This is a genomic window from Psychrobacter sp. P2G3, assembly GCF_001593285.1.
Lineage (GTDB): Bacteria > Pseudomonadota > Gammaproteobacteria > Pseudomonadales > Moraxellaceae > Psychrobacter.
In genome coordinates, this window is record NZ_CP012529.1 from 1,151,602 (window position 1) to 1,266,944 (window position 115,343).

96 protein-coding genes and 1 pseudogene (2 of these 97 only partly in view) are annotated in these 115,343 nt (G+C 42.2%); 54 read left to right on the plus strand and 43 right to left on the minus strand.

Features of this window, described 5'->3' with window-relative positions; all coding sequences use genetic code 11:
- A protein-coding gene (locus AK823_RS04850) for a YjiH family protein (protein WP_068326787.1) crosses the window boundary here: on the plus strand, nt 1-87 show its 3' portion. Its footprint begins 1,320 nt before the window's first position; only the last 87 of its 1,407 coding nucleotides appear in the window; the start codon falls outside the window, past its left edge; the stop codon is at nt 85-87.
- Between the two features lie 250 nt (nt 88-337).
- On the opposite strand, the gene AK823_RS04855 is transcribed toward AK823_RS04850, so the two are convergent.
- On the minus strand, nt 338-1,384 hold the full coding sequence (locus tag AK823_RS04855; protein ID WP_068326790.1) for a helix-turn-helix domain-containing protein: 1,047 nt from the start codon (nt 1,382-1,384) through the stop codon (nt 338-340).
- 164 nt (nt 1,385-1,548) lie between these two features.
- Between AK823_RS04855 and AK823_RS04860 the strand changes: the two genes are divergently transcribed.
- The 8 genes from AK823_RS04860 to AK823_RS04895 all read left to right on the plus strand — a co-directional run bounded on the left by AK823_RS04860 (nt 1,549) and on the right by AK823_RS04895 (nt 13,232).
- On the plus strand, nt 1,549-3,369 hold the full coding sequence (locus tag AK823_RS04860; RefSeq protein WP_068326792.1) for an acyl-CoA dehydrogenase: 1,821 nt from the start codon (nt 1,549-1,551) through the stop codon (nt 3,367-3,369).
- A gap of 75 nt (nt 3,370-3,444) precedes the next feature.
- Nucleotides 3,445-4,227 (plus strand): SDR family NAD(P)-dependent oxidoreductase, encoded by a 783-nt coding sequence (locus AK823_RS04865; RefSeq protein WP_068326796.1) that lies wholly within the window; start codon nt 3,445-3,447, stop codon nt 4,225-4,227.
- Nucleotides 4,228-4,395: 168 nt separating this feature from the next.
- Nucleotides 4,396-5,160 carry an SDR family oxidoreductase gene (locus tag AK823_RS04870; protein ID WP_228138917.1) on the plus strand — a complete coding sequence of 255 codons (765 nt, stop codon included), beginning with the start codon at nt 4,396-4,398 and terminating at the stop codon, nt 5,158-5,160.
- A 449-nt stretch (nt 5,161-5,609) separates the two neighbouring features.
- Entirely contained in the window at nt 5,610-7,949 is a 2,340-nt protein-coding gene (gene tynA, locus AK823_RS04875; protein WP_082785639.1) for a primary-amine oxidase, read from the plus strand.
- A gap of 163 nt (nt 7,950-8,112) precedes the next feature.
- Nucleotides 8,113-9,537: an aldehyde dehydrogenase family protein gene (locus AK823_RS04880; RefSeq protein ID WP_068326800.1), complete on the plus strand. Its 1,425-nt coding sequence runs from the start codon at nt 8,113-8,115 to the stop codon at nt 9,535-9,537.
- A gap of 244 nt (nt 9,538-9,781) precedes the next feature.
- Nucleotides 9,782-10,819 carry a histone deacetylase family protein gene (locus tag AK823_RS04885; protein WP_068326804.1) on the plus strand — a complete coding sequence of 346 codons (1,038 nt, stop codon included), beginning with the start codon at nt 9,782-9,784 and terminating at the stop codon, nt 10,817-10,819.
- Between the two features lie 230 nt (nt 10,820-11,049).
- Nucleotides 11,050-11,472, plus strand: coding sequence for a Replicative DNA helicase (locus AK823_RS04890; RefSeq protein ID WP_068035038.1), 423 nt, complete (start codon nt 11,050-11,052; stop codon nt 11,470-11,472).
- Between the two features lie 215 nt (nt 11,473-11,687).
- Complete coding sequence (locus AK823_RS04895; protein WP_068326807.1) at nt 11,688-13,232, plus strand: acetyl-CoA hydrolase/transferase family protein; 1,545 nt, start codon at nt 11,688-11,690, stop codon at nt 13,230-13,232.
- A 379-nt stretch (nt 13,233-13,611) separates the two neighbouring features.
- Here AK823_RS04895 and AK823_RS04900 read toward each other — a convergent pair whose 3' ends face one another.
- Entirely contained in the window at nt 13,612-14,553 is a 942-nt protein-coding gene (locus AK823_RS04900; RefSeq protein WP_068326810.1) for an acyltransferase, read from the minus strand.
- Between the two features lie 669 nt (nt 14,554-15,222).
- Between AK823_RS04900 and arfB the strand changes: the two genes are divergently transcribed.
- The 3 genes from arfB to AK823_RS04920 all read left to right on the plus strand — a co-directional run bounded on the left by arfB (nt 15,223) and on the right by AK823_RS04920 (nt 17,614).
- The gene (gene arfB / locus AK823_RS04910) at nt 15,223-15,636 is read left to right on the plus strand and encodes an alternative ribosome rescue aminoacyl-tRNA hydrolase ArfB (RefSeq protein WP_068326816.1); all 414 of its coding nucleotides are present in this window, start codon (nt 15,223-15,225) and stop codon (nt 15,634-15,636) included.
- Between the two features lie 36 nt (nt 15,637-15,672).
- A complete protein-coding gene (locus AK823_RS04915; RefSeq protein ID WP_068326819.1) occupies nt 15,673-16,377 on the plus strand; it encodes a cupin domain-containing protein in 705 nt (234 codons plus the stop codon).
- A 76-nt stretch (nt 16,378-16,453) separates the two neighbouring features.
- Nucleotides 16,454-17,614, plus strand: a complete 1,161-nt coding sequence (locus AK823_RS04920; RefSeq protein ID WP_068326822.1) for an FAD-dependent oxidoreductase — start codon at nt 16,454-16,456, stop codon at nt 17,612-17,614.
- 59 nt (nt 17,615-17,673) lie between these two features.
- On the opposite strand, the gene AK823_RS04925 is transcribed toward AK823_RS04920, so the two are convergent.
- A complete protein-coding gene (locus AK823_RS04925) occupies nt 17,674-18,498 on the minus strand; it encodes an enoyl-CoA hydratase (RefSeq protein WP_149031843.1) in 825 nt (274 codons plus the stop codon).
- Nucleotides 18,499-18,751: 253 nt separating this feature from the next.
- Nucleotides 18,752-19,252: a lactoylglutathione lyase family protein gene (locus AK823_RS04930; RefSeq protein ID WP_055124259.1), complete on the minus strand. Its 501-nt coding sequence runs from the start codon at nt 19,250-19,252 to the stop codon at nt 18,752-18,754.
- A gap of 93 nt (nt 19,253-19,345) precedes the next feature.
- Between AK823_RS04930 and AK823_RS04935 the strand changes: the two genes are divergently transcribed.
- Nucleotides 19,346-20,215, plus strand: coding sequence for a LysR family transcriptional regulator (locus AK823_RS04935; RefSeq protein ID WP_068326825.1), 870 nt, complete (start codon nt 19,346-19,348; stop codon nt 20,213-20,215).
- Nucleotides 20,216-20,456: 241 nt separating this feature from the next.
- Here AK823_RS04935 and AK823_RS04940 read toward each other — a convergent pair whose 3' ends face one another.
- The 14 genes from AK823_RS04940 to AK823_RS05005 form a co-directional block, all read right to left on the minus strand.
- The gene (locus AK823_RS04940; protein WP_068326828.1) at nt 20,457-21,821 is read right to left on the minus strand and encodes an aromatic acid/H+ symport family MFS transporter; all 1,365 of its coding nucleotides are present in this window, start codon (nt 21,819-21,821) and stop codon (nt 20,457-20,459) included.
- 479 nt (nt 21,822-22,300) lie between these two features.
- Nucleotides 22,301-23,596 (minus strand): M20 family metallopeptidase, encoded by a 1,296-nt coding sequence (locus tag AK823_RS04945; protein ID WP_068326831.1) that lies wholly within the window; start codon nt 23,594-23,596, stop codon nt 22,301-22,303.
- A 91-nt stretch (nt 23,597-23,687) separates the two neighbouring features.
- Nucleotides 23,688-24,470 carry a 3-oxoadipate enol-lactonase gene (pcaD, locus tag AK823_RS04950; protein ID WP_068326834.1) on the minus strand — a complete coding sequence of 261 codons (783 nt, stop codon included), beginning with the start codon at nt 24,468-24,470 and terminating at the stop codon, nt 23,688-23,690.
- Between the two features lie 89 nt (nt 24,471-24,559).
- On the minus strand, nt 24,560-25,792 hold the full coding sequence (gene pcaF, locus AK823_RS04955) for a 3-oxoadipyl-CoA thiolase (RefSeq protein WP_068326837.1): 1,233 nt from the start codon (nt 25,790-25,792) through the stop codon (nt 24,560-24,562).
- Nucleotides 25,793-25,842: 50 nt separating this feature from the next.
- Complete coding sequence (locus AK823_RS04960; RefSeq protein ID WP_068326840.1) at nt 25,843-26,502, minus strand: 3-oxoacid CoA-transferase subunit B; 660 nt, start codon at nt 26,500-26,502, stop codon at nt 25,843-25,845.
- 26 nt (nt 26,503-26,528) lie between these two features.
- Nucleotides 26,529-27,251: a 3-oxoacid CoA-transferase subunit A gene (locus AK823_RS04965; protein WP_068326843.1), complete on the minus strand. Its 723-nt coding sequence runs from the start codon at nt 27,249-27,251 to the stop codon at nt 26,529-26,531.
- Between the two features lie 149 nt (nt 27,252-27,400).
- The gene (gene benE, locus AK823_RS04970) at nt 27,401-28,594 is read right to left on the minus strand and encodes a benzoate/H(+) symporter BenE (protein WP_068326846.1); all 1,194 of its coding nucleotides are present in this window, start codon (nt 28,592-28,594) and stop codon (nt 27,401-27,403) included.
- A gap of 228 nt (nt 28,595-28,822) precedes the next feature.
- Nucleotides 28,823-29,608 carry a 1,6-dihydroxycyclohexa-2,4-diene-1-carboxylate dehydrogenase gene (locus tag AK823_RS04975; RefSeq protein WP_203226595.1) on the minus strand — a complete coding sequence of 262 codons (786 nt, stop codon included), beginning with the start codon at nt 29,606-29,608 and terminating at the stop codon, nt 28,823-28,825.
- A gap of 212 nt (nt 29,609-29,820) precedes the next feature.
- Nucleotides 29,821-30,837, minus strand: a complete 1,017-nt coding sequence (benC, locus tag AK823_RS04980) for a benzoate 1,2-dioxygenase electron transfer component BenC (protein ID WP_068326852.1) — start codon at nt 30,835-30,837, stop codon at nt 29,821-29,823.
- 176 nt (nt 30,838-31,013) lie between these two features.
- Nucleotides 31,014-31,511: a benzoate 1,2-dioxygenase small subunit gene (benB, locus tag AK823_RS04985; protein WP_068035068.1), complete on the minus strand. Its 498-nt coding sequence runs from the start codon at nt 31,509-31,511 to the stop codon at nt 31,014-31,016.
- Between the two features lie 110 nt (nt 31,512-31,621).
- Nucleotides 31,622-33,001: a benzoate 1,2-dioxygenase large subunit gene (gene benA, locus AK823_RS04990; protein WP_068035069.1), complete on the minus strand. Its 1,380-nt coding sequence runs from the start codon at nt 32,999-33,001 to the stop codon at nt 31,622-31,624.
- Between the two features lie 131 nt (nt 33,002-33,132).
- Nucleotides 33,133-34,056 (minus strand): catechol 1,2-dioxygenase, encoded by a 924-nt coding sequence (gene catA / locus AK823_RS04995; protein ID WP_068326855.1) that lies wholly within the window; start codon nt 34,054-34,056, stop codon nt 33,133-33,135.
- Between the two features lie 108 nt (nt 34,057-34,164).
- Complete coding sequence (catC, locus tag AK823_RS05000) at nt 34,165-34,455, minus strand: muconolactone Delta-isomerase (RefSeq protein ID WP_068035072.1); 291 nt, start codon at nt 34,453-34,455, stop codon at nt 34,165-34,167.
- Between the two features lie 33 nt (nt 34,456-34,488).
- Entirely contained in the window at nt 34,489-35,649 is a 1,161-nt protein-coding gene (locus AK823_RS05005) for a muconate/chloromuconate family cycloisomerase (RefSeq protein ID WP_068326857.1), read from the minus strand.
- 246 nt (nt 35,650-35,895) lie between these two features.
- On the opposite strand from AK823_RS05005, the gene AK823_RS05010 reads away from it, so the two are divergent.
- Nucleotides 35,896-36,813 (plus strand): LysR family transcriptional regulator, encoded by a 918-nt coding sequence (locus AK823_RS05010; RefSeq protein WP_068035076.1) that lies wholly within the window; start codon nt 35,896-35,898, stop codon nt 36,811-36,813.
- Between the two features lie 13 nt (nt 36,814-36,826).
- Here the strand turns inward: AK823_RS05010 and AK823_RS05015 are convergent, their stop codons facing one another.
- Complete coding sequence (locus AK823_RS05015) at nt 36,827-37,963, minus strand: glycerate kinase (protein ID WP_068326860.1); 1,137 nt, start codon at nt 37,961-37,963, stop codon at nt 36,827-36,829.
- Nucleotides 37,964-38,073: 110 nt separating this feature from the next.
- On the opposite strand from AK823_RS05015, the gene cobT reads away from it, so the two are divergent.
- The 3 genes from cobT to AK823_RS05030 all read left to right on the plus strand — a co-directional run bounded on the left by cobT (nt 38,074) and on the right by AK823_RS05030 (nt 40,759).
- The gene (gene cobT, locus AK823_RS05020; protein ID WP_068326863.1) at nt 38,074-39,141 is read left to right on the plus strand and encodes a nicotinate-nucleotide--dimethylbenzimidazole phosphoribosyltransferase; all 1,068 of its coding nucleotides are present in this window, start codon (nt 38,074-38,076) and stop codon (nt 39,139-39,141) included.
- Nucleotides 39,141-40,025, plus strand: a complete 885-nt coding sequence (gene cobS / locus AK823_RS05025; RefSeq protein WP_068326866.1) for an adenosylcobinamide-GDP ribazoletransferase — start codon at nt 39,141-39,143, stop codon at nt 40,023-40,025. The genes cobT and cobS overlap by 1 nt, the downstream gene beginning before the upstream one ends.
- Before the next feature lie 173 nt (nt 40,026-40,198).
- On the plus strand, nt 40,199-40,759 hold the full coding sequence (locus tag AK823_RS05030; protein ID WP_068326869.1) for a histidine phosphatase family protein: 561 nt from the start codon (nt 40,199-40,201) through the stop codon (nt 40,757-40,759).
- A 7-nt stretch (nt 40,760-40,766) separates the two neighbouring features.
- Here AK823_RS05030 and AK823_RS05035 read toward each other — a convergent pair whose 3' ends face one another.
- From AK823_RS05035 to AK823_RS05075, 9 genes are all read right to left on the minus strand, one after another.
- Complete coding sequence (locus AK823_RS05035; protein ID WP_068326872.1) at nt 40,767-41,558, minus strand: sterol desaturase family protein; 792 nt, start codon at nt 41,556-41,558, stop codon at nt 40,767-40,769.
- Nucleotides 41,551-42,219 carry a CDP-alcohol phosphatidyltransferase family protein gene (locus AK823_RS05040; RefSeq protein ID WP_068326876.1) on the minus strand — a complete coding sequence of 223 codons (669 nt, stop codon included), beginning with the start codon at nt 42,217-42,219 and terminating at the stop codon, nt 41,551-41,553. The genes AK823_RS05035 and AK823_RS05040 overlap by 8 nt, the downstream gene beginning before the upstream one ends.
- A gap of 50 nt (nt 42,220-42,269) precedes the next feature.
- A complete protein-coding gene (locus AK823_RS05045) occupies nt 42,270-42,914 on the minus strand; it encodes an ATP-binding cassette domain-containing protein (protein ID WP_068326878.1) in 645 nt (214 codons plus the stop codon).
- Between the two features lie 185 nt (nt 42,915-43,099).
- On the minus strand, nt 43,100-44,860 hold the full coding sequence (locus AK823_RS05050; protein WP_203226576.1) for an ABC transporter permease subunit: 1,761 nt from the start codon (nt 44,858-44,860) through the stop codon (nt 43,100-43,102).
- Entirely contained in the window at nt 44,857-46,164 is a 1,308-nt protein-coding gene (locus tag AK823_RS05055; protein ID WP_068326882.1) for an ABC transporter substrate-binding protein, read from the minus strand. Before AK823_RS05055 ends, AK823_RS05050 begins: the two co-directional genes overlap by 4 nt.
- Before the next feature lie 51 nt (nt 46,165-46,215).
- Entirely contained in the window at nt 46,216-48,420 is a 2,205-nt protein-coding gene (locus AK823_RS05060; RefSeq protein WP_068326886.1) for a bifunctional TVP38/TMEM64 family protein/FAD-dependent oxidoreductase, read from the minus strand.
- 252 nt (nt 48,421-48,672) lie between these two features.
- Nucleotides 48,673-49,113 carry a hypothetical protein gene (locus AK823_RS05065; protein ID WP_068035095.1) on the minus strand — a complete coding sequence of 147 codons (441 nt, stop codon included), beginning with the start codon at nt 49,111-49,113 and terminating at the stop codon, nt 48,673-48,675.
- A gap of 476 nt (nt 49,114-49,589) precedes the next feature.
- On the minus strand, nt 49,590-50,786 hold the full coding sequence (locus AK823_RS05070) for an amino acid aminotransferase (RefSeq protein ID WP_068326889.1): 1,197 nt from the start codon (nt 50,784-50,786) through the stop codon (nt 49,590-49,592).
- 207 nt (nt 50,787-50,993) lie between these two features.
- On the minus strand, nt 50,994-51,923 hold the full coding sequence (locus AK823_RS05075) for a LysR family transcriptional regulator (protein ID WP_068035100.1): 930 nt from the start codon (nt 51,921-51,923) through the stop codon (nt 50,994-50,996).
- A gap of 146 nt (nt 51,924-52,069) precedes the next feature.
- Here AK823_RS05075 and hppD point away from each other — a divergent pair, with 146 nt between their 5' ends.
- From hppD to nhaC (AK823_RS05095), 4 genes are all read left to right on the plus strand, one after another.
- On the plus strand, nt 52,070-53,176 hold the full coding sequence (gene hppD / locus AK823_RS05080) for a 4-hydroxyphenylpyruvate dioxygenase (protein ID WP_068326892.1): 1,107 nt from the start codon (nt 52,070-52,072) through the stop codon (nt 53,174-53,176).
- Between the two features lie 136 nt (nt 53,177-53,312).
- The gene (phhA, locus tag AK823_RS05085) at nt 53,313-54,158 is read left to right on the plus strand and encodes a phenylalanine 4-monooxygenase (RefSeq protein WP_068326895.1); all 846 of its coding nucleotides are present in this window, start codon (nt 53,313-53,315) and stop codon (nt 54,156-54,158) included.
- Between the two features lie 154 nt (nt 54,159-54,312).
- Nucleotides 54,313-54,666, plus strand: coding sequence for a 4a-hydroxytetrahydrobiopterin dehydratase (locus AK823_RS05090; RefSeq protein ID WP_068326898.1), 354 nt, complete (start codon nt 54,313-54,315; stop codon nt 54,664-54,666).
- 91 nt (nt 54,667-54,757) lie between these two features.
- Nucleotides 54,758-56,161: a Na+/H+ antiporter NhaC gene (nhaC, locus tag AK823_RS05095; protein ID WP_068326901.1), complete on the plus strand. Its 1,404-nt coding sequence runs from the start codon at nt 54,758-54,760 to the stop codon at nt 56,159-56,161.
- Between the two features lie 93 nt (nt 56,162-56,254).
- Here nhaC (AK823_RS05095) and AK823_RS05100 read toward each other — a convergent pair whose 3' ends face one another.
- Nucleotides 56,255-56,932 (minus strand): YetF domain-containing protein, encoded by a 678-nt coding sequence (locus AK823_RS05100; protein WP_068326904.1) that lies wholly within the window; start codon nt 56,930-56,932, stop codon nt 56,255-56,257.
- Between the two features lie 421 nt (nt 56,933-57,353).
- On the opposite strand from AK823_RS05100, the gene fahA reads away from it, so the two are divergent.
- From fahA to AK823_RS05115, 3 genes are all read left to right on the plus strand, one after another.
- Nucleotides 57,354-58,637, plus strand: coding sequence for a fumarylacetoacetase (gene fahA, locus AK823_RS05105; protein WP_203226596.1), 1,284 nt, complete (start codon nt 57,354-57,356; stop codon nt 58,635-58,637).
- A 137-nt stretch (nt 58,638-58,774) separates the two neighbouring features.
- Nucleotides 58,775-59,350, plus strand: a complete 576-nt coding sequence (locus AK823_RS05110; RefSeq protein WP_068035116.1) for a VOC family protein — start codon at nt 58,775-58,777, stop codon at nt 59,348-59,350.
- A 59-nt stretch (nt 59,351-59,409) separates the two neighbouring features.
- Nucleotides 59,410-60,474, plus strand: a complete 1,065-nt coding sequence (locus AK823_RS05115; protein ID WP_082785640.1) for a TRAP transporter substrate-binding protein — start codon at nt 59,410-59,412, stop codon at nt 60,472-60,474.
- A 75-nt stretch (nt 60,475-60,549) separates the two neighbouring features.
- Here AK823_RS05115 and AK823_RS05120 read toward each other — a convergent pair whose 3' ends face one another.
- Nucleotides 60,550-61,407, minus strand: coding sequence for a helix-turn-helix domain-containing protein (locus tag AK823_RS05120; RefSeq protein WP_068326910.1), 858 nt, complete (start codon nt 61,405-61,407; stop codon nt 60,550-60,552).
- Nucleotides 61,408-61,699: 292 nt separating this feature from the next.
- Between AK823_RS05120 and maiA the strand changes: the two genes are divergently transcribed.
- The 11 genes from maiA (at nt 61,700) to AK823_RS05175 (ending at nt 76,094) form a co-directional block, all read left to right on the plus strand.
- A complete protein-coding gene (maiA, locus tag AK823_RS05125; RefSeq protein ID WP_203226597.1) occupies nt 61,700-62,341 on the plus strand; it encodes a maleylacetoacetate isomerase in 642 nt (213 codons plus the stop codon).
- Nucleotides 62,342-62,730: 389 nt separating this feature from the next.
- Nucleotides 62,731-63,681, plus strand: coding sequence for a LysR substrate-binding domain-containing protein (locus tag AK823_RS05130; RefSeq protein ID WP_228138918.1), 951 nt, complete (start codon nt 62,731-62,733; stop codon nt 63,679-63,681).
- A 317-nt stretch (nt 63,682-63,998) separates the two neighbouring features.
- The gene (locus AK823_RS05135; RefSeq protein WP_343286419.1) at nt 63,999-65,375 is read left to right on the plus strand and encodes an aspartate aminotransferase family protein; all 1,377 of its coding nucleotides are present in this window, start codon (nt 63,999-64,001) and stop codon (nt 65,373-65,375) included.
- A 249-nt stretch (nt 65,376-65,624) separates the two neighbouring features.
- Nucleotides 65,625-67,052 (plus strand): VOC family protein, encoded by a 1,428-nt coding sequence (locus AK823_RS05140; RefSeq protein ID WP_082785641.1) that lies wholly within the window; start codon nt 65,625-65,627, stop codon nt 67,050-67,052.
- A 159-nt stretch (nt 67,053-67,211) separates the two neighbouring features.
- On the plus strand, nt 67,212-68,702 hold the full coding sequence (locus AK823_RS05145) for an aldehyde dehydrogenase family protein (protein WP_068326916.1): 1,491 nt from the start codon (nt 67,212-67,214) through the stop codon (nt 68,700-68,702).
- A gap of 236 nt (nt 68,703-68,938) precedes the next feature.
- Nucleotides 68,939-70,402: a Na+/H+ antiporter NhaC gene (gene nhaC, locus AK823_RS05150; protein ID WP_068035120.1), complete on the plus strand. Its 1,464-nt coding sequence runs from the start codon at nt 68,939-68,941 to the stop codon at nt 70,400-70,402.
- 17 nt (nt 70,403-70,419) lie between these two features.
- Nucleotides 70,420-71,706 carry an FAD-binding oxidoreductase gene (locus AK823_RS05155; protein WP_068035121.1) on the plus strand — a complete coding sequence of 429 codons (1,287 nt, stop codon included), beginning with the start codon at nt 70,420-70,422 and terminating at the stop codon, nt 71,704-71,706.
- 160 nt (nt 71,707-71,866) lie between these two features.
- Entirely contained in the window at nt 71,867-72,718 is an 852-nt protein-coding gene (locus tag AK823_RS05160) for a CoA ester lyase (protein WP_068326918.1), read from the plus strand.
- A 121-nt stretch (nt 72,719-72,839) separates the two neighbouring features.
- Nucleotides 72,840-74,102, plus strand: a complete 1,263-nt coding sequence (locus AK823_RS05165) for an efflux RND transporter periplasmic adaptor subunit (RefSeq protein WP_068326921.1) — start codon at nt 72,840-72,842, stop codon at nt 74,100-74,102.
- A complete protein-coding gene (locus AK823_RS05170; RefSeq protein ID WP_082785642.1) occupies nt 74,099-75,322 on the plus strand; it encodes an FtsX-like permease family protein in 1,224 nt (407 codons plus the stop codon). Before AK823_RS05165 ends, AK823_RS05170 begins: the two co-directional genes overlap by 4 nt.
- Nucleotides 75,323-75,338: 16 nt before the next feature.
- On the plus strand, nt 75,339-76,094 hold the full coding sequence (locus AK823_RS05175) for an ABC transporter ATP-binding protein (RefSeq protein WP_082785746.1): 756 nt from the start codon (nt 75,339-75,341) through the stop codon (nt 76,092-76,094).
- Between the two features lie 43 nt (nt 76,095-76,137).
- Here the strand turns inward: AK823_RS05175 and AK823_RS05180 are convergent, their stop codons facing one another.
- From AK823_RS05180 to AK823_RS05200, 5 genes are all read right to left on the minus strand, one after another.
- Nucleotides 76,138-76,722: a TetR/AcrR family transcriptional regulator gene (locus AK823_RS05180; protein WP_068326927.1), complete on the minus strand. Its 585-nt coding sequence runs from the start codon at nt 76,720-76,722 to the stop codon at nt 76,138-76,140.
- Nucleotides 76,723-76,945: 223 nt separating this feature from the next.
- The gene (yghU, locus tag AK823_RS05185) at nt 76,946-77,806 is read right to left on the minus strand and encodes a glutathione-dependent disulfide-bond oxidoreductase (protein WP_228138933.1); all 861 of its coding nucleotides are present in this window, start codon (nt 77,804-77,806) and stop codon (nt 76,946-76,948) included.
- A gap of 35 nt (nt 77,807-77,841) precedes the next feature.
- The gene (locus AK823_RS05190; protein ID WP_068326933.1) at nt 77,842-78,525 is read right to left on the minus strand and encodes a glutathione S-transferase N-terminal domain-containing protein; all 684 of its coding nucleotides are present in this window, start codon (nt 78,523-78,525) and stop codon (nt 77,842-77,844) included.
- Nucleotides 78,526-78,666: 141 nt separating this feature from the next.
- Nucleotides 78,667-79,929 carry an MFS transporter gene (locus AK823_RS05195; RefSeq protein ID WP_068326935.1) on the minus strand — a complete coding sequence of 421 codons (1,263 nt, stop codon included), beginning with the start codon at nt 79,927-79,929 and terminating at the stop codon, nt 78,667-78,669.
- Nucleotides 79,930-80,504: 575 nt separating this feature from the next.
- Nucleotides 80,505-81,704: a sugar transporter gene (locus AK823_RS05200; protein WP_068326937.1), complete on the minus strand. Its 1,200-nt coding sequence runs from the start codon at nt 81,702-81,704 to the stop codon at nt 80,505-80,507.
- Between the two features lie 616 nt (nt 81,705-82,320).
- On the opposite strand from AK823_RS05200, the gene AK823_RS14140 reads away from it, so the two are divergent.
- The 5 genes from AK823_RS14140 (at nt 82,321) to AK823_RS05225 (ending at nt 86,794) form a co-directional block, all read left to right on the plus strand.
- Nucleotides 82,321-82,818, plus strand: coding sequence for a hypothetical protein (locus AK823_RS14140; RefSeq protein WP_203226577.1), 498 nt, complete (start codon nt 82,321-82,323; stop codon nt 82,816-82,818).
- A gap of 374 nt (nt 82,819-83,192) precedes the next feature.
- A complete protein-coding gene (locus AK823_RS05210; protein WP_082785643.1) occupies nt 83,193-83,840 on the plus strand; it encodes a glutathione S-transferase in 648 nt (215 codons plus the stop codon).
- A 198-nt stretch (nt 83,841-84,038) separates the two neighbouring features.
- Nucleotides 84,039-84,752 carry a hypothetical protein gene (locus tag AK823_RS05215; protein WP_068326942.1) on the plus strand — a complete coding sequence of 238 codons (714 nt, stop codon included), beginning with the start codon at nt 84,039-84,041 and terminating at the stop codon, nt 84,750-84,752.
- Nucleotides 84,753-85,113: 361 nt separating this feature from the next.
- Nucleotides 85,114-86,106, plus strand: a complete 993-nt coding sequence (gene rluF, locus AK823_RS05220; RefSeq protein ID WP_068326945.1) for a 23S rRNA pseudouridine(2604) synthase RluF — start codon at nt 85,114-85,116, stop codon at nt 86,104-86,106.
- 250 nt (nt 86,107-86,356) lie between these two features.
- A complete protein-coding gene (locus tag AK823_RS05225) occupies nt 86,357-86,794 on the plus strand; it encodes an SRPBCC family protein (protein WP_068326948.1) in 438 nt (145 codons plus the stop codon).
- Between the two features lie 93 nt (nt 86,795-86,887).
- Here AK823_RS05225 and AK823_RS05230 read toward each other — a convergent pair whose 3' ends face one another.
- Both AK823_RS05230 and AK823_RS05235 read right to left on the minus strand, forming a co-directional pair.
- Nucleotides 86,888-87,205 carry a DUF1244 domain-containing protein gene (locus AK823_RS05230; protein ID WP_068326951.1) on the minus strand — a complete coding sequence of 106 codons (318 nt, stop codon included), beginning with the start codon at nt 87,203-87,205 and terminating at the stop codon, nt 86,888-86,890.
- 316 nt (nt 87,206-87,521) lie between these two features.
- Nucleotides 87,522-88,049, minus strand: coding sequence for a peroxiredoxin (locus AK823_RS05235; protein ID WP_068326955.1), 528 nt, complete (start codon nt 88,047-88,049; stop codon nt 87,522-87,524).
- A gap of 215 nt (nt 88,050-88,264) precedes the next feature.
- Between AK823_RS05235 and AK823_RS14040 the strand changes: the two are divergent.
- Both AK823_RS14040 and AK823_RS05240 read left to right on the plus strand, forming a co-directional pair.
- Nucleotides 88,265-88,417: pseudogene (locus AK823_RS14040) on the plus strand (transposase); the annotation flags it as partial.
- 261 nt (nt 88,418-88,678) lie between these two features.
- Nucleotides 88,679-88,957, plus strand: a complete 279-nt coding sequence (locus tag AK823_RS05240) for a peptidylprolyl isomerase (RefSeq protein ID WP_068326958.1) — start codon at nt 88,679-88,681, stop codon at nt 88,955-88,957.
- Nucleotides 88,958-90,109: 1,152 nt separating this feature from the next.
- On the opposite strand, the gene dpaL is transcribed toward AK823_RS05240, so the two are convergent.
- From dpaL to AK823_RS05255, 3 genes are read right to left on the minus strand one after another with little or no spacing between them, the layout of a single operon-like run.
- Nucleotides 90,110-91,285 (minus strand): diaminopropionate ammonia-lyase, encoded by a 1,176-nt coding sequence (dpaL, locus tag AK823_RS05245; RefSeq protein WP_068326960.1) that lies wholly within the window; start codon nt 91,283-91,285, stop codon nt 90,110-90,112.
- Between the two features lie 60 nt (nt 91,286-91,345).
- Nucleotides 91,346-91,729, minus strand: a complete 384-nt coding sequence (locus AK823_RS05250) for a RidA family protein (protein WP_068326962.1) — start codon at nt 91,727-91,729, stop codon at nt 91,346-91,348.
- A 22-nt stretch (nt 91,730-91,751) separates the two neighbouring features.
- Complete coding sequence (locus AK823_RS05255) at nt 91,752-92,453, minus strand: PAS domain-containing protein (protein WP_203226578.1); 702 nt, start codon at nt 92,451-92,453, stop codon at nt 91,752-91,754.
- Nucleotides 92,454-92,832: 379 nt separating this feature from the next.
- Between AK823_RS05255 and AK823_RS05260 the strand changes: the two genes are divergently transcribed.
- The 8 genes from AK823_RS05260 (at nt 92,833) to AK823_RS05295 (ending at nt 101,415) form a co-directional block, all read left to right on the plus strand.
- Complete coding sequence (locus AK823_RS05260) at nt 92,833-93,999, plus strand: Xaa-Pro peptidase family protein (RefSeq protein WP_068326965.1); 1,167 nt, start codon at nt 92,833-92,835, stop codon at nt 93,997-93,999.
- A gap of 18 nt (nt 94,000-94,017) precedes the next feature.
- Nucleotides 94,018-95,595, plus strand: coding sequence for a BCCT family transporter (locus AK823_RS05265; protein ID WP_068326968.1), 1,578 nt, complete (start codon nt 94,018-94,020; stop codon nt 95,593-95,595).
- A 209-nt stretch (nt 95,596-95,804) separates the two neighbouring features.
- Nucleotides 95,805-96,482, plus strand: coding sequence for an aspartate/glutamate racemase family protein (locus tag AK823_RS05270; RefSeq protein ID WP_203226579.1), 678 nt, complete (start codon nt 95,805-95,807; stop codon nt 96,480-96,482).
- A 182-nt stretch (nt 96,483-96,664) separates the two neighbouring features.
- Nucleotides 96,665-97,246, plus strand: a complete 582-nt coding sequence (locus AK823_RS05275; protein ID WP_068326974.1) for a TRAP transporter small permease — start codon at nt 96,665-96,667, stop codon at nt 97,244-97,246.
- Between the two features lie 13 nt (nt 97,247-97,259).
- On the plus strand, nt 97,260-98,513 hold the full coding sequence (locus AK823_RS05280; RefSeq protein ID WP_228138934.1) for a TRAP transporter large permease: 1,254 nt from the start codon (nt 97,260-97,262) through the stop codon (nt 98,511-98,513).
- Nucleotides 98,514-98,541: 28 nt separating this feature from the next.
- Entirely contained in the window at nt 98,542-99,582 is a 1,041-nt protein-coding gene (gene dctP, locus AK823_RS05285) for a TRAP transporter substrate-binding protein DctP (RefSeq protein WP_068326979.1), read from the plus strand.
- A gap of 94 nt (nt 99,583-99,676) precedes the next feature.
- Entirely contained in the window at nt 99,677-100,825 is a 1,149-nt protein-coding gene (locus AK823_RS05290; protein WP_068326983.1) for a M20 aminoacylase family protein, read from the plus strand.
- Nucleotides 100,826-101,145: 320 nt separating this feature from the next.
- Nucleotides 101,146-101,415, plus strand: coding sequence for a type II toxin-antitoxin system HicB family antitoxin (locus AK823_RS05295; protein ID WP_068326986.1), 270 nt, complete (start codon nt 101,146-101,148; stop codon nt 101,413-101,415).
- Between the two features lie 865 nt (nt 101,416-102,280).
- Here AK823_RS05295 and AK823_RS05300 read toward each other — a convergent pair.
- Together AK823_RS05300 and AK823_RS05305 are read right to left on the minus strand one after the other, a co-directional pair.
- Entirely contained in the window at nt 102,281-108,145 is a 5,865-nt protein-coding gene (locus AK823_RS05300; RefSeq protein WP_068326989.1) for an RHS repeat-associated core domain-containing protein, read from the minus strand.
- A gap of 3 nt (nt 108,146-108,148) precedes the next feature.
- A complete protein-coding gene (locus AK823_RS05305; RefSeq protein WP_068326992.1) occupies nt 108,149-110,635 on the minus strand; it encodes a hypothetical protein in 2,487 nt (828 codons plus the stop codon).
- Nucleotides 110,636-111,587: 952 nt separating this feature from the next.
- On the opposite strand from AK823_RS05305, the gene AK823_RS05310 reads away from it, so the two are divergent.
- From AK823_RS05310 to AK823_RS05325, 4 genes are all read left to right on the plus strand, one after another.
- On the plus strand, nt 111,588-111,887 hold the full coding sequence (locus tag AK823_RS05310) for an IS3 family transposase (protein WP_068326995.1): 300 nt from the start codon (nt 111,588-111,590) through the stop codon (nt 111,885-111,887).
- Nucleotides 111,888-111,999: 112 nt separating this feature from the next.
- On the plus strand, nt 112,000-112,857 hold the full coding sequence (locus AK823_RS05315; protein ID WP_068326998.1) for a protein phosphatase 2C domain-containing protein: 858 nt from the start codon (nt 112,000-112,002) through the stop codon (nt 112,855-112,857).
- Nucleotides 112,858-112,911: 54 nt separating this feature from the next.
- Nucleotides 112,912-114,006: a WYL domain-containing protein gene (locus AK823_RS05320; protein WP_068327000.1), complete on the plus strand. Its 1,095-nt coding sequence runs from the start codon at nt 112,912-112,914 to the stop codon at nt 114,004-114,006.
- A 134-nt stretch (nt 114,007-114,140) separates the two neighbouring features.
- On the plus strand, nt 114,141-114,818 hold the full coding sequence (locus AK823_RS05325; RefSeq protein ID WP_068327002.1) for a hypothetical protein: 678 nt from the start codon (nt 114,141-114,143) through the stop codon (nt 114,816-114,818).
- A 40-nt stretch (nt 114,819-114,858) separates the two neighbouring features.
- On the opposite strand, the gene AK823_RS05330 is transcribed toward AK823_RS05325, so the two are convergent.
- A protein-coding gene (locus tag AK823_RS05330) for a SprT family zinc-dependent metalloprotease (protein WP_068327004.1) crosses the window boundary here: on the minus strand, nt 114,859-115,343 show its 3' portion. 253 nt of this gene lie beyond the right edge of the window; 485 of the gene's 738 nt are visible here — the last part of the coding sequence; its start codon lies off the right edge, out of view; the stop codon is at nt 114,859-114,861.

Genomic DNA, 115,343 nt, shown 5'->3' on the forward strand with positions numbered 1-115,343 from the left:
AACGTTTTAGAGCTGTTTATGATATTCATCATTCGCACACTTATTAGCTTAGTGGTTATCACGTCAGTAGCACATTTGCTGTATTAGCAGTCTACTTATAGCATCAATAAAGCCGATTTGATTTAAAGTCAGGTCGGCTTTTTGTTTTCTGCTCTTTGTTAAGCCCTCATATAATCGGTCCTGAAAAAATAAGTGCAAACACTATAACGCGCTACTGGGATAAATCTTTCTTGCTTGCTGTGCCTACGCAGACAGAGGCTGCGCAAAATTTACCCCAGTAGCGCTGTATTTATTTTCTAGTAGATCGACTATACAAAAGTACTATTAAGAAACATTACTAAATCGCCAACCGCGAAAACTTATCTTGATATTCTTTCGGTGTCAGCTCGGTGGCGCGCTTAAACAAACGTGTGAATGACGAGATATCCTCGTAGCCGACTTGCTCGGCCAGCGATTTTATCGTCACATCTCCTGATTCTAATAGACGCTTTGCTTGTTCAATTCTAACCGCTTGAATATACTCAATCGGACGCATCGCGACGCAGGATTGAAAACGTCTATTTAAAGTGCGTGGAGTGATATTGACCATGGCAGCCAAACGGCTGATTTGGATAGGTTGCTTAAAGTTTTCCTCGATAAACTCTTGTACTTGCTTAACCAGCTGGTCTGAATGCGGCTTATGCAAAGTCACATTGGTATAGCTATTTTGATTACCCCGTTTACTATCAATAATCTGGGTTTTCGCCACTTGGGTAGAAATCTCGCGCCCACAAAATCGCTCTATCAATAATAATCCCAAGTCATAAAACGCGCTACCGCCCGCTGCACAAAATATATCGCCCGATTGGTGTGCTAAATCACTTTCCGACTGGTTTTTTGATTGAATCTTTGATTGAGTGACAAACTGGTTCTCTTGCAAATCAACCAGTGGAAAATCTGCCTTAAACTTACTGGCATAGCCCCAATGGGTTGTCGCTACTTTGCCATCGAGCAAGCCCGCCTTTGCTAAAAAGAAAGCCCCGCTACAGTTGCTGGCAATATCTGCTTTGGTATTTGCCAGTCGCTGCAAATGCGGAATTAACTCACTGTTTTGACTCAATACTTTATCGATTGAATCACCAATCGTTGGAATCAATAGCAGGTCGCACTCAGTTACGTCTTGAATATCGCAATGCGCTTGCATGATTAAGCGATTGCTACATCTGATATCCGCACCACCTAGGCTTGCAATCTGCACATTAAACTTTGGCTCTACCACCTCGTCCAAAAAACGTTGCCAACTGACCCCAGTAAACGAAAACAAATCTAGCGCCCCAGCTAGCACGCTGCCGAGCACACCATCGAAACCAACAATGATGACTTTAAAAGGTTTGGAGTAGGGCAAAATTCAGCTTCCTTTTAAATGTATGCGTAATTTGAAATTCCTTAACCATAGATTAATAAAATGTCCTATTTGACCATAATTATGTCATAAATGACAATACGGCAAGACGTTAAATTAGATTAATATCAATTGATAACCAAATTTAATGAGTTAACGAGACTACTATGGCAGCAGATACGCTTATCAACGACTTTGAATTACCGTTCCAATTATATGATGTACTGGGCACTGAAACGCTAACCGAGCATTCAAAATTTGCAGAGCACAGCCGCGAAACCTTCGATGCAGTATTAGACACCGCCAATAAAATCGCGACCCAGTTGTTCTTGCCACACAACCATTTAGCAGATAAAAACGAGCCGCAGTTTGACGGCAAAAAAGTCAGTATGATAGACGATGTAAAAGTTGCCTTTGATGCGTTTCGTGAGTCAGGCTTTATCGCGGGTCGTTATAGCTTTGACGATGGCGGGATGCAATTACCCGAAACCGTGATGACGGCGGTGGCAGGCTATTTTATGGCAGCCAATCCATCGACCACTGCTTATCCATTTTTAACCACTGCCGCGATTAATGTTATCTCACATTTCGCTAGTGATGAGATTAAAAATGCCTTTATGCCGCGCATGCTAACGGGTGAGTTTACAGGAACGATGGCATTAACTGAGCCACATGCAGGTTCGTCGCTTGCTGATATCAAAACCACGGCAGTAAAGCAGGACGACGGCAGCTATCGTGTCAAAGGTAGCAAAATTTATATCTCAGCAGGCGATCACGAACTGTCTGATAACATCGTGCATTTGGTATTGGCCAAAGTGCCGGGCGGTCCTGGTGGTGTAAAAGGCATTTCTTTATTCGCTGTACCCAAGTATCGCTTAAATGAAGATGCATCGGTCGGTGAGCGCAATGACGTTCATTTAACCGGACTAATCCATAAACTCGGTTATCGAGGCGCGACTTCTACGGCGTTAAGTTTCGGTGATGCAGGCGAGTGCTATGGCTACCTTATCGGTGAAGAGCATTTTGGTCTGCGTTATATGTTTAAAATGATGAATGAGGCGCGCATCGCTGTTGGCTTTGGCGCGGCAATGATTGGCTATCGCGGTTATCAGTATTCGCTCGATTATGCTAAAGATAGAACTCAGGGCAGAATTGCACCGAAGAATAAACCTGAAGATGCGGCAACGGCGATTATTCAGCATGGTGATGTCAAGCGTATGCTCCTTGCGCAAAAAGCTTATAGCGAGGGCGGTATTTCACTGTGCTTGTATGGCTCAAACCTAATCGACCGTATCAATACTTGTGAAGATGATACGCTAAAAAATGAGCTGACAGAGTTGCTAGATTTACTCACGCCAGTGTTAAAAGCATGGCCGTCTGAATATGGGCCGAAAGCCAATGACTTGGGTATTCAAGTATTGGGCGGAGCAGGATATACGCGTGAATATCAAGCCGAGCAGTTTTGGCGTGACAACCGTCTCAATCCCATTCATGAAGGCACAAATGGCGTGCAAGCGTTAGATTTGTCATTTCGTAAGTTATGGCAAAATAAAGGGCTTGGTATTCAAGTTCTAAAACGTGAAATTACCAAAGACTTAGAAAGCATCAGCACGCCCGAGACTGCCAAACTTGCCGGTAAATTGATGCCTTATATGGGTCATCTGCATGAAGTGTTGGTGCATTTAAGCAAAATTCTGCAAACAGAAAAAGCCATCACATTGACTGGTAATGCACAAGCATTGATGAATATCTTTGCCTCTATCGTGGTCAGTTGGATTTGGATTCGCCAAGCCAGCAAAGCTGAGCAATTATTAAGTGAGACCATGGACAGTAATTCACAAGATACGGAAAAACAAAACTTCTATCACGGTAAACTGCAAGCAGCAAAATATTTTATCGATTGGGAATTGCCCTTAATCAATCGTGATATCGAGCTGTTAAATAACGACAATGCTGTATGTACCGATATGCAAGCAGAATGGTTCTAACCAATGAGAAGTTAGTCGCATCGTGTTGAAAAAACTTGCACCATATAAAATAAAACTCTTTTAAAGGAATAAAGTATGACGTTAAACACAAATGGAGTTGCATCAGACGTAACTGGTAAACGCATTTTAATCACTGGCGGGGCGTCTGGTATTGGAGCCGCAAGTGCGTTATTGCTAGCCAGTCGCGGGGCCAAAGTAGTGATTGGCGATTTGGCAGAAGAGATGGGCGCAGCCGTTGCTAAGCAAGCACAAGACGCTGGCAATAGTATCGTCTTTAAAAAGGTCGATGTCACCAGCGGTGATGATGTACGTGCGCTATTTGCTTTTGCCATGGAGACGCTTGGTGGTCTTGATGTGGTAATAAATAATGCCGGCATCGATCACAATCCAGCACCCATGCATGAGCTGAGCGATGAAGATTTCGATCGTAATATCGCCGTCAACCTAAAAGGCGTTTGGCATTGTATGAGGGCCGCTGTTACTTGTATGGCACCCGATGGTGGCGGTCATGTGATTAATGTGGCCTCTATCGCAGGCCTGCGTTCTGCGCCGCTATTATCAGCTTATAGCGCTGCTAAGCATGGGGTAATGGGATTGACTAAATCTGCTGCTCACGAGTATGCGCGCGTTAATATTCGTTTTAACGCGGTATGTCCGAGCTTTATCGATACGCCGATGGTGCGTAATACCATGGCAAACATGGACGAGCGTGCCCAACAAGCAACCATCAAAGCCAGCCCAATGCGCCGTTTAGGTGACGTCGATGAAGTGTCTGGTGCGATTGCATGGCTGGCTAGTGATGAAAGCAGCTTTATGAATGGCCATGCTTTTACCATTGATGGTGGCATGTTAGCTTAATGGTTTTATACCAATCCCAAAAATATGATTAGCGGTGTCAAACTCGCTTAGTCTACTAATTGTAGTATTTGCACTCGTCTTCCTTGCTGCTCAAATTTTTGGAGATGGTATTGAGTTTCGCAGAGATGATAAAAATTTAAAAATAATATATTTAAAATATAAGGAATAATGATGAAAGATTTATTTGATTTAACCGGTAAGATTGCTTTAGTTACTGGTGCCAGCCGCGGTATTGGTGAGTCTATCGCTCGTCTATTGGCATCTAGAGGCGCACATGTGATTGTCTCTAGCCGTAAGATTGATGCTTGCCAAGCGGTAGCCGATAGCATCGTCGCTGATGGTCACAAAGCCAGTGCCTTTGCCTGTCATGTGGGCGAGATGGAGCAGATTGATGCGATCTTTGAGCATATCAAAAGCGAATTTGGTCAAATTGATATCTTAGTGAATAACGCCGCAGCAAACCCTTACTATGGGCATATCTTAGATACAGATTTGGCAGCTTTTGATAAAACCGTAGAGGTCAATATTCGCGGTTATTTCTTTATGTCGACAGCGGCGGGAAAAATGATGCGCGAGCAGGGCGGCGGGGTGATTTTAAATACTGCGTCGGTTAATGGCTTGGTCGCGGGTGACAAGCAAGGCATCTATTCAATCACCAAAGCTGCAGTTATTAGCATGACCAAAGCCTTTGCCAAAGAATGTGGCCCATTAAACATTCGTGTCAATGCATTATTGCCGGGTCTGACCGATACTAAGTTTGCCTCAGCATTGACCACCAATGATAAAGTTTTAAAGATGGCACTACATGCGATTCCACTAGGGCGCGTAGCTGACCCTGACGAGATGGCAGGTACGGTATTGTACCTAGTGTCTGATGCGTCAAGCTATACGACAGGCGCGACGGTCGTTGTCGATGGCGGTATGCTTGCTTAGTAATGAATGATTGTTTTTAAAAATACAGGCAGTAATTAAAGTAGAGAAACCGTGTGATGCTAATATCATGCGGTTTTTTTGTATTTGCTTTCTGCTATAAGCTCATATTATCTACACTAAAAAATAAATTCACTTTGAAGTATATTTAATAAAAATAAAAAAATAGAAGGGTCGTTGTCGTGTAATATAACTATTGTGATAGTAAATGATGGTTGTATCAAAAGTGATATATAGTCAATCTTTTATAAAAGAACTACAGCGTTAACCTTGCTTGAAGTATTACATATACATCTGCACTCGGTTTCCTTGATCCTCTTTTAAATTGAATCGTCTATAGAGTATGTACTACGTTTTTTACTATCTATCTGTCACAACCAAGCACGAAATGGAATTCATCACATAGTTAGCATACGCTATCTCTACGCCTCAATACGATAAGGAAATCGTCTATGATACATTCTCATATCACTATTTATAATAAGCAAAAATCCAATAATAAAATTAACCAAAAGTCCACTACTAGTAGGATACTGAAGTCAACTCTTACCGCCTTAGTGGCTAGTCTAACGCTTGTATATAGCGCGCAGACATTTGCTCATGGCGGCAAAGTAAATATGGTTCCGATAGAAGAAGCGATGACCACAGCAGGGGCAGATGTCAAATACGATAGCTACGCTAATATGTATACCATTACCAAGAATTCCACACGGGTACAAATCAAACCCAATAGCAAAACAGCCATGGTTAATGGGAAGTCTCTTGCAATTACGAGTCCCCTAGTCATGAAAGATGGTCAAGCTTTAGTGCCTGATTCGTTAGCAAATGAGATTTTGCAATCAGGTTTAGATCAGACTTTTAAGATAGAGCAAAGCCCGCATCCACTCAATGTTTTAAGTAGTAAGGAGATTGAGCAAACGTTGGCTATTATTAAGAAAGCCAAACCTACCGAGACTAATTTACGGTTTTCTGATATACGCTTAAAACAACCTGATAAAGATGCAGTATGGCGTAATGTCACTGAAAACAAGCCTTATAAAGGTGATCGTGTAGCAACTTTTAGTATTTTGAAAGGCAATACGGTCATTGAAGGCGAGGCAAATTTAAATAAAAATTCCTTGACCAGTTGGAATGCGATAGAAAATACCTTTGGTATGGTGCTGGTAGATGATTTTTTTGCCATACAGGACATCATTCAAAACAGCCCAGAATATAAAGTAGCGTTAAAAAAGCATGGTATCGATGATGTGACTAAGGTTGTCGGCACACCTCTAACGGTTGGCTATTTTGGTGATCAGGACAATTTAGATCAGCAGCTACGAGTCCTTAAGATCGTCTCTTATCTAGACGTAGGCGATGGCAATTATTGGGCACATCCCATCGAAAATTTGGTAGCAGTTGTTGATCTAGATAAGCAAAAAATTATTAAAATTGAAGAGGGCAGTGTTATTCCGGTACCGATGACTCCGCGCCCGATTGATGGTCGTGATAAAAAAGTCGTCAATAGCAAGCCGTTGAATATTATTGAACCAGAAGGAAAGAATTATACCATCACTGGCCGAGACGTTGAGTGGAACAATTGGAAGTTCCATATTGGTTTAGATAGTCGTACTGGCTTGCAACTCAGTACCGTTACCTTTAACGATAAAGGCGTTGATCGCAAAATCATGTATCAAGGCAATTTAGGTGGTATGGTTGTTCCTTATGGTGATCCTGATATGGGTTGGTACTTTAAGTCTTATTTAGATGCTGGTGAATACGGCATGGGAACTTTAACCTCTCCGCTAGAAAAAAATATCGACGCACCAGAAAATGCTGTACTCCTTGACGCTGTTCTTCCAGATTATCAAGGCAAACCTTATACCATTCCGAATGCTATCGCAGTATTTGAGCGTTATGCAGGCCCTGAGTTTAAGCATCAAGAAATGGGACAAAAGAACGTCAGTACTGAGCGCCGTGAGCTGGTAGTACGCTGGATCAGTACGATAGGCAACTATGATTATATTTTTGACTGGGTATTTCAGCCAAACGGAACGATTGGTATTGACGCTGGAGCCACTGGTATCGAGGCCGTCAAAGGTGTCCTTGCAAAAACCATGCATGATCCGACGGCTAAAGAAGACACTCGCTTTGGTACGTTGATTGATCATAATATCGTCGGCACAACTCATCAGCATATCTATAATTTCCGCTTGGATATGGATGTCGATGGCGAAACTAATCATATTAAACGCATAGATCCAGTTGTAGCTGACAATACACGAGGCGGCCCGCGTACCAGTACCATGGAGACTCGCGAAACTACAGTGGTGACAGAGATGGCAGCCAAAGAAAATTTTGATCCCGCTTCTGTGCGTCTAATCAGTAATGCTAGCAAAGAGAACCGTATGGGAAATCCGGTATCTTATCAAATGATTCCGTTTGCAGGCGGCACTCATCCTATTGCAAAAGGAGCCAACTTTGCAGATGATGAGTGGATATACAATCGTCTTAATTTTATGGATAAGCAGATTTGGGTGACCAATTATGATGCAAATGAGTTATATCCAGAAGGCAAATACCCTAATCGCTCTAACAAAGATACAGGCTTAGGGCAGTTTATGAAAAACAATGAAAACATCCACAATAAAGATTTGGTAGTGTGGCTAACGACAGGTACAACCCATATTGCACGAGCTGAGGAATGGCCTATCATGCCGACAGAATGGGTAAATGTCCTATTGAAGCCATGGAATTTCTTTGACGAGACACCTTCGTTAAACATGAATCAGAGTGAAAGCGAGAGCAAATAAGCATCTGTAAAATATGAGATTATTAATGTGGCAGTTATATTGTCGCACTAATATCAATTATTGCTGATCAGACTGACGCTCTAGCTCATTTGATTTTATGGCTCGGTTTCAGTATTTTCATTTAATCCTATAGGTAATAATCCTAATAATAAGAGTTAAGAAAATGAGAGAATTTAATTTAATTATCAACGGTAATAGCGTTGGCACTGCTGACTATTTTGATGTTATCAATCCAGCTGACAAATCTATCATTGCTCGCTGTCCAAAAGCGAGTGTCGAGCAGTTGAATGATGCAGTAGCTGCTGCTAAAGCAGCGTTCCCTGCTTGGTCGGCATTGACTTATGAGCAGCGCCGAGACCAGTTAATGCAGCTTGCTGATGCCGTCGAAGACCATGGTGAGGAGCTGATGACGCTACTGACCAAAGAGCAAGGTAAGCCTACTAAAGGCTTTGCTGATCTAGGCGCAGGCTTTGAGTTGGGCGGTACATTGGCTTGGATACGTGCTACAGCCAGCATGGATTTAGAATCAGAAACCATTCAGGATAATGATATAGCGCGTATAGAACTGCATCGCAAGCCGCTTGGGGTTGTAGGTTCGATTACTCCGTGGAATTACCCATTATTGATAGGTATTTGGCACATTATTCCTGCTCTCTTGACAGGTAATACGGTCGTCATGAAACCCTCCGAGATGACTCCATTGACCGTATTGCGTTTTGGTGAAATCGCCAAAGCTATTTTGCCAGATGGTGTCTTGAATGTAGTAACTGGTGAAGGTGATATTGGTGCGGCGATGACCTCACACAAAGATATTCAAAAAATCGTATTTACAGGCTCAACGCCCACTGGCAAAGCCATTATGAAAAGTGCAGCTGACAATCTAACCCGCTTAACGTTAGAGCTTGGTGGTAATGATGCTGGTATTGTCTTAGCGGATGCCGATATTGCAGCTTGTGCGCCAAAGATATTTGCAACCTCTTTTATTAATAATGGACAAACTTGTGCTGCGTTAAAACGGCTTTATGTCCATGAGTCGGTGCATGACGAGCTTTGTGAAGCACTAACTAACATGGCCAAAAGCATGAAAACCGGCAATGGCTTCGATGAAGATACAGACTTTGGACCACTACAGAATCAAAAACAGCTAGATATCGTCAAAGCACTTGCCGAAGATGCGAAAGATCGGGGTGCGAATTTCTTATGCGGTGGCGAAGTCACTGATGAGAGTGGTTATTTTTACCCTATTACGCTTGTGAGCAACATTAACGATGGCGCAAGGTTAGTCGATGAAGAGCAGTTTGGGCCTATTTTACCTATTATTAAATTTAGCGATGTGGAAGAAGCAATTGCTAGCGCAAATCGTTTGCAAGTTGGACTAGGTGGTTCGGTCTGGTCGCAAGATATTAAAGAGGCGCAAAGTATTGCTTCTCGTTTAGAGTGCGGTACGGTCTGGATAAATAACCATGCTATGGTTCAGCCTGATGCCCCATTTGGCGGTGTGAAAGATTCAGGGTTTGGGGTGGAGTTTGGAGAAGCGGGCCTAAAAGAATTCACCTTTATTCAAACCGTACAAATTTTTAAGTCTTAATACCTGCTGTTATTTATAGAAAGATTTATTAAAGAGTCTGTGATGCAAGAAAGACTGCAACGCAGACTCTTTATTCACATCTGATAACTGGTTATATCATTTGACTCTGACTAGGCACTGGCATATATTCAATGGTTGCTATCAGCAAGTATTGTACGTTTGACTATGGTTTTGAGCCGTATTCAAAGCTGCAATAGTTGCATTATAGAAAATGGAATGCGCCACAACCAATGGAGTGTACAGAGTGAAAATATATAGTCATGAAAACCTAAGTCTGCATAGACCACTGCCTTACTTTTCTTATGGAAAGATGCATGAGCCGTTAGAGATACCGGAGCGTATGGTTGAGATGCTAAAAGCACCAGCGGCATTAGGGCTAAAGGTTACGAATGCTAAAGAAATCGGAATCGGGCCTATCTTAGCGGTACACGACTTTGGTTATGTTGAGTTTTTAAAGCATGGCTATGACGAATGGATGGCGGTAGATGAGGACCTAGGAGCGCAAGTACAGACGGGGATTTTTGTGCCGTATGACAATCCTGGACTGGGCATCATGGCAAAAGCGGCAAAATATCAGGCGGATGATAGCGCGCCAATCAGTGAGCATTCGTGGACATCAATCTATTGGTCAGCGCAAACGGCGCTTAATGCTGCTGAAGCCCTACTCAACGATGACAGTGGCGACAGCAATGTACAACTCTGCTTTTCACGACCTCCTGGTCATCATGCACGCAAGAGCGCCGCAGGTGGTTTTTGTTATCTAAACAATGCTGCCATCATCGCTGAACATTTAAGGAAAAAATACGCAAAAATAGCGATCATAGATACGGATATGCATCATGGTCAAGGTATTCAAGAGATATTCTACGACCGTAAAGATGTCCTTTATACCTCGGTACACGGTGACCCTGTTAATTTTTATCCTGCTGTTACCGGTCATAAATTTGAGAAAGGTGAGGGCGAAGGTTATGGCTATAACGTCAACTTCCCAATGCCGCATGGGACTGATGAAGAAGGGTTTTTTGATTACGTCGACCAATCAATCGAGACCATGAAGACATTTGATGCTGATGTCATCGTCCATGTCTTAGGTTTCGATGTCTATCAAGATGATCCAGAAGCAAGATGTAAAGTCAGCACAGAAGGCTTTAAGGTATTAGCGCAAAAGATGAAGGCGTTAAATAAACCTTTGATTGTGCTAGTAGAGGGTGGCTATTACATCCAAAAACTCAATGATAACTTGCAGGTGTTTTTATCGGGATTGATAGAAGAAGATAGTTAAATAGGTATTTGATAGATAGTTATTTAATCGAAAAATTGACTTAAAAATGAAAAGGACACGATATCAGTTATCGTGTCCTTTAATGTACTATTTAAGCTGTAACCTACACACTAGTTATACTTTCTACGATACAAATGCTAAGCACCCGTCATAACTCTTATCCAGTACGCCAATTTAAGCTATAATCATCAGCAATTTTCCAATTCAGTCGCATAAAAAGGCCACGAGTAATGATTAATACCAAAATATATAAATCCATTTATGTTTTAGCTGAAAAGCTATTAGAAGCTGATAGTAAAAACGATCAAAAAACATTTGATTTGCTTTATGGGCAGCTAAAAGATCTTTGCATTGAAAATGAAAAGAGTGATAAAGACCACCCAGAACAGTGGGAGACACTTGCTGACTTCACTGAGGATTTGGATGCAGCGCTAGTCATTTATGAGAAAGCGCTGAAAAAAGCCACGGCAATTAATTCAAAAGATCACATGTCATCGATTGCCTTTTCTATGGCAGTATTGCAAATTGAATTGGGTCAAAAAGACGCTGCTATCAACAATCTACAGAATGCCAAAATCAGCGCTAATAAAATTGAAGATAAAGAGTTTAAGGTCGAGATAGACGAACTACTTGCCACATTATTGGCAGAATAAATTTAACAAGCATTGATTCATTATAAGCTGCATTGGTTCTATCAAATTGAATATACTTAGGCTCATCTACTTGCCTTTTGTAGAAAAATTGTCCAAAATGCTGCAACGAAATCGTATTAACGGATTCGTTGCAAGTTTACCTCATTGTAGTGTTCGTTTTAGTATTCATTGTATTGAGGTCTGATTTTAATAGGGAAGTTAATAGGAAGAATGTTATGGGTTCAATTAACCACGAAGAGCGCGTTCAACATGAAGGCTTGCGTGAAAAGATCATGTCTGCTGAACAAGCAGCTTCATTTGTACAAAACGGAATGACGCTTGGTGTTGCAGGATTTACGGGTGCAGGCTACCCGAAGTTCGTACCAACGGCTATCGCTAGTCGTGCTAAAGATGCTCACGCTCGTGGCGAAAAATTCGGCATCGGCATGTTAACGGGTGCGTCAACCGCTCATGATTGTGATGGTGTGTTGGCAGAAGCCAACTGTGTTAATTTCCGTGCGCCTTTCCAATCTGATCCTGCCATGCGTAACCACATCAATGCTGGTAACACTCACTACGTTGATATGCACTTATCACACTTTGAGCAGCAAGTTCGTTTTGGCTTCTATGGCGATATGGATATTGCATTGATTGAAGCGACTGGCATCACGCCAGAAGGTAAAATCATTCCTTCGATGGGTATTGGTACCAATAACCAGTGGCTCAAAACTGCCAAAAAAGTCATCATCGAAGTCAACTCGCGTCAAAGTATAATGTTAGAGGGCATGCATGATATCCCAGCAGACCTCGGTGAGCCGCCGTTCCGTCAGCCTATTCCTATTGTCAAACCAGATGACCGCATCGGGACACCGTACCTAGAGTGTGATCTCGATAAGATTATCGGTATCGTAATGACCGATGCGCCTGATCGTAATAGCAAGTTTGCTGATCCAGATGATAACTCTAAAACGATTGCTTCACAGATTATTGAATTCTTAGATCATGAAGTCAAAAAAGGCCGCTTGCCAAAAAACCTATTACCACTACAGTCTGGTGTGGGTAACGTTGCAAACGCAGTATTAATGGGTCTACAAGATAGCCCGTTTGATGATTTGATGGGGTACACCGAAGTACTCCAAGACGGTATGCTTGATCTTGTGCTTAGCGGCAAAATGAAGTCAGCTTCGGCAACGGCATTATCGTTTAGCCCAGATGCGCTACAGCGTTTCAATGATAATATCGAGTTTTTGAGTGACAAACTCGTCCTACGCCCGCAAGAATTCACTAACCATCCAGAGGTTATCCGTCGTCTTGGTATTATCGCTATGAATGCGATGATCGAAGCCGATATTTACGGTAACGTCAACTCAACCCATATTATGGGTACCAAAATGATGAACGGTATTGGTGGTTCAGGCGACTTCACTCGTAACTCACATTTCTCGTTCTTTGTCAGCCCATCAACAGCGAAAGGTGGGGCTATATCTACTATCGTGCCGATGGTATCGCATCACGACCACTCTGAGCATGATGTGATGTTCTTGGTGACTGAGCAAGGATTTGCAGATTTGCGTGGTAAGTCGCCGCGTCAACGCGCCAAGCTTATCATCGATAACTGTGCGCACCCAGACTATCGCCCAATGCTGCAAGATTACTATGACCGTGCTGCTAAGGCCAGTGGCCTACAAACGCCGCATCTCTTAAATGAAGCATTGTCATGGCATCAGCGTTTTGTTGAGACGGGAGATATGCGCATAAATAAGATGCGTATAGCTGTATAGGCGACTCGTAGCAGTAACACAAAACCAGTAATACATTAGTCATAAAACAGTATTAACGCCTCTTATCTGTCATCAGGTAAGAGGCGTTTTTTTATATCTAAAAATAGCTTCTAAACTGCTAGTCTTCAAACTGCTATAGTCAGTTCACAATAAAAGAGATACGTTCAAAACAGCGTTCTGCTGGTATAAACTTTCCTCGCTTGCTGTACGCTTTGTACCCCAGAGGCTTCGAAAAATTTATCCCAGCAGCCCTATGCTATTTTTGAATTGAACCTACTATATGATACGTTCTACGCACTGGTATTTATGTCAGTGGTGCTTGAAAAGCTGTCATCAGATAAGAGGCTTTTTCTTATGTTCAAAATTAGCTTTCAGGCTCCTATTCTTCAAAATCAGCTAACATCTTGGTGATGCGCTCATCTTTTTGTCGCCATATCTGCTCAACCCAGTCGAACATTCTCGCTTTGACGGCAGCATCATCTTCATAACCGCCATTTTGAACAGCCACAGACAAACCATCCGGTATGTCAATATAGCGGACATCGACGCCTAAGCGCTTGATACTGCCTTTCCACAAGTCACTATAGCTCGGTACGCCATCAGGATAGACAATCGTCATATCCAATATGCCGTCTACCTCTGCACCCAAGGCGTTGATAGCCAGCGCCAAACCGCCTGCTCGTGGCTTGAGCAGATGCGTGTAGGGCGACTGCTGCTTGTCGCGTTTGACAGGTGTAAAACGCGTTCCTTCTAGATAATTGAGCAAGGTGAAAGGCTTGTCTTTGAGCAGTGCGCAGGCCCGTTGTGCTTCTTTAAGATCTTGACCCTTTAAGGCAGGGTTTTTGGCAATATCAGCTCTAGAATGCCGACGCATCATAGGAAAGTCTAAAAAGTAAAAGGTTTGACCCACGATAGGAATGTATATCAATTCAAACTTGGTAAAAAAGCGCGTCAAAGGCAAGCGATCTTGGCTAATATACTGGACAATACTGGTGTCAACCCATGATTGATGATTGCTAATCAGTAGATATTTGCCGTCTGTATACACGTCATCAGGTAGGCTAATTCGCCAGTCCTTTTGCGGTAAGACCATGTCAATCACAGCGTTATTACTATTAATCCAATGATTGGCGATTTTAATCACAGCCTTGTCAGCGATAGCTGCGCCAGTAATCATTTTGGTCGCACCCATAAGCCACACAGGGATGCTACCAGCAAAGCTATTTCCTACAATGACGCCCGTAGCCGTTGCTAGTGATACTGCTTTGGCAAGTTTGGGCTTACGGTCGTGCATTTTTTGAAAAACTGATGCCAAGCGCATGTTAAATCCCTTCCGTTTGTCTATTATTAATTGTTATTAGCGTTATGGCGTAATTTTAGCAGATATAAATATTTGTGCACCAATAGTGGTGTGACTGGTCATTACATATAACGAATATATCAGTAGAAGGTGAATTGGGACGCGTTATAGATGCATTTCAACTGTTATCATAATCAAGTGTTAGAATTACTGTATGAAGTAAAAAACTATTTTGAGTGAAATACTATTTTAGGAGCGTTACTTGGAAATTATAGGAATTATTTTATTTATTATCGGTGTCCTCATCTCTTTTATTTACGGTATTAAGCTAATTATTATTGCCTTTCAAGAGTCAATACTCTGGGGTCTGTTATATTTGTTTCTTCCATTTGCCAACTTATATTTTATTGTTACGCGTTGGGAAAAATGCAGAGAGTCCGTTTTCAAAATATTAATGTCAATTCCATTTTTATTGATAGGCGCTATGCTAAGTTCAATGCAATAAGGTGTTGTGGATGCTATCTTATCTTTAAAACACGAAATAGTTTTGTAGGTGATAGGGTGCGTAGAGCGTACCCTACACCTACAAAGTATGTTGGAAGTAACTCTCTATTTATAAATGCTTAACCACGCCCCATATAGAAGAGAACCATTTAAAAGCCAATTATTTAAAAGAAATAAAAGACAACTATGATTTTTATAAGTAATAATATTAGCCTAAGCGATAGTGAGGTAGAGATTAGCGCCATCCGTGCGCAAGGGGCAGGCGGGCAAAACGTCAATAAAGTCTCCTCCGCTATCCATCTGCGCTTTGATATCAACGCCTCAAGTCTGAGTGACGTGCAAAAGCAGCGCTTGCTTGACAGCAAGGACAGCCGTATCACTAAAGAGGGGATATTCGTCCTCAAAGCTCAGCAATTCCGTACCCAAGAGCGCAACAAGATTGACGCTTTTGAACGTCTTAAAGCTTTTATCTTGCAATCTACCCAAGTCGCTAAAGCTCGCAGAGTTACTAAGCCGAGCAGAAATGCTAAGCGCAAACGTGTCGATCAAAAGACACAGCGCGGCAAAACCAAGGCATTACGCGGTAAGGTTGATTATTAAGCTGGCTACTCTCAAACCGAATTTGGACAATATCCCATGCTAATTAATGCAGATTTTTCACGTCGTACTGAGCTAACGGCTGAGCAACATCAATGGATTAAATCACCGCAGAATGGTGTCGAGCGCGTCATGCTTGATCGCGTGGGCGCAGAGAAGGCGCGGGCGACTAGCCTTGTGCGCTATGCGCCTAACTCGCATTTTCCGCATCATCAGCATCCGGGTGGCGAGGAGATTTTGGTATTGTCGGGTATTTTTTCTGCTGATGATAAGCATTATCCAGCTGGCTGGTATTTACGCAACCCGCCAGCATCAGGCCATACGCCTTATAGCGATGAAGGTGCGGTTATCTTTGTTAAGCTGCGACAGATGTCACCGTCCGAAGAGCGTCATGTCGCTATCGATACGCACGATAGCGCAAACTGGCAACTAGTCGGCAACCGTGAGGTTTGTGCTTTGTTTTCGGACGATAGCGAACAGGTAAGCTTACAGCGTCTGAGCGCAGGTGATGCATTATTCACAGAAGATCTTATGACTCAAACAGTGGCAGGTGGCGCAGAGCTGTTAGTAGTAGAAGGCACTCTGATAGAAGGCGATCAAACCTATAAACAAGGTAGCTGGCTACGCTTGCCCGTAGGTGCGCAGCCACAGTTAAAATCAGGCGAGGAAGGCGCTACCGTCTACCTTAAGACCGGACATCTTGCTCAAATCATTGGCGCGGATGTTGAAGCTCTAGACGTTTAATTAGCTAGGCGCAGTTATCCATAATTTAAGATTAAGATGTTAAGCGCTTTCAACGCACCATAAAAAGAAAAATCCTATGCAAAAAGTAGATATAACAAGTGTACCCGTAGCAATTATCGGTGGTGGTTTAAGCGGTCTGTATGCGGCTTATTTATTAGAGCAAAAAGGCATTGATTATATATTGCTAGAAGCGCGTGATAGTTTGGGCGGTCGCATTCTCGCTAGTAATTTTTCAAAAGATTCAGCATTAGAGCAACCGATTTCACAACATCTTGGCTCTGATAGTGTACAAGAGGTAGATAGCTTTGATTTAGGACCTTCTTGGTTTTGGCCTGATTATCAGCCGCAGTTGGGCGATCTGGTCAATGAATTGCAGCTAGAGACTTTTGCACAGTTTGAAGAGGGCGATATGATGGTTGAGCGTGTTCCTAACGAGCCTGCTGTGCGTATGCAAGGCTATAAAAGCTCGCCACCTTCGATGCGTCTAGCTGGTGGTATGGCTGCATTGATTAATGCTTTATATCGTCGTCTTGATTCCTCACGTGTTTTTAATAGTCACATTGTACGTCGGCTGCATAGAACAGGTGAGCACATAGAGATAACTAGCGAAGACGCGTCCGGGCAATTCACGACTTGGCGAGCGCAGCATATATTACTGGCGCTACCGCCTCGGTTGGTGGAAGACAGTATAACGTTTGAGCCGGCTTTACCATCCGATATGATAACCCAATGGCGCAACACAGCGACTTGGATGGCGCCTCATGCCAAGTATTTTGCCGTTTACGATACGCCTTTTTGGCGCAAGCAAGGTCTCTCAGGAGCAGCGCGTAGCTCGCAAGGGCCAATGGTTGAGATTCATGATGCCTCTAGCATGGGTGGCAATGGTGCGTTGTTTGGTTTTATAGGAGTACCTGCCTCCGTACGCCAAAGCGTCTCTGACGAAGTGTTAAAAGCATATTGCCGTGCGCAATTGGTACGTCTATTTGGCGAGCAGGCAGACACGCCCAAAGCTGAGTATCTGAAAGACTGGTCACAAGATAAATTCACCGCAACGACTGCCGACGCAAGTAGTGATGGTCAGCATGCAGTGGCACCTGTTTCTAAGGCAACATCAGGTGTATGGAGTGATTGCATAACGGGGATAGGCAGTGAATGGTCGCCACAGTTTTCTGGTTATATTGCTGGTGCTATTGAAGCGGCAAGCCTTGCGGTACAAGGCTTGCCTGAAAATATGTAGTTTTTTAATTTAATTAATAGTATTGTTTTTAAGTAGTGTTCTTCTAAATAGTGGAGCTATTAACGCCCCGTCCATACTGCGTGGCGCTTTTCGATAAAGGCGTCAATGCCCTCGCTGACATCGTCTGCCATCATATTGCAGGTCATCACTTTACCAGCATATTCATAAGCATCCGCTAAGTCCATGTCCAACTGTTTATAGAACATATCTTTGCCCGTTTTAACCGCGACAGAAGATTTAGCGGTAATGACATCGATTAAAGACTGCAGCTTTGCATCTAACTGATCCGCTGGCGCGACACGATTAATCAGTCCTTGTTGTAGGGCCATATTTGCATCGATAAACTCACCCGTGATAAGCATCTCAAATGCTTGCTTGCGAGATAAGTTGCGGCTGACTGCAACGGCAGGCGTAGAACAAAACAGCCCGACATTTATCCCAGAAGTCGCAAACTTAGAGTCATCAGAGGCCACTGCTAAGTCGCAGGCCGCGACCAGCTGACAGCCTGCGGCGGTAGCAATGCCTTGTACCTTAGCGATCACTACTTGCGGCATTTGATTGATGGTTAGCATCATTTGACTACATTGTTTGAATAATGCGCTGTGGAATGCCTCGTCTGAGTTTGCGCGCATCTCTTTTAGGTTGTGACCTGCACAAAATGCCTTGCCATTCGCGGCAATGACGACCAAGCGGATATTGTTATCTTGAGCGATGCTGTCCAGCTCTGTTTGCATGGCGGATAACATATCTACTGATAGCGCGTTGAATTGTTTGGGACGATTTAGTGTGAGGGTAACGACGCCGCTTGAATCTTTGCTGTCTTCTCTGATAACTAATGGCTCGTTAGTGTCTGTAGTAGGGGCGTCTGTATTTATAGTATTCATTTATCATCCTTGATAATTAGTATATAAACGTAAGGAAAGATCTAAAAAAGCATTTGAATAATACTCTAAATAGTAGCATGACTTATAAGTTATACAATAGAGTGCTGTTATTGAAATTGTACACATAAAAATAGCGCACTCATATTATGAGTGCGCTATTGGTTTCTTTATCAAGAATAAATCGACATGTAGAGATAAGTCCGATTTTTTAACTTTCATAACGAAGCGTTATTTTACTCTTAAGCGCTACAATCTAATATGCGCCTTCGCTATAAATAAGCTCATAGCTGTGGCTGTATATTTCAACGATATTGCCAAACGGGTCTTCCATATAAATCATACGGTAAGGTTTTTCGCCAGGGTAGTAATAACGTGGTTTTTCCATACGCTTTTTCCCGCCAGCCGCGACGATACGTTCAGCGAGTTCTTCAACATTTGGATCTTGAACACAGAAGTGAAAAATACCTGTTTTCCAGTATTCAAAGTTGTTTTCAGGATTTTCTTGATTTTTGAATTCAAAGATTTCAACACCGATACGGTCACCAGTAGAGAGATGAGCGATACGGAAACTACCCCAACCTGAGCCAAAGACTTCAGTACACATCTCACCAATAGGGCTGTTATCTTCAACGATTTCGGTCGGCTCCATGATGGTGTACCAACCCATCACTTCAGTATAGAATTTTACTGCTGCTTCTAAGTCAGGAACGGAAAGACCAATGTGCGAAAAGCTTCTTGGATAAACGTTATTCATAATTCGTACTCCTGTTTTGATATGGGAGTAGTTTACAAAGTTAAATCTATTACGTAAAATTATCATCTATTATAAAGTTAAGTATGTATTGTAATGATAAATATCACGTGGCTACGTACATTCTGTACCCTTTTTGAAGTGGGGCATTTTACTCACACTGCCGAGCGCCTACATATGACTCAGTCAGGTGTGAGTCAACACATACGCAAGCTTGAAAGTCAGTTAGATGTTGACTTACTCATCCGTCAAGGTAAACAGTTTTCATTGACGGATGCAGGCGAGGAGCTGTATAGGGAAGCGGGTGATATCTTGCAGCGCTTAGCAAATCTAGAACAGCGTATCGGTGAGGATCCCGCTTATGCAGGGCTAGTGCGATTGATGTCTCCTGGCAGCGTGGGCTTAAAGTTGTATCCGCAGCTTTTGACCTTACAACAGCAGTATCCGCAACTAGTGATTGATTATCGCTTTGCGCCAAATTCTAATATAGAGCGGGCGCTTGCGAATCACGACATTGATATTGGGTTTATGACTGATGTCTCAGATGACGAGGGAATAAGTTGCCAGTCAATAGCTCAGGAAGCGTTGATACTGGTGATGCCTGCGATGACTGATCAACCAAGCTGGGAGACACTCATAGCTCTTGGGTTTATCGATCATCCTGACGGTGCCCATCATGCCAGTATGCTGCTGAGCGCCAATTATAGCGAGTTCCAACATATCAATGACTTTAAGAAAAAGGGCTTTTCTAATCAAATTGGCTTGATTTTAGAGCCTGTCAGTAGGGGGCTTGGCTTTACCGTATTACCAGCACACGCGGTTGCAGCGTACGCAAACCCTGAGCTTATTAGCAGTCATCGCTTGCCAACGCCAGTGAGTGAAACACTCTATCTTGCCGTACGGCGGCAGCAAGCCCTACCTAATAGAATGCAAACGGTCATTAATAAGGTAAAGAAGTGGTTATAAGTGCTTGTTAAAACTTTATAAAATGGCTGTTTTGTAAAGTAATTGTCTTATAGTTAGTCCTAAATAAAAGAAGTACAAAAGTTATAACGCGCTACTGAGATAATTTTTACTAAAATAGCGCCTTCATAATATGAGAGCGCTATTTTTATTTATCAACCTGTTAATCAATATCAATCTATTAAACAATGCCAGCCTGTTAATCAATACCAGCCAAATCACTATTTAACCGCTATAACGGCTATTAAGTTGATACTGGTGCATCTAAAGTCACTGGTGCTACATTACTTTTTTTACCATCAACTGCGGCGCTTAGGTTCACTAAGAAGATAGCGACGGCGGCGATAATACCAGGTATGGCGATAAACAAGAAGTTCGTTTGGTGGCTTAGCTCAAGCGTGAGTAGCGCCCCAGTCAAGATAGGACCTACGATAGCACCAATGCGACCGATACCCGATGCCCAGCCCATAGCGGTGGTACGTACAGCGGTCGGATAATACTGAGCGACAAAGGTGTAGAGTAGTATCTGTGAGCCAATAGTAGTCGCACCTGCAATTGCGATAAGGGTATAGAGCACTACTTGAGGGCTGTTGTAGCCAAGTAATATCAATGCAGCAGCACCAGCGACAAACATAATGGTTAATACTGGTTTTAGATGGAATCTATCAGCCAGCACACCGCCACCAATAGCACCGATCATCCCGCCAATATTAAGTGCGAATAAGAACAGCATACTAGCGCCTAGCGAGTAACCTGCTTGAATCATAAGCTTCGGCAACCAGCTGGCGAGAGCATATACCATCAACAAGCACATAAAGAAGGCTATCCAAAACATGATGGTAGTAAAGCCACGATTTTTTAGGAATAACGCTTTGATAGGGGCGTCGTCGCCTTTGGTTGGCTCATCTAAGATTAAGTCAGTAGAGGCTGTGATAGTCTCTTGTGGTGCAAGTTTGCGGACGATTTTTTTGGCATCGTCATGTCTTTTTTCTTTGACTAAATACATCAAAGATTCAGGCAGCATTTTCCAAATGATTGGTAATAGCAAGGTAGGAATACCTGCGATATAAAACATAATCTCCCAGCCATAATCTACCACCAAAAATGATCCTAGCAATGCGGATGCCATTCCGCCTATCGCGTAACCACTAAACATAATGGCGACTAGCGTACTACGCATACGCTTCGGGGCGTATTCAGAGGTCAGTGCCACACAGATGGGCATCACGCCGCCGATACCAAGACCTGCAATGAAGCGTAGAGCCGCAAACTGCATCGGACCATTAGCAAAAGCGCCAAAAAAGGTAAAGCTACTAAATAGGGCGACGCAGATCATGATGGTCTTTTTTCGGCCGATCTTGTCAGACAAAGTACCAAAGATCATGGCACCAAACATCATGCCAAAAAGTGCTGCGCTGGCAAGAAAGCCTGCTTGTACCGCGGTCAATGACCACTCTTCCATGAGTAACGGTAGCGCCACGCCATAAATGATGAGATCATAACCATCAAAAATAATGATCAGTAAACACCAAAACAGCACCTTCCAATGAAAGGGCGCAAACTTGGCTTCATCAATAACTTTATTGATGTTTAAGGTTGGTGATTCCATTCGTGTTTCTCCATGGGTAATATCCTTATAAGTATCTAACAAGTTATTGTTTTCTGATGATCAAGTCAAAAACTATCTAAGTATAAAGATATACCTATAAAGTATGGGTTTTGATTTTATAGAGTATGAAAAAGTATAAGTGCGTGTAGATAACTTAAGTAAAACCAGTGGAGGTTTTCTAAAATGATATCTAAACAACTCGTAAGGCTATGAATATCCATGATATTTATTTTTTTGAAGAAAGTTATGTGCTTATTAATAATAGATATTATTTCTTAAAAGACGGATAAAAAAACAGCTCATATATCTTTTAAATATATGAGCTGTTTTGATTTTTATCAAAATGTGTCGGCTATAAAATACTAATTAACGGCGAAAATTGTGGAGCATTTATCTTTAAGTATTTATTTCTAAACACTTATCTTTAAGTACGAATTTAAGCCATTACTTATACCAACAGGTACCGTTCGCTTAGAGAGTTATTTTTTCATAGCTAAATAATCTATTGCTAGCTGGCTAAGCGCTTTAGTACCCACCTTAAATGATGCTTCGTCTACAGAGAAGTAGGGAGAGTGGTTATAGGGTGCCTTACTTGCGTCTTGCCCTACGGGTGTACCGCCTAAAAAGAAAAATAAACTAGGTACTTCTTGGGCATAAAACGAGAAATCTTCAGATGCCGTTAGCTTAGGCACCTCAAGTACATTGTCTTTACCTGCTACGTTCTTAAGCGTCGGTAACATTTGCGCGGTGAGCGCTGGGTTGTTAATCGTAACTGGATAACCTTTATTAATTTTGACGTCAGCTTTCGCACCTGATGCCATTGCTATATGAGTCGCTGTCGTCTTTATATTACTAAAAATTTGGTCGCGATTATTCATATCAAAGTTACGGATAGTGCCAATCATATTGACACTATCTGGAATAATGTTATCGCGTACACCGCCGTCTATTTTACCAAAGGAGACAATGGCAGGCTCTTTAGTGATATCAATTTGACGGCTCACTATATGATTAACTCCGGTAACGATTTGCGCCGCAGCTGAGATAGGATCGACCCCATTCCAAGGTGCTGAGCCATGAGTTTGCTTACCGTTTACTGTTATGTCAAAGGTATCAGCACTAGCCATAATAGGGCCGCTTCGGTAGCCAATTTGACCACTATTTAAGCTCGACATAACATGTAGCCCAAACGCAACCTCGGGCTTATACTTTTTAAAGATGCCTTGCTTAAGCATGAGCTCTGCACCGCCTTCTTCACCTTCAGGGGCACCTTCTTCGGCAGGCTGAAATACGAACATAATATTACCGTGCAATTCATTTTTAACAGCGGCTAATACTTCTGCCGTGCCCATTAGCATAGCAACATGAGTATCGTGTCCGCAGGCATGCATGACACCAACGTCTTCACCCATGTACTTAGTGACAATGGTTGATTTAAAAGGTACATCTGCTTTTTCGGTAACGGGTAATGCATCCATGTCTGCGCGTAGCATCACCGTAGGCCCGGGTTTAGCACCCTTCAAAAAACCAACAACACCTGTATGCGCTATATCAGTTTCGACCTGCATACCTAGTGATTTTAGATGCTTGGCAACAATAGCGGCAGTACGAGTTTCTCTATTGCTTAATTCCGGATGTTTGTGAATATCCCGACGCCATTCAATCACCTTTTTTTCAACACTTTTCACTTCTTTATCGATGTTGATGTTGGCATGAGCACTAAAGGTGCTACAGGCAACAATACCGACAACTAATGATAATAATGATCGTTTCATACTTTCGTCCTTGTTTGATGTTTCTTCCTTGTTATTACTTTCCTATTCTCACATCTCACGTTTCATATGAGAGTTTTAGTGACCAATAGAGCTATTGAATATTTAAATATTGTCGCACGAGTTTATTGAATGCTTCAGGCTGTTCAATATTCGAGATATGTGAGGCATCGATAGTAGCGAGCTTAGCGTTAGGTATATAATCGACCATATATTGACCATCGGCAACCGTCGTCACTGGGTCCTCGATACCTGCCACCACTGTAATGGGTACGCGAATATCTTTTAGCTGTTCGCGAGTATCAGCCACAGATAACGCCTCGCAGCAGCTGGCATAACCCTCGCTACTGCCAGCCGCGAGAGCACTGGACAATGCCGCGACTACATCAGGATAATCATTGATAAAACCCGCTGTGAACCAACGCGGAGCAGCGGTGGCCGCGATAGGAGCTAGACCTTGCTCACGTACCAATTGCGCGCGATCTCTCCATGCCGCCTCATTACCAATCTTCGCTGCGGTATTGCATAGCATCAAGTGATGGAAGCGGTCAGGGTGATGGATAGCTAACCATTGACCCGTCATGCCGCCCATAGAGATGCCACAAAAATAGGCTTTATCGACATTTAAATGATTGAGCAAATCAATTACATCTTGTCCAAGCTGATTAAGGGTATAAGGACCTGTTGGTGCGGAGGATTTACCATGACCACGGGTGTCGTAACAGATAATAAAGTATTCAGTTTGCAACACATCGATTTGCGGCTGCCACATATGGTAGCTGGTACCCAAAGAGTTGGAGAATAGTAGAGCAGGGTTGCTGCTATCGCCAAAAGTGGCATAGTTTAGCGTTACGTCTTTATTTTCAAATACAGGCATGATGAACGTCCTTGTTTGTGATTATCATGTGAGTAAGGTATTGGTTTTTGCATATCAATGAGGGCATCTATTTTATTTTGAATTATCAATCAACTCTCAACACGTTCAATAATCATCGCGATACCTTGTCCAACGCCAATACACATCGAGCATATAGCATAACGCTTACCTGTTTTTTCAAGTTGATTGAGGGCAGTTAAGATCAAACGTGCGCCTGATGCGCCGAGTGGATGACCAAGGGCAATCGCACCGCCGTTAGGATTGACGCGTTCGCTATCATCGGATAATCCTAAGTCACGCGTACAAGCTAGAGCTTGTGCGGCAAAGGCTTCGTTTAATTCAATGACATCCATCTCATCAAGCGTTAGTCCCGTATGCTCAAGCAATTTTTTCATCGCTGGTGCTGGGGCGAAACCCATAATACGCGGTTCAACGCCTACCGTAGTTGAGGCCACAATACGTGCACGCGGCTTTAGGTTAAATTCTTTAACCGCTTGCTCTGACGCCACTAGGAAAGCTGCTGCGCCATCATTAATCCCAGAGGCGTTACCAGCTGTTACCGTGCCATCTGCGGTGACGATAGGACGCAGTTTGGTCAACTTCTCAAGGGTGGTGTCAGCACGAGGATGTTCATCGGTATCGATGGTGACAGGCTCGCCTTTACGCTGCGGGATGACGACAGGGGTCATCTCGTCTCTAAAGAATCCTGACTCTTGCGCCGCTGCGGTACGTTGTTGGCTACGTAGCGCAAATGCATCTTGGTCAGCTCGATTGACATTGAATTGCTCTGCGACATTTTCGGCGGTTTGCGGCATGGTCTCTGTGCCATATAGCTCATCAAGCTTTGGATTGATAAAGCGCCAACCCATAGTGGTATCTTCCAGCTTTTGACTACGACCAAACGCCTGATCCGATTTGCCCATCACAAATGGCGCACGGCTCATGCTCTCAACACCACCTGCGATAATTAAATTGGCTTCACCAGCTTTAATCGCACGAGCAGCTATCGCTAACGCATCCATTGACGAGCCGCACAAGCGATTAACAGTGGTTGCAGGCACTTGATAAGGTAGGCCAGCTAGCAATGATGACATGCGACCGACGTTGCGATTGTCTTCGCCGCTTTGGTTGGCACAGCCGTAGATGACGTCATCTACTTTTACCCAATCGACATTAGCATTACGTTCCATTAACGCCTTGATAGGGATAGCACCTAAGTCGTCTGCACGTACTGGTGCTAGACTGCCACCGTAGCGACCAAAAGGAGTGCGAATGGCATCAATAATATAAGCGTTATTTAAACGAGTGATTGAATCAGTCATGGCGATTATCCTGAGTTTTGATTATCTTAAATTCTGATTAAGAGGGTTTTTTATTTAGTAGCGTCAATTAACGTTGCGCCAGTCAATGCTTGCAAGTCCGCAAAGCTCATGCCATCGACCATTTCAGTGACGGCTAAGCCTTTATCAGTGACATCGATGACACATAGATCAGTATAAATTCGATCAACGCAGTTTTTGCCAGTCACAGGGTAGGTAAGCTCGCTGACGATTTTAGGGTCGCCAGTCTTAGTCGTGTGATTGGTCATCACAAAGACTTTTTTGGCACCGACGGCTAAGTCCATAGCGCCGCCAACGGCAGGTATTGCATCCTCTGCACCAGTACTCCAGTTGGCTAAGTCGCCATTGGCAGCCACTTGAAATGCGCCCAATACGCAAATATCGATATGACCACCGCGCATCATCGCAAAAGAGTCGCCATGATGAAAAAAGCTACCGCCATCGAGCATGGTGACGTACTCTTTTCCAGCATTAATCAGCTCGGGATCCTCCTCGCCTTTAACAGGTGGTGGTCCAAAAGCTAGTAAGCCGTTTTCTGAATGCAAAAATACATCTTTATCATTCGGTAAGTATTGGGCAATTTTGGTCGGTAGTCCGATGCCTAAATTGACATAGGCACCATCTGGAATATCTTGTGCAGCGCGCTCGGCGATTTGATCGCGGGTCAAAACAGTGTAGGAAGTATGGCTCATGATGACGCTCCTTATAATTGGCAGTATTAAGCGGTGGCTTTAGTTGCTGTACTAGAAAGTTCAGCGCTAGCAGATTCATTATTAGGAGGCTGGATTTGCACCACATGCTGCACAAAAATACCCGGTGTAATAACGTGCTCAGGATCAAGCTCGCCAAGATCCACCGTTTCAGAGACTTGAGCGATAGTCACGTCAGCTGCCATTGCCATGATTGGACCAAAGTTACGTGCAGACTTGCGATAGACCAGGTTGCCCCAGCGATCGCCTTTAGAAGCTTTAATTAACGCAAAATCAGCCTTGAGCGGATATTCTAAGACATAGTCTTTGCCATCGATATTACGAGTCTCTTTACCTTCTGCGAGTAAAGTGCCGAATCCTGTTGGCGTATATACTGCACCGAGTCCCATACCTGCTGCTTGAATACGGCAAGCCAAATTACCTTGTGGTACTAGCTCCAGCTCAATCTTGCCAGCATGATAAAGCTCATCAAATACCCAAGAGTCCGATTGACGCGGGAAAGAGCAAATTATCTTACGCACAGCACCCGTTTTTAAGAGCTTGGCAAGGCCATGGTCGCCGTTACCAGCATTATTATTAATGATGACCAAATCCTTTACGCCCAAATTAATCAGCCCATCAATGAGTTCAGCTGGTTGCCCTGCGGTACCGAAGCCACCAATCATGATGGTGGCTCCGTCTTTAATTTGGCTGAGTACGTCAGTTATACTTTTATCCGCTTTATTAATCATATTCATATCCTATGAAAAGTAATATTAGAAATCGTTTCTGCTGTAATATTTATTAGTGCTTTAATAGTTAAAGTGCTTTAGAGATTTAAATAGTTCAGATTGTTTGTTGGTAATTGTTTTAAATAATAAAGATTTTACAGTTAGGCTTATTAAGCAAATGACAATAAACGTTTTTTATTTAAAACATAATGAGCAATCATGCCGATAAGAATACCCCAGAATACAGAGCTAAGACCCAAAAAGCTCATGCCGGATGCCGTCGCCAAAAAGGTAATTAATGCGGCGTCTCTTTGCTCATCGTTTTTCATAGCAATGGTGATATTGGCAGAAATAGCCCCGATAAGTGCGAGTCCAGCTAAGGCGGCGACCAATTCCTTTGGTAGTAAGCTGAACACCATCACAATACTACCAGCAAACAAGCCACCTAATAGATAAAAAATACCATTGGCTACTCCAGCGATATAGCGCTTTTCCTTCAGCTCGTGCGCATCTTTGCCCGTACATAGGGCAGCGGTGATGGCTGCTAGCACAATGGTAATACCACCAACACATGCGACTGCTAATGAGGCGAGGCTTGCGACACTCACAATAGGCTTGGCTGGCGTGTCATAACCGCTGAGATTTAAGATAGCCATACCGGGTAAAAATTGTCCGGTTAAGCTGACAAGGATAAGAGGGATAGCAAGGTTAAAGGTGGCGTTCCATGACCATTCAGGCCAAATAATTGTAGGTATGGTGATGGCTAAATTCATGTCGACGGGGTTCATCTTGCCGAAGATAACACTTAAAATGACCCCGCAGAACAGTACCCAAATCATGGTATAACGCGGCGAAAAGCGTTTGGCTAATAAGTAGCAACCAAGCATACTAAAGACGATAAATGGCATGGTATCAGTGGCGACGAATAACTCTAAGCCAAATTGAAACAAAATGCCAGCCATCATGCCAGCAGCAATGCCGTTCGGAATCCATTTTAAAATCTTGTCAAATGAGCCGGTTGCACCGACCAAAAATATCACAACCGCTGAGATAATATAAGCGGATATCGCCTCATTGATACTCATCTCTGGAAACACGGTCACCAGTAGAGCCGTGCCGGGTGCTGACCAAGCGGTAATAATAGGGGTTTTGTATTTAATAGATAGGAAGATGCCAGATACGGCCGCGCCAATTGAGACGCCCCAAATCCAAGAGGCCATCATCGCATCTGAAACTTGCGCCGCTTGTGCTGCCTGAAAAAAGATAATCAAAGGTCCAGCATAAGAGATAAGGACGGCTAGAAACCCTGCAACGGACGCGGAGAGCGACCAGTCTTCTTTCAAGGTTTGAATTACAGTTGCCATATTGCTTCCTTGCAAATCAGCACTAGTCAGATAACATAGTCTGTTCAAAAAAAAGAGATACGTTTACTGCTGGTATAAATTTTCCTCGCTTGCTGTGCGCTTTGCCAGACAGAGGCTTCGTAAAATTCATCCCAGCAGCTTTTTGCTCTTCTTAAATTTAATTAACTATAGTAGCTTAAACGCTGCTTAAACGCTGTGTTGCCTAACTTAAAAGCTCAATTGATATGGTTAGCCTTCGTCACCGCCGCCCACAGGAATGGTACTCCCAGTGATATATGACGATTCATCTGATGCTAAAAATGCAATGGCATTGACTTGCTCATCTATCGTACCGTAGCGTTTCATAAAGGTGCGGTCAATGGTCTGGTCAACGACTGCATTCATCCATGATTTTTCATCATCAGTTAAAGGCTTTGCATTACGTGGAATCTTTCTAGGCGGAGCTTCAGTGCCACCAGTCGCTACTGCATTTACTCGGATACCATCGTTTGCGTACTCAAAAGCGAGCGATGCGGTCATGGCATTGACGCCGCCTTTCGCTGTCGAGTAGGGTATGCGGTTGATACCGCGTGTGGCGATAGAAGATACATTGACGATAGTACCAGACTGCTGCTCAATCATCGTTGGTAATACCGCATGGCAACACCACAATGTCGGAAATAATGAGCGACTGACTTCTTTATTAATCTCTTCTTCTGAGAAATTGACAAAAGGCTTCATCCATATCGCGCCGCCAACATTATTGACCAGCACATCAATACGCTCATAAGTATCAAGCGCTTTATTAATAGCCTCTTGTGCACCTTGATAGGTCTCAAGATCAGCTTGGATAGTCGTCGCATGCCCGCCATTTGCAATGATTTCTGCTAACACATCTTCTACCAAAGGTGAGAAATCTGCCATCACTATCTTGCCGCCTTCACTTGCTAAGCGTAATGCGACCCCGCGACCGATACCTTGTGCGGCACCAGTTACGATACATACTTTATTATCAAAGCGCTTACTCATTGCTATTCCTTAAAAACGAAACTGTATTTCTAGAGCATATCTGTATGTATTTAATTCAAATTAAATATACTAATTAGCAGGTGTTACTGGTAAAAATTTTCTTGCTTGCTGTGCCTACGCAGACAGAGGCTGCAAAAATTTGTTGCCAGTAACGCTTTGTCGGTTTCAATACGAATTGGCAGTACTATCAATTTCTACTAGTATTGGCTAATAATCTATTACTGCTCACTAGGTGTAAACTTTTCATAATAAAAATTGCTAGGTTTTAGGCTGCTTGTATCTAACCAGTTACTAACGGCATCGACCATTGCTAAAGGACCACACAGATAAACATCAACATCGCCATCATTTAACCAATCAGCTTCGACATGGCTGGTCACATAGCCTTTGCGCTCGTGGCCACTTTCCTCGCTTGCTACACAGGTATAATAGTCAAACCAAGCGTGGTTTTTCTTCACCTCTTCCAGCTTTTCAATCTCTATCAAATCAGCGTCATTAGTAACACCGTAGACCATCTTGACAGGATGATGAGCACCCGATACTTCTAAACTTTTTAGCATCGATAAGAAAGGCGCGATACCGGTACCACCTGCCAAAAACAATGTGGGGCGTACAACAGGGCGCAAATAAAAACTACCAAATGGCCCTTCAAAATCAATATCTTGACCAATTTGCGCAATATCGGATAAAAAGGTGCTCATCTTGCCATTAGGAATATTACGGACGACGAATTCGGCCTGCTTAGCACTAGGGATAGAGCTAAACGAGTAGGAGCGTGTCTCGTCAGAATCAGGAATGCTGATATTGACATACTGTCCTGGCAAAAATACTAGCGCATCTGGATTGTCGACTTCGACGCCAAAATGAATGGTGGATTCCGAAAGCACGTTTAGCTGTTGTAGCTTGCCTTTGAACACAGACTTGCCAACTTTGCAGGCCTCAGAAGAGGTCGGTACTTTGATAACGCAGTCGCTTTCAGGAATCATCTGACAGGTCAAAACGTAGCCTTCTTTGGCCTCAGCTTCAGTCAGCGCTTCTTCGATATACATGTCAGGGTGCATATCGTAGCTGCCTGACTCACAATGACAGCGGCAAGTACCGCAAGCACCATCGAGACAATCAACAGGAATGTTATATTTTTGGCGATAGGCTGCTTCGGCGACGGTTTCATCTGCTTCACACTTGATGAATCCTGTGACACCGTCTTCAAACTGTAGAGCAATATTATATTCCATGAGAAATATCCCTTTTCAACATATGGTTACTAACTAATCTAGCTGTACTTTAATCGTCTCATTGATAACGGCTGATTCATAAAAGCTGTTTGATAAAGGCTGGGCTATCAATGGGTCCGTTGTAGAAATTTAACTGTGCATATTGGCTGTTACGCATAACTAGAAACACGCAGAATTTAGACGTGATATACATCCATAATTTGATGCACATAATCATCTTTTAACACGACATATTTATCCAAAATCTTTGGGCTGTCTTGAGTCATGTCTATTTTGTACTTGGAGAATCCCCAATAAGTATTGGTCTCCTGATAACGATAGGATTTATTAATCCAGTTAAAGCGGACGCTAATGATACCGTCGTTATCTTCAAGCAACTCAATATTAGATAAATTGTGCGTGGTACGGGTATCAGGAATGGTCGCAGAAGAACGTTCAGTCTCGACACGGAAAATGCGGTCTTCAAGGCCACGACGATCAGGGTAATAGATAAGTGAGATTTCTCGTTGCGGGTCGCTGATCAGCTCGCCATCATCATCCCAGCTGGGCATCCAAAACGGACAGTCTTCGTCATAACAAGCCAACCATTCTTCCCATCTTTTTTCATCAAGCAGTCGTGCTTCACGGTACAGAAACTGCCGTACATCTTCGATGTTAACCGTTGCATTTTTCATTAGCGATATCCTTTTATATTTGTTAGTCCTGCAATAACCAGCAAGTGAAGGGCTTCAGTATTTAGGGGCAATATTTAAATTGAATAATTCCCCTAAATACTTAGCTAATATTAGCCTGCGCCATGTAGTTGCTGCTCTTGCTCTAGGGCTTTTTTCATCTCTTCATGCCAGTAGCGATGCTGTACGGTGTACAAGCCTTCATCTTCGGTCTTGACCCCACTTAATAACGGTTTAAGGTCAATGGCTTTTGCACCTTCGTCAGCGCCTTCTATCCAATGCTCAGAACCGCGGCACATATCGTTCCATTCAAGCTTGATACCGTTATAACCTTGCTGGCACGAGCGAAATTCTTCTAAGTCATCTGGCGTTGCCATGCCGGTCACGTTAAAGAAGTCTTCATACTGGCGGATACGGCGAGTACGTGCTTCATCGCTTTCGCCCTTCGGAGCGATACACCAGATGGTGACTTCGGTTTTATCAACGGCTAGGGGACGTAACATGCGAATCTGTGAGCTGAATTGATCCATGATATAGACGTTTGGATAGAGGCATAAGTTGCGCGAGCGTCCAATCATCCAGTCGGCCATTGCTTCACCATATTGGGCAACATAATCATCGCGATAGGCAAAGTTAGGACGATCTTGCGGATTTTCCCATTGGGTCCACAGCAGTAGGTGACCATTTTCAAAGGAATAGAATCCGCCACCTTGACGACCCCATTTACCAGCGTTCATGGCTTTAATATTGTCTTCTTTCACGGCTTCTTGCTCTTTACGGCGTGCCGTCGTAGCAGCATAGTTCCAATGTACGGCTGAGACATGGTAGCCATCAGCGCCATTTTCAGCTTGCAGCTTCCAGTTACCATCAAAGGTATAGGTTGAGGTGCCGCGTAATACTTCTAGGCCTTCTGGTGATTGGTTGACAATCATGTCAAGGATTTTGGTTGAGCCACCAAGCCAGTCTTCAATTGGTTCGACATCATCATTAAGGCTAGCAAATAAGAAGCCTTTATAATTGGCAAGTTTGACTTGCTTTAAGTCATGCGAGCCATCTTTATTAAAGGCGTCAGGATAACCAGCACCGCGTGGGTCTTTAACTTTAAGCAGCTTACCTGAGTTGTTATAAGTCCAACCATGGAAGGGGCAAGTATAAGTGGCTTTGTTGCCTTTTTTATGACGGCACAACTGGGCACCGCGATGAGAACAGGCATTAATCATACAATGCAGCTCACCTTCTTTATTACGGGCAACGATGACCGGCTGACGGCCGATGTATGTTGTATAGTAGTCGTTGTTATCAGGGATTTGAGTCTCATGAGCCAGATAAACCCAGTTGCCTTCAAAGATATGCTTCATCTCAAGCTCAAATAGCTCTTCGTTGGTAAAGGCACTGCGATGTAGGCGATAAATCCCTTTTTCTGCATTCTCTTCTAAAAAATCGTCAATGGCGATATCTGATCCTTCAGGTACTAGATTAATGCGCTCGCTCATGGCTGTCTTCCTTGTAAATAACGGTGTTAAACGATGTTAGGGTATGACGCTTGATACGACAACTGAGTGCATATCAAGCGAAAATCTATAATATTTAGTGGTTGCTAACAGTAGCTAGCGATACTCAATAATTAAGCTTGAGCACGGCGACGTTCAACTTCACTGCCTTGTACTGGCTTATCAATGTCTTTCACTAAATGAAAGTCAAAATCGATACTGGCATACGGCGCGTCCAGCCCTTTTTCTTGTAGCTTGTCCGCATCTTCAACCATCGTCACTTCTGGTACCAAGCCTTCACGGCTAGCAAAGGCAAAGTCATCCCACAGATACTCATCACCATCGATGTTAATCTGCGTGGTCAATTTGCGATGACCGTCAGCACTCGCGAAGAAGTGAATATGAGCTGGGCGATGACCATGACGTCCTAGCGCGCCCAATATTTTTTGGGTCATACCTTCTGGCGGCACTGAGTAACCTAATGGGACGATACTGCGAAAAGCATAATGGCCGTTTTCATCAGTGATAATGCTACGACGCAAGTTAAAGTGCGACTGCGACTCATCAAAGAAAGAGTAATTGCCTAAGCTATTGGCATGCCATACTTCAACCTTGGCATTTGGCAATGGCTTGTCATCTTCGCCATAAACGGTCCCTTGCATGAATAGCACGGTGCCATTGTCAAGATCAGTGCCATCATCTAGACGCGCAAAGCCTTTTTCTTCTGGCGCACCAGCGACATAGAGTGGACCTTCGATGGTACGTACAGTGCCACCGTCAAGACCAGCTGCTTTTAAGTCTTCTTCAATCATTAAATCCATAAAGTGATCAAAACCTAGACCCGGTGATAGTAGACCGGCTTCTTTGCCTAGATCGCCGATATATTCAACCCCCGCCCAATATTCATCTGCGCTGATTTTTAAATCATTAATGGTTTGCATCAGGTCGGTCACGATGCGTAGGACAATTTCTTGTACGCGTGGATTGACTTGATCTGGAAAGTCAATCTTGCCTTTGATGAACTGGTTGGCTAGCGCTTCAATTTGAGTACGTTCCATGTCTCTCTCCTAGTTGAGGAATTATTTAGATAACTATGTAGATAATTAAGATGGTATCAAGCAACCTTGCTCAATATGTTGGTACATTTAAAAAGTAGTTTTACGGGCTTAGCTGTCATCACTACGCACAGAAGAGGGATGACGCAACAATGGCGTGACCTCAACCTTCATATACGGATAAAGGGGTAGCGACATCATGATATCGTGTAGCTCTTCGTTGCTGTCCACATCAAAGATACTAAAGTTGGAATACTCTCCAGCCAAACGCCAAATATGACGCCATTTGCCTTGCTCTTGTAGCTTTTGCGAGAGGGCTTTTTCAGTGGCTTTTAGCTCGTTAACCTTATCAGCATCCATATCTGTGGGTATTAAAACATCCATTCTCACGTGATATAACATTGCTATTTCCTTATTAATTGTTAGGGGCTGTATTTAAGATTCAGCAGTATATTTCTTTGACTCTGAAAGCTTGGGTAAGGCGATGCCACCCTGTTCAGCATAGTGATAAACCTTGTCTTTATCTACTTCGATACCAAGTCCAGGGCCTGTCGGAACAGTTAAGCCAAAGTTTTGATAATCCAGTGGCTGCGCTAGCACATCATCCGTCAGTAAGAGTGGGCCAAAGAGTTCTGTATCAAAATTTAAGCTAGGATAAGTCGAAAACACATGCGCCGATGCAGCGGTACCGATAGGACCTTCTAACATCGTACCACCATACAGCTCAATACCGGCTAGATGTGCCATTTGACCGATAAGACAAGCTGCTTTGAGTCCGCCTGCTTGATTGATCTTTACGGCAAAGACATCAGCACAGTGATTGGCTGCTAAATGAAAAGCGTTCTGTGGATCATGGACAATTTCATCTGCCATAATAGCCACATCAAAGCGCTCTTTTAAACGTTTTAAACCCGCTTGATTGCGCATAGAGATAGGTTGCTCTATCAAATCAACGCCGCCTGCTTGCAGTAGGCTAATACCTTGCATCGCGTCAAGCTCCGTCCATGCCTGATTGATATCAACCGTAATACGGCAATCAGGTAGGGCTTTCTTGATAGCCAATACATGCGCAACATCCTCAAGGATAGGGTTGCTACCGATTTTTAATTTAAAGATGCGGTGTTTCTTTTGCTCGACCATTTGCTTGGCCTCGCTAATATCAATTGCAGTATTACCACTGGCCAATGTCCAAGCTACTTCAAGGCGATCACGTACACGTCCACCGATGAGCTCGCTAACTGGTAGATTTAGGCGTTTGCCTTCAATGTCGAGTAGGGCGGTTTCAATGGCACATTTTGCAAAGCGGTTGCCACTGATGTGCAGGCTGAGCAGTTGCATGGCTTTTGCCGTGCTCGCTGGCTGCTCTTTTAATAGGAGGGGAGTAAAGTAGGTGTCGATATTAGTCTTGATACTGTGAGGGCTTTCTTCAGCGTAGCTTAGACCACCGATAGTGGTGGCTTCGCCCCAGCCTTCATAGCCATCTTCTGTTTGAATATGCACTAAGACTAATACTTGCTCTCTCATGACCGTACAAGCGAGCTTATGCTCTCGAATCGTCGGTATCGGCACTAGCAAGGTGTTAATTGAGCGAATCATAGTTGTCCTTAACATAAGAGTTATCTTTAATTTATCAGTCGTACTTCCTTATGCTTAATAAGAACTATAGATGCTAAATAAAGCCATGTCTAAGACCTATTTAGTTCATTTTTAATACCTTTTAGGTATTTTGTTGTTTAACCTTTATCATGTTATGTTCTTATAGGTATAAAGCTCATCCTCTATCATTAACTTCTAAAATGTTTATTTGAAACATATTTGTCGCCCAATCAAGGAAGAGAAAAAATGGAACTTAGGCATTTACGCTACTTTGTGGCGGTAGCAGAAGAAAAAAGTTTCAATAAGGCAGCCCAACGTTTATTTATTTCACAACCTCCACTTAGTCGGCAGATAAAACAATTGGAAGAAGAGATAGGAGTTACGCTCATTGATAGAGAAAATCGACCTTTGAAGCTTACTGAAGCGGGGGAGTTTTTTTACGATCATGCTATTCAAATATTGACGAAAGCAGACAACCTGCGTGCTATGACGATGCGTAAAGGCAATTTTGATAGCTCATTATCTATAGGCTTTGTATCATCAATACTATATGGCATATTACCAAAAGTGATTGCACGCTTTCGCGAGATTTACCCAAATATAAATATTAAGTTATATGAGCTGAATTCTTGGCAGCAAACACAAGCGCTGACAGATGGCAAAATAGATGTGGGTTTTGGTCGGCTTTTATTTGAAGATGCCTCTATTAGGCGGTTGTTACTAAGAGAAGAAAGCTTGGTCGTCGCCGTTCCTTCTGGCCATCGTTTGGCACAAGAACGACAAGCTAGCGTTCGCCTAATGGATTTAACAAACGAAAATTTATTACTATATCCAACCGCGCCGCGTCCTAGTTTTATTGATTATGTGCTGGAGTTGTTTGAAGCGCGTAATTTAAAGGCGAATTATTTCACCGAAGTCCGTGAGTTACATATCGCTTTAGGTCTAGTAGCGGCAGGAGAAGGGCTGACGATCGTACCAAAGACGCTTGAGCATCTGCGTAGTCAGGAGGTAACTTATATTCCATTTGAAGATGGGCTGTTAACCTCACCGATTGTGATGAGTGTGAGGCACTTTGATAAATCAGAGCTATTAAAAACCTTATTAGCAGTGACTTACCAAATCTATGATGCTGAAGGCTTCAATTATAAACGTGAAGAGATATAAGAGTTAAGAATAGTTATTTCATGCTTTGCCCTAGCCGAATGGCAGCAGCAATATTGACCGCGGTAGTCTCAATATTTTTATAAGCATTGCTTAATACGTTATCAAGGGTGTCCAGCTTTTGGATACTAGGCATGACGACGTCAAATTGAGTGGTCTGAGCAGGATTTAAGCCGTCAATGCTACCGCAAATAGCGATCACGGGCTTGTGACTTGCTTTTGCAAGTTGACTGATACCGCCAGCGACTTTACCCATTAAGGTTTGTGCATCAAGCTTGCCTTCACCAGTAATCACCAAGTCAGCGCTAGCAATGTGCTCTTCTAGACTGACAGCCTCAGCGACGGTATCAAAACCTGATTTGAGCGTAGCATCGCAAAAGGTCATTAAGGCATAGCCGAGCCCGCCTGCTGCACCTGCGCCTGCTATATTTTGGTAATCCTGATAGCCGTGCTGTCCAGATACCATCGCAAAGTGACTCAAGGCTTTGTCTAATAGTGCGACTTGCTCGGGACTGGCGCCTTTTTGTGGTCCAAAGATAGCACTAGCTCCTGATGATCCGCATAATGGATTGGTCACATCACACGCCACTTCAAAGACCGTGTCTTGCAGCTTTGGATGAAGCTTTGCGTCTTCTATCTGTTTTAAGTTGCCCAGTTCGCTACCGCCTTGTGCTAAAGACTTGCCATCATGGTTATAGAAATTCATTCCCAATGCCATTAACATACCAAGACCAGCATCGTTGGTAGCACTACCGCCCAGACCGATAATGATGCGCTTGACGCCTTCGTCCAAAGCATCCGCAATAAGCTCACCGACACCGTAACTGCTGGTAATGAGTGGATTTCTTTCTTCACTCATCAATAAATGCAGACCGCAGGCTTGAGCGATTTCAATCACGGCTGTTTCATTTTCTAGTAGCAGATACTTGGCATTAATTGGTCGCATCAATGGATCATTTACAATCGTGTTTTTCCAGCGTCCGCCTAGCACATAAGATAATACGGCTGATGTGCCTTCGCCGCCATCTGCCATGGGCAATAATGTATAGTCTGCATCAGGAAAAACCTGACTAAACCCAGATTGGATAGCGCGACAAACCTCTAGCGCTTCTAAGCTTTCTTTAAACGAGTCAGGGGCGATTAATATTTTCATGAAGCTCTCTTATAATTATGCAGGTTTGGATCGTGCAATTAGGCTAATCATATCATTATAAATTGGATAATCTGCTACCATAGTCCCCTGTTTCATTTATAACCTTTAGGATGCTTCCCTTGACCACATTTACACTGCCAACCATTGCCAATATAGAAAATAATGACCTACGTCAGCAGCTACAACAAATTATAGACCTGAAGACCAAACCACTTGGTGCACTTGGTCGCTTAGAGACACTGGCACTGCAATTGGGCATGATTCAAGGGACGCTCACACCGCATATTAATCAGCCACAGATTCGAGTATTTGCTGCCGATCATGGTTTAACCAAACATGGCACCTCAGCGTATCCGAGTGCCGTCACTGCGCAAATGGTTTATAACTTCTTGCAAGGTGGCGCTGCTATCAATGTCTTGGCACGCCAGCACAATATCGAGCTAAAAGTAGTCGACGCTGGTGTGAATGCAGACTTTGCCAATTCTCCTTTTAAAGACCATCCACAATTGCTCGATTATAAAGTTCGTCATGGTAGCCGAGACGCGCTAGCAGAACCTGCTATGACTGAAGCAGAATGCTTAGCAGCGCTAGAGAACGGTATGAAAGTGGTTGAGAACTTAACGGGTAATTTGCTTATCGTCGGTGAGATGGGTATTGGTAATACATCAGCGGCGAGTCTTTTGCTGGCGAGATTAGGTGATGTGCCGATTGCTGATTGTATTGGTCGTGGTACGGGGCTTGATGATGCAGGGCTACAGCATAAGACGGATATTTTAACGCAAGTATTGCAGCGTCATAGCGAGGCACAGTCTCCACTGGACGTGCTTGCTGCATTAGGCGGGCTTGAGATAGCCATGATGGCAGGTGCGCTGATTCAAGCCGCCAGTGAACGCCGTATTTTATTAATCGACGGCTTTATTGCCAGCAGTGCTTTACTGGTTGCGGAGCGATTAACGCCAGGTGTCGCTCAATACGCTATTTTTGCCCATCATTCAGTTGAGCCAGGACATGCGCATTTATTAAAATTACTTAATGCTGAGCCATTACTTAATATGGGTATGCGCTTGGGCGAGGGTAGCGGGGCAGCGCTTGCTTATCCATTATTGCAGTCAGCTTGTGCCATTATCAATGAGATGGCAAGCTTTAGTGATGCTGGAATCAGTGAGCAAAACAAATAATGTCACAGCCATTAAAGCAGGAATCAAAACAGGCGTTAAATCAGCCAAAGCCGTTACAGCAGTCTTCGCCTAAAAACGTTGGTCAATTCATAAAGCACGAATGGATATTGTTACTGGTAGCCATTCAGTTTTTGACGCGCCTGCCAGTTCCGCCATTCAAAAATTATAATCCCCAATGGTTACACCAGAGCAGTCGTCATTTTCCCGCAGTCGGTTTGCTGGTTGGACTACTTTGCGCTGGCGTGTTTTGGCTCGGCAGTATTTTATTTACGCCCTTAGTGGCTGCAGTGCTGAGTACGGTATTCGGGATTAAGCTTACGGGCGCTTTTCACGAAGATGGTCTTGCGGATAGTTGCGATGGTTTGGGCGGCGGTCTGACTCGCGAGCGTACCTTAACCATTATGAAAGACTCGCGCTTAGGAACATACGGCGTGTTAGGGTTAGTCTCTGCGCTATTGCTAAAGATTTCCTTGTTAGCCACCATGCCGTTATCGGTATCTATTGTCGCGCTGATTATTGGGCATACTGCGTCGCGTTTGCTATGTATTAGCCTGCTTGCGCTGCTGCCTTATGGCGGTGAGATAGAACACGCTAAAGCCAAACCTATGGCGCAGCAGCTGACACCGTTACAAGGATTGTTCAGTAGTGGTTGGTTGCTCGTGGCAGGAGTTTTAGCAATGGTTATATTTCCTAATGCCATACAGCAGATTAGCATCGGTCAGTGGTTATTGGCTTTGATACTGGCGTTAGTTGCCACTGAATATATGCGGCGCTTATTACGTAGGCGTCTTGATGGCTATACGGGTGATGGACTAGGAGCGACACAGCAGCTTAGTGAAGTTGCGATATATGCTGGAATTGCTGCCTCTATACCTTTTATCTAAAGTGTATAGTCAGTCCCAAATGAAATGAGTACAAGTATTATAACGCGCTACTGGTATAAATTTTCTTTGCTTGCTGTGCCTGCGCAGACAGAGGCTACGAAAAATTTATCCCAGTAGCATTGTGTTTATTTTATAGTGAATTGACTATAGAAAAATAGGAGGCTAATCAATCAATGACTCTTTACATTTGGCGTCACCCGAAACCCTTTGAGGCTGAGGGTATCTGTATTGGTCAGACGGACATAGGGGTAGATAGGCGTAAATTAAAACGCCTTGCCAATCAGGTCGAGCGCTTTGTGCGTCTGCACCAATTACCTAGAGTCATTTGGGTAAGCCCATTACAGCGCTCACTAAAAGTTGGTCAGATATTGGCGCACCGTGGCTTTCAATGTCGAATCGCGCCTGAGCTTGCTGAGATTGATTTTGGCGAATGGGATGGTCGCCCTTGGGAGCAAATCGCTAAGCAAGAGATTGATGACTGGTGTGATAACTTTGCGCACTTTACGCCCGATAATGGGGAAAGTTTGCAGCAGTTATTTGACCGTGTTGAGGGTTGGTTGAATAAGGTTTTGGCTGAACAAGACAACACCCCAATACTAGCAATTGGTCATGCTGGCTGGATTAATGCTGCCAAGATTATGGATACTGGGCAAGATGTACCGAAGACAGCAGCTGATTGGCCCTCTTCAGTTGCATATGGGGAATGTAGTTGTTTGACGCTTGCAAGGATTTAGCTATCGCTCATTTACTTTTAAACGGCATTACGAGCAATCCCCATAGTGAGGCGTTTTGCTTGGGTGATGGATATTCTTTTAAGCCAATATCTAGCTCGTTATCAGACTTCTGCGCTTCACTCTTATAACTACCAAAAATCCAATCCCACCAAATGACGCTAAAACCATAGTTTGAGTTAGTCTCACTAACGCGTTGGCTGTGGTGAATACGGTGCAAAATCTGCGTCATAAATATTAAGCGCAGTGGCTTTTCAAGGGCGGGAGGCAGACGAATATTGGCATGGTTAAACATCGCTAAGCCATTTAGAGTAATCTCAAAAATCAGTACTGCGATGGCAGGGACACCCAATAAGCTGACGGCAACGAGCTTCACTAGGATGCTTAAGACAATTTCAATAGGATGAAACCTAAGGCCTGTACTGGCATCAACATGCGCATCAGCGTGATGGACTTTATGCAAACGCCATAGAATAGGCACACGATGGAATAATCGATGTTGCCAGTAAATGATGATGTCGAGCAATATTAGGCTTAATATGATGACAACAATGCTTGGCAAGTCGATAGTATTGAATAGACCAATCCCATGCTGCTGATTATAAAGTGCCACAGCCGTTAGACCGACAGGCACCGCTAGACGAGCAATAACGGATGACGCAAACACCAAGCCAAAGTTAGCGAACCAGCGTTTGCTGCTTTTGATCGGCGCTTTACGTGCAGGCATGCGCCACTCAGTCAGCATCATAATCACTAAAATGCTCAAAAAGAACCCAAGCCGCCACCATACTTCATTAGTCATTGCTTACCTCTTGAGGGTTTAAACCAGCTGAGCTACTAACATTCGCCTCTAGCTGTTTAAGGGTATGATAGCCACCATAGATACGCGTAAAAATCGTGATCGCGCAGGCCGTTGCAAAAATGCTAGCGAGTAGTACAAAGTGCTGTGGCCAAATGCAAAAGGCAACAAACAGCGCAATGGTTTCGGTGCCTTCCGTCAAACCGTTTAAATAATAAAAACTTTTATATTTGAACTGTGGTTTATCCAGTTTAAACTTTTCGGCCGCGATGGCAAATGCCAAAAAGCTGGAGCCTGTACCAATGAAAGCGCCGAGCAATAAAGCACCTGCAATGGCATTCTGTTCAGGATTTGCCAAGATAAATCCCAGCGGCACTGCTGCATAAAATAAAAAGTCGAGCGTAATATCTAAGTAGCCGCCTGCGCTTGAGCTTTGCTGAGCATGACGAGCTAGAGCGCCATCAAGACCATCAAAAATGCGATTCAACACAATCGCTGCAAGTGCGCCATACCAAAGCTCAAACGCCAGTAATGGTAAGGCTAACATGCCGATTACAAAGCCCGCTACCGTGAGTTGATCAGCCGTGATGCCGCGTTTATGTAATACAACGACCACAGGGGCTAGTATCGGCTTAATCATGGGCGTGAGAAATTTGTCTAGCATGCGCTTGCCTTTTATATTTCGCTTTGGTGTTTAAGGTTATAATTCTAAGACTACAGGTCTAAATGAATAACTTTACCCTTTGCGGCCTCAGCATCGCTATGATCGTGCGTGACCATGATGGCGGGGAGTTTATGCGTGCGAATTTGCTCAAATACCAGTTGGCGCGTATCTACTCTTAGTTGGGTATCGAGCTTGCTAAAAGGCTCGTCTAGTAGTATCGCTTTTGGCTCGCTGAGCAAGGTGCGCAGGAGCGCCACTCGTGCTTGTTGTCCGCCCGATAAATTGTCAGGATGGCGATCTCCCATGCCTGCTAAGCCCACTTGTGCAAGCGCTTGTGCTATTTTTTCACTACGCTGTTTTCTATCGCCCATTTTGTTACCTTTAGGCATCGCAAAAGCAATGTTGCACGCTACCGATAAATGCGAAAACAGTAGGGCATCTTGATACAGTACCCCAATCTGACGCAGGTGCGTAGGTAAGTGGCTTACATTTTCATCATTCAACCAGACCTCACCAGTAGCGGTGAAACCATTTGGTAAGGTACCTGTCAGCCAATTCAATAAGCTCGATTTACCACTGCCAGATGGGCCCATGACAGTCAATATTTCACCACCAGCAATCTGCTCGTCTAGGCTTAGTAATAGCTTGCCTTGTCGATATAACTGTAAGTTTTTTATCTGTAAAGATGATTGCATCAAGGACCCTTTTTTGTGTTTTTAACGACTGATATTTTCACAGCTACCTGACTCTTAACTTAGTATGGACGAACGTAGGCTGTGGCTTTAGCCCAGCATTTTGCTTTTGCAAAGATTTAAGCTGGGCTAAAGCCACAGCCTACGCCAACTGTTTCTTTAAAGTGGAGCGCTTATAGATGTTATTTCTAACGAGTGCCACTTTTAAAGAAATACTTCGGCAATACCCACGCCAATATAAAGCCAATTAACGGTAACGCCATTTGGATGATGGCGTACACCGCACTGGTGCGCCTACTGGCACCATTTGCGAGAGTCACCGCTTCTGTGGTGATGGTGGCGATTCGTCCGCCGCCTGCTAATAATGTCGGCAAGTATTGACCAAAGCTAATCGCCAAACCAAGGGCGATAGCAATTAACAGAGGCGCAAACAGTTGTGGTAATTTCACCTGCAAAAATACTTTGGCTGGCGTCGCACCAAGGCTCGCGGCTACATGAGCAAAACGAGGGTCTAGACGCCTGTAACTACTGGCAAGCGATAAAAACACATAAGGCAGTACAAAAAGCAGATGGGTAAACGCCACATTAAAAAACGCCGTTTGGTTATTCACCAGTTGCTGTAGCCACACCAAACCAAATAAAAAGGCAATACTGGGTACTAACAGCGGCAAATAGATAATTAAACTGGTAAATTTTGAGAGTGGTTTTTTACTTAATTGTTCAGCTTCTAGACATAATAAAGTCAGCACAATGGCAAATATGGTACTCACGATACCGATAGCAAGAGTATTAAATAATGGCGTACCCATTTGCGTAAAGGCACTTTGAAAATGTAATAACACCAATTGCTCTGGCAATACGGCGGGAAAGCGCCAAAAACCAGCTACTGACCACATTACCAGACCAACGAGCGCCAGCAAAATAAAGCCAATCACCACAGTGGTCAACGCGGCGGTAATTTTTTGCCATAATGCATCGGCATAGTGGCGCTTGCCATTTATCAATGTGCCATTAAAGCAAGCTTTTATCGCTCTCTCGCTACCAAGCCACAAGGCGATTAAACCACCCGTTAACGCCAGCTGTAATAACGCGCCCGCCGAGGCTTTTATACGTAAGTTCAAATCAACATCGTTAAACCATTGCATGATAGTAACAGCGAGCGTTGGCGGCGTGTTTGGACCCAATATCAATGGCATCTCAACGCTGGCACTGGCATAGGCAAGCACGGCCAAGATAGGCAAACGTAAAAAAGGATAGAGGACAGGGAGTACGCCTTTAAAAAAGGCAGTGATGGGGAAATAGCCGAGATTTAGCGCAACTTTATATTGCTGACGTAGCTTTTTACCAAGCTCAGGTTGTGCCAAGGCGCCTAGTGCCATTAATAATAAAAACGGCAGCTCTTTTAAGGTTAAACCCAAAATGATGCTGATGCCGTACGGGTCATGTGGAAACATACCGCTTGGCGCCAACTCCCAGCCGCTAAGCCACGGTGAAATAAGACGTGAAAACATACCAGAAGGCGCAATTAAAAAGCCAACTGCAATGGCTGCCGCTGCATGAGGAATGACCAAGATTGGACTCAGTAAACGCTCAATACGGGTCAGCCAAACGCTATTAAAAAATGCTGCCAATATCATTAAGGTCATGACAAAAGCGAATAGGGTACTGATTAATCCAGTGCCAATACTTAACGCGACCATTTGGCTAAGACCAGGCGTCTGCCAAAGATCGTTAAAGCCTTGTAGACTAAGAGTCGTTTTCTCAAGTGCAGGCACCCAGCTAAAGGCAGGTAACAACACACTGAGTAAACCACCGAGTACGGGTAATATCAACAGTAGCAGTAAAAATTTCGGACTCAAGGATACAATGTGCGTAAATAGGTCTGTTTTATAGGGCGCTATCACTCCAGTGTTTGCATCAGCCCTTTTATCGTTAAAATTTTTACTCATGGGCTGACCCCATAGCGTGTCTGCCAGCCTTGCATAACGGCATCAACCCAGCTCGGATGTGGTTCATTCACGGTCCGTTTTATAGCGTCAACAGGTAGGGCGCTCGGATGGGGTTTGTTAGTCTTGAATAGCGCTTGTTGCTCAGGGTCAAGCGTCGATTGGATGAGTACGGTTTTATCACCCCACACAGCAGGCGTTTGCTTTTTAGCCTGTGCTTCTGGACTCATCAGAAAGTTTGCCACCAACTGCGCGGCTTGCGGATGGCTGGCGTTATAAGGAATGGCCACAAAATGGGTGTTGCTTAAGCTGCCATCGCTCATGGCATAGCTACGAATGCTCTGGGGTAAATCATAACGCTGCACGGCCGCAGGAATTTCAGGCGCGGAAAAGCTAAAGGCTAAGCTAAGCTCGGTATCATCGACCAGACGTCGCATGTGCGCGCCCGTTTGCACAAATTGCTCACCCTTACGCCATAGAGTTGGATGCAAATCATCTAAAAACGTCCATAAAGGGGCTAATATAATATCTGTATTTTGCTCAGTGGCTGGCAGGTTGAGCTGTGCTTTGATATTTGTGCCTGTATTCGCATCTTGCTGCTCGTGCAGCATGACTAAAGCGTATTTTAAAAAGCTCATGCCTAAAAAGTCAGGTGGCTTTGGATAGCTAAAACGCCCGGGGTTTTGCGCCGTCCAATTGACCAGCTCATTTAAAGTGCTTGGTGGCTTATCAGTTGATAAGCTGTCGTAATAAAAAGTCAGCGAGGCTTGACCCCATGGCGCTTCCATACCATTGGTTGGCACACCAAAATCAAAGTTAACGGCAGGATTACTCTCTGGATCGGTCAAGGCAAAGTTAGGCAGCTTGTTCGCCCATTGTTTGAGTAATAACGAATTCTCACTCATGGTGGCGAAGTTTGCGCCATTTATCCAGATGAGATCAACGCTGCCTTTATTATTATTGTTGGCAGACTTTTCTGCGAGTACGCGACTGACGGCTTCACTGGTGTCGCTCAATTTGACATGAACCAAATTGATATTATATTTATCATCGACTTGCTTAGCAGCCCACTGTAGATAGGCATTGATCTGCGGGTCACCGCCCCATGCATAGAAGTAAACGTCTTGGTTTTTACCTTGCGCCTCTATCTGCTGCCAAGATGATAAATTTTGATTAAGGTCATCGGTAGTAGGTGAAGCAGTGCTTGCTGATATACCAATACCAATGCTAAGCACCATAGCATAGGTGCTATAGCGACTTAGATTTTTTAACGTTGGCAAAGCTGGTAAAGATTTAATAACGTACATTTAAGTTTCCGTTATGATGATATATTTGCAGTGCAGTTGATAAGAATTCAACTAACCTCGACGCCATGTATGATATTTCTCAAGCCAGTTTAATACTTTTTCAGGTGCATGATTGCGTTTCCATTCACCAGCCGCGTATTTATTACCCTCCGCCCACGTTGGATACATATGAATGGTGCCGAGTATTTTATTCAGCCCTAAGCCATGTTTCATTGCTAATATAAATTCCGGCATTAAATCACCAGCATGCTCAGCGACGATGGTCACGCCGAGTATTTTATCTTTACCTTTTGGCGTAATTACTTTGATAAAGCCATAGTTGGCGCTTTCCGTCACCGCACGATCTAAGTCTTTAAAGTCGTAACGGGTAATTTCAAAATCGATGCCTTTTTCAATAGCCTCTTGCTCATTTAAGCCAACGCGTGCGACTTCTGGATCAATAAAAGTCGTCCACGGAATCACGCGGTAATCTACTTTAAACTTCTTTAGATGCCCAAACAAACCATTTACCGCTGCGTACCATGCCTGATGGGAGGCCACATGAGTAAATTGATAAGGACCAACGACATCACCAGCAGCGTAAATATTGGGGTAGAGGGTTTCTAAATAGTCATCGGTCTCGATGGTACGTTCAGTTTCAATCCCTAATGTTTCTAAGCCATAGCCTTCTAAGCGCGCACTGCGTCCAACGGCACAAAGCAATTCGTCATATTCAATAGCGATTTCTTGTTTATTTTGACTGTCTTGCTTACCGGTACTGCTTTGCTTATCGGTACTGTCGCCTTGCGGTTCAACGATAATGAACTTTTTACCATCGCGAGCTTCACAGCGAATTGCTTGATGCGAGGTTAAGACATTTACGCCACTCTCGACGAGTACTTTGTGTGCAAATTCAGAGACTTCCACGTCTTCTTTTTTCATAAGACGCGCGCCTCTTTCGATTTGGGTCACATTGGAGCCTAAGCGTGCAAAAGCTTGCGCCAGCTCAGAGCCGATAGGCCCACCACCAAGGACGACCAGCTTTTTCGGCGCTTCATCAAGCTCAGTAAACTTGTTCCATATGGTATCGCTGGTCACATAGCCGGTTTCTTCCAAGCCTGGCAAGTCTGGTACAAAGGGGCGCGCGCCAGTAGCGATAACAATGGAACGTGCGGTTAGTGTTTGCGTGCCGCCATCGTTTAGCGCAATCTCTACCGTCCATGGGTCGATAAATTTAGCGTAGCCTTTTAACACTTCGACACCCAAGTCCGTATAACGCTCGACGCTGTCATTTGGCGCAATATCAGCGATGACTTTATGGATACGGCTCATGACATTTTTGAATGAAAACTCTGGTGGCGTATTGTCTAAACCATAACGCTCAGCATGGCGCATTTGTTCAGCGACTTTCGCGCTTTTAATCAAAGCTTTACTGGGTACACAGCCATAGTTTAAGCAGTCGCCACCCATTTCGCCCGCTTCGATTAATGTCACTTTTGCTCGGACGGTCGCTGCGATATAGCTGGTCACTAAACCACCGGCACCAGCGCCAATCACAATCATATTACGGTCGAATTTTTTAGGTTTGCTATAGTTTTTATAGACGCGGCGCTTTTTTAGCATATTTAATATCCCTTTTGCTATTAATGGGAAGAAACCTAACAACGCAAATGAGACAATTAAATTAAACGATAAAATCCCTGACAAGCTGTCAATTTGCGCCAGTTGCGTACCGGCATTAACGAATACAAAGGTGCCTGCAAGCATACCAACTTGGCTTACCCAGTAGAATGTCCTCGCTTTAATCGCGGTGACGCCCATGAGTAAATTAATCAAAAAGAACGGAAATATCGGTACTAAGCGTAAGGTAAATAAGTAAAACCCGCCTTCTTTTTCAACGCCAGCATCAATGGCTGCTAAGCGTTCAGGAAAGCGCTGCTTAATCGTATCACGCAGTAAATAACGTGAGGTTAAAAAGGCGAGTGTCGCACCAATACTGGATGCAAATGAGGCTACCAATAAGCCTTGCCATAAGCCAAATAACGCCCCAGCTGCTAAGGTTAAAATAGCTGCACCCGGTAAGGATAGGGCGGTGACGACGACGTAAAGTAAAAAGAACCCACCGATAATTAATAGTGGTGATTGCGCTTTATAGTCGTTAAATTGCGCCATCGACCCTTTTAAGCCGTCAAGCGTCAATAATTGATTTAGGTCAAAATAAAAAAAGCTTGCCGCTAATATCAATATTAACAGTATTAAAAATATTCTTTTAATCATGAAATGTCCGGCTAAATAGTGGGGCAAAGGTTAAAGATCACAGTGATTTTTTTGGTTGAGCATCTTCATTGTTTTAATAGCAGCAGCCATTCCATTGAATGGTTCGAATGGTCTATTAGTTTATCTACTATAAAATAGCTAACTTATCAGTATTAACAGTATATAGCCTGTGTTCTGCTGACTGGCATTTTTATTACCATTATCAAAATGAGGACAGGCTTTAGTCTAACAGTAGGCACGATTTAATAAGCCCTATTGAATAGGCACTATCTGATTTTGCGTAAAAGAGGTTCTTTTGCCTAATGTTAACGTGTCCCAATCTCGCATTAAGAATAACGCGACACAGGCAGCCAACATTGGCCATGCGGCAAAAAACAGTAAGTTATCAAAAGGCGTTAGGTAGAGACCAAAGGTTGCAAAAGTAGAGGCTGCGTGTAGCAATAAAATGATGCCGTATGTCCACTTTTTGAACAAACCTGCCACAAACAAAAAGATGAGTATAATTTGCAAGCTACCAACAACGTAAACAATGCTGGTGCCTAAATTTTCTAGTGCATAAAATTTAGCAAACACACTTGCAGCATGTTCAGGGTTTACAAATTTGTCGAGTGTCCAAAAGAAGAACACAATGAAGATACCAAGTCGAAGCAATAATAGTGAAAGTGGTAAATGTTTTGGCATAACTTTTTGCATAAGTTTTCGCTTTTGAAAAGTTTTAAAAATGGGTTCAAAAAATTAATGAATGAAATGAGTATCGATACTTTCTATCATTATAAAATAAACATAAAGAAAAATATTTACCATATTGAGTGATTGCTCAAAAATGAATACAATATTGCTGCTAGATGCTATAAAGAAACTTATTGTAGTTGTTCTTGAATGATTGTTCAAGTTCGTATTGTCTTGTATATTATGGTTACAAGAATTCGTTACACTCTTTCAATAAATCAGCAATGCTAGCTTAAAGGTGATTGTTTTATATACAATCGACGTTGTATATGATTAGCTTTTTGAGCAGCACATATCGTAATGGGAAATGTTTTTCCTAAATGTTTTCAGAAGAATGCATTTTTAAGTAGGAGCGGGTAGAAGAAATAGACAAATAAAAAAGGCTGAGTCAATGCTCAACCTTTTTATCAAAATAGCTTTGTTAAAGACTTTTTAAATGATTAGTTCTTTAATACTTCAACCATCGCATTAGCAACATAGTCGATATTACTACTGTTTAAGCCCGCGACGCACATACGTGAGTTAGATACCATATAGATACCAAATTTGCTTTGTAGCTGCTCAACTTGTTCAGGGGTTAATCCTGTAAAGCTAAACATGCCGTTTTGAGCAGTTAGGTAGTCAAAGCTACGACCAGGGACTTTAGCTTCTAGCACAGATTTTAGCTTCATGCGCATAGCTTTGATACGATCACGCATCGTATAAACTTCGTCAACCCATTGCTCGTGCAAGGCTTCATCATTCATAACAATATCGACGACGCGTCCGCCATGTGATGGTGGGCTTGAGTAGATACGACGTACCGTAGAGGTCAGCTGACCGAATACACGCTCAGTCTCATCGGTAGTTGGGCAAACGACTGATAGGCCGCCGACACGCTCACCGTATAGTGATAGGTTTTTGGAGAATGAATTGCTCACAAACAATGGCAGGCCCATATCGACCGCTTTACGAATAGGATAAGCGTCGCTGTCCATGTCTTCGCCAAAACCTTGATAAGCGATATCCATAAACGGAATCAGCTCGCGCTCTTGAACAACGTTTAATACTTTATCCCACTGCTCTTTAGTCAAATCCACACCCGTTGGGTTATGACAGCAAGGGTGTAATAACAGCACATCATCTTTATTCAACGTTTCAAAAAACGCAATCATTTCATCAAATTTGATGCCGCCAGTGGCCTTATCGTAGTACGGGTATTTGCCAACTTCGACATCAGACCCTTCAAAAATAGCAATGTGATTGCCCCATGTAGGGTCACTCACGTAGCATTTAGATTGCGGGAACCATTGATTGATAAACTCAGCGCCTACTTTCAACGCGCCAGAGCCACCAATAGTGGCAATAGTCGCAACCAGACCGTCTTTCAATACTTGAGCATCTTTGCCAAATAACAGTTCTTGACAGCCTTTACGGTGTCCAGGCAACCCTGCCATTGGTAGGTATGGACGAGGAGAAATTGGGTCTGCAATGCGCTGTTCGGCAATTTTTACACACTCAAGTACCGGCATTTTGCCGTCTTCGTCGTAATAAACACCCACGCCCAAATTCACTTTATCGGGATTGCTATCTTCTGCAAACTTGTCCATCAAACCTAAGATTGGATCACCAGCATAATAGTCGATACGTTCAAACATTTTTTTTCCTTACTAGAATAGAAACAAAGCCGCCAAAAAGCATAAACTAGATTGGCTATTAACTCAACGAGAGATTCATCGATATTGATTAATTAACTGATTAGATGAGCTATTTGATAATCCAAATGCTTTTTAAGCTGATTAAACTATTAATAACCATTTAGAATATAGCATTTAAGAACAGCTATAGAATAGTACCTACTTACTCTAGCTACTCTGCAAGTCGTTGAAGTGAGAGGCAAAATAAGTCTGTAAAAACTGTTTAAAGGCAATGCTGGCAGGCGACAGTGCTCTTGAGGAGCGTTGATAAATAAAGAATCTACGCATCTTAACAGGCTGTGCGAGCGACCGCATTTGTAAGCCATTGGCACTCACCCAATCAATGACCTCGGGCATATAAGGCAGACATAAGGTAATACCGAAGCCTTGGCGCGTCATCTCAAGCGCTGTGGACATAAAGTTCACTTTGTAGCGCGCTTGCTGGATATGAGTGGCAACGGTCTCATCCAGCTCAGCGGTCACTTGCTCAATAAAAGGCCCTTGTAAGGTAATGAGCGGGATATCTATCAAATCCTGCCACGTTACCTCAGTTTTTTGAGCCAGCGCATGGTTATCTGGCATCACTACACAAAACGGCAACTCATATAACAAATCAGCGCTAATGTCGTCTTCACTTTCCATAAAACCAAGCTCGGTACCAACACCCAAATCTACTTCGATATCCTGAATGTGTTGCAGGACGTTTTCTGCAGAGCAATCTAACAAAGACACGCTGATATCAGGATAGTCTTTTGAAAATTGGGCGATGACTGCAGGCATGGAGGAGGCGGCAAACTGCGATACTGCTAGTCGCACTTGACCTTGCGCTAAGCTCATCAGACTGCTCGCTTCGTTTTCAAATAACTGCATCTCATTAAGCACTCGGCGCGCTTGTGGCAATAAATGTCTGCCTACTACCGACAAAGATAGCTGGCGGGTGGTACGGTCAAATAAGACGATACCAAGACTTGACTCCAATTCTTTTATCAGTCCACTGACGGCAGATTGGGTTAAATGCATCTGGTCGCTAGCACGGGTAAAGCTACCGTTGTCAGCAACTTTGATAAAAGCGGTCAATTGGCGAATGCTGATATTCATAAGTAAACCTGATAAATAAATTAAAAAATACGATTAGTCTTATAAATCAAGCTAATCTAAGATGAATACATCGTCAACAATATTTATTGTTATATACAACTTTTTACACTGATTTATACCACCAATTGAAATTAAGGATGATTACAATGGCAGATTTATTCGAAAACCCAATAGGATTGCAAGGGTTTGATTTTGTTGAATTCGCCTCGCCTGAACCGAAAGCGGTAGAAGCACTTTTTGAGCAGCTTGGTTTTACCCATGTTGCCAATCACCGATCAAAAGATGTCTCTTTATACCGTCAAGGTGACATCAACCTCATATTGAACCGTGAACCAAAAAGCCAAGCCAGCTACTTTGTGGAAGAGCATGGAGCAGGGGCCTGTAGCATGGGCTTTCGTGTTAAAGATTCCAAAAAAGCCTACGAGCTTGCGATTGAAAACGGCGCACAGCCAGTAGAGGTGCCGACAGGGGTAATGGAGCTGAGACTTCCTGCTATTAAAGGTATCGGCGGCTCATTGATTTATCTGATTGACCGTTTTAAAGACGGTGAATCTATCTATGATGTCGACTTTGAGTTCTTCCCAGATGTAGATAAGTATCCTGTTGGACATGGCTTCAAAGTTATTGACCATCTTACCCATAACGTCTACCGTGGTCGCATGGCTTACTGGGCAAACTTCTATGAGCGCATCTTTAACTTCCGTGAAATTCGCTATTTCGATATCAAAGGCGAATACACTGGGCTGACCAGTAAAGCCATGACCGCGCCTGATGGCAAAATCCGTATTCCTTTAAATGAAGAATCTAAGCAGGGCGGCGGACAAATCGAAGAGTATCTAATGAGCTTCAATGGTGAAGGCATTCAACATATTGCTTTAGCCAGTGATGACTTATTGGCCAGTATCGATAAACTAAAAGAGGCGGGTATACCGCTCATGACAGCGCCAACCGCTGCTTATTACGAAATGCTGAGTGAGCGCTTACCAAATCATGGCGAAAACGTCTCTGAATTGCAGACTCGTGGCATCTTATTAGATGGCACCACGGAAGGCGGCACACCGCGTCTGCTATTACAAATTTTCTCTGAAACTATCTTAGGTAGCCCCGTATTTTTTGAATTCATCCAACGTAAAGGCGACTACGATGAAGGCTTTGGTGAGGGTAACTTTAAAGCGCTATTCGAATCAATAGAGCGCGATCAAGTGCGACGCGGCGCTATCGGACAATCTGAAACAGAGACAGAAACAGAGTAAATTTATTAATAAGTTAAACAAACATGGCAGGACAAAAAGGAATTTGTCTTGCTATTATTAATACTATAATGATTGATATAGTAAATCTGAAATACTGGTCCAAATAGAATGGACTAATGGCAAAAGGAATACCGGCATGGAACGCCAAAGCAAACAACCTTATCTTTCGCATCAACCTGATGCCAATGGTCATATTCATTATAGTGATAATGAGAATGCCATGTGGCAAGCGCTTCTTGAGCGTCAAGCCAAGCAAATACCCAATCGTGCCTGCTCGGCATATCTAGATGGGCTCAAAAAGCTAAATCTACCGCCAGATCGTATTCCGCAATTACATGATATCGATGAAGTGCTGCAAGCGACCACAGGTTGGCAAACAGCTGCGGTGCCAGCTTTAATTAGCTTTGGTAAATTCTTTAAGCTGTTGGCCAATAAATCCTTCCCCGTTGCGACCTTTATCCGACGCTTTGATGATATGGACTACATCGAAGAGCCGGATATCTTTCACGAGATTGTTGGACATTGTCCGCTGCTGACTCATCCTGCCTTTGCTACCTTTAATGAGACTTATGGCAAGCTTGGTCTTAATGCCAGTAAAGAAGAAAGGTTATTTTTAGCACGGCTGTATTGGTTTACTATTGAGTTTGGTTTGGTCGGGCAAACAAGGGATACTCGCCGAATTTATGGCGGTGGCATCTTAAGCTCACCATCTGAAACTATTTATGCACTCAATGATGAGGTTCAAAATCAATCGCACGATCAATCAAATCATCAATCACATCATCAACCTGAACACCGAGCCTTCGATTTGCTAGATGTGTTACGAACCCCTTATCGAATTGACCATATTCAGCCTATCTATTATGTCATTGATAATTTAGATACGCTGTTTGACATCGTGAATAGCGACATCATGGGGGTGGTCAAGCAAGCGATGTCACTCGGAATGTTTGAGCCAACCTATAAAGTTGAAACCAGTTGATTGCTTAATCAATTGACTGTTTAATCAACTGATCATTAAAGCAAGTGATAGCTTAATTAAGAACACTTAAACATTGGCTGCTTAAATAGACAATCACGTCAACATGGACGTACATTTAATAAAAACTCAATAGTTAAAATAAAAGGAATTTACTATGACTGAGCATTTACAAACCCTATCTCAAGCCAGCTGCGAAGCCTGCCGTGTCGGCGCGCCAAAAGTTGACGATACTGAGGCACGCGAGATGTTACAACAACTTCCTGATTGGTCGCTTATCGAAGTCGACGGCATCAATCAATTACAACGTCAATATAAGTTTAAAAACTTCGTCACAGCGATGGCATTTGCTAATCGGCTTGCAGATATCGCGGAAGAGGAAGGGCATCATCCCGGCATATTGGTAGAGTGGGGCAAAGCGACAGTGACATGGTGGTCGCACAGCATCAAAGGTCTGCATCGCAATGATTTTATCATGGCAGCAAAGACGGATGGTCTATTCAGTAAGTAATGAGGGTGGCAATAATCAAAGCAACTCATTAAACTTACTACACTTAAAGCCAACCCTAAACCAAATTCAACTGGTTATCTAAGGATGTGTGATGCCTCCAAAAATACTAACCCAGTTCTCACCCAAACTGGCATTTATTATTGCTACCACTGTCATCGCCATTATGGGTGTCACCATGATTGGCCTTGGCTGGGTGCCACATTTATCATTGATACTCGCTATCTGCGTGTTATTGGCTATCGGTCTATTTAAGGGCCTTAGCTTTAATGATATGCAAGCGCAAATGGCCTCTGGAGTGATGAGCGGTATCGGTGCGATTTACTTATTCTTCTTTATTGGCTTGATGGTTGCCGCTCTAATGATGTCGGGAGCTATACCGACACTGATGTATTTTGGCTTCGAGCTAATATCACCGGAGTTTTATTACATATCAGCCTTTGTACTCACTTCGATTATTGGTATTGCATTGGGCAGTAGTTTGACTACTGCGGCAACGTTGGGCGTGGCATTTATTGGTATGAGTAATGCGTTTGATGCCAATGTCGCTATCGCTGCTGGCGCTGTCGTATCGGGTGCGTTTTTTGGTGATAAGATGTCGCCATTATCTGATACTTGTACTATTGCTTCATCGGTCGTGGGTATTGATTTATTTGAGCATATTCGCAATATGATGTACACCACGGTGCCTGCGTGGATACTGACTGTCATACTTTTTTGGTTCTTCTCTGGACAGACTGTTAGTGGTGACTTGAGTCAGGTGACTGTCTTGCAAGGACAGCTGATCGCAAGTGGCTTGGTACATAGTTATGCAGTATTGCCGTTTGTGGTACTTGTTGGACTGGCTGTATTTCGAGTCAACGCCATCTATACTATTATCTGTACCATTATTACCGCTCTGATTGTCACCTACTTGCATAGCTCGCCAAGCTTTGGACAATTGGGCGGGTATTTCTTTGCAGGTTATGCGCCCGCTGAATCGCTAGATCTTGGGGAAGTAGGCGGTATGCTCTCGCGCGGTGGCGTACAAAGCATGTTCTTTACTCAAATGATTGTGATATTGGCACTTAGCCTTGGTGGATTGCTGAGCGCTTTAGGTATTTTGCCAGCGTTGCTATCAGGGATAAGAGATACTCTAACCAGTCCAGGACGCGCAATATTCGCAACTGCCATGTCAGCACTAAGTATTAACGTGCTTATCGGTGAGCAGTATTTGAGTATCTTACTGTCAGGCACAGCGTTTCGTCCGATATTTGAGCGCTTAAACTTACATCCAAAAAACTTATCTCGTACCATTGAAGATGCAGGAACGGTAATCAATCCGCTCGTACCTTGGAGTGTGTGCGGGGTGTTTATTAGTCAAGCCTTAGGCGTACCAGTACTGGATTATCTGCCTTATGCGTTCTTCTGTTATCTATCGCTATTACTGACGATACTATTTGGCTTTACAGGACTGACAATTAGTCGTAAAGATGGAACTAAAGTATCAGCCCGATAGTTAGGTTAGATTTTAGTCACGATTCTATATATTGATAAAGCTCGTACAAAGTAAAGCCGTCCCAATTTAATGGTGACGGCTTTTTTAATTTCATTATCTAACAATCCCGCTATCCAAGGCCTTCGCCCAACTTTCACATTCACAGCGCACGCATTGCTGATCTGGCTTCGCAATATAATCGACATAGCCACAATGCATACAAGCATAGCAATGCTTTGGATCTATCTCTTTAACTGGCTGATACTGCTTGGGGAAAAGTGGCAAACCATAACGCGTTTCATCAGGTGGAAACAGCAATAAGCTAAATGAGCCATCCGTCTCTAATAAGCCTACACGTACCTGACCTAGATGTTCAACGCCTTGTTGGCGCATTTCAGCAAAAAACTCATCATGCGACATCTTGCCTCTTTTAATCTTATCTATTACTAAGACGCCGTCTTCTACAATATAAATCGACTTTCCTTCTAAAAGATCTTCAAAGGGCTGGTATTTCATCATTACCCAAGTGCAGAGCCGATACATGATAATCACGATACTCATGATGAGTACCGCTTGTATAATCGGTAAATCCTCGGTGAACATCGGATCACCAGCGATAGAACCCAGTGACAAAATAATGGTCAGCTCAAAAATAGACAGCTGCCGGACGCCGCGTTTACCAGTGAAACGTAAAAATATGATAATCATGCTAAACATAACAATCACGCGTATGACGATTTCGGCAGCAAACGCCCAAGTTGTGTCATGAATAAAGATACTTGCCAAATCCATGTATGTCTTTCCTTTTAAAGTCTGGCTATTTAAAGTCTGGCTATCAAAACACGTTATAGCTATTTCTATTGTGGTTAATACAGGCACTTACTTTGCGTGAAATGTCAGATATTAGATGTTAAGCAATGGGGCTTGTGCCGAGTCGCTGCCGAATTTCTCCATTGCTGCAGCATTATAAATTAATAAATTCATTACCTTACAAAACAAATCAAAATTGAGACTAAAATAGGAAGCAGTAAACCACAAAATAGCTTTTATACCTTATTAAATTACTCAGTAATCGCTTGCAATGTAAATTGATATAAATTACATTATATGTAAGATGTTAATCTATACGTAATTTACTATTTTTTATAAACTGTTTTCCATAAAACTATATTCATAAGACTCATTGACCAGCAAGGAGCTAACCATGTCAACGATTGACACAAACCTCTCTTCATTTCTCGATATCGCTAGCGACTCTGATTTTTCTATTCACAATTTGCCTTATGGCATCTTCAGTGAAACTGCCGATGGTAAGCGCCGCGCTGGTGTCGCCATTGGCGAGTACGTTTTGGATTTAGCGGTACTTGAAACCGAAGGTCTACTTAAATTAGAAGGTGGGAGTTATTTTGATCAGCCGACACTTAATGCCTTTATTGATTCTGGTCGAGATAATTGGACTACCGCGCGTAGCACTATTCAAACACTGTTAGCTGCCGACACTGACACTCTACGTGATAACCAAGACTTGCAAGGTAAGGCGTTATTTAAGCAAGCAGATGTCACGATGCATCTACCTGTCCATGTCCCTGGCTATACTGACTTTTATTCGTCCAAAGAGCATGCTACTAACGTCGGTACGCTATTCCGTGATCCTGCTAATGCGCTATTGCCGAACTGGAAGGAAATGCCAGTCGGTTATAACGGCCGTGCCAGTACGGTCTTTGTGACGGGCTCCACAGATATCATTCGTCCGTCAGGTCAGCTAAAACCCAATCCAGATGAGCGTCCTATTTTTGCGCCTTGTAAGCGTCTTGATTTTGAGCTTGAAACTGCATTTATCGTAGGTCAACCTAATAAAATCGGAGAGCCAATTTCTATCAAAAACGCATGGGATCATATTTTTGGTATGGTGCTGTTTAACGATTGGTCAGCTCGTGATATTCAAAAATGGGAATACGTTCCTTTAGGCCCTTTTAATGCTAAAACTTTTGCTTCTGAGATATCTCCTTGGATTGTCACCTTAGATGCGCTAGAACCTTTTAAAACCTCAATCCCAACTCAGGATCCGGAGCCACTGGCTTATCTACGTGAGAAAAAATCCGATAACAGCTTTGATATTAATTTGTCAGTGGAATTGCTTCCAGAAAATGCTGATAGCGCTACCGTCATCTCTGAAACCAATTTTAAATACATGTACTGGTCGATGGCTCAGCAATTGACGCATCACACTATTACTGGCTGTAAAGTCGAAGTCGGCGATATGATGGGCTCGGGTACCATCTCAGGGCCAACGCCAGACTCTTATGGCTCAATGCTCGAGATCGCTTGGAACGCGACCAAACCTGTTGAGCTTAAAGGCGGGGGCACACGTACTTTTATCGACGACGGTGATACCGTTATCATGAAAGGCTATAGCGAAAAAGGTGGCATTCGTGTTGGGTTTGGTGAAGTGCGCGGTAAAGTATTGCCTGCTTTAAACTTTGATTTTGACGCATAAACTTTTATAAAGAACAGGCGTAAAACAATCGATTGGCATTATTAAGATTAGGAGCTATACGACTTAGGTTAGATCGACACAAAAACCTTATAGCGGTAGCAACCTCAGGTTTTACGCCTTATCAAAAGGATATTGATATGAGCTTTAAAATAGAACAAATTCATCATGTGGCCTATCGCTGCAAAGATGCTAAAGAAACCGTAGAGTGGTACAAAAAACACTTGAATATGGATTTCATTTTAGCTTTTGCCGAAGACCACGTACCTTCTACTAAAGCCTTTGATCCCTACATGCATATCTTTTTGGATGCAGGTAACGGTAATGTGTTGGCGTTTTTTGAATTACCCAATCAACCTGAAATGGGTTCTGATCCTAATACGCCAGACTGGGTACAGCATCTGGCAATGAAAGTAAAAGATCGCGATACTTTAATGGCTGCGAAGAAGCATTTAGAGGATGGCGGGATTGACGTCATTGGTGTAACCAATCACGGTATTTTCCATTCTATCTACTTCTTCGATCCTAATGGTCATCGTATGGAACTCACTTACGATGATATTACCTCAGAAGAAAAAGTCTCGATGATTACCGAAGAGATAAAACACGACATGTTAGAAGAATGGTCACGTACTAAACGTGCGCCAGCTCATACACATTTTTTGCATGCCGAAGAATTGAAAGAAGCTAAAGAACAGGTGCCTGTAGGGGAGTAGGCATTGCTTCATGCTAAGCTTTAATAGTGAGAACTCAATCATCAAGAAAGGACTCTACGATGAAAACCAAACTATCTACTGGAATCGCTCTGGCTACCGTACTTGCAATGTCTGGGCTAGCATTATCTGGCTGCTCTGATAATAATCAAGCTACATCTGCTAATGGCGACTCAGACGATGTGACAACGCTTAGATTCTCACATTTTATGACGGCTAATGACAATATGAATACTGAAGGCTTTGAGCCTTGGGCGCAAAAAATTGAAGAAGACTCGAATGGACGCCTAAAGATTGAGATTTATCCTTCCGCTACTCTAAGCAAACCAGGCGCCACTTATGATGCTGCGGCAAAAGGCACTGTAGATATTGGTATGCAAGTGCAAGGCTATACCGCTGGGCGCTTTCCTCTAACCCAAGTGGTAGAGCTACCGGGTATATCCAATACCGCAGAGCAACAGACCTGCATACTATATAAGCTCTATGACGATGGGGTTATTTCAGATGAATATGAGGACACCCATCTGCTCGCTTTGATGGGTTCAGGACAGGGGGCGCTGCATACCGTTGAAAAGCCCATTCGTACGCCAGCAGATATGAAGGGTATGCGAATTCGTCAACCATCTGTAGTTGCCAGCCACATTATTGAAGCTACTGGTGCGGCTCCCGTGGGGATGCCTGCTAGTGATACTTATACTTCGCTGCAGCGCGGCGTCATCGATGGTCTAGCCTTTACTTGGCAGCCTATTCAAGCGTTCCGTCTCGATGAGCTACTGAGCGCGCACACCAACATACCTTTTTATAACTCTACCTTTGTAGTCACTATGAACAAGGATAAATACAATAGTCTGCCTGATGATCTCAAAAAAGTTATTGATGATAATTCAGGGCTAGTCATGTCAGATCGTATCGCTAAAATATTTGATAGAAGTAATAATGAAGCAATGGCTGCCGCTCGTGCCAAAGGCGATACGATGATCGATATTCCAGACCCTCTAAATGACCCTGATTGGCAAGGCCCGTTACTTGAGGGTACGCAGAGATATCTGGATGAGTTAGCGGCTAAAGGCTTGGATGGTCAAACCGTCTATGAAAAAACCAAAGCGGCCAGCGCAGCCTGTCTGTAAGGTTTAAATTATTTAACAGGTTAGATGAGCGTTTTGTGCAAAATAAACTAGTTAATAAGACAGCTAATAAAATAGCTAAGCAATCTGATAACGCTTAGCTATTGATAGTATTTTATCCATTACTTGCTGGTTATCCAGCGGCAGTTGTTCAGCAGTACCGATAATGGTGAGCGCGTATTCTAATAGCACATCGTTAGCAGATGCACTGATATCGTTAACGTCTTTAGACTGCGGTAAAGTAACGGGTATGCTAATAGCATTAATCCCCATTAGCATATCTCCGGTAACCGTGGCATATCCTTGCGCCTGGATTCCAGTTTGCAGCTTTGTAAACGCTTGCCATTTAACGGATAGTTCGGCTTTGTCGGCTTTAGCAGTAGAGGTGGATGTAGGAGCTGAGGACAAAATATCAATATCTCCTTGCCACTCTGCAAGCACTAAAGGTTTGATAATAGTATCAGGTTGATAGCTGGCAAACAGCCTACCTGTTGCAGAAGACGTCAAAGGCATGCGTGAGCCTATACGAGTAATGATACTAATTGGACTGTCCGGCTCAAATGAATGAATAACGATGGGCCCTTCACTAAACCACTTGGCGATTTGTACCCCGCAATTAACGGCATTTTTAATTTCAGTAGCAGCATTAGTAAGTCGCTGCAAAATATTGTTTTGATCGAAACTGGTGTGACCTAGTGCATTGACTCGAGCACCTAATCCGTAGCGTCCGTCGCTTAGCTTGCGCGCATAGTCTTTACGAATGAGACTAACCAAATAACGATGTACTTTTGCAGGGTGCATTTGCATCGCTTGAGCAATGTCTTTTAGCATCATAGGTTCGTGATACTCTATAAGTACATCTAATACAGAGAGACCAATCTCAAGTGACTGTATGCCACCTTGGTTTTTATTTGCTGTTGTTTCTGTTGATGACATTGATAGTCCGGTTGAATAAAAAGAACAATTTGACGGTTATGTTTGATAGCTATATTCGATAGTTTGAATTTAGCAGGTTTATCACTGTGACTAATTATATAGGTAATAATGAGCGTTTGATATATATAGAAAAACTCCCTTTAACGGCTAATATGATTATAAGCTTGACCTAGTTTTTTGAATGGAATCACCTATGGCTTAGTATTTATAACGAAGCATTCATAACTAAGTGTTTACAACTAAGCACTTATAACTAAGAACCTATAACAACATATGCAGGAGAATAACTATGATGAAACTTTATGGCTACTTTCGCAGTGGTACGTCACACCGTACTCGTATCGCGTTGAATCTAAAGGGCTTAGATTATGATGCTATCTCTATCAATTTGGCACAGGATGAGCAGTCTGAGCCATCATTTAAAGCCATTAATCCGCAAGGTTTAGTACCCGCGTTGCAGACGGACGATTTACTGCTTTATCAAAGCCCAGCTATCCTAGAATGGTTGGAAGAGGTTTATCCCCATAACCAACTATTGCCCAAAGACGCTGCTGGGCGTATGCAAGTACGAGCGTTAAGCGCGATGATTGGCTGTGACATTCATCCGGTTAATAACCGCCGTATCCTGCAATATCTACGCGATGAGTTGTCAGTTGATGAAGATGAAGTTTTGGCGTGGTGTCAGCGCTGGATAGAAGAAGGCTTTGCTGCGCTAGAGACGTTACTGGCAAAAGATGAGTCGCGCGGCAAATTTTGCTACGGTAACAGTCCGACCTTCGCAGATTGCTATTTAATCCCACAAGTATATTCAGCTCGCCGCTTCAAAGTTGATTTGACACTTTATCCGAACATTATGGCCATTGATGAGCATTGTCGTACGCTTCAAGAATTTTTTGATGCGGATCCTATGAATCAACCTGATGCACCGCATTAAAAAGGCAATAATGTTCAAATAAGTTAACCGCTTATTTAACTGTTACTTCCTTCACTGTCACTCAATTTACTAAGCCGATAGCTATTTTGCTATCGGCTTTTTGGTGTCGTTTTATGACTGATAGAATGTTTTTTGAAGTAATACTTTTGATTAGACTATCAAAGAGAGTGAATCATTAGGCTTAATATCAGTACCTATTGTCCAATGCCTCAATCCAATGCCTCAATTTGAGATATAATCTTAATACGTGAACAAATGCTTTTATTAATAAGACTATCAGTACAGCGTTACTAACGTCTAAACAATCTCCCAGTTTTGATAAACTAGCTACTATCAGCAGTGCCTATTTGTAAATATTTAACACGCCCTATATGAGATAATAAATATAAATGATGAAAACCGAAACCAATAAGCCCCTTGCGTTTAGAAGATATCCGTCGACTACTGCCTTGCAGTGCTTTGAGACAGCTGCACGCCATTTGAGTTTTACCAATGCCGCGCAAGAGATGCATATGACTCAAAGCGCCATTAGCAAGCAAGTCGCTCAGTTAGAAGAGATGTTAAACATTTCGCTCTTTTATCGTACGCCGCACCGTATTTCATTGACGCCAGCTGGCAAGACTTATTATCTTGAAGTGTTGGAGATTCTCAAACATATCGAGGTGGCGACCACCAGTTTGATGTCACACAGTGATAATACAGAAGTGCTTAAGATTGCTTCACACCCGACCTTTTGTTCACGCTGGCTGATCCCTGCGCTAAGTGGTTTTAGTCAAGCTCATCCATTGATTAATTTAGATATAAAAGAGCAAGTTGGGCCATTTTTTACTGAAGACCAAAATGTCGATATTGCCTTTTTATATGGCGATGGTATTTGGGGCGGAATGGAGGCGATTAAGCTGTTTGATGAGTATTGCGTGGCGGTCTGCCAGCCTGAGTATTTAAGGGATAAAAACCCCTGTACGAGCAATGTAGATAACTGTACGTTACTACAGTTGAGCTCACGTCCAAGTGCTTGGTATGAGTATTTTAAGCAACAAGGCATCAGTATTGATGGGACGTTTGTAGGCCCGCGCTTCGATACTTTTCATGCTTGTATTTCTGCCGCCTTGCTCGGCTATGGTATCGCACTCGTACCCCTGCGTTTGGTCGCTCCTGAGCTGCAGTCAGGGACGCTGGTGACAGCATGGAATTATGCGTCAAAAGGGCGGGGCTCTTACTATATAACTTACCCCTTGTCCTTGGGCCGATCGCATAAGGTAAAAGTCATTTTAGAATGGGTCTCAGCGTATCTTGAAACCTCTAATCAGCATGAGGATGCGATAGATTTTGTATTTTAAATCCCAAACTGATTCCAGTATTTATTTTCATCAATAAGTCTGCGTCGGCCTTCATCTAAAGACCCTTCTTTATCCGAAATCTACTCTTTATCCAAAATCTATTTTTAATCTAAAACCCATTGCTGAATCTAAAACCCATTTTTAAACATATATTTCTTGGCAAAGATAAGTATCTTCTACTTTGCCAAGTCATTTTTAAGTCTGTTGTTCTAATGGCAATGACAAAAAGGAATGAGCGCACAACTATTATTCGTTTGCTGAGTAGGCAGGGTTTTGCTGAAATGAGAGCCACACTCAAGGAAGATGAGAGACGCTCAATGGATATGCGCTATAACGTCACGGATGCTTTTACGATGGTGCATCCTGTGACTCTTACCAAAGGCAAAAACGCAAAAGTTTGGGACAGTGATGACCGTTGCTACATCGACTTTGTTGGCGGTATCGGTGTCTTAAATTTTGGTCATTGTCATCCTTATATCGTCTCCGCGATTATCAATCAAGCACAATCTCTTATTCATTACGCCTACAATGCGGCTGCTCATCAGCCGTATCAAACCCTTATGCCACGGCTTTGTGAGCTGATTCCAATCAGTGGTGAGCTATCAGGCATGCTGACTAATTGCGGTGCAGAAGCCACCGAAAATGCTATAAAAATTGCCCGCCTAAAGACAGGTCGTGTGGGTGTGATTGCCTTTGATGGTGGCTTTCATGGGCGCACACTGGCTGCGGTAAATCTAAATGGTAAAGTCGCTCCTTATAAGCGCGGGCTCGGGCCTTTAGCAGGTGGCGTTTACCATATTCCTTTTCCTAGCCCAGATAATGAAGTGAGCGATCAGCAGGCTATCGATGCGCTTGCGCGTCTATTTGCTGTAGAGACCGATATTGATAATATCGGCGCCATCATCGTAGAGCCAGTACAAGGCGAGGGTGGATTTCAGATAATGTCGGCCACATTCGCCAAATATTTGCGCGCCTTTTGTGATGAGCAGGGCATTTTGCTCATTATGGACGAAATTCAATCGGGCTATGGTCGTACGGGTACACCTTTTGCCTTTACACATTTAGGGATTGAGCCTGACATGATATTGCTAGGCAAAAGCATCGCAGGTGGTTTGCCGTTAGGGGCAGTGATAGGCAAAGCGAGCGTCATGAATGGCTTGTCTAAAGGTAGCTTAGGCGGCACTTATTCAGGTAATCCAGTAGCGTGTGCCGCCGCCAATGCCACGTTGGACATTATGCAAGAAGATGAGGTATGGGAATCTGCCAGACATTATGCCCACACCGTTGAGCAGACGGTGAACCAATGGCAGCAAGAGGGCGTATCGCCTTGGCTGTTCGGCCTTACTGGTATCGGTGCAATGCGTGGTATCGAGCTTCGCCATCCTGAACATGATGTCGATCCAAGCGTGATGACATATGTGTTAACGCAAGCACGGGAGCGTGGTCTGCTGTTGATGCCTAGCGGTAAATATCGCCATATTATTCGCCTGCTGCCGCCTTTAACGATTGAGCCTGAAACCCTGCAAGCCGGCCTTGATATTCTAAAAGAGGTTTTAAGTACTATTCCTGATGAAATAGCAGTGAATAAAAACTCTAATATTGAAAATTCAGCGAATCAAGTGTCAGCAATCAAAGCGTCAGCGTTTCAAACATCAATGACTCAAGCACCAGCAAATTATTTTTCTGCCACGTAACTCTCTTTGTATAAAGCTCTGCTATATAGTTTTTATGGTTATTTTCCATACTATAGTTTGTTAATTTTAAAAGCGATAAAGTGCTGCTGGGGTAAGTTTTTTCAGCCTCTGTCCCGCTTGCGAACAGCACGCAAGAAAAATTTATACCAGTAGCACGTGACTATTAATTAGCAATTTATATTTAACCACCTGTATTTAACAGCTTGATATTAATAAAAATTTCTGGGATTTTAACAAGGATGTCTATCTGTGAATCATACATTTATAAATAGCGATGCTATTCGCCATGAGTTCTCTATGGCAATGTCAGCCATGTACCAAACTGAAGTTCCGCTATATGGTGACTTGCTCGATTTAGTCGCTGAGGTGAATACTGAGGTGCTAACCAAGCACCCTGAGATTAAGGAGCAATTGGAGTACACCGGAGAGATTGATAGACTCAGTATGGAGCGCCATGGTGCGATTAGATTGGGCACAGCGGACGAGCTCAGTATGATGCGTCGGCTTTTTGCCGTAATGGGTATGCATCCTGTTGGCTATTATGATTTAGCACCCGCTGGCGTGCCCGTTCATTCTACGGCTTTTCGAGCCATTGATGCGCAAGCATTAAATCAAAGCCCATTTCGAGTTTTTACCTCTCTATTGCGCCTAGATTTGATTGCTGATGAAGCACTAAAACAAGAAGCGTCAAACGCATTGTTCAACCGTAATATCTTTACCGATAATGTCGTCAGCCTGATTAAGCGCTTTGAAGGGCAGGGTGGTTTAACGTTGGATGAAGGTGAGCAGTTTGTCAAAGAGGCTTTAGAGACCTTTCGCTGGCATGATAAAACGCCTGTCTCAAAAGAGCTATATCAACGCTTATTAGAGCAGCACGGCCTCATTGCTGATGTCGTCGGTTTTAAAGGCCCACATATCAATCATTTGACCCCTAGAACGCTGGATATAGATACCGTACAGCAAGGCATGCAGGAAAAAGGCATCCCACCAAAAGCTATTATCGAAGGGCCGCCAAAACGGGATTGTCCTATTTTATTAAGGCAAACGAGCTTTAAGGCATTAGAGGAAGCCGTTAGTTTTAAAAATCCAAATGGTGAGTATGAACAGGGGCATCATACTGCGCGGTTTGGTGAGATTGAGCAGCGCGGTGTGGCATTAACGCCAAAGGGTAGAGCATTATATGATCAACTACTTAGTCAAGCACGCAATCAATTAGGCGCAACTCCGAATGAAGACAATGCTTCACAGTATTATCAAATTTTAGAGAGTGCATTTGAAGCGTTCCCCGATGATTATCATGCGATGCATAATGAGGAGCTCGCTTACTTTTATTATCAACCAGTCGATAATGCTGCAGATATAAGTAGTGCTATGCTTGGTTTGGAAAGAGTTGATGTACAAACGGTTGATTCAAAACAAGTAGTAAATGCTTTGATTGAGAAAGGCGCTATCCGGATTGAGCCTATCGTTTATGAAGATTTCCTGCCCGTTAGTGCCGCTGGTATTTTTCAATCCAATCTTCAGCAAGATAAGCAGAGCAACTATGATGGCAATTCAAATAAACATGAATTTGAGCAAGCACTTGGTGCTAGTATTCATGATGAGCTCGCTTTATATAAAGATATACAAGCTCAAAGCTTAGAGAAATGCCTGATGTCTTTAGGCAATTATGTATAGAAAATTAATTATGTATAAAAATGCACATAGCCATTTTATTTATACACTATTCCAAAATGGAATGACCGTAAGAAATTTATTATTTTGCAACTTAACTGGTTGCAAGGTAGCTTAAAGGTCTATTAAGGACGTTATAAATTAATATACAAGGGATTGAATATGATTAAGCAATACATGTCTGCCATGGGTGTCAAAGAAGAACAATATCAACATGGCGATTTTGAAGTCAATACGCCTATAGACGGTACAGTTATTGGCAAGATAACCTTAGATAGCGTTGATGAAGTCAATAATAAAATCCAAAACGCCAAAAAAGCGTTTAAGGAATGGCGCGTCGTTCCTGCCCCCAAGCGTGGTGAGTTGATTCGTCTGCTGGGTGAAGTGCTGCGCGAGCATAAAGAAGATTTGGGCATGCTGGTGTCGTTTGAGGCAGGCAAGATCAAAGAAGAGGGCCTAGGTGAAGTTCAAGAAATGATCGATATCTGTGACTTCGCTGTCGGCGTTTCGCGTCAGCTTTATGGCTTGACGATTGCCTCAGAGCGCCCAGGTCACCATATGCGCGAGACATGGCATCCGCTTGGTGTTATCGGTGTCATCTCTGCTTTCAACTTCCCTGTAGCAGTGTGGTCTTGGAATACAGCGCTGGCCATCGTTTGTGGTAACCCCGTAGTTTGGAAACCGTCAGAGAAGGCGCCTTTGGTTGCTTTGGCCTGTCAGGCCATGTTCGAAAAAGCCTTAGCAAAGTTTGGTGATGCACCAGATCATTTGTCTCAAGTGATATTGGGTAAGACAGATATCGGTAATGCCCTAGTTGAAAACAAAGACGTAGCTTTGGTGAGCGCGACTGGAAGCACGCGCATGGGTAGAGCTGTCGGGCCAAAAGTTGCAGATCGTTTCGGTAAATGCTTGCTTGAGCTTGGTGGTAATAACGCTATGATCTTGGCGCCAACGGCTGACTTAGATCTTGCGCTACGTGGCATTATATTTTCAGCAGTTGGTACAGCGGGTCAGCGTTGCACCACCTTGCGCCGTCTTTTCGTCCATGAATCTATCAAAGACGATATTTTACCACGCGTAAAATCAGCTTATGAGACTGTCAGTATTGGTCATCCGCTAGAAGGCAATTTGGTCGGTCCACTGATTGATGAAGACAGCTTCAATAACATGCAAGCAGCGCTTGAGAAGGCTCGAGAAGCGGGCGGTACAGTAACAGGTGGCGAGCGCGTATTAGCAGATAAATACCCTGATGCCTATTATGTCACGCCTGCCATTGTAGAGTTTGATGAGCAAAACGACGTTGCTAGAAGCGAGACTTTTGCGCCTATTTTATATGTCATGACCTATAAAGACTTTGATGATGCCATTGAGATGCAAAACGATGTTCCGCAAGGGCTCTCGTCATGTATCTTTACCAATGACTTACGTGAAGCTGAAACTTTCCTCAGCGATCGTGGTAGTGATTGTGGCATCGCTAACGTCAATATCGGTACTAGCGGCGCTGAGATTGGCGGTGCGTTCGGTGGCGAAAAAGAAACTGGCGGTGGACGTGAGTCAGGATCAGACGCATGGAAAGCCTATATGCGTCGTCAAACCAACACCATCAACTATTCAACAGAGCTGCCACTTGCCCAGGGTATTAGCTTTGGTTAATGCCAATCTGTTTGAGGATTGAATATTTTAGCTTTTGATTTAATTCTTAATTCTTATATAAACTTATCGAGTATAGATTTACTGAGTACAAATTACTGAGTACAAATTACTGAGTACAAATTGTTGGACATAAACTACCAAGCATACTCTGCGTATGCTTGGTAGGCTAATAATTATAAGCAATCAAGGATTGGTTGCAATACCCATTGACGACTACTAAGGAAGGTAGAATTATCATGATCGATGACAAACCGCATGACCCCGCTAATGATGGCTATGGTCCATCTTCTAGCTTCTTACTTGATATTGCCCCTCTAGTATTGACTGCCATGATTCTTATGGTGCAGTTTTTCGTATTTAAAGACTTTACCCCGCATATACCGTTGGCCTGTGGCATCTTAATCACTGGCTTATTTATGAAGATGCGTGGCCGTGACTGGCAGGGTATGGAGGAGCGGTTCTTAAAGGTTATTAAAATAGGCCTTCCAGCGATGATTATTCTAATGGGCGTCGGCATGCTCATTGGCTCATGGATTATTGCAGGGACAGTTCCGACCATTCTTTATTACGGTTTTAGTATTTTTTCTCCTTCCTCATTTTTATTTTCAGTTTGTATTATTTGCGCCATTATTTCTGTCGCAACCGGCACTTCTTGGGGCACAGTTGGTACGGTTGGACTCGCGATGATGGGCATCGGCATGGGGCTTGGTATTCCAGCCCACTTTACAGGCGGTGCTATCGTCTCCGGTGCTTTTTTTGGAGACAAAATGTCGCCATTGTCGGATACTACCAACCTAACTCCTGCTGCTGCAGGCGTTGAGCTTTGGGATCATATTAGAGGTATGCTGCCGACGACCGTCCCAGCAATGGTTACCGCCTTAGCACTCTATGCATGGATTGGCATGGGTTATGGCGATGACAGTATTGATTTATCTTCTATCCGAGCCTTACAAACAAGCCTAGCTGACAACTACAACTTAAGCATTATTACCTTATTACCCGCGCTTGTGGTTGTTATCGCGGCTGTTATGAAAATGCCAGCGATACCGACTGTCTTAGGCGGCGTTGTCGTGGCATCAGTTATTGCGTTTTTTCTACAAGGCGTTGGGGTCAGTGATATTTTTAATGTTTTACAAAACGGCTTTGTCAGCGAAACGGGTTTTGAGGTCGTTGATAAATTGTTATCAAAAGGCGGCGTCATGTCAATGACATGGGTCATTACTTTGACCATCTTTGCACTCGCTTTTGTCGGCTCACTTGAGCATTACGGCACACTGAAAGCCATCATGGCGAAAATAGATAAGGCCGTAAAGTCGCGTATTGGTTTAATTCTAACGACTTATGCCAGCGTCCTTGGCGTGGGTACTTTAATCGGAGACGTTTATACAACTTTGGTATTACCAGGTCGTTTACTAAAAGAGAAATATAAAGAGATGGGCTATAAGCGCACGACGCTAACGCGCTCTATCGAAGACAGTGGTACGCTATTGTCACCGCTGATTCCTTGGAACATGGGCGGTAGCTTTGTCGCAGCGACACTGGGCATAGCAACACTGACTTATGCACCTTTTGCTTTTGCGTGTTGGTTGTCGCCTTTATTTGGCTTGTTATGGGCGTTCCTTGACAAGTTTATACCGCGTGAAGAGCCCACTGTAGAAAAGCTCGACACAGCTACTTCAACTTCAATTAGTGACGTGTGATACGAAGGGAGTATGAGATGTTGCAAGAGCAATGTTTGTGGAACATAACTGCGCCCAATATTGACACCTACAGCCAGATGAGTAGCGATACTCAAGCGACTATTTGTATCATTGGAGGCGGTTATACAGGGTTATCGGCTGCGATTCATCTGGCCGAAAAAGGCGTCAAGGTTATCTTGCTAGAGAGTCAAACGATCGGTAGTGGCGGCTCAGGGAAAAGCGTAGGGCTAGTCAATGCAGGAACTTGGGCACGGCCTGATGACTTGAATATTGCTTTAGGTGAAGCGGCAGGTGAGCGTCTGACAGAAGCCCTTGGACAAGCGCCAAGCTTAGTATTTGACTTAATCAAGCGTTATAATATCGATGCACAAGCCACTCAAGCCGGTAATATCCACATGGCACATAATGCCAAAGGTGAAGTTGATGTCGATATCAGATACGAGCAACTAAGCCGTCGCGGTGCGAATATTGAGGTATTGACCGGAAGCAAATGCCATGAATATTGCGGTACCAAAAGTATCAATAAAGCACTACTAGATCATCGTGCTGGTACCATAAACCCGTTGGCTTATGTCAGAGGACTCGCAAAAGTAGCAACCAGTCTTGGTGTCACTATCTACGAGCATTCAGCTGTTGAAGCACTAGAAAAAGTAGATGGCCATTGGTACACAAGGACTGCTAAAGCCCGCGTAAAGTCTGAGCGTGTCATTATTGCGACTAATGCCTATACCGAAGGCGAATGGACAGAAATTACCAAGACGTTTTATCTGGTTTATTACTATCAGATTGCGTCTGAACCGCTTAGCGGAGAGGCTGCAGATCGTATTTTGCCATACAGAACAGGTGCATGGGACACGCGCTTAGCATTATCTAGCTTTCGTCGTGATGACGATGATCGCTTGTTATTAGGAACAGTTGGTGGTACCCAGCTTAAACCGAAATCCTTTTACCAATCATGGGCCAATGCTGTGCAAAAAAGCTATTATCCAGATTTGCCAGCATTTAAATGGCAGTATGAATGGACTGGTAGCTTTGGCTTTACGCAAGATCATATCTTTCGAGTGATGGAGCCCGATGAAGGCTTACTCACAGCAACGGCTTATAACGGACGCGGTATTACCACAGGCACGCTAATGGGCAAGTGTTTTGCAGACTATATACTGACGGGCAATAGAGACAGTATTCCATTACCATTTAAGACTTTAGAAGAAGCAAAAGTCTCTTTTGGAGGACTCAAATCTGGATTTACTGAAGTAGGATTGACGCTGTATCATGCGGGACAATGTTTAAAAATCATCAGATAAATTGATGAGCATCCCTGAAAGTCATATAAATTAGCAAAGATATTGATTAGTATCGATATTACCATTATGGTTAAAGCCAGACAGCATTTATGTTGTCTGGCTTTTTTCTTCTATTTTCATCATTCATAAGACAATTATATTTAAAAAAATGGACAATAACATGCAAGCGCCTAGCAATAAAAATTTCACTCATATGGCTAATGTGGCAAATACCAAAACATGGTTATTCGTCCCAGCGACTCGAATAGACAGAGTAAGCAAAGCCTTTGCCAGTGGTGCAGATGCTGTGATTGTGGATTTAGAGGATGCAGTTGCTCAAGAGGATAAAGCGCAAGCGCGCAAAGCATTACAAGGATACTATGATAGTGCAGACTATCAACCAGTTTGGGTACGAATTAATCAAGCAGGTAGTACTGATTTTGCTGAAGATATAAAAGCATGCGAGCAGATGCCCAATCTCGCTGGAGTCATACTGCCTAAAGCTGAACAAGCCACAGATATCGAATACATTCATCATTTAACCGGATTATCTGTCATTGCATTAATAGAAAATGCCATAGGTTTGCACCAAGTCGATGCTATGGCAAAAGCGTCAGGACTAATCGCGTTCAGTTATGGCTTTCTAGACTTATGCAATGATCTGGGAGTCCAAGTAGGGACGCTAGCGGCAGATATCGTCGCCAATCAGATTCGCTATCAATTAATCCTTACTTCAAAAATCAATCAGCTGTCGCCGCCCATTGATACGGTGTATCCCGATTTTAATGACACTGAGGGATTAAGCGCTCGCGTACAGCTGTGGTCGCAGATGGGCATGTCCGGCATGCTCTGTATTCATCCTAGACAAGTAGCTATTGTCCAAAACGCGCTTCAACCAACAGATGCTGAAATTGAGTTTGCTAGGCATGTTGTAGAAGAATATGAGCGCAGTGGACAAGCGGTGTTTAAAGTAGATGGTGAAATGGTCGATGCACCAGTGATTCAGCGCTGTGTGCAGCTGTTAGCTAGGTAGGTTGAGAAGAAAATTTGCTTTTTATCACACTTGTTATGTACAAAATTAGATTTACAATGTTTATGTATAAGCTACTTTGCCTATCGATATAACCACTTTTAATTTGAATTGGAGAACCCTATTGCGCGCTGTCAACTATAAGTATGTGATTGTTATCGTACTGCTGATGCTTGCCTTTGGTTTTGTGATATTCCGTTGGTGGCGAGGGCCGTTGTTGCCTAGTTACAGCGTCTCATCCATGCCACTGGTACAGACGGTGGTAGCGACCGGACGTGTAGTGACGACGTCACGTACTCAAGTAGGTAGTGAAGTAACTGGTGTGGTACTTGAGCGCTTGGTACAAGAAGGTGACCAAGTTGCAAAAGGAGATCTATTACTGGTACTAAGTTCAGATGGCGTTGCTGCTCAAGTGCGTCAAGCTGAGGCTGAGCTGGCTGAACTTGTGACTAGTACACGACCACAAGCCGTAGTGGATCTGTCCAAAGCAGAAGTGCAGCTAGCACAAGCACGTCGTAACGTAGCACGTCGGCGCGAGCTGGCAGCGATTTCGGCAATTTCAGATGAAGAAATGGAGCAAGCAAAGCAAGCGGAAGATCAGGCTCGTAATGATCTCGAAGCAGCACGCTTGCGAGCAGAAGCATTAGCATCTGGCGGCGTTGAGGAGGTTTTACTACGTGAGCGAATAGCGGCCTTGCAGGCGCAACTTGATAAAACTGAAGTACGTAGCGAGGTATCAGGGACGGTATTGACCCGTGATGTAGAGCCTGGTGATTTGGTACAGCCTGGTAGAACTTTATTTACCATTGCGCTCGATGGCAGTACGGAGATTGAGGTGTCGCTTGATGAGCGCAACTTATCACGGCTAGCATTGCAGCAAAGTGCAATAGGCGTCACTGATGCCTATCCAGACAAACCTTTTCCTGCTCGTATTAACTTCATTGCACCAAGCATTGACTCACAGCGCGGTACAGTCGAGGTTAGATTAAGCGTTGATCCAGTGCCTCAATTTTTGCGCCAAGACATGACTGTATCGGTAAACATCGAAACAGGTCGCCGCGAGCAGGCGCTAGTGATTCCAAATAATGCTTTAGCAAATGTCCAAGAGGATAATGCCCAAGTACTGCTATTGCATAATGGCAAAGTACAACGGCAGAAGGTAACTTTAGGCCTGCGTGGCTTGGCAATGTCCGAAGTTATCGAGGGTTTAAACGTTGGCGACCAAGTATTAGTTGATGCAACTTCATCATTGGCTGATGGCGCGCGAGTACGTACTGAAGTACAAGCAATGCCATTCTCTGAAAATAGCAATGATCCAAATAGCAACGTTTCAACTAACGATAATAATTCAGCTACCCGTAATGAACCAGCGGTGAAATTAAATTGAAAAATTTCTTCGGGCGACTATGGATTGAAGCAACCATTGCGATGAGCTTTTTGCGCGAAGGGCGTGCGCAGTCGTTAATGATTACCGTAGGCGTAGCAGTGGGTGTGGCTGTTATCATCTTTATTACGGCTCTGGTTCAAGGGTTGCAGTCTAATCTTATCGAAAATACCTTGGGCACTCAGGCGCATATTCGTTTGTTGTCACCGGATGAAGTCAATCGGGTAATTCCGCCTAAAGCTGGTACTGTACAGTTGGTACAAGAAGATAAACGCCCGCAGCGACTACGATCAATCAATAACTGGCAGCAGGTGACGACGACTTTGGATCAACTGCCCTTGTTGACGGCAGTGTCACCGACGGTATCAGGGCCAGCATTTGTCCGTCGCGGTGATGCATTAGAGTCGGTAGCACTTGTTGGTACCGACCTTGAACGTTACCAGAAAATCATTCCGCTGGAAGATTATCTCATTAGTGGCGAGCTGCGAGTAGGCGCTGATGATGTCCTGATTGGCAGCGAATTGGCAAAAAACCTAGGGGTACAAGTAGGTAGTAAGCTGCGCATAGAAACTGGGCAGCAGAATAATGCAGTGGTAAATATCGTCGGTATATTCGACTTAGGTGTACGTGAGTTAGATGCACGCTATGTCTACTTAGATTTGAAGCAGGCACAGTCGCTACTCAGTCTCCCAGGCGGGGTCACCGTAATTGATTTAACCGTCGCAGATATTTTTGCGGCAGAAGACATCGCCGCACAGGTAGGTCGCTTGACCTCATTGCAAGCAGAGAGCTGGATTGAGACCAACTCGCAACTGATGAATGCGCTTTCCGCACAAAGCCTATCTACCAATATGATTATTGTCTTCGTTGCTATCTCGGTAGCCTTTGGCATTGCGAGTGTGCTGTCCGTCAGCGTTGTGCAGCGTACTCGAGAGATTGGTATTTTACGTGCAACTGGCGCTACCCGTCAGCAAATCTTACGAATTTTTCTGATTCAGGGTGCAGTCTTTGGTTTACTTGGATCAATGCTAGGTAGCGTGGCCAGTTACGCTCTAGTATGGGTGTTTAATACTTTTGGGCCAGGTTTATTTTATATTCCAGTGTCTGCAAATTTGATCATGCTAGTCATGTTACTAGCGACGCTCACTGGTGTTCTGGCTGCTGCGATACCATCACGTCGAGCCGCTGCTCTGGATCCAGTAGTGGCTATTCGCTATGTTTAATCATGAGCCTAATACTATGTCTGACAATACATCTAATAACTTTCATAATTCTCATAACATTCATAACTCTAATAACCCTCATGAAGTCCTGCGTTTAGAGGCGTTGAAAAAATCTTATAATATTGGTCAGCCTAACGAGATTGAGGTATTGCATGGTATTGACTTACGCATTGATAAACATGACTTTGCTGCGCTGATTGGTCCCTCTGGCTCTGGGAAAAGTACGTTGCTAAACGTACTTGGTTTGCTCGATAAGCCGACCAGTGGTGAGCTCTATCTGTTAGGTCAGGCCACTAGTAATATGGATGATGCTGGACGTACTGCCTTGCGAGGCCATAGTATTGGTTTTGTCTTTCAGTTTCATCACCTCATTCAGGCATTTACAGCGTTAGACAATGTATTGATGCCACTGATGCTGATTCTAGGTCGGCCAGATAAGTTGACAATACAAAAAGCGCGTGACTTGCTGGCTGCGGTTGGGCTTGAGAAGTTTGCTGATACCAAACCGAACGAGCTTTCGGGTGGTCAACAGCAGCGAGTAGCCATTGCAAGAGCACTTATAACGGAACCTGCGCTATTATTAGCTGACGAACCGACTGGTAACCTAGATACAGTCACAGCTGCTGAAGTGTTTGAGCTGTTCCGTAAGGTCAATCGCGAACACGATTGTGGCGTGCTTCTGGTCACTCATGATCCACGTCTGTCGGCTTCCTGTGATCGCACCATCAATCTGGTAGATGGGCTGATTGAAAGTGATGCTTTGAATGGATAAACGCTAAATAAGATTAGTGGATACATTATTAGAAAATACCTTATTAAAGAATACCTTCAAATATACCATCAATGTACTTTTCTACCGCATCCGTATCACTGCTGACTTGCGCATAAGTTCTTAAACCCATTACCTGAATTTGAAAGTAGCGAGCCAGTTCAGCTGGATCTTTATTACTACTAATTTCACCATTATCAATGGCTTGTTGAAAAGTCTTAACAAAAGAGGATTCAACACGTTCTAAAATGCTTGTTGCGTGATTAAGCAAATCTGGACTATCGTTTTGCGTGAGCTCACCGATAGTTTTGACCACCATACACATGCCGCTAGGTGCAGTGCCTTTACTACAGACAGTGACGCTATGAATGAAGCGCTTTAGGCCAGCAAGCACTGTTTTTTCTTGGGTAATACTATTGGCGAGATTCGCAGCACCTTCTTCCGCATATCGATTTAATGCCTCTTTAAACAAATTGTCTTTATTACCAAAAGCGGCATAGATACTACCGGGGCGCATATCAACGACATCTTGCAGATTTCTCATAGAGGTAGCGTGATAGCCCTTTTCCCAATAGAGGTTTTTGGCTTTTTCGATGACATCATCACGATTGAACTTCGCTTGTGCACTCATAATTTTCACCTTAAAAGCTAGTATCTTATTAAAGATATGAGCTTATTAAAAATATAGTCTTAAAATCTGGAAAACCAAGTCACACTAATATTATTGGTAGCATTAATCCTAAACAACAAAAGCATAACCATTATAACGTGCTGTTAGGATAATTTTTTCTTGCGTGCTGTAGCTAGTCGCTGCAAAAAACTTATCCTAGCAGCCCTGTATTGGTGATAACCAGTTATTCTGGTTTTAGTGCCAACACTTTATCGATATCTGTCGCACTATGGCGATTTTCCAGCTGTTCCCATTCTTCACCGTGAGTGCGGTTAACGATGCGGCCACGTTGTACGGCTGGTCGCGCTAAGATGGCTTTTGCCCAGCGCTGCACATGGGTGTAATCATCGACCTGCAAAAAGTCCTTTGCCTCATACTGATTACCCAACACCAAATTGCCATACCAAGGCCAAGTGGCAATGTCAGCGATACTATAGTCATCACCAGCAATAAATTCATTTTTTGCTAATTGCTTATCGAGTACGTCCAACTGACGCTTGGTTTCCATTGTAAAGCGATTGATGGCATATTCAAACTTTTCGGGTGCATAAGCGTAAAAATGCCCGAAACCGCCCCCTAAGTAGGGCGCAGAACCATGTAACCAGAATAACCAGTTAAAGACTTGGGTACGTTTGCTGCCTTTTTCAGGTAACAAGACCCCAAATCTTTCAGCAAGATAAACTAAAATAGAGGCAGATTCAAATACCGCTTCAGGCTCAGTGCCAGAGTAATCAACGAAAGCTGGAATTTTAGAGTTAGGATTGATATCTACAAAGCCTGATGAAAACTGATCGCCTTCGCCAATATTAATCATATGGGCGTCATATTCTGCGTCTTTGCCTAATGCTAATAACTCTTCTAGCATGATAGTGACTTTTTGACCGTTAGGCGTGCCCATTGAGTACAGTTGCAAAGCATGTTTGCCTACTGGTAATTCTTTCTCATGGGTAGCACCTGAAACGGGGCGATTCACACTGGCCCACTTACCGCCACTCTCTGCATCATGCGTCCAAATTTTTGGGGGTACATATTGGTTTTCCATTATTATTCCTATTTTTATGTGTATTCTTATGTTTGGGGTTATTCGATGTTTTTGGCAAAGTTTTGTGGATAGAGGGCACGTGCAGCTACATCATCAAAGCCAGATTTGAACTGAATGTCTTTAGCAATATTGCGAGCCTTATCTATAGCAGGACGAGCGTTTATACTAGCAAACCAACGTTTAAGATTAGGGTAGTTGTCTAACCCTTCTTCGCCCAAGACAAACGTTGCCTTATCGACCCAGCCCCAAGCGGAGATATCCGCAATAGAATAGTCGTCACCAACCAGATATTCACGGCCTTCCATGTGCTTATCTAGCACTTCGTAATGACGCTCAGCCTCACGAAGATAGCGATTGATCGCATAAGGTATTTTTTCGGGCGCTTTATGTCTAAAGTGCACGGATTGACCGGAAAATGGGCCTAAGCCGGTCGCGACAAACATTAGCCATGAGAGCATTTCACCTCGATCTTCTGGCTTTCCTGCAAGCTGGCCTGTTTTTTCAGCCAAGTACATCAAAATAGCCGTCGAATCAAAGACACGGTTTCCATCATCTTCGATAGCTGGCGTTTTACCATTTGGGTTAATCGCACGATATTCAGGCGTATGTTGCTCACCTTTCATGGTATCTATTGGCATTAATTCGTACGCTAAACCCGTCTCCATTAAATAAAGAGCCACTTTCATAGGGTTAGGTGTTTGGTGAAAATAAAACTTAAGCATGTTGATATCCTTAGACGGCTCGAAAGGTTTAGGTGTTAGTCTTACAACCACTATAAAGAAAAATGAACGACCGTTCAAGTATAGTTTGAGTAGTTGTTTATATCATTGAAGTCAAATACAAAAGACCTCTTGCTAAGCAGACTAAGCAGATTTTTGTGGACGTAATAATAAGGCAAGTCCAATCGCTATAAAGGCTGCGATGCCAGACACCATATAACTGATACTAAAGTCTCCCGTGATTTCTGCGAGATAGCCTGCTGCCACTGGCCCAAGAGCCTGTCCGCCTGAAAAGGCAAAAGTCAGCGCCGCAAGTGCACTTGCCGCCGCTGCAGGCCCGAAATAATCGCCAGCGGAGGCCGCCATAATGACAGGAACGCTCCAAACCACTAAGCCAAATAAGATAATTGACAAGTAAAGCCCTAAAGTCCAATCAGTCAATCCAACCAGAAGATAAGCGATAGCAAGGAAGAAAAAAGCCAGCGCGAGACCAAGGCGACGTCCAATATGGTCAGAGATCCAACCAAAGAGCATGCCTGAAAAGACACTAAGCAGACCAATCCACGCCCAAATACCGCCCGCAGTCGCTTCACTCAGTTGATACGATCCAACCATGCTAGTCACGATAAAGGTCACGTAAACCATATAAGTGGCGCCATAAATGGCAAAGATAACGCCCAAATGTACGAGCAGCCTAACATTGCTACGTTCTAGCTTTTTCTTATTTTTGACAGGTGAGGTGGGTACACGTCCAAAAGGGTTTTGATTAACATCATCTGGATGATTGCGAATCAAAGTGAAGGTAAGCCAAGCCACTATGACATTAATAACTGCAAAAATGAGCCAACCCGTCTGCCAAGACAGTAGACCGGAGATGGGTAAGAGCTTTGGTACGACAAAGCCTGATAGAATAATGCCAAATCCAGGGCCAGCCATGACCAGTCCCAAGGCGAGCCCACGATGTGAAGGGAAAAACCAATGCGACATGACGCTCATCATCGGTAAGACCACGCCGCCGCTACCAATACCAGTCAATACGTAAAGTGCGCAGAGTAGGGGAAAGCTTGTGGTAAAAGCCATACCAAGCATAGAGACAGCGATTAAGAGAAGACTGGCCGTCGCCGTAGCTCGAGTACCAAATCGAGGTATAATGAGCGGGCTTAGCAGAACGGCAACGAGATATCCTATCAAGTTAGTGAATCCCAATATTCCGCTTTGAGTGTAATTTAATCCCAAAGAAGCCGACATAGAGGGTAGCAACATACCAAATGCAAATCGTCCTAAGCCAAGTCCACAGAACATCGCTATAGAGCCTGTAGCGGCTACAATCCAAGCATAATTTAACCCGCCTAGTCTGAGAGGAGGAGTGCTACCTTGGTCTTCTTGTTGAATGATTTCATTATGCATCACGAATCTCCAATAAGTCGAAGAATTCGAAAGTTCGTGATGCCCGTCATAATTGTATTTAGACCGAAGAAGAATACTTCCCTGTTGCAAGTTTTATCCATTTTACACTCATCCTTTTGTGCTTAATTTTTATAGGTCTTTCATCGACTGTTGCATGATATTGACATAAATAGCTTTCGCTCCTTGCTTAGTTACTTATGTCAGTTAGGCTATTCCAATCAGCTTTTTTGATATGGCAATCGATTATATTTCTATCCAATAGAAACGAGTATAACTTTACCTGAACGTTCGTTCAACCCGTATCTAAGTAATAAGTAAATAGTATTTAGGTAGATATAGTCAGTTCAATATAAAAACGATACAGCGGGACTGGTATAAGTTTTTCTTGCTTGCTATGCCTATGCAGACAGAGGCTACAAAAAATTGTACCAGTCCCGTATCATAACCTAACGTCTCTATTTTATTTGATATCAACTATAGTTGAAGTGATTTTATAAGCAGGTCTATTAAAGAAAATGCCAGCCCATCTAAGTGGCTGGCATTTTGACTGTTACTTTTTAACATTGTCTTTTTATCTAGCCGAGTCTTCTACTTAACTCAGGAAAGCGTTTTATCATAAATAGCATCAGTAATAAGGCCATAACAGCAATAGCTGCCCCAACATATCCTACGCTTGATAGCGAGAGGTGCGTCACCGCATAACCTCCAAATAGAGCACCCGTACCAATCCCTAAATTGATAATACCTGAAAACATCGACATCAGCATGTCTTGCGCATTAATATCGACCATGATGACTTTAGCCTGCATGGAGATAATAAGCAGCATGAGCGCAGCTCCCCAGAGTAAGGCATTCAGACTGAGTGCCCATATTGAGGTCACGACAAACGAAAGGGTAAGCATCGACAGTAGCATTAATATCGTCGATATCAGCATCAGCCTAGTATTAAATCTATCACCCCAACGACTGAATATCACACTACCTGCAATTCCTGCGACACCGAACAGCAGCAGGACAAAAGTAGCCGAGTTTTCGCTAACTGAGCCGACCTGACGCATGAAAGGCTCGATATAAGAGTAGGCGGTATAATGCGCTGTAAAGACCAGTAGGATGAGCAAATACAAACAGACCAATAACGGGTTTTTCAGTAGTTCTGGAATTTTTCTAAAAGAGCCTTCAAACATACTGGGCAATGTTGGCAATAGTCTCATTTGCAGCATAAATACGATAAAGGCAATACCGCCAATACCGCCAAATGTCGCGCGCCAGCCAAACCATTGACCGACCAAGCGCCCTAAAGGCACACCTAGCACCATCGCTAATGAGGTACCCGTCGCAAGAACGCTAAGTGCTAATGCCTTCTTGCCTTCAGGCGCCACGCGTATGGCGATCGCTGCTGTAATGGACCAAAATATCGCATGCGATAGTGCAATCCCTACGCGGCTAATGAGCAGTACATCAAAGCTCCACGCAAATACGGAGAGTACGTGACTGGCAATAAATACTGCAAACAATGCCAAGAGTAAGCTTTTACGCTCAAAGCGACTGGTCAGTAGCATCAGCGGCAATGACATGGCAGCGACAATCCAAGCATAAAGCGTCAACATCCAGCCAGTCTCAGCTGTAGTAATAGAAAAGTCTTGGGCAATGTCGCTTAATAAGGCGACAGGGACAAATTCTGTGGTATTCATGATAAAGGCACTGACGCCCATCAAAAATACTTGAAAATACTGAGTCCGGCGAGCATTTGAGCTCGCCTCAAGGTTGTGTTTCATAAGATCCAATACAAAGAAGGTATTAATATAAAAAGAGGGTTAGCCAATAGTAGGGTCAAACATGTTTGGTAATAAAAGTCTTTAACGATATAAGAGTGGCGAGGCAAGATACCAAGTCAAGGGCATTAGTGAAAGGGCGTTTTTGATAATGATTGTTAATAAGTGGTTTAGCGTTAGATGGTCAGTTCGAAATAAAATTGATACATCAATAATGTCGTGCTACTGGTATAAATTTTACTTGCTTGCTATGTCGTTGCAGGCAGAGGCTGCGCAAAATATATCCCAGCAGCACTGTATCGGTTTTAAAGCGAATCGGCTATATGTTACGGACTAACAATAATTCTAAAAAAGAAGCACACATATTAGTATTTATTTACTCTCATCTGATATGCTATCATCATTCAACAAACTATCGTGGGTTTAACAGCTTTGTCATTGCCAACCGCTATTGCAAGTTATCATAATTGCAATTAATGGTGACGTACAAACCTTGCAACTTCCAGCACGATATAAAACAATCCTGGTAAAGCGCATGAGCCTGTACTCCGACATCCTCATTTGTGCCTGATTTTATACTTTTTTGTCGGAGTTATAGGAATCTAAGGTGTTCAATATCATGAGCCACTCTACTAATCAATCCAAATATACTCGCCGTTATCATCCGCGTCATCCTTTAGCACAATATGCTATTACTCAAATAGACACGCTTGAACTGCGTGCGCAAGATATTGTAAAAATTATGGGTTACCCTCTAAAGCATACCATACCCGCCTGTGAGCGCCTGCGTCATGTATTGTCGAATAAACATCTTGGGCTTGATAGTAGTTATATTGATAAATGCTTTACGGCTGAGGAGTTTCTAGTAAAGCTTTTCTTAATACTTGATATACCTTATGAGCCATTCGTAGAAGATATCGCCCAGATTAAATATCAGTTGGCGCATTTACCTAATTATTCACCCAAATATAGCTTACCGTCAGACGTTGGTTTTAGGTTTAATAGTGTACATTGGATGTCTCGTGATGCTACTAAGGATTATAAGTTGATTGTTGAGCAGAAGAGTGCGGAGATTGATAAAGTGGAGCGTAAACTGGCAAAAGCCAGCGGTGCTTAAGAAGAAGTACTTAAAGTTTTTTTAGTCGTAAACAGCGAATTTTTAAACATATCAACATAGCATAGCCTCACTATTATAGTGGGGCTTTTTTTTACCAACTGCTTTCTAATATATTATGATTAATGGCTTACTACTAGCTTGGCTTCGGGTCTTCGATTGCAATTTACTAGAGCTTAACGTGTTAGAGTTTGGATAGAGCAAAGGAGTTCTAACATGGGGGTAATATAATCATCATTGAAGGCAAGTGTTCGCGTTGTTATCATGAGCAGTAAAGGTGTTGTCTCTATGATTTAGCATAGAATATGGTAAATAGTAAGAGACAATAACCTTCATTTCTGACGTCACTCATCTCGATTCAACTGAGAAAAACATCTATGACTGCTTCATTACCTCTTTTGTACTCTTTTCGCCGCTGCCCATACGCCATACGTGCTAGGCTTGGCATCTTGTTTGCTGAGCAGCAAGTAGAGCTGCGGGAGATAGTACTAAAGAACAAGCCATCACAGATGGTAGCGATTAGCCCAAAAGGTACTGTACCTGTTCTACAGCTTACTGATGGTAAAGTGATTGAAGAAAGTAGAGAGATAATGGAGTGGGCACTTGAACAAAAAGATCCGCAAGGATTGCTTGATGCTGAGATTTTATCTCAGGCCAATGCGCTGATCGATAAAAATGATAATGACTTTAAGCATTGGCTGGATCGCTATAAATATGCTGACCGTCATTTGGAGATGACCCAAAAAGAGTATCGGCTACAGGGTGAAGAGTTTTTACAGGTTTTAGAAGAGTTGTTGAGTAATAAACATTACTTACTTGGAGATAAGGTAACCATTGCCGATATTGGCATCATGCCTTTTGTGCGTCAATTCGCTCATGTGGATCGCGATGTTTTTTACAATCTGCCTTACCCAAATTTGCAGCGTTGGCTACAACACTGGCTGGAGCATCCACTCTTTTTGCAAGCGATGTCCAAGTTTCAACCTTGGCAAGAAGAAGATGAGGAAGTGGTTTTTTCAGCTTAGCAATTAGCGCTTAAACCTTAGTAGTCCTTATTATGATTTAGTATCGCATTGAGTGTACTATTCCAAGCCTTAGTCAGATTATAATGTATTTAAATCACTGCTTATTTAAACGCTATTTATGTAAGATCCGCTATCAAAGAACATTTATACAAAACTATTGATATAATGCCCATCGCTATGAAATAAAGACTATAAATTATGGAACAAAGTAAAAACGCTGTAGAGCAAAAACCCGTATTTATGCCTAGAGTCAACAGTGACAATCTGGTAAAAACGGACATGGTTAGGTTTGAGCGGCATGTGGGGTTTGCAAGTCGCCAAAAGAAAAAGTCCATCAATGACCTACATCAAGTCATTCGCAAAAAGTATGGATTTAATAATGTCTTGGAGCTATCTAGTAAATCTGGTAATAAGCTAAGTTTTTTGTTAAGTCCACTCAGCTTACAGCTCACTGATGAGCATAGCGGCGGGCAGTATAGTGTCGAAAACATCTTTCAGGCCAGTAAGGTTTTTGAACAGGGTGGTCCCTATACTGACTTGCTGACAGCCCCGCCAAGACAAGCCAAAAAAGATGAGCGCTTACACGACTCAGGTCAGCTTATTAGCTACAATGATTTTGGTGTGGAGTGGGGTATTGAGCCGCTAACCGCGTTTTATGATTGGCTTTATATCAATGCACTAAAGCAAAACTCTCAGCTACATGAGGAGGTTATGCAATATCAAGCCTTTACCGATATTGAGTTTAATCCAAAAAAGTCTATCCATTGTGCGGCTTATTCGCTGGCGATGTTTGTGGCGCTCAGTAAGCGAGAGTTGCTCGGTAATGTTGAAGATCCAGGAACGTTTTACGATCTACATACTGAGTTTAAACTGAGTAATACAGAGCATCTTTTGGAAGAGGGGTGGTTTTGATAGTGAACCGTCCCAAGATTGTCGAAGACGAAACATTCTGAGTTAATACGAAAATATTGGGGCGGTTTAAAATGAAAGATCTGCTTTCACTGCCGTTTTTCGATTAGAGAGTAGCTTCGTTTGTCCGTCCTACGTCTTTTAATTCGTATAAGCTTTTTGATCTTTTAACATCATGAAGAAGCTCTTTCAACGCCATCTCGATTTATACGATTCTGGATACATTTCTAGGTTTTTGCCCATCTCTCCTGAAATAGGTATTGAATCTCCTATATAATGTGAGCCATCTCGTTGTTAATGATCCATTCAATTTAGGCTTTTTTCTTAGCAAGAAAGGCTTTTTATTAAGTAAAAACGGTGCTTTATGTTTAATGCTTCCTCGACTCGTTTAAATAAATACATCAGCGAAAGCGGTATTTGCTCTCGAAGAGACGCTGACCGCTTTATTGAACAAGGTAATGTGTATGTCAATGGCAAGCGTGCTTCAGTGGGTGAGCAGGTGGTTGCTGGAGATACGGTAAAAGTCAACGGGCAGCTCATTGAGCCGAAAGAAGCTGATGACTTTGTTTTTATTGTATTGAATAAGCCAGTCGGCATTGTTAGCACCACGGAAAGCTCCGAGAAAAATAACATTGTTGATTTTGTCAGACATAGCGTACGTATTTTCCCTATTGGCCGTTTGGATAAAGATTCCCAGGGTTTAATCTTTTTGACCAGTAATGGTGATCTGGTTAATAAGGTATTACGTGCTGGCAATAACCATGAAAAAGAATATTTGGTGACGGTGAATAAGCCGATAACAGATAATTTTATTGAGGGTTTGGCTGGTGGCGTGCCTATTTTGGGAAAGATGACGAAGAAGTGCCCGGTTACTAAGGTGGCGCCTAACGTATTTAACATCACGCTAGTACAAGGTTTGAATCGTCAAATTCGTCGCATGTGTGAGCATTTTGGCTATGAAGTCGTGAAGCTTGAGCGTACGCGGATTATGAATGTGAATCTTAAGGGTCTTCCAGTTGGAGATTGGCGAGATTTAACCCCAAAAGAGTTGTCTGTACTACTTAAATCTATAGAAGATTCTTCTGCCAATGTTAGTGCTCCGGCCAAGAAATCTCGTAATGCACCAAGAAAAAACGCTCGTACTGATACCTCGTCAAAGTCAAAGGCGTCTTCAAAACCACGGGGCGCAGCAAAGGGGAATAGTAAACACCCTAAAGACGGTGCTGGAAAACCAGCGGGTTCTAAAGGTGGGCGTCCTTCTGGTCATGGTAAGAAGGCTGGTGACAATGGCAAACCTGCTGCAAATGGCAAGCGCCCTGCAAAAGGTCGAGGTTCTCAGCGGTCTTCAAAACGATAGATTGATATGTAGTGCTCAGTTAATTAGGACGCCTGATTAGAGACGCTGTATAAAAATCCAGACAACTTAAGCTATCTTAGGTTTGGGATGATTACATTCGATGCGGGATAAAATAGAGTCTAGTATTAGACGCGTAAGTGGTACAAAAAACCTATCTTATTATCCACTGCAAAAATTTAAAGTGTGATTGCTTTGTTCATTTTTGAAATGGCAATAAGCTAGAGAACTTTAACCTTGACGAGATAATATTATGTTTAAAATAAAAGTAGAACGTATTGTCAAAAAACCGATTGACGATGTCTTTGAAGCCCTAAGTGACCATGCTAGTTATGCGTTATTTAAGTCTGTAGGTATTGCTGAGTTGTTGACTGAAGGTGATGAAGAGCGCAATGGAACTGGCGCTTTACGAACAGTACAAACCGGAGCCTTTAAAGTATGGGAGCGAATTACTGCGTTTGAGCGTCCTATTCATATGCAATATCAAATCGAAAAAGCCAAGCCTATAAAAATGGAACACTACAAGGGCATTATTGATTTAAAAGATTTAGGGGATGGAACCACACACGTGACTTGGGTGTCTGAAGGCCGACTGGTTGTGCCACTGATCGGAAGGGTTTTTGATCGTAAAATGCAGAAACAAGGCATGATAGTTTTTAATAGTATGCTCAAGTCTTTAGAAAGCCGCTAAGTTAGCGGCAATGTTTACTTTCTATCTCAGTCTTTTAGTAGTGACTTTTATGCTTTGATCTAAGCATAGCTCATGGAGTGCGGGCAACTACTGTTATTCTTGATCAGTCTTGTTCTTGGCAGCTTCAATTTCATTAAAGCGCGCTAATTGCTCCGGTGTGGCTTTTTGTTGATACTTCTCTTTCCACTCAGAATAAGGCATACCATAAACAAGTTCGCGCGCATCTTCATAGTCGATTTCGATACCACGCTCTTCACCAGCCGCTTTATACCATTTGGATAAACAGTTACGACAAAAGTCTGCAAGGTTCATCAGATCAATATTTTGTACATCTTTGCGCTCGTCTAAGTGAGCTAATAAGCGACGAAATGCTGCGGCTTCTAATTCAATGTTTGATTCTAATTTTGCCATAAATTTTTCCTCAGCGTTAATGCGTGTTTGTGGTTATGTGTGGTGTCTTAAAAGCAATGGTAACTATATACTGTTTGCCAGCCTATTACAGATGTAATAATATCAGATGATTCTCTTCTATATTTACAGTTTATCTATACTTACAACTTACTCTTCTAAGGGCTGACCATGGGTTTGAGAGACCATTCTTTTAAAAATCATAAAAAAACTATGTAGCCCTTATATCTAAGGGCTACGCAGTTCGGCAGTTTGATAATATTAGAGCATCTATCGATGCCTGATAACACTTAATAACAACAGTCAAGCGTCAATATGGTTAAGCATTACTTTTCAAATACTCTAACATGGTGTCTGCATCTGATACTTCAAAGGGGTCTATTGGGCAGTTGTCGCCAAAATCAGGTTCCTTAAACACTTTTTTGATGGCTTTATTGTCGATATACATCGAATAACGCCATGAGCGCATACCAAAGCCAAGATTACTCTTATCAACAAGCATACCCATTTTACGAGTGAACTCACCATTCCCATCAGGAAGCAAAAAAACGTTTTCACGGTTTTGTTTTAGGCCCCATTGGTACATGACGAACGCATCATTGACAGAAATGCAAACTATTTCATCTATACCTAACGCCTTAAACTCATCATAAAGCTCTTCGTAACGAGGGAGATGGCTGGTCGAACAAGTTGGCGTAAAGGCACCTGGTAGTGAGAATACGACCACTTTTTTATTGGCAAATAACTCATCCGTGGTTAGGTTATACCATGTGAATGGGTTGTCTCCTCCGATAGATTCATCACGAACACGAGTTTTAAAAGTTACATCAGGTACATGGGTAATCATTATTTACTCCGATTTAGGTTATTGTCTTTTTGTTTTCAAAATCCAGCATTTATATGATAATAGTTATAGTAGTTCATAAGCAAATCTTTAAGCTGATATTCACTATATAAGCTATCAAAATATATGACTTTTTTTAGACCTTACAAGCTATGAGCTATGCTGAAGAAACCGTACAACTAAAATTGGTAAACTAACGACTCTATGAGGAGTTTATCATGACCAAGAAAAAGCAACGCTACAGTGCAGCTTTCAAAGCTGAAATCATCGAATAGATAGTTGATAACAAAGGTAATGTTTCAGCGACTGCAAAGCAGCTAGATATAGCCATGCAGACATTATCTAACTGGCAAAACACAGCGAATGGAGGTTGTCGTATGCTCTCAGCATGTTGAGTCTCCGACAGTACTGGGGTGCTGGTGCGATTCACTTTGAAGTAATGAGTTGCCTCAGCATTATAAAGCCTATGGTGTAGTGGCAGCGACACTCAAAAGATATCAATTCTCATCCAAAGAGTAGCGCTTGTGTAGATAATGATTTTTGATAAAGTAGAGTATATGAATGAGTTTAGCAACCAAGGTAAGTAGTGATATAATGCCCCGATAATCGATATTTTATAAAAGGTTTATATTATGGCTCGTACAGCTAGCGCATCACATATTTTAGTAAAAGATAAAGAACTGGCTGAGGACATTATTAGTAAGCTTAAAAAAGGCGTCCAGTTTGATGTGCTAGCTAAAAAACATTCAACCTGCCCATCAGGTAAAAAAGGCGGTAACTTAGGCGAGTTTAAAAAAGGCGACATGGTACCGGCATTTGATAAAGTCTGCTTCAACGGCGAGCTATTTACCCCACATTTAGTAAAAACCAAATTTGGCTGGCATGTGATTAAAGTGCTTTACAGGACATAAGAGTTAGAGTCTGTAGTGGCATAGAGGCTTTGGACTGTTTTTAATAGATGATGGACAAGAAAAGCCAGACAACTAAGCTGTCTGGCTTTTTTATGATTAATACTTATCTGTCTGCCAAAAATTATGCTCACATATACAGCTACTTCAATCAGACAAGGATAATTGCAGTACTCACATATAACATCGTCTAAGTAAGCATAGCATTGGGAAATCGTCTCAAACTGGGTTTTCTATATTATGTGCTCTATTTCTTTCTAAATCGCCTTACCACCAAAAATATCCAAAAATTGATTGACAGTTTTCGATGCATCCGAGAGAGGGTTGTCAAAAAGGTTAATCGATCGGTTGCAAATGATACGGTTAAGCTAAAAAAATTCAAGAGTTTGAAAAGGACATGCCTAGTTTTGAAGGTGAGGTTACAAGCTTAGATAGTTATAATGACTATGTGCTAACTGTGATTAGTCAACTTAAACAGAATAATAAAGGAAGTCTTTCTTCTGCTTTGATCAGCTATGTGATGCATCTTTTGTTGATAGTTAATGATTTGGTGGTGTGTCAAAAAGTATACTGATTAAAATTTGAACAATTCTTGAAGCCTTGAAAGCCCTATAGAATCAGAGAACTTAGCATAGATTTCTTATTGACTTTTATCGCCAGCATACTTTTTAGAACACCACCAATAATTTAACTAGTGAAGAAACAGAAACGCTAGGTTAGTGTGTGAGAGATTGAAAATATGTCTTTTAATAGTAACAAACGGTTGCTACCTCTTCACAACCTTGCTGATAGTAGCGGCCTATTACCGCTAACTTAAAGTCTGTGTCGCACTTCATAACATCCATATATTGTGTCCAATTAATGGGGCAGGGCAAGTTCAATAAAAAGGTTTGAAGAAGCTTAAAGGTTATAAGTATGTTATTAAGTGAGCTATTGATTAGTAGTTTTCTAAATAGTGAGCACGATTTCATTAATAAATATTGGATATCGTAAAGTATATAAAGAAGAATCAAAACATAAAGTATATGTAAATCTATACTTTATGTAAAACCTATCAGACACAAAAAAACCTCAAGTAAACGAATACTTGAAGCAAAACTTGCTTAGACTTAAAAATCTAAATTCGTTTTAAGTAGGAATGAGCACTAGTAAAATCTAATACTTAGCATCCCAAACAATATCTCTATATCTATTTGGATTAGTATCTCCTTCAGAGCTAAATACTAAGACTACGGAGTCTTGATCCAAACCTAACTTTTCAAGTAGATCATGATTTGAGGGGTCGCTACAAAGCTTGTAAAGCACACCAAGTGTAATTGCGCCAGATTCTCCACTAATAACTCGAGGATCATCTTGTAAAGGATTACCCAGTACTCGCATACCAGTGGCAGTTACGTTGTCATCAACAGAAGCAAAGTAATTACTGCAATCTTTTAAAATCTGCCAAGTGACTGGATTTGGTTCACCGCAAGCAAGCCCTGCCATGATACTGTTTAGTTCACCCGTTACATTAACGATTTCACCTTGCGCACTGGTACCGGAGCGATAAATACAGTCAGCTGCTACAGGTTCTGCAATAATGGTTTCAAAGTTGTCTGCACCAAGCTTGTCTGCAAGATAGCCCAGTACACCACCAGCCATCGAACCAACACCTGCTTGTAGTATTACATGAGTTGGCATTCCTTCAGACATTTCAGCTGCTTGTTCAATAGCTTCATCTGCCATGGTCATGTAGCCTTGGGCGATCCAGGTCGGTATTTTCTCATAGCCTTTCCAAGCGGTATCCTGCACTAAAATCCAGCCATTTTCTTCGGCTGTTTTATTTGCTAGGCGGACTGTATCATCATAATTTATATCGGTTACGATACATTCTGCACCTAATCCTCGAATACGCTCGACACTTACTGGTGATGATCCCTTCGGCATATAGACAACAGCTCTTTGTCCCATTTCACGAGCAGCCCACGCTACTCCAGTGCCATGATTACCAGCTGTTGCTGTCGAAAATACTAGAGGCTTGTCTAATTTAGAAGATACTGTTTTTAAATCAATTTCTGTAATATCAATGTCAATATATTCAGCTAATAAACTTCCTAAAGCATAGGAGCCACCTAGAACTTTGAATGCGTTGAGTCCAAAACGATGAGATTCATCCTTAACTAGGATTGATTTTACACCAAGTTTTTCCGCTAACATTGGTAATGAGACTAGAGGCGTCGGTTTATAACCATCAATCTGACAGTGAAATTTACGTATTTTTTTAGCTGATTCTGCATTAAAAAGGGACGAGTTTTGACCTGTATAAAAATGGTTTTCAGATATTTTCAGCATAATGTTCTCTTATAAATAAAGAGGAGAAATGATACTGCGGTAGCAATATCGTCTTATAGACTATCGAATAAAAGCAATTGCTTCTATTTCTACCAAAGCATCTTTTGGTAAACGAGCTGCCTCAAAACAAGTGCGACTTGGTGCAGCCTCAGTACCGAATACTTCAGTATAAACATCATTAAACGCAGAGAAGTTTTCCATATCAGAAAGCAGACATGTTGTTTTCAGTACTGAGTCTAAAGAGGCACCACTTGCTTCAAGTATCGCTTTTAAATTGGCTAGAGACTGGCGTGCTTGCTCTATGATTCCACCTTCCACAAACTCCATTGTTTTAGGATCTAGTGGTAATTGTCCTGAGGTAAAGACTAGCTCTTTAAATGCCATACCTTGAGAGTATGGTCCAATTGCTGCTGGTGCTGCATCTGTATGGATTGTTTTTTTCATTACCAATTCCTTTTGTTGGTTATTAGGATTTAAATTCTCGGATATATTTATAGATTGCATGGCGAGTGATTCCTAAATGCTCAGAAACCATTGCTGTTGCTTCTTTAAATTCAAATATTTCATTTTCAAGTAAAACTTTAGTTATAGCTTTGTTTCTACCTTTCTGGTTAACCGATGAGTCATTGTCAATTTCCAAAATTGCGTTATTAAGTGCTTGTTCAATTATATCTGTTGCAGATGAACTAAAGTTTTCATTAACGCCAGCATGTAAACCTGCCATATCCGGCATTAACGTTTGAATAATTTCTGGAAAAGGGCAGGATAAATTCATATTTATGCAGAACAATCCAATTGGTTTACCATCTTGACCCGCTAATACACAAGTAGTTGATTTGAGCAAAGCGCCATCTTTACTGGTAGTAAAATAACTTTTTGGTGCTACTTCGCCTGTTTTCTTGAACTGGCTGAGCATCTTTAACCCTACATCTGTAATAGGTGAATAGACAGTACGACCAGTATGGTGACCATTGACTATTTTAACGACTGATTTCTCAAAGCTTGCAAATGAATGAATCACTATTTCGCAATGAGGACCTATTAAGTCAGCGATTGTGTCAGCAAGTCGAAAGTAAGTTTCTAAGAACTTTGCATCTTCATCGGTAAATTCTGCGTTTAGTGCCTTAAATATTGTTTTTTTCACTTTTGAATCACTATTGTTAACCAAGTATGTTGCTTATATTGGTCTTCATAAAATAAAAACGCAAGCTAGAAATTAACTTTGCGTCACTATAAGACCATAAGTTTTGAATCAACGCAACTGTAAAGTTCACTAAATGTAATAATAATTAGCTACTTTTAATAAGTTAAAGTAATTTTTATGTATAGATAAATCGTTGATACAAAAGGTCTGTGACTACTTATTTACATAAAGTAACAATATATCAATTATTTTACACTCTTATAACGGATACTATATTTAACTATTGAGAAGCAATATTTTATTCAGGTAATTTTTATCTAAATAACGACAACCGTAAGGCCTATAGTTCACTTATGTGGCTTTTGGTCATGTACCCTACTGTGATAACAAGGAAGATGTCACCATGATTAACTATCTACAACGTGGTTTTGAGCAGTCTGAATTTGAAGAAAGAACTGCCCGTGCACAGAAAGTTATGCACAATATGAAATTGGACGCGATGTTTTTTACCACTGAACCAAACGTACGTTACTTCACAGGGTTTCATACCCAGTTTTGGAAGAGTCCAACGCGACCTTGGTTTATAGTTATACCCGCAGAAGGCAAGCCAATCGCAGTTGTACCTGAAATCGGTACCAGTGGTATGGCGGAGACTTGGGTTGATGACATCATCACTTGGCCATCGCCACGACCAGAAGACGATGGCATTAGCCTCGTTGCTGATACCTTAAATATGCTACCGAATCGCTATGGTCGTGTGGGGGCGACGCTAGGTATCGAATCGCACTTACGTATGCCGATTAACAACTACCTACAGCTTACTGAAAAAGTAAATAAAGAGTTTGTTGACATCTCTTTAGCGGTACATGAGCTGCGCCAAATTAAATCTCAGGCTGAGATTGAAAAAACGCGTGAAGTCTGTCGAATTACCAATTTCGGTTTTAATAAACTGCCCAGTTATGCTCGTGTCGGTATGACGGAGCGTGAAATCTGTAAACAGCTACGTATCGATATGTTGCAAGAAGGTGCAGATGAATGTCCATATATCATTGCAGGTTCTGGGTATGATGGCTATGACAGTATCATTATGGGCCCGACAGATCGAGCCATTGAAGATGGTGATGTATTAATTATTGATACTGGCGCAGCTCGTGATGGTTACTTCTCTGACTTTGATCGTAACTGGGCTTTTGGGCATGCAAGCGAGCAAACTAAAGCGGCTTATCGTGCTACATATGAAGCCACAACCAAAGGCTTTGAAGCTGCACGTCCTGGTGCAACCACTACGGATATATATAATGCAATGTGGGGTGTATTAGAGGCTAATGGCGCATTAGGGAATGATGTTGGCCGTCTGGGTCACGGCCTAGGTATTGAGCTGACAGAACGGCCATCCATTACCGCAACTGATAATTCTGTCCTCAAAGCGGGCATGATAATGACACTTGAGCCTGGCATGGTGTATGCGCCGGGAAAATCTATGGTGCACGAAGAGAATATCGTGATTACAGAAGACGGTGCAGAGTGGTTAAGTGTGCGCGCTGAGCCTGAGCTTATCATTATTAAATAATCCGCAGGAGTAGCTGTTATGTCAGATATATCAACAAAAACTGCGGAACCTAAACAAGGTCGATTAATATTTTTTAGCACCATGAGCTTTATTGTTTTAGTAGTAGCAGCAGGGATATTATTTCCAGATAAATTGTACACAGTAGGCATTGGTACTATGACTTATCTGACCGATACTTTCGGTTGGATATATATGGCAGGCTCATTTCTTTTTGTCATGTCGATGTTTTATCTTGCTTTTAGTAAGTATGGTGATATTAAACTTGGTGCTGATGATGCCAAACCTGAATTTAGCACGTTTTCTTGGATAGGTATGCTGTTTTCAGCAGGTATGGGTACGGTCATGCTCTATTGGGGTGTGGCAGAGCCTGTATATCATTATATGGAACCGCTATCTACCACTGGTATCCTTCCGCAAACTGCAGAAGCCGCGGAATTTGCAATGAAGCAGAGTTTTATTCACCAAGGTATTCAAGCTTGGTCGGCTTTTTCAGTGGTTGGTTTGGCTGTCGGTTATCTGATGTACCGCAAAAAAGAGAGCGGTCTAATAAGTAATATTCTCATTCCTTGGGGACGTGATAAAGCCAGTGGTTCGCTTGGAAAAATAGTTAATATAATCTGTGTCTTTGGTGCTATCGCTGGTATTTCAACTTCCCTTGGTCAAAGTGGACTATCCTTAGGAGTTAGTTTTTCTTACCTTTTTGGTACACCTGACGCGCCTTGGGTCGTCTTTTTACTCGTTGGTGTAATTGCTTTAATTACTATTGTATGTACCACGACCGGTCTTGAAAAAGGCATTAAATTGCTCTCAGATTATAATGCCTACCTGCTAATTGCTCTTATTCTACTAGTAGGATTTGTCGGGCCAACGACGACTATGATCAATGTCTATTTTGATTCTATCGGTAACTATATCAATGACTTTTTTAAAGATGCGTTGATGCTACCAACATTCGCAGCAGAGGAAGAGGCACCTTGGATTCGGGGTTGGCCAATCTATTATTACGCTTGGGCTATTGCTTGGGCACCCTTTGTAGGTCCATTCATTGCGCGGGTCTCTAAAGGACGTACTATACGCGAGTTTGTTTTGGGTTCAATGATTCTACCTTGTCTTGGCATCTTCTTATGGGTTGCCTTCTTTGGGACTATAGGTATTCAGTCGGAGCCTGCGGTATTAGAAGCAGCGGCAGCGTCCTCAAAAGCGGCAACCTTTATTGTATTAGAAGACTTTCCATTAGGTAAGGTTATCTCGCTAGGTGTGGTTATCGCGCTATTTACTTGCTTTATTACCTCACTTAACAGTTCTACTTTCACCCTAGCCAGCATGAGTGAAGAAGGTTCAGATAATCCCAGCAATAAGATGAAAATTATCTGGGTAATCGCTCAATCAGCTATGGCACTTACGCTAATGATGAGTAGTACAGGTATTGATTTATTACAAAGTATTAGCTTGATATTTGCATTGCCGTTGATGTTCGTACTTTTCTTGTGTGTTGCCAGTACCTTTAAAATGCTACGTGCTGAATTTGCAGAAGAATCTACACTTACCTCTAAAAGTGTTGCAGTAAAAATAACAAAAGATATAGAAACTGATTAACCAAAATCTGACTATTAAATAAGCCCTTACAAGTTTTGAAATATTAGATGCCAAGTTTTTAAATAAAATAGAGGTGTTCTAATGGCAAACTTATTTCTAATTAAGAGTTTAGTAAAATGAGAACAATAGACGAATTTAAAAATTTTGAAACACCTCTATCTTACGTTCCTGCAGAAAGAATGAACAGAGTTCATATAGGGCTTGTACAGTTGAGTACAGACCATTCATTGGAAATGGATTGGGCAAAATTGGTTGGTTCACAAGCGGCAGTATTTAGTACTCGAGTTTTTTATAGCAGTGAAATGAACGCAAAAGCACTTAATCAAATTGCAACGGGGATTAGTGATGCATCTAAGCTAATTGCAATGGGACTACCGATGGATGTCATGGCATTCGGCTGCACTTCAGCATCCATCATCATTGGTGAAGAAAGAGTTGCAAAACTATTAACCGAAAATCGAGGCAATATTCCAGTAACAAACCCATGGACAGCGGCCCAATCTGCATTTAAGCATCTTGGTGCTAATAAAATAGCAGTGTTTTCACCCTATACAACAGAGGTAAACTTTCCGCTTTACCAACAACTAACGCAGGCAGGGTTCGAAGTCTCTGTATTAGGGTCATTAGGCATAGAGAAAGATACCGATATTACTTTGGTATCTAAAGAGTCAATGTTCGAGGCGCTAAACCAGTTGTTGCCAGACTCAGGTGCTGACTTGGTGTTTATGTCTTGTACTAATCTAAGAGTATTAGATCACATTCAAGAAATTGAAGATATGTTTGATATGCCAGTTGTGTGTAGTACCTCAGCAATGTTCTGGCACGCAATGCATCTCACAGGAAAGAAAGCCATTTGCCCAGGCTACGGAAGTTTACTAAATAGTTAAATCATAATTAGCTTAGATATTCCGAAGTAATCTCAAGCTAATTATGAACATATATAGACACTGAATAAGGCTACAAATTATATGATTAAGATCGTTTGTTGCTGTTTTAAGTTTTAAGTGTAAACCGAGTATTAATTTTATATTAACTATCAATAGATATCTTAAATTTAAAAGGAGTTTAAATGGGTATCTTCAATAAAATCGATGATTTTGTTTCGATGATAACAGAATGGATTCTTGGCATCAGTATCATACTGATGGCAGTTACTTTGATTGCAAACGTCATAGCTAGGAAAGTATTTTCTAATAGCATTCCTGCAGCAGATGAGATTGGCGCTACGCTTCTCATTCTTGTTACCTTTAGTGGTATCGGTTACGCAGCTAGAAAGGGACGACATATTAGAATGTCAGCAATTTTTGACGCTGTACCCTTTAAAGCACAAAAAGTATTAATCATTATCATATCGATTGCAACTTGCATCACTTATTTATACGTCTGTTACATCGCATATGAATATATTCAGCATACTAGAATGTTAGGAAGAGTAACTTCAGCTCTTGAGTTGCCAGCATGGATCATACAGCTCGTCGTTCCTATCGGTTTTGGTTTAGGTGCTATTCAATATTTTTTAAACGTTATTGTAAATATAAAAGAGCCTGAACTATATATTGGAACAGAAAAAATAGATGGAGGTGATGGGATGGAACCCGATTTGTATACTGTGGATGAAGAAACGAGCGGAGGCCCTAAGGATGTTAATTAGCCTCTTGGTAGTTATGATTGTACTGCTTCTTATGGGTTTTCCCATGATGATGACAATGTTATTTTCAACACTCTTTTATATGATTTTTTTTATGCCTGATGTTGAAACTTTCACTTCAGTTCAACAAATGGTTCTTGGTGTACAAAGCCCTGTGCTGTTAGCCATTCCAATGTTTATGCTTGCCGCAGACATTATGTGTACGGGACAGACCTCAAAACGGCTTCTTGATTTTGTCGAAAGTTATGTAGGGCACCTCCCTGGTGGAATGGCAACGACGACAGCTATTACGTGTGCACTTTTCGGATCTATTTCAGGATCAACACAGGCAACGGTGGTGGCTGTCGGACGTCCTGTTCGTAATAGACTTCTTGAAAATGGTTATGATGACAGCGAAGTTATGGCGTTGATCATAAATGCTAGTAATTTGGCATACCTAATTCCTCCTAGTTTAGGCATGATTGTTTACGGAGTTGCTAGTGGTGCTTCTATTGGTGACCTATTTATTGCAGGCATAGGCCCTGCAATTCTAATTATAATTATGTTTTCTATTTATAGTGCTTTTTATGCAAAGGTTAAAAAAATCCCAAGTCTAAAAAAAGCATCGAATAAACAAAGGTGGGTTGCAACTAAAAAATGTCTTCTCGCTTTCGGATTTCCCTTAATTATTATGGGAGGTATTTATACAGGAATATTTAGTCCTACTGAAGCCGCTGCCGCCGCTGTACTCTATGCAATCATTGTAGAAGTAGGCTTCTATAAAAGCATTAAAATTCAAGAAATTTATAATATAGCTCTATCAACAGGCGTTATTACCACTGTGGTTTTCATTCTTGTTGCAGTAGGGGCTGCTTTTTCTTGGATTATCTCTTACGCTAGAGTGCCGCAGTTAATAGCTGAAGGACTTTTAGGAAATGATCCTTCAATCCTTACCATACTACTCGTTGTTAATATATTCTTTTTTATAGGATGTATGTTCGTAGAAGCAATCGTTGTTATTCTAATTCTCACTCCAATATTTGTACCAATTGCTTCTGCAGCTGGTATAGACCTTATTCATCTCGGCATCATAGTAACATTGCAGGTAGCCATTGGCTCAGGGACTCCGCCTTTTGGTACAAGCATTTTTACCTGTAGCGCTATCTTTGATCAACCTTACTTAAAAGTAATAAAAAACCAGGGTCCTTATATCGCTATGCTACTGATAGCCTGTGTGCTCGTTTCGGCATTCCCTAGTATATCGTTGTATTTAGGAAGCTTCGCTCAATAATTTTTTTGCAATTAAAGGATATAATGCAATGAAGAATATAAAGTCATATCTCGCCCTTGCTTTGTCGCTACCATTGTTGTTTGGTTGTGGCTCTAATGAAAGTGCCTCCACAAACGATCCAGATAAAGTTTATACGGTTAAAGTCACTCATGAAGAATACGCCGATACTGTACCTGATCTTTATGCTAAAGAACTAGCAAAACGTGTTGAGGAAAAAAGTAATGGTAGAATGAAATTTGAAGTATTTCAGGTTGGTCAGTTGGGAGTCGGTGTTGATTTAGTTGATCATCTTTTAACCGGAGCAACTCAGATGGCCATCATGAGCCCTGGTAACGTCGCAACAATCGTACCTGAAGGTCAGGTTTTTGCCCTTCATTATTTGCTCCCAACGGATGTGAAAGAGGCTTATGATTTTTTGGCAGAGAGCAAGGTTGCAAATACTGACCTACCAGCTATTTATGCTGAAAAAAACCTCAAACTAATGGACTTATGGCCTCTTGGAGGCAGTCAATGGCTTACTAAGAAGAACATACAAAGTCCTTCTGATTTTGATGGAATGGCTTTTAGAACCATGGATACGCCTCTAATTGTCAAAAACTACGAAGCATACAACGCCAATCCTACGCCTGTCTCATACACTGATGTTTATAGCGGCTTGCAGCTAAATATGGTTTCAGGAGTAGAAAACCCGCTTGGTGCTTTAGTAGATATGAAATGGTACGAAGTTCAAGATTATTTAATCATGTCTAATCATATTATGTATCTTGAAGGTGTTTTCCTTAATGACAAATACTTTAATTCACTTCCTGAAGATCTGCAAATTATTCTAAGTGAAACTATTGATGAGATGCATGACTATGCTTTCGAACTTCAGAAAAAAGCTAATGAAGACGCTGGGAAAGTACTGGCTGAGAATGTCAAAGTGATGCATCTATCTAATGAACAGACTGCGAAATTCAAAGCTGCAGCGCTTCCTGTTCGTGATTATTTCAAGAAAAATGAAAGTGAAAGATCTGCTAAAGTACTTGAAGACCTAGAAGCAGAAATAAGCGCATTTGAAAAAAAGTAGATACAGAGATCTTCACATAATAGTAACTGTTAGAACAAATAAACCTAGGGCAGCATGACAGTGCTGCCCTTTTTAAAGTTATTAGGAGAAAATTATGACTCTAGCAAAAAAAGTCGCTGAATGGCGCCGTCACATCCATCAATATCCTGAGCTAAGCACTAAAGAGTTTAAAACTGCAGAATTCGTTGCTAATAAGCTTGAGACGTTTGGGCTAGAAGTACATCGTGGTATCGGTGGCACTGGTGTAGTAGGTATTTTGAAAAATGGTACTAGCACGCGTTCCATTGGTCTGCGCGCCGATATGGATGCTTTACAAATTCATGAACAAAATACTTTTGATTATGTCTCCAAAAATGAAGGCGTTATGCACGCTTGTGGTCATGACGGTCACACCGCCATGCTACTTGGTGCAGCTCATGTGTTGGCAGAAAATAAAAGCTTTGATGGCACCGTGTATTTTATTTTTCAGCCAGATGAAGAGCGCGGTACTGGGGCTAAAGCGATGATTGCTGATGGTTTATTCACCCGTTGGCACATGGATGCTATCTATGGCATGCACAATATCCCCGGTGTCGCCAAAGGCAAGTTTGTCACGCGACCAAACGCACTGATGGCCAGTGAAAGCAGCTTTAAAATTATCATCAATGCCACTGGTGGTCATGCCGCACTACCGCATATGGGTACTGACCCGATTGTCGTGGGCGCGCAAGTGGTGACCGCGCTGCAAACCATCGTCTCGCGCAATTTGAGTGCTATTGATGAAACCGCCGTGATTTCAGTGACTAACTTTGAGACTAATGGCACGGTGAATGTTATCCCCTCAAAGGTAACGATTACCGGAGACACACGTAGCTTTACCGATTCAGCAATGCACAAAATTGAAAAAGCTATTGAGCGCGTGGTGGCAGGGCAATGTATGTCGGCAGGCGTAGAATATGAGTATAATTTTAACAATAGCTATTTATCCACAGTTAATACGCCAGAGCAGACCGCCCACGCAGTAAGTGCTGCCCAGAAAGTAGTTGGCGCTGAGAATGTAGATGGCAGTTGCGAGCGTTACACCATTAGTGAGGACTTCTCATTTATGCTACGCGAAGTTGATGGCTGCTACATTTTAATTGGTAATGGGGAGGGCGAGTGTGGCGGTACCGCACTGCACAATCCGCTCTATGATTTTAATGACGATATTCTCTCAATTGGAATAGAATATTGGAAAACTTTAGTAAATAATCAGCTTGATTAGCGGTATCTGTATTTTATAATGTCTATATTTAGAAAACTAGAATTGCGGCTTTCATGTCGCAATTCTTTTTAATATTAGGGACTGTCCTAGATAAGTAAAATTATTTAGGATAGCCCGTAATTTTATTTTAAGTATTAGAAAAGTATTGCCGTAAGCTAGAGATTTTTATAAAAAGTCGTGATTTAATCAGAGCTATAGAGAAAGGTGGTTGGTACGAAGTAAGTGTTGTTGGTAGTCATGACTATTTTAAAGCGGGCTGGGTTGACTATCTGACTCGTTCATTTTCCAATACATAAACTTAAGATTATTAGGAGTTGAGGATGAAATATCCCATAGCAATCCAACAAGGTGATGACAATACTGCGTATGGCGTCATTATCCCAGATATAGCGGGCTGCTATTCAGCTAGTGATGAGTATGAAAATATTTTGAAAAATGCTAAAGAAGCTATTGTGCTTCATATAAGTGGCATGATAGAAGATGGCGAACCAATTCCTATGCCTACTGATAGTAATAAATATAAAGATGCCCCAGATTTTGAGGGAATGTCTTGGGCAACGGTCGATGTTCAAATAGATGAGTTTTATTAATAAAGTTGAATGGTAATCAATATACGCAATAAATGAGAATGGAACTCATGCTAGTCGATACAGGCATATTGCTATAAGCAATTACAAATAGTAGTAGATTGAATAGATCGGTACTCATAATGTAAATAGCATTTAGATGAACTGCTTATTTAAATGCTATTTATGCCAGACAAGTTGTGAAAGAATATTTATACGAGAGTATCGATATAATAAGGTATATCGCTATGGAACATGGAATGAGCAGACGCTATTAGAACTAAAAGAAAAAATAGATGTCATAATCTATGCTGAAGCTCATTTAGGGATAAGCTCTTAACCTCACCGATTTTAATGAGTATTAGGTGTTTTGATAAATCAGAACTGTTAAAAATATTATTGGACGTGATTGCTCGGATTTATGCTGCAGAAGACTTTGGCTGTAAGCATGAGTATATATAGATAAAGAGACTAAATAATACCTGAGCACAATACTAAAAAGAATATCAGTCAGAATTTCCCAAACCTATAGTTGAATTATTTGGTTTGTCGTTCTAATTTTCTATCCCATTGTTAAAAAATAGGTATCTTCACACAGCCTAAAGACCATTAATGGACATTATCTATGATAAGAGGTTTCTACAATGCATTAATAATGTAAAGGTGTTAATAGTTATTTTATTTGGCTGAGTTAGGAAATGAATTCAAATATTCGCTTAATTCAACTACCGTTCTTTTTATTTTAAACCAAAAATCTAATATTCTATTATCGATTAAATTAATAAAAACATTAAACCCGTGTTTTTATTAATCTAATCATTTCACACAAACTAAAGTTAACTTTACAAAGATAGTCGTACTTACATTCTAATGAGCTTATTTGTTAGACTCATTTTAAGCTTTCAAGAAATTTGGCGAGCTCTTTCCGACTGGTTGCATTCCCAGATGTATATAGATTTGATCCGAAAATTATTGGGAAAATATTTTCTAAATTATCGATTTGATTCATATAAGCCTCAGTTTCCATAGTTATCATCCATTTTTGATATTTATGACCCATTCCTCTCATGTCTTGCAAGTAATGCGTTCCTTCATGCCTTACTATACCAGCTAGATCGTCCATCCAATGGATTTTTTTAAAATCTATCTGAAGTGTAGAGCTGCCCCAGTTGTATTGTCCACCCCCTGGGAGATTTGCATTAACAATTTTTATATGTCCACGTTTAATTAGTTTAGCCATAACATGGTCTAATGGCTGATTCGAGTGACGGAGTGCACGAACTGCTTGTGCTTGAGGGTCTGTAACTGCTCTTTGTCGTTTGATGAAAACACTAAGATCATCGGAATGCGCAGCAACAGGTGCCATCGCTTTTGAAACTCTCTGAAATGACCTTAACCACTTGGAGGCAACACCAATTGATACTCTAGCTCCGCTGATACGAGCACCAACTGGGTTATAACTAAGGCTTCCAGGACCACCCAGCTTATCTTCTATGTAGTCAATTGGCCGCATAGATTGATTCAAGCCCCAACCCAGTACATCTCGTAATGCAAATTCACCCTTCATTACAAGGTCATCAGCCTTTCCCTTTAATTTAGAAACTCCATTAATAGTACCTCTTAGGCTTTCTTCGATACCATTACGCTGAGGACCTGGACCAATAGGGTGACACCCACTTGGACAAGCCTCTGAATATGGATTATTAAAACTAGGAACTTTATATGAATAACTGCTAGGTGGACTGCTTTTGTCATCTATATAAAAATTATTGCTCTCAGGTCTTGAGTCTGTACCTTTGGGGTCATTAAAAATTAGTGAATTATTAGTTACATAACTATATAAATTAGTCCCATCAACCATTCCTTTAGGATCACGCTGCACAAATCGACCAGTCTGAGGGTTATACTGCCGCGCCCGATAGTCATAAGTTTCAAGCTCAACATCAAATCTCCGAGCGGTATAACGCCAAGGATTAAAAATCTCATTAGCGGGTAATTCAACTAACTCCCCAAAGGGCGTATAGCGATATCCTCCAAATGAATCACCGTTAGCATCAGTTAGCAGACGAATCGACCCTACTAAGTCTGTATGATACCAATGCTCAACACCGTTAGTCGCAATGTGTAGAGGGTTATCTATACCATCATCATAAACATATTGCGCAAAGAGGCCGCCATCTCGATACTCAGTAATAACGTCATCTCCATCAGAAACTAACTGGGTAACATGACCACCGAGTTGCTCAAGAATACGGCGCCCAAGCGCATCGTGCCAGAAGACAGCAATTTCATTGATACATTCTTTATCTGCACATACTTGCACTAGTCTGTTGAGCGCATCGTAAGTAGAGAATTGCTGTTGATCATCCTTAAGGTTGCCATTGTCATCATGGGTGTAGTTTGTGTTACCGCGAGACCTGTATTGATCCAATTGATCGGGATCATAATTGATACTATTACCATCAGACGTTCTTTCAATATCACGATTACCGACTAGATCATAATCATAGGTTTTCGGTATTTGAGGCAGCTCTAACGCACCTATCAAGGTCGTGATAGCGGATTGGCGATTGGGTAACGGGTTTGCTAGTTCCGTATTTGATATTCCAAAATTAGATAAGTCAAAGGACTCAGTTGTATCTGGCTTAAATTCATGCGCGAGTCGGTAAATTGAATCATAAGCAAAGCGTTCCGTACGGGGGCCAGCTGTCAGCACATCATTTCGTATACGTACATTGTTAGCGGCATCGTAAAGGTATTGGATTATTAAATGCGCTGCATTCGGGCCACTGTGAGCTATCTCAATCAAGCGCCCACCACCATCATGTCGATAGCTTGTGCTGGCACCGTTAGCAAAAACACATTGATCAGGTTGTAGACCCGCGTAAATCATTTGAGCAATTGGACGAATATCAATCGATGCTGAGTCGCCAGGATAATCAATTCCATTTGCGATGTTTTGTGTGTTTGTCCTTCTGTTTAAGTCATCCCGATCTATGTGTAGACTGCGCCCACTAGGGTAAGTCAAATCTGTAAGAGCACCGACATCATTGAACTTTCGAGTGATGGTGAAGGGAGTTTTAAGCGGGGCTTCATTTACAATATATGTAATAGTCTCTTGCAATTGCCAGCTCAGCGAATTATATCGGAAAGAACAAATAGCAAAATCATTCTCGGCCATTATTAGGCGATCAAGACCATCATACTCATAGCGTTCAAAGGTGGCTCCAGCAACTACGAGATCAGTAGATAAATTAATTGTATTCACATCTATGCGTGTCGTACGGTTTAACGTATCAAGTGTAAAAAAGCGCTGTAAGCCATTATTGTCCTGCGTACGAATTACATTACTATTTTTATCATAGTCGGTCAGCATCTTACTGTCATTCGGGTAAATGATAGCCCGACGGCGATTGAGCGCATCATATTGATAACGTGTTTTTCGACCCAAGGCATCAGTTACTGATATCAAGTTATTGTTAAGATCATATTCTTGTTTCGTCATCACTGGTATTGCTGCTGGTGTGACTGGTCCTACACCAGTATCGGTTAGAAAATTAGTGGATTTAATGAGCCGATTATAAACGTCAAAAGTTGATTTCGTCTCATTTCCTAGTGGATCAATCAGTCGTACCATATTGTCACGGCTATCGTAAAATATGCGAGTGATATTTCCTAGACTGTCTGTTTGACTTGTCACACGATCAAGTTCATCGAATGTTGAACTGCTTGCAAAAAATCGTTTACTAATTTCTGTTCCGTCTTCTGCAAGCACACTGCCAATCTGGTCTGTGCGAATGACGTTATTATGCTCATCATATTGGGTGAGAGTTTGATTACCTAGTGAGTCGGTAACAAGAGTAGGGCGATCGAGGTTATCATATGCAAAATGTACTTCACGCCCAAGCGGATCAACAGTTTTTACAACTCTGCTATTAGCGTCATATATTGTTTTAGTTTCGACTAAACCAGCTGGATTGGGTGAATCTAACATTATGGTATCAAGCTGACTTAATAAAAATGGGCCTAATGGTTCTTCAAAGCGATCTACGCCATTACGAATAGCACGATTGAGCTCATCGTATTCGGTCTCACTACGAGACAATAAAAAGTAACCGTTGAATTGTTTTTCGAAGAATCTTACGCAGGTAACATTACTGGCTTTGTCGTAGTCAGTTCGTATGATGTGACCCAAAGCATCTACTGTGGCGATAGCACGGCCAAATACATCAAATTCGAACGTCGTTGGGTTACCAAGAGCATCAAATGAACGATGCACTCGTCCATCACCGTCATATTCCATCCGCGTTGTGGCTGCATCTTCCGATCCTGCTCCAGTCGTTTGAGAGGCTGGTAATTGTCGTTCGTTATAACAAGTACGGATTTGATTACTCTTAGGTAAAATGGTCAGGATTTGTTGACCAGCACTGTCATAAACATACTTGGTGACGAGGTGTGTGTCTAAATCAATACCTCCTGTTGTGGTCTTAACTAAGTTAAACTCTTCATCATAGCAAAAGGTAGCGACGCTTGACCCACCTAGCTCTGCTTGCCCAAATTCATCTTTTAAATCTATATCTATCCTTTCTAGCTTACCGGTTCGATCATAAAACTTTTGGGCTTTGAAATTAAATGGAGCTGTGGATGTTGTTTCAATAACTTGGTCGAGCTCGTTATATGAAGTGTGAGTCACAAACCGTCCGTCAGCTGCAGCTACTGATTTTGGCGCATGAACAGCAGTTGTACGACCAAGCTCATCTACCTCATTACGCACTGTAATGTCAAAGCCGCCGACATCGACAACGATCTGCTGCAAATGTCCAAAAGATAATTCGTTTTGATCTTCAAAAAAACTACGTTGTGTAACAACGCCGACTGGATTTATTGAGCGTAGTAATCGGCCTTTTGAATCATAATCGGTAAATAGTTCAACAACGATTGGTTGTGGTTGATTATCGGGCAAGTGTGGCTGAGGGTATTCAACTTTTGAAAGAAGTTTGGTGAGGCCAGTGTAGGAATACTTAGTGAGCGTATCATCATACGATTGAAATTCGTTTGCATCAGGGTTAGCACTTTCGGTATATCGGGGGTCAGAAATAGTGAGTAGCTGACCAAATTCATCTTCATAAGTCATTTTGACAATGATATCTTGGCTTCTATCTATAGTTGCAGGGAAGTGACCATCAAGAATGTCTGGGAAGTTTCCCCATATACCTTGCGTTAAAGTAAGGCTATTAAAATTTGCATAGCCGCCACGGCGAGTTGTGGTAAGTATACGACTAAAAGCTTGCCGCTCTTTCCATGTCAATTGCTCTGTTGGAATATCTCCATTTTCCATCAACGGATGATGACGGGTAAAATAATCCCGTCCGAACATATGCTGGGTCAAAACACCTTCAGGACTCAGTGATGAAACGACATTGCCATCTCGATCATAACGGTACTGTTCGATTAGTTTTCGCAGTAGACCATTCTCAATGACACATTGTTCTCGCTGCAATAAGTTTCCAAACTTATTATAAATGTGACATATGGATTGGCCATTTCTTTCAATCAGGGTGGTTTTATTCGTTGGTCGCTGTTCTGCTGGATAATCAGCATCAAAAAATTGATCGATGATTTCATATGTAAATTGATATTGACCGCCGCCTTGACGTTGCCGAGTGACACGGTTGTAATTCTGTAGATCAGGAGAACTACCGTATTCTGTTTCAAGATATATCTGGCCGGCTGCATCAATTATTCGAGTTAAGTTATGTTGCAAATCTCCAGTTTGGAATGTAGAACTATATTCATAGCAAACTGTTAGGCCGCACTTGTAGCGGTCTGTTGAAGGTGAAGTAACTGCAATTAAGTCGCCGATAGAGTCATAAGTATAATTCCATTGTCGATTGGTATAATTGCTGATAGAGCAAATACGGTTTTGCGTATCGTAAGCAAATTGAACATATCTTCCCGGATGGTTTATTTCAATATCTTTTAACTGGTCGGTAGCGGGATCATAACTGAGCGTTAAATGATTTCCAAAACGGTCTTCTATTTTTGCCAATCGGTGTAAAAAACTGTGTTTTGGATCAACTTCAAATACTTGCCGCGCACCATTTGGCTGACGAAGCACATAGGAGCCATTTTCTGCAAAGAAAATGCCATGACTTCCATCCGGTGGCATCCAGTAATCAAATTCATTATTTATTGTCTCGCCGAAACGGGGATGTTTTATATACGTTTCTTCACGAAAATCACCTGTAGATAGGAAAATAGCTGATGAGCCTTCCCTTAGCCAAACGTGAAAGTTATGTATCCAGTTATAACCAAGCGGCCCATTGAATATGGTCTGATTTCTATAGCGGCGGCTAAAAACAAAATCAATACCCGCGCCATTGATACGTATGTCATCTACATTGTGAATGAACTGACCTTTATACATCATGACTGGATCAGCACCGACATCGGCCAAGTTATCTTTATGTTGGTCTGCGCGAACAGGCTGTTTTTTTTCTGTGATTGGAATCAGCTTTTCTAATATTTCAATTTCCAATGCAGGATTGCTCGACTGACTCATCTCACCTGCAATGAAGTTCGCGACATCAACAGGATCTCTTCCTTCTTTCTGAGCCGCAGCAAGCTCTTCTGCTAAGGCTGGAAAACACTCTAATATTGCATCGATATAGCGAGCTTGATATTCTTCATTTTCATCTTCATTATTAGTTTGGTCATTAAGATTTTCTAATTTAGAACAGTTAGATGTATTCATAATCTACTGCTCCTTGCTGTTTGGCCTGCCGCTATTATCATCTGGCAAGGTCATGCCCAAAATGTACCTCCTTATTTTCGAGGCTTCTGCCGTAGTCAGTCCTGCCTTCTTAGCAAACTTAGTCAAACTCATCGATAAAATACTATCAATAGTCGAGCTTTCGCCTAAGGCTTCAATTACTTCACTCGATAGTCCTTTTACCTCGCAAAGAGGTCTTTCTAGATAATTTCTTGGTAATATGTTTTTAATTTGGTCTTTAAAGTAATCGCTATCTAATAGTCCTATGTCATCTTTATATGAACGACGGCTCGCACTATTACTACTATTGGCCAGTGCTGCTTGTACTTTCGAGATAAACTCCTTTGCAAGTGGCATTTTATTTTGTCTACTTGCATTCTTAGTCATTAGCGATTTATTCATTCTGATCATTGGTTCATCGACAATAGACTCAATAGATATAGGGTCTCTTTCTGGTGGTGTTTTTGAAGGTGGTACGGGCACAACCTCAATACATTTCCCAGACTTAAAACAAGTGCATAGACTTCGGTTGGTAATCAGGAGTCGACCAATATCTGCTTTCGGCTCTTGGTGGCTAGTATTTGGAAGCTCTGATCTTAGAAAAACCCTAAATATTCCTTCGAATTTAGACGTTGGACCATCAATTGATAAAGCATCAATAACTGCTTCTATAGCCTGCCCACCACAAAGCTCTCCCGAAACAGTAAGTGATCCGTCAGTAACTCCATAGTTTAGTGTTGGATTTCCCAGACCGGCATTCGAACCAAGAAAGGACACTCCAGGATGCCCATTATCCCAACCTAGTTCGGGCTCATCAGTCGCTAATCTTTTTCTTTCTGGCCTTTGATCGACAATGTAGCCTGCTGGCATTGTCCAGCTCTCTTCAATAATGACACATTGAGCGTCCTTATCATTGAATGGTATGGAGCTTAGTACTTCACCTTTCGCTTCATAAAGTTTGGTTTTGAAGTCTAAATGTGTTTCATCATATTCTTCAGACGGATCTTCAATTACCGTGTCTTCTGGATAATGTCCCGTTTCAAGTGAGGCTTCTATACAAAGCCCTTCAATTCCTTTCGGCCTAGAGACAATTAAGAAGTATTCCTGCATTCCTTCAATTGCACGAATCCCTTGAACAAAAGTTCGATAATCTGTTGGTTGCAGTACATGAGGACGCGCTAGACTGAGAAAAGAGGCTCTGTTGGTACCGGCATGATAGCCCGTTATTAAATTGTACATTTGACTGAGTTGTGTTGTTGCGCCTTGTGTTTCTCGTCGCTCACGCGATGCATCTGTCTGCACGCTCCATTGGTCCTGATCCGTTTCAGTATTGGTTTGCGTTGTAGAAACCGATGCTTCTCCACCCAAGCCTCCAGTGAGTTGTTCTGGTACAAAAGAAGCTGATGCCCCAAATGTTACACTGCTTTCACTACTCTCGGTATGGGTTAGTGCTTTGTTAGTAGAAAGCGCTGACTTTGAGCCTGATAGAACCTCCCCAGTTTCGGTTGCCGCCTGATATAAATCTCTGCGTTTAGGTTCAAAATCAATTATATGAGGGTAGTCATCAAGTGATAGAGATTCATCTTTACTAGTAAAATAGGCAAACTCAAGAAGTGAAGCTTTGCCATCAGGTGAGATGATAATTACCTTTTGAATACCTTCGGCTTCTATTCGAAGGGTATGAACCTGATCGGGTTCGGAAACTGATTGGGCACTGCCTACTAGACCATTTGAACCAAATGCTTGAAATTTTACGCCCTGTTCACCCAAATATACAATTTTGATCTCAACTGCTGGCATACCCGTAATGGTTGTTAAGGTAACAACCATCTTTGAAGAAAGATGCAGCTCAGAATCACTGTTGTTGCCCGTTGTAATCAAATTAACAAGAGTGTTTTCCTGTTCTGAAATGGATTCGAAGCTTATTTCTGATGAATGCTGATAGGGGTTATCTAATGTTGTACCCGGTAATAAAAAGGAGTCGTCAGCTTCAGTTAGCATCGAAAAATCTATTTTTTTTCTTAAGGTGAATACTTTCTTAGTAGAAGGATATGGAAATATTGCAACATTGAGTATTACTCCATAGCAAGCGAGGTAATCTGATGTAATCCTCTCCAACACTTTTTCTCTGCGGTCTTTATATTCCTGATAATCTTCATCATCCCTTGGAATCCCCAGCATTCGTTCAATATCTTCTTCAGGTAAATCGGAAAAAGCATCTAAGTAACCTTTTTCCGATTTTTTTGGCTGATAACCAGTGATGGATGTTGTGATTTTAATGTATGTAATTTGATCACCACAAAGTTCCTCAGGTAAGTCTTCGAAGAGTGGTTCATACACAGATATCGCCATCGATGAGCGAAACGTAAATGGAAATGATTTACTGCAGAAAGTTTTATCCATCATATCTGGGCTGACGGCAATTTGTCTCCAAGGAATACTCTTAGGTAAATTAAAATATTGTCCTGACATACATTTCTCCTTTAAAGTTTTGCCAACTGCCAAAACTTTTTACGTTCATCAAATATGGGTGGTGTGGAATCCCAGATGATGTATAAATTAGAGAGTGACCAATATTTAATTAATTTTATCCAATTACATTGTTTCCCAAGCCCGATAGACATTGTGAGCGCTATTAAATATTAGTTATCACCAAATGATTTCAGCTTTCAAATTAGAGGAGAATTAAATTCCAAACCTAGCTTAGAATGCTTTTCCGCAGGTGACTGAAATCATGAAGCACTAGCTTTACCATTAATGATAATAATTTTCATTACATACTAATAACCTACACTATATTGAGTTTGACTAAATGTATATTTTGTATTAATCAGTTACAATTATAAATATGGATTTAGGGCCATTCTAAGTTAGAGCGTAATACGCATTACATATAAATTATAAGTTTAATTTTCTTATCTAACAAAATCTCAAAACGTATTAACCCCTTAAAGCTTTGTTAGGTATAGCTCTAAGAGGTATTTTTAATATCAAAAATTATCCTCAATATTGAAAACCCATAGATATATTGTGAAATTAAACCTTAAAATATTCTCACATAAGTTGTTGATCACTAAAAATCGCCCTGAGACTGTCGGAAAGTTAACTTTCTGAGAAAGTACGACAATAAGAAGACAAACCTACACTACTGAGATTAAAGAACGCGCTGTTCACATGCTGATTGAAGCATCAAGCGATTATCCCTTCACATGGTCAGCCATCCAAGCCATAGCCTTAAAGATTGGCTGCACGCCTGAAAATCTACGATCATGGTATAAAAAGCACATAGAACAAACCATTTTTGAAGCTGTATAAGCTCAAAGTCAAGGTCAGCGCATCAAAGAGCTTGAACGTGAGAAGAGAGAGCTGAAGCAAGCTAACTAGATCATACGCAAGGTGGTCGCTTTTTTAGCCCACCCAAGTAATGATCAATTTCATCGATGACAACAAACAGTTTTATGGAATCAAGCTTATCTGTAGGGCTCTACCGATTGCTCCATCGACTTATCGTCTTGCTAAAGGCTTAGAAATTCATCCTGAAAAGCGATCACTGCGCAGCCATCATGGTGGCTTCTATATCAGCGAGATTAAGCGCATCTGGCAGGATAGCAAATGTCGTTATGGCACTCGTAAAGTCTGGCAGCAGATGAAAGCTGATGGCATAAAGGTTGCTCGTTGTACTGTTGATCGTCTAATGAAGCAACATGGATTGCAAGGGGTTTGACGCGGTAAAAACAAGATGACCACCAACAGCCGTAATGTTATCCAACCTAGAAAATAAAATTATAGGTTGTTCGCTATACTAGTCTTTATGATAAACATATAGGCTTATAATCATGACCGCTTCTCCTAATAATTGTCCTTCAAAAGGTAACTCCTCTATAGCACAAGCCTGTGTAATTACCTTCCTAGGTAATGCCAGTAATAGCCTGCAACAAGATGCTTTTTTCTTTTTAGATCACTGGTATCAAGAGGACTTAGGAGTGATGGCAGTGACACCGGTTGCAGCGCCATTTTGCTTGGCAGTATCTGACGGTGTCGCAAGCTCCAATCGCTCGCAGCATTGTTCAAAGGCAGTGGTAAAAGCGATCAGGCGGTTATGGAATGATCAGAAGAGTATCAGTTCAGACAGTATTCATCATCTGATTCATCAAACCAAGCACTCATCTAAGCGTCATGGCGCCGCAGCAACCCTCGCAATGGTGGTCGGAGAGCTAGATAATGATGGAATAGTAAAGGCGACGATAACCCATGTAGGTGACAGTCGTGTTTATCGGCTGCCTAAAGGCGCGTCACAATGGCAGTGCCTGACTCGGGATCATAACTTGTTAAATGAACTTATTGACCAGCAGGCACACGAGCAAGGTCGCCAAGCGGAGTTTGCAGACTATAACTTAGAGGGCATGGCGGGGAGCTTATATAGCATTACTGAATGCTTTGCATTGACGACTGATGACAGCTATACAAGCAGTGAAGCACCAGAAAGTAACTCACGTAAGATTGATATTAATAGTGGCGACTGTATCTTGGTTTGCACGGATGGTATCCATGACTTAGTGTCGAGTCATGAGTGGCAACTTGTCAGTGCGGAAACGGATTTACAAAATTGGTTAATCACTCTTAAGGACCAAGTCTATGATTCAGATGGCAATGCTTATGATAATGGCACGGCAATATTGGTTCGTTTTGTTTGAATATTTATTTTAATAATGAACTCATTACTTAATTAATGTAGTAGAGAAGCCAATATGCCCACATATCCAATCGCAAGCTACACAAAATCAGCACGTCTATTTGCGCTGTATCAGTATTTACCTCGTGATAAAGCCAAAGCTATCTCATTAACAGAGCTTATGATTGAATATGGTGATGATCCTAACAATTTCGCTAACGAGCGTAAAAACTTAGAAAACGATTTGATTGGCTTAAATCAAATATTTAACGATATTTTGTATAGTGAAGCCTTGGTTCGAGTACCAGCGTGGGGGCAAAACATCAGTGGACAGACAGCACGGTTTTATATTGAGCCGAGCTTTAGTATCGATATCATTAACGAGCAAACAGTGTTCTTTTGGGAGATGCTGGATAAATATACCGCAAACTATTTACCAATTTCTTTCAAGCAAAGTATCACAGATAAGCTCACCCAATTACATCGACAGGATAAGAATAATTTCCATCAAAGTCCACTAGGACAATGGCAAGATCATCTCATTACTTTACCTAGTGTGGTACAGGCTCCTATACTTGATAATGAGGTGATTGTTAGTATTCATCAAGCTTTGCTACAAAATTGCCAATTACAAATAAGCTATCAAAATAAATGGGATGATAGTGCTGTTCAAAGAGTGGTTTATCCAAAAGGACTTATCTTTATTGACAATATGATTTATCTCACAGGCTTTAACCCTGCTGATGATCATATCGATGATGACGTGCTGTTAAAAACGCATCGTAATTTTGCGGTCAATCGTATTACTGAAGCTAATGTAATAAATGAGCCAATACCTGATTGGGTAGGGCGGAATGCTTTTACATTACAGAACCTGCATAAACTTGGCAAGCTTGAGCTAAATGATGGTACCCAAATCCATTTAGTTTTAAAGGTGCAAAAATATGCTTGTCAGCATCTCTATGAGCGTCCTTTATCAGAGGATCAAACTATTAGCATTATCGATGACACATGGAATGAGGTGCGCGCCACGGTTGCTAATACTCATCGTCTGCAAGATTGGCTAGTGAGTATGTCGCAGTTGGCAGTGGTAGTAGAGCCAAGTGAGCTAAAAGCGGTTATTCTTGAGCGTCTAAAAAGTGGTATGCAGCTTTATAATGAAAAAAACTAAATACTCAAAAAGGTGCATTAACTTTTTGTGAAAGGTCTAGTAGTAAGGATTTTAAAAGAATAATTAAAGGTGTTTGTTAAAATTAGAGTAAATAAAACTTATAACAACTTTGTGTAACTCAGGACGACATGATTATGAAAAGTAACAGTATTGATCGGCCAAAATCAGGCAACACCTCTAAATATACTTTACCTCAGAATGAAGACTTGCATTGGAAGAAAACGCCCGCTGCCGCTTTATACCAACCAAATATGGATGACTTTCCACTATCTATCATTGGTTGTTTTATCATAAGCGATGGTTGGGATGAACAAGCATTATTGGCACTAAAAGAGAAAGTAGGGGCTGATTTTTTAGTAGGTCTACAAATAGATGATGGTGAGTTTGAGAGCTTGGATATCATAGAGGGCATTGTTAAGTGTCAGCCAGATGAAGTAAAGGATGTTATTAAACTGCTTGATGTAAATTCCGCAAGCAAAATTATTGGTATAGATGTTGTAGATATCAAAAGTCTGTTTGAGTGTGGCAATTTATTTCAATTCATTCAAGCAAGTGCCACAGGTGAGTCTGAATCAGATTTAATAAAAGTAACAACAAATAATTTTATCAGTCAACTTGCAAAAGCTCATGATATTAGAGGATTGTTTATTGGAATGGAGAGCGTTCAAAGCTTACCAATGGAAGCTTTTGCTTACGTAGCAGATGCTGTTGAAGCGTTATTATCTAATGATGATGTGTCTATCTATTATAGTTCAAGTAGTACTGATGAGTTTAATGCTTTTGGGTTAAAGGCGATATATGCTGAGGAGTAGGTAGAGGCTTAGACCTAAGCGTTAGTCTATAATTAAAGCACTACTCTTGATGTTTCCAGTTTTCTTGGTTTAATGGCATCTGGTTGAGTAAGTCGCGTCTAGATTGCCAATCGGGCATGTAAGTGTCGAGCAGGGCCTTAAATCTATCGTTGTGCTGCCGTTCTTTGAAGTGTAGCAATTCATGCAAGATGATATACTCCAAACAGGGCAGTGGCTTTTTGGACAGGTCTAAGTTAAGCCGTACTGTGCCTTCTTCTATATTACAGCTGCCCCATTTGGTTTTCATTTTTTGGATCTGCCAATCGTTGATAGTGACACCAGTTTTCTTCGACCATTTATCGATAAGATCGGGTGCTCTAGCTTTTAGTCGGCCACGATAGTATTCAGACAATAGCTTAAGTTTTACTTCATCAGATAGCCCTTTATTTACGGTTAGTATAAGCTTGCCGCTTTTTAGTTTGACGGTTTGAGACTTTAGGTCATCAAGCTCAATCACTTCGAGCCGGTAACGCCTGCCCCAAAGAT

Bases quoted from the DNA above. Each gene is read 5' to 3' on its own strand.
- AK823_RS05325 (WP_068327002.1), top strand. From the start codon at position 114,141: ATGAAAAGTAACAGTATTGATCGGCCAAAATCAGGCAACACCTCTAAA.
- AK823_RS04960 (WP_068326840.1), bottom strand. From the start codon at position 26,502: ATGAGCCATACTTCCTACACTGTTTTGACCCGCGATCAAATCGCCGAG.
- AK823_RS05005 (WP_068326857.1), bottom strand. From the start codon at position 35,649: ATGATTCGCTCAATTAACACCTTGCTAGTGCCGATACCGACGATTCGA.
- AK823_RS05310 (WP_068326995.1), top strand. From the start codon at position 111,588: ATGATCAATTTCATCGATGACAACAAACAGTTTTATGGAATCAAGCTT.
- AK823_RS04915 (WP_068326819.1), top strand. From the start codon at position 15,673: ATGCTAATTAATGCAGATTTTTCACGTCGTACTGAGCTAACGGCTGAG.
- AK823_RS05035 (WP_068326872.1), bottom strand. From the start codon at position 41,558: ATGACTAATGAAGTATGGTGGCGGCTTGGGTTCTTTTTGAGCATTTTA.
- AK823_RS04920 (WP_068326822.1), top strand. From the start codon at position 16,454: ATGCAAAAAGTAGATATAACAAGTGTACCCGTAGCAATTATCGGTGGT.
- AK823_RS05015 (WP_068326860.1), bottom strand. From the start codon at position 37,963: ATGAAAATATTAATCGCCCCTGACTCGTTTAAAGAAAGCTTAGAAGCG.
- AK823_RS04925 (WP_149031843.1), bottom strand. From the start codon at position 18,498: ATGAATACTATAAATACAGACGCCCCTACTACAGACACTAACGAGCCA.
- AK823_RS04865 (WP_068326796.1), top strand. From the start codon at position 3,445: ATGACGTTAAACACAAATGGAGTTGCATCAGACGTAACTGGTAAACGC.
- AK823_RS05070 (WP_068326889.1), bottom strand. From the start codon at position 50,786: ATGTTTGAACGTATCGACTATTATGCTGGTGATCCAATCTTAGGTTTG.
- dctP (WP_068326979.1), top strand. From the start codon at position 98,542: ATGAAGAATATAAAGTCATATCTCGCCCTTGCTTTGTCGCTACCATTG.
- AK823_RS05050 (WP_203226576.1), bottom strand. From the start codon at position 44,860: ATGAGTAAAAATTTTAACGATAAAAGGGCTGATGCAAACACTGGAGTG.
- benE (WP_068326846.1), bottom strand. From the start codon at position 28,594: ATGGCAACTGTAATTCAAACCTTGAAAGAAGACTGGTCGCTCTCCGCG.
- AK823_RS05290 (WP_068326983.1), top strand. From the start codon at position 99,677: ATGACTCTAGCAAAAAAAGTCGCTGAATGGCGCCGTCACATCCATCAA.
- AK823_RS05030 (WP_068326869.1), top strand. From the start codon at position 40,199: ATGACTCTTTACATTTGGCGTCACCCGAAACCCTTTGAGGCTGAGGGT.
- AK823_RS05055 (WP_068326882.1), bottom strand. From the start codon at position 46,164: ATGTACGTTATTAAATCTTTACCAGCTTTGCCAACGTTAAAAAATCTA.
- AK823_RS05060 (WP_068326886.1), bottom strand. From the start codon at position 48,420: ATGATTAAAAGAATATTTTTAATACTGTTAATATTGATATTAGCGGCA.
- phhA (WP_068326895.1), top strand. From the start codon at position 53,313: ATGGAACGCCAAAGCAAACAACCTTATCTTTCGCATCAACCTGATGCC.
- AK823_RS05180 (WP_068326927.1), bottom strand. From the start codon at position 76,722: ATGAGTGCACAAGCGAAGTTCAATCGTGATGATGTCATCGAAAAAGCC.
- nhaC (WP_068326901.1), top strand. From the start codon at position 54,758: ATGCCTCCAAAAATACTAACCCAGTTCTCACCCAAACTGGCATTTATT.
- AK823_RS05120 (WP_068326910.1), bottom strand. From the start codon at position 61,407: ATGTCATCAACAGAAACAACAGCAAATAAAAACCAAGGTGGCATACAG.
- catA (WP_068326855.1), bottom strand. From the start codon at position 34,056: ATGGAACGTACTCAAATTGAAGCGCTAGCCAACCAGTTCATCAAAGGC.
- AK823_RS05145 (WP_068326916.1), top strand. From the start codon at position 67,212: ATGATTAAGCAATACATGTCTGCCATGGGTGTCAAAGAAGAACAATAT.
- hppD (WP_068326892.1), top strand. From the start codon at position 52,070: ATGGCAGATTTATTCGAAAACCCAATAGGATTGCAAGGGTTTGATTTT.
- AK823_RS04870 (WP_228138917.1), top strand. From the start codon at position 4,396: ATGATGAAAGATTTATTTGATTTAACCGGTAAGATTGCTTTAGTTACT.
- AK823_RS05100 (WP_068326904.1), bottom strand. From the start codon at position 56,932: ATGGATTTGGCAAGTATCTTTATTCATGACACAACTTGGGCGTTTGCT.
- AK823_RS04880 (WP_068326800.1), top strand. From the start codon at position 8,113: ATGAGAGAATTTAATTTAATTATCAACGGTAATAGCGTTGGCACTGCT.
- AK823_RS05130 (WP_228138918.1), top strand. From the start codon at position 62,731: ATGATGAAAACCGAAACCAATAAGCCCCTTGCGTTTAGAAGATATCCG.
- maiA (WP_203226597.1), top strand. From the start codon at position 61,700: ATGAAACTTTATGGCTACTTTCGCAGTGGTACGTCACACCGTACTCGT.
- AK823_RS05295 (WP_068326986.1), top strand. From the start codon at position 101,146: ATGAAATATCCCATAGCAATCCAACAAGGTGATGACAATACTGCGTAT.
- AK823_RS05305 (WP_068326992.1), bottom strand. From the start codon at position 110,635: ATGTCAGGACAATATTTTAATTTACCTAAGAGTATTCCTTGGAGACAA.
- arfB (WP_068326816.1), top strand. From the start codon at position 15,223: ATGATTTTTATAAGTAATAATATTAGCCTAAGCGATAGTGAGGTAGAG.
- AK823_RS05280 (WP_228138934.1), top strand. From the start codon at position 97,260: ATGATTGTACTGCTTCTTATGGGTTTTCCCATGATGATGACAATGTTA.
- AK823_RS05195 (WP_068326935.1), bottom strand. From the start codon at position 79,929: ATGCATAATGAAATCATTCAACAAGAAGACCAAGGTAGCACTCCTCCT.
- dpaL (WP_068326960.1), bottom strand. From the start codon at position 91,285: ATGCTGAAAATATCTGAAAACCATTTTTATACAGGTCAAAACTCGTCC.
- AK823_RS05040 (WP_068326876.1), bottom strand. From the start codon at position 42,219: ATGCTAGACAAATTTCTCACGCCCATGATTAAGCCGATACTAGCCCCT.
- AK823_RS05065 (WP_068035095.1), bottom strand. From the start codon at position 49,113: ATGCAAAAAGTTATGCCAAAACATTTACCACTTTCACTATTATTGCTT.
- pcaD (WP_068326834.1), bottom strand. From the start codon at position 24,470: ATGCCTGTATTTGAAAATAAAGACGTAACGCTAAACTATGCCACTTTT.
- AK823_RS05110 (WP_068035116.1), top strand. From the start codon at position 58,775: ATGAGCTTTAAAATAGAACAAATTCATCATGTGGCCTATCGCTGCAAA.
- AK823_RS05300 (WP_068326989.1), bottom strand. From the start codon at position 108,145: ATGAATACATCTAACTGTTCTAAATTAGAAAATCTTAATGACCAAACT.
- rluF (WP_068326945.1), top strand. From the start codon at position 85,114: ATGTTTAATGCTTCCTCGACTCGTTTAAATAAATACATCAGCGAAAGC.
- AK823_RS05115 (WP_082785640.1), top strand. From the start codon at position 59,410: ATGAAAACCAAACTATCTACTGGAATCGCTCTGGCTACCGTACTTGCA.
- tynA (WP_082785639.1), top strand. From the start codon at position 5,610: ATGATACATTCTCATATCACTATTTATAATAAGCAAAAATCCAATAAT.
- AK823_RS05090 (WP_068326898.1), top strand. From the start codon at position 54,313: ATGACTGAGCATTTACAAACCCTATCTCAAGCCAGCTGCGAAGCCTGC.
- cobS (WP_068326866.1), top strand. From the start codon at position 39,141: ATGTCACAGCCATTAAAGCAGGAATCAAAACAGGCGTTAAATCAGCCA.
- AK823_RS04945 (WP_068326831.1), bottom strand. From the start codon at position 23,596: ATGAAACGATCATTATTATCATTAGTTGTCGGTATTGTTGCCTGTAGC.
- AK823_RS04965 (WP_068326843.1), bottom strand. From the start codon at position 27,251: ATGATTAATAAAGCGGATAAAAGTATAACTGACGTACTCAGCCAAATT.
- AK823_RS04900 (WP_068326810.1), bottom strand. From the start codon at position 14,553: ATGCGCTTGGCATCAGTTTTTCAAAAAATGCACGACCGTAAGCCCAAA.
- AK823_RS05230 (WP_068326951.1), bottom strand. From the start codon at position 87,205: ATGGCAAAATTAGAATCAAACATTGAATTAGAAGCCGCAGCATTTCGT.
- AK823_RS04895 (WP_068326807.1), top strand. From the start codon at position 11,688: ATGGGTTCAATTAACCACGAAGAGCGCGTTCAACATGAAGGCTTGCGT.
- AK823_RS05265 (WP_068326968.1), top strand. From the start codon at position 94,018: ATGTCAGATATATCAACAAAAACTGCGGAACCTAAACAAGGTCGATTA.
- AK823_RS05155 (WP_068035121.1), top strand. From the start codon at position 70,420: ATGTTGCAAGAGCAATGTTTGTGGAACATAACTGCGCCCAATATTGAC.
- AK823_RS05320 (WP_068327000.1), top strand. From the start codon at position 112,912: ATGCCCACATATCCAATCGCAAGCTACACAAAATCAGCACGTCTATTT.
- benC (WP_068326852.1), bottom strand. From the start codon at position 30,837: ATGGAATATAATATTGCTCTACAGTTTGAAGACGGTGTCACAGGATTC.
- AK823_RS05045 (WP_068326878.1), bottom strand. From the start codon at position 42,914: ATGCAATCATCTTTACAGATAAAAAACTTACAGTTATATCGACAAGGC.
- AK823_RS05260 (WP_068326965.1), top strand. From the start codon at position 92,833: ATGATTAACTATCTACAACGTGGTTTTGAGCAGTCTGAATTTGAAGAA.
- AK823_RS05315 (WP_068326998.1), top strand. From the start codon at position 112,000: ATGACCGCTTCTCCTAATAATTGTCCTTCAAAAGGTAACTCCTCTATA.
- AK823_RS05240 (WP_068326958.1), top strand. From the start codon at position 88,679: ATGGCTCGTACAGCTAGCGCATCACATATTTTAGTAAAAGATAAAGAA.
- AK823_RS05210 (WP_082785643.1), top strand. From the start codon at position 83,193: ATGACTGCTTCATTACCTCTTTTGTACTCTTTTCGCCGCTGCCCATAC.
- AK823_RS05190 (WP_068326933.1), bottom strand. From the start codon at position 78,525: ATGCTTAAGTTTTATTTTCACCAAACACCTAACCCTATGAAAGTGGCT.
- benB (WP_068035068.1), bottom strand. From the start codon at position 31,511: ATGAAAAATGCAACGGTTAACATCGAAGATGTACGGCAGTTTCTGTAC.
- AK823_RS04860 (WP_068326792.1), top strand. From the start codon at position 1,549: ATGGCAGCAGATACGCTTATCAACGACTTTGAATTACCGTTCCAATTA.
- AK823_RS05235 (WP_068326955.1), bottom strand. From the start codon at position 88,049: ATGATTACCCATGTACCTGATGTAACTTTTAAAACTCGTGTTCGTGAT.
- AK823_RS05075 (WP_068035100.1), bottom strand. From the start codon at position 51,923: ATGAATATCAGCATTCGCCAATTGACCGCTTTTATCAAAGTTGCTGAC.
- AK823_RS05250 (WP_068326962.1), bottom strand. From the start codon at position 91,729: ATGAAAAAAACAATCCATACAGATGCAGCACCAGCAGCAATTGGACCA.
- AK823_RS05160 (WP_068326918.1), top strand. From the start codon at position 71,867: ATGCAAGCGCCTAGCAATAAAAATTTCACTCATATGGCTAATGTGGCA.
- pcaF (WP_068326837.1), bottom strand. From the start codon at position 25,792: ATGACTGATTCAATCACTCGTTTAAATAACGCTTATATTATTGATGCC.
- AK823_RS05215 (WP_068326942.1), top strand. From the start codon at position 84,039: ATGGAACAAAGTAAAAACGCTGTAGAGCAAAAACCCGTATTTATGCCT.
- AK823_RS04940 (WP_068326828.1), bottom strand. From the start codon at position 21,821: ATGGAATCACCAACCTTAAACATCAATAAAGTTATTGATGAAGCCAAG.
- AK823_RS04890 (WP_068035038.1), top strand. From the start codon at position 11,050: ATGATTAATACCAAAATATATAAATCCATTTATGTTTTAGCTGAAAAG.
- AK823_RS04935 (WP_068326825.1), top strand. From the start codon at position 19,346: ATGATAAATATCACGTGGCTACGTACATTCTGTACCCTTTTTGAAGTG.
- AK823_RS04930 (WP_055124259.1), bottom strand. From the start codon at position 19,252: ATGAATAACGTTTATCCAAGAAGCTTTTCGCACATTGGTCTTTCCGTT.
- AK823_RS05010 (WP_068035076.1), top strand. From the start codon at position 35,896: ATGGAACTTAGGCATTTACGCTACTTTGTGGCGGTAGCAGAAGAAAAA.
- cobT (WP_068326863.1), top strand. From the start codon at position 38,074: ATGCTTCCCTTGACCACATTTACACTGCCAACCATTGCCAATATAGAA.
- AK823_RS14140 (WP_203226577.1), top strand. From the start codon at position 82,321: ATGAGCCACTCTACTAATCAATCCAAATATACTCGCCGTTATCATCCG.
- AK823_RS05200 (WP_068326937.1), bottom strand. From the start codon at position 81,704: ATGAAACACAACCTTGAGGCGAGCTCAAATGCTCGCCGGACTCAGTAT.
- catC (WP_068035072.1), bottom strand. From the start codon at position 34,455: ATGTTATATCACGTGAGAATGGATGTTTTAATACCCACAGATATGGAT.
- AK823_RS05225 (WP_068326948.1), top strand. From the start codon at position 86,357: ATGTTTAAAATAAAAGTAGAACGTATTGTCAAAAAACCGATTGACGAT.
- AK823_RS05275 (WP_068326974.1), top strand. From the start codon at position 96,665: ATGGGTATCTTCAATAAAATCGATGATTTTGTTTCGATGATAACAGAA.
- AK823_RS05175 (WP_082785746.1), top strand. From the start codon at position 75,339: ATGTCTGACAATACATCTAATAACTTTCATAATTCTCATAACATTCAT.
- AK823_RS05135 (WP_343286419.1), top strand. From the start codon at position 63,999: ATGGATATGCGCTATAACGTCACGGATGCTTTTACGATGGTGCATCCT.
- nhaC (WP_068035120.1), top strand. From the start codon at position 68,939: ATGATCGATGACAAACCGCATGACCCCGCTAATGATGGCTATGGTCCA.
- benA (WP_068035069.1), bottom strand. From the start codon at position 33,001: ATGAGCGAGCGCATTAATCTAGTACCTGAAGGATCAGATATCGCCATT.